91 protein-coding genes, 1 tRNA gene and 1 riboswitch (1 of these 93 only partly in view) are annotated in these 97,412 nt (G+C 68.4%); of the genes, 33 read left to right on the forward strand and 59 right to left on the reverse strand.

Annotated elements, in window-relative coordinates; genetic code table 11:
• Together OC534_RS09735 and tssI are read right to left on the reverse strand one after the other, a co-directional pair.
• Positions 1–607, reverse strand: partial view of a hypothetical protein gene (locus OC534_RS09735; protein WP_037590900.1) — the 5' portion only. The gene continues 1,016 nt to the left of window position 1, outside the view; the window shows 607 of its 1,623 coding nt (coding positions 1–607); it begins with the start codon at positions 605–607; the stop codon falls past the left edge of the window.
• 22 nt (positions 608–629) lie between these two features.
• A complete protein-coding gene (gene tssI / locus OC534_RS09740) occupies positions 630–2,885 on the reverse strand; it encodes a type VI secretion system tip protein TssI/VgrG (RefSeq protein WP_262071721.1) in 2,256 nt (751 codons plus the stop codon).
• Positions 2,886–3,126: 241 nt separating this feature from the next.
• Between tssI and OC534_RS09745 the strand changes: the two genes are divergently transcribed.
• The gene (locus tag OC534_RS09745) at positions 3,127–3,486 is read left to right on the forward strand and encodes a DUF1428 domain-containing protein (protein ID WP_017355208.1); all 360 of its coding nucleotides are present in this window, start codon (positions 3,127–3,129) and stop codon (positions 3,484–3,486) included.
• Positions 3,487–3,510: 24 nt separating this feature from the next.
• On the opposite strand, the gene OC534_RS09750 is transcribed toward OC534_RS09745, so the two are convergent.
• Both OC534_RS09750 and OC534_RS09755 read right to left on the reverse strand, forming a co-directional pair.
• Positions 3,511–4,182 (reverse strand): hypothetical protein, encoded by a 672-nt coding sequence (locus OC534_RS09750; protein WP_136006765.1) that lies wholly within the window; start codon positions 4,180–4,182, stop codon positions 3,511–3,513.
• A 123-nt stretch (positions 4,183–4,305) separates the two neighbouring features.
• Positions 4,306–5,247, reverse strand: a complete 942-nt coding sequence (locus OC534_RS09755; RefSeq protein WP_262071722.1) for a histone — start codon at positions 5,245–5,247, stop codon at positions 4,306–4,308.
• 608 nt (positions 5,248–5,855) lie between these two features.
• Between OC534_RS09755 and OC534_RS09760 the strand changes: the two genes are divergently transcribed.
• From OC534_RS09760 to OC534_RS09800, 9 genes are all read left to right on the forward strand, one after another.
• Positions 5,856–7,283 (forward strand): Do family serine endopeptidase, encoded by a 1,428-nt coding sequence (locus tag OC534_RS09760; protein ID WP_017355211.1) that lies wholly within the window; start codon positions 5,856–5,858, stop codon positions 7,281–7,283.
• Between the two features lie 114 nt (positions 7,284–7,397).
• Positions 7,398–7,763 (forward strand): hypothetical protein, encoded by a 366-nt coding sequence (locus OC534_RS09765; protein WP_017355212.1) that lies wholly within the window; start codon positions 7,398–7,400, stop codon positions 7,761–7,763.
• Positions 7,764–7,771: 8 nt separating this feature from the next.
• Positions 7,772–8,272, forward strand: a complete 501-nt coding sequence (locus OC534_RS09770) for a phage holin family protein (protein ID WP_017355213.1) — start codon at positions 7,772–7,774, stop codon at positions 8,270–8,272.
• The gene (locus OC534_RS09775; RefSeq protein WP_017355214.1) at positions 8,269–8,730 is read left to right on the forward strand and encodes a hypothetical protein; all 462 of its coding nucleotides are present in this window, start codon (positions 8,269–8,271) and stop codon (positions 8,728–8,730) included. Before OC534_RS09770 ends, OC534_RS09775 begins: the two co-directional genes overlap by 4 nt.
• A 116-nt stretch (positions 8,731–8,846) precedes the next feature.
• Positions 8,847–9,938: an AI-2E family transporter gene (locus OC534_RS09780; protein WP_017355215.1), complete on the forward strand. Its 1,092-nt coding sequence runs from the start codon at positions 8,847–8,849 to the stop codon at positions 9,936–9,938.
• 174 nt (positions 9,939–10,112) lie between these two features.
• Positions 10,113–10,823, forward strand: coding sequence for an HAD-IA family hydrolase (locus OC534_RS09785; RefSeq protein WP_017355216.1), 711 nt, complete (start codon positions 10,113–10,115; stop codon positions 10,821–10,823).
• A 28-nt stretch (positions 10,824–10,851) separates the two neighbouring features.
• Entirely contained in the window at positions 10,852–12,219 is a 1,368-nt protein-coding gene (locus OC534_RS09790; protein ID WP_017355217.1) for a leucyl aminopeptidase family protein, read from the forward strand.
• A 652-nt stretch (positions 12,220–12,871) separates the two neighbouring features.
• The gene (locus OC534_RS09795; RefSeq protein ID WP_017357032.1) at positions 12,872–13,984 is read left to right on the forward strand and encodes a catalase family peroxidase; all 1,113 of its coding nucleotides are present in this window, start codon (positions 12,872–12,874) and stop codon (positions 13,982–13,984) included.
• A complete protein-coding gene (locus tag OC534_RS09800; RefSeq protein ID WP_262071723.1) occupies positions 13,981–14,514 on the forward strand; it encodes a cytochrome b/b6 domain-containing protein in 534 nt (177 codons plus the stop codon). The genes OC534_RS09795 and OC534_RS09800 overlap by 4 nt, the downstream gene beginning before the upstream one ends.
• A 27-nt stretch (positions 14,515–14,541) precedes the next feature.
• Here OC534_RS09800 and OC534_RS09805 read toward each other — a convergent pair whose 3' ends face one another.
• The 4 genes from OC534_RS09805 to OC534_RS09820 are packed head-to-tail and all read right to left on the reverse strand — an operon-like array spanning position 14,542 to position 18,052.
• Positions 14,542–15,144, reverse strand: coding sequence for a response regulator transcription factor (locus OC534_RS09805; RefSeq protein WP_017357033.1), 603 nt, complete (start codon positions 15,142–15,144; stop codon positions 14,542–14,544).
• Positions 15,141–16,379, reverse strand: coding sequence for a sensor histidine kinase (locus OC534_RS09810; protein ID WP_153165433.1), 1,239 nt, complete (start codon positions 16,377–16,379; stop codon positions 15,141–15,143). The genes OC534_RS09805 and OC534_RS09810 overlap by 4 nt, the downstream gene beginning before the upstream one ends.
• Positions 16,380–16,385: 6 nt before the next feature.
• Positions 16,386–17,156: an ABC transporter permease gene (locus OC534_RS09815; RefSeq protein WP_136006672.1), complete on the reverse strand. Its 771-nt coding sequence runs from the start codon at positions 17,154–17,156 to the stop codon at positions 16,386–16,388.
• On the reverse strand, positions 17,153–18,052 hold the full coding sequence (locus OC534_RS09820; protein ID WP_262071724.1) for an ABC transporter ATP-binding protein: 900 nt from the start codon (positions 18,050–18,052) through the stop codon (positions 17,153–17,155). The genes OC534_RS09815 and OC534_RS09820 overlap by 4 nt, the downstream gene beginning before the upstream one ends.
• Positions 18,053–18,258: 206 nt before the next feature.
• Here OC534_RS09820 and OC534_RS09825 point away from each other — a divergent pair, with 206 nt between their 5' ends.
• The 6 genes from OC534_RS09825 to OC534_RS09850 all read left to right on the forward strand — a co-directional run bounded on the left by OC534_RS09825 (position 18,259) and on the right by OC534_RS09850 (position 26,112).
• Positions 18,259–19,485, forward strand: a complete 1,227-nt coding sequence (locus tag OC534_RS09825; RefSeq protein ID WP_136006668.1) for an efflux RND transporter periplasmic adaptor subunit — start codon at positions 18,259–18,261, stop codon at positions 19,483–19,485.
• A gap of 156 nt (positions 19,486–19,641) precedes the next feature.
• Entirely contained in the window at positions 19,642–20,331 is a 690-nt protein-coding gene (locus OC534_RS09830) for an ABC transporter ATP-binding protein (RefSeq protein WP_017354749.1), read from the forward strand.
• Between the two features lie 14 nt (positions 20,332–20,345).
• The gene (locus OC534_RS09835; RefSeq protein ID WP_262071725.1) at positions 20,346–21,503 is read left to right on the forward strand and encodes an ABC transporter permease; all 1,158 of its coding nucleotides are present in this window, start codon (positions 20,346–20,348) and stop codon (positions 21,501–21,503) included.
• Between the two features lie 15 nt (positions 21,504–21,518).
• Complete coding sequence (locus OC534_RS09840) at positions 21,519–22,829, forward strand: ABC transporter permease (protein WP_136006666.1); 1,311 nt, start codon at positions 21,519–21,521, stop codon at positions 22,827–22,829.
• 60 nt (positions 22,830–22,889) lie between these two features.
• Positions 22,890–23,183: a hypothetical protein gene (locus OC534_RS09845; RefSeq protein WP_262071726.1), complete on the forward strand. Its 294-nt coding sequence runs from the start codon at positions 22,890–22,892 to the stop codon at positions 23,181–23,183.
• 79 nt (positions 23,184–23,262) lie between these two features.
• Positions 23,263–26,112, forward strand: a complete 2,850-nt coding sequence (locus tag OC534_RS09850) for a TonB-dependent receptor (RefSeq protein WP_262071727.1) — start codon at positions 23,263–23,265, stop codon at positions 26,110–26,112.
• Positions 26,113–26,594: 482 nt separating this feature from the next.
• On the opposite strand, the gene rarD is transcribed toward OC534_RS09850, so the two are convergent.
• Both rarD and yedA read right to left on the reverse strand, forming a co-directional pair.
• A complete protein-coding gene (rarD, locus tag OC534_RS09855) occupies positions 26,595–27,503 on the reverse strand; it encodes an EamA family transporter RarD (RefSeq protein ID WP_136006662.1) in 909 nt (302 codons plus the stop codon).
• Positions 27,500–28,399, reverse strand: coding sequence for a drug/metabolite exporter YedA (gene yedA / locus OC534_RS09860; RefSeq protein ID WP_017354744.1), 900 nt, complete (start codon positions 28,397–28,399; stop codon positions 27,500–27,502). Before yedA ends, rarD begins: the two co-directional genes overlap by 4 nt.
• Positions 28,400–28,594: 195 nt before the next feature.
• Here yedA and OC534_RS09865 point away from each other — a divergent pair, with 195 nt between their 5' ends.
• Positions 28,595–29,938 carry an MFS transporter gene (locus OC534_RS09865; protein WP_017354743.1) on the forward strand — a complete coding sequence of 448 codons (1,344 nt, stop codon included), beginning with the start codon at positions 28,595–28,597 and terminating at the stop codon, positions 29,936–29,938.
• A gap of 136 nt (positions 29,939–30,074) precedes the next feature.
• Here OC534_RS09865 and OC534_RS09870 read toward each other — a convergent pair whose 3' ends face one another.
• The 4 genes from OC534_RS09870 to OC534_RS09885 form a co-directional block, all read right to left on the reverse strand.
• Positions 30,075–31,727: a M28 family metallopeptidase gene (locus OC534_RS09870; protein WP_262071746.1), complete on the reverse strand. Its 1,653-nt coding sequence runs from the start codon at positions 31,725–31,727 to the stop codon at positions 30,075–30,077.
• Between the two features lie 81 nt (positions 31,728–31,808).
• A complete protein-coding gene (locus OC534_RS09875) occupies positions 31,809–32,741 on the reverse strand; it encodes an MBL fold metallo-hydrolase (protein WP_262071728.1) in 933 nt (310 codons plus the stop codon).
• Between the two features lie 45 nt (positions 32,742–32,786).
• Entirely contained in the window at positions 32,787–33,125 is a 339-nt protein-coding gene (locus OC534_RS09880) for a hypothetical protein (RefSeq protein WP_262071729.1), read from the reverse strand.
• A gap of 88 nt (positions 33,126–33,213) precedes the next feature.
• Positions 33,214–34,509, reverse strand: a complete 1,296-nt coding sequence (locus OC534_RS09885) for a tryptophan--tRNA ligase (protein ID WP_017355370.1) — start codon at positions 34,507–34,509, stop codon at positions 33,214–33,216.
• Positions 34,510–34,616: 107 nt separating this feature from the next.
• On the opposite strand from OC534_RS09885, the gene OC534_RS09890 reads away from it, so the two are divergent.
• Positions 34,617–35,414: a hypothetical protein gene (locus tag OC534_RS09890; protein WP_017355369.1), complete on the forward strand. Its 798-nt coding sequence runs from the start codon at positions 34,617–34,619 to the stop codon at positions 35,412–35,414.
• Positions 35,415–35,499: 85 nt separating this feature from the next.
• On the opposite strand, the gene OC534_RS09895 is transcribed toward OC534_RS09890, so the two are convergent.
• From OC534_RS09895 to birA, 7 genes are all read right to left on the reverse strand, one after another.
• Positions 35,500–35,721, reverse strand: coding sequence for a CsbD family protein (locus tag OC534_RS09895; RefSeq protein WP_017355368.1), 222 nt, complete (start codon positions 35,719–35,721; stop codon positions 35,500–35,502).
• A gap of 178 nt (positions 35,722–35,899) precedes the next feature.
• Positions 35,900–36,037, reverse strand: coding sequence for an entericidin A/B family lipoprotein (locus tag OC534_RS09900; RefSeq protein ID WP_026070664.1), 138 nt, complete (start codon positions 36,035–36,037; stop codon positions 35,900–35,902).
• Positions 36,038–36,239: 202 nt separating this feature from the next.
• Positions 36,240–37,160 (reverse strand): arginase, encoded by a 921-nt coding sequence (gene rocF / locus OC534_RS09905; protein WP_017355366.1) that lies wholly within the window; start codon positions 37,158–37,160, stop codon positions 36,240–36,242.
• Between the two features lie 120 nt (positions 37,161–37,280).
• Positions 37,281–37,356 (reverse strand) — tRNA-Thr (locus OC534_RS09910).
• A gap of 41 nt (positions 37,357–37,397) precedes the next feature.
• Complete coding sequence (locus OC534_RS09915; RefSeq protein WP_262071730.1) at positions 37,398–38,201, reverse strand: SPOR domain-containing protein; 804 nt, start codon at positions 38,199–38,201, stop codon at positions 37,398–37,400.
• A 49-nt stretch (positions 38,202–38,250) separates the two neighbouring features.
• Positions 38,251–38,982, reverse strand: a complete 732-nt coding sequence (locus tag OC534_RS09920; protein ID WP_136006657.1) for a type III pantothenate kinase — start codon at positions 38,980–38,982, stop codon at positions 38,251–38,253.
• Entirely contained in the window at positions 38,979–39,959 is a 981-nt protein-coding gene (birA, locus tag OC534_RS09925; protein ID WP_262071731.1) for a bifunctional biotin--[acetyl-CoA-carboxylase] ligase/biotin operon repressor BirA, read from the reverse strand. The genes OC534_RS09920 and birA overlap by 4 nt, the downstream gene beginning before the upstream one ends.
• Before the next feature lie 122 nt (positions 39,960–40,081).
• Here birA and OC534_RS09930 point away from each other — a divergent pair, with 122 nt between their 5' ends.
• Both OC534_RS09930 and OC534_RS09935 read left to right on the forward strand, forming a co-directional pair.
• Entirely contained in the window at positions 40,082–40,357 is a 276-nt protein-coding gene (locus OC534_RS09930; RefSeq protein WP_136006653.1) for a hypothetical protein, read from the forward strand.
• An 8-nt stretch (positions 40,358–40,365) separates the two neighbouring features.
• Positions 40,366–41,106 carry a M90 family metallopeptidase gene (locus OC534_RS09935; protein WP_051008566.1) on the forward strand — a complete coding sequence of 247 codons (741 nt, stop codon included), beginning with the start codon at positions 40,366–40,368 and terminating at the stop codon, positions 41,104–41,106.
• Between the two features lie 15 nt (positions 41,107–41,121).
• On the opposite strand, the gene OC534_RS09940 is transcribed toward OC534_RS09935, so the two are convergent.
• The 4 genes from OC534_RS09940 to dusA form a co-directional block, all read right to left on the reverse strand.
• A complete protein-coding gene (locus OC534_RS09940) occupies positions 41,122–42,546 on the reverse strand; it encodes a sensor histidine kinase (protein WP_037590856.1) in 1,425 nt (474 codons plus the stop codon).
• A gap of 23 nt (positions 42,547–42,569) precedes the next feature.
• A complete protein-coding gene (locus OC534_RS09945) occupies positions 42,570–43,253 on the reverse strand; it encodes a response regulator transcription factor (RefSeq protein WP_017355070.1) in 684 nt (227 codons plus the stop codon).
• Between the two features lie 74 nt (positions 43,254–43,327).
• On the reverse strand, positions 43,328–43,699 hold the full coding sequence (locus OC534_RS09950; protein WP_017355069.1) for a hypothetical protein: 372 nt from the start codon (positions 43,697–43,699) through the stop codon (positions 43,328–43,330).
• 210 nt (positions 43,700–43,909) lie between these two features.
• Positions 43,910–44,926 carry a tRNA dihydrouridine(20/20a) synthase DusA gene (dusA, locus tag OC534_RS09955; protein ID WP_136006651.1) on the reverse strand — a complete coding sequence of 339 codons (1,017 nt, stop codon included), beginning with the start codon at positions 44,924–44,926 and terminating at the stop codon, positions 43,910–43,912.
• Positions 44,927–45,108: 182 nt separating this feature from the next.
• Between dusA and OC534_RS09960 the strand changes: the two genes are divergently transcribed.
• The gene (locus OC534_RS09960; protein WP_262071732.1) at positions 45,109–46,065 is read left to right on the forward strand and encodes a cation transporter; all 957 of its coding nucleotides are present in this window, start codon (positions 45,109–45,111) and stop codon (positions 46,063–46,065) included.
• A gap of 5 nt (positions 46,066–46,070) precedes the next feature.
• Here the strand turns inward: OC534_RS09960 and OC534_RS09965 are convergent, their stop codons facing one another.
• Positions 46,071–46,910: an AraC family transcriptional regulator gene (locus tag OC534_RS09965; protein ID WP_262071733.1), complete on the reverse strand. Its 840-nt coding sequence runs from the start codon at positions 46,908–46,910 to the stop codon at positions 46,071–46,073.
• A gap of 111 nt (positions 46,911–47,021) precedes the next feature.
• On the opposite strand from OC534_RS09965, the gene OC534_RS09970 reads away from it, so the two are divergent.
• Complete coding sequence (locus OC534_RS09970) at positions 47,022–47,447, forward strand: organic hydroperoxide resistance protein (RefSeq protein WP_017355020.1); 426 nt, start codon at positions 47,022–47,024, stop codon at positions 47,445–47,447.
• Between the two features lie 117 nt (positions 47,448–47,564).
• On the opposite strand, the gene mmsB is transcribed toward OC534_RS09970, so the two are convergent.
• From mmsB to OC534_RS09995, 5 genes are read right to left on the reverse strand one after another with little or no spacing between them, the layout of a single operon-like run.
• Entirely contained in the window at positions 47,565–48,455 is an 891-nt protein-coding gene (gene mmsB, locus OC534_RS09975) for a 3-hydroxyisobutyrate dehydrogenase (protein ID WP_017355019.1), read from the reverse strand.
• The gene (locus tag OC534_RS09980) at positions 48,452–49,627 is read right to left on the reverse strand and encodes an enoyl-CoA hydratase/isomerase family protein (protein WP_262071734.1); all 1,176 of its coding nucleotides are present in this window, start codon (positions 49,625–49,627) and stop codon (positions 48,452–48,454) included. The genes mmsB and OC534_RS09980 overlap by 4 nt, the downstream gene beginning before the upstream one ends.
• Positions 49,624–50,421: an enoyl-CoA hydratase gene (locus OC534_RS09985; protein WP_017355017.1), complete on the reverse strand. Its 798-nt coding sequence runs from the start codon at positions 50,419–50,421 to the stop codon at positions 49,624–49,626. The genes OC534_RS09980 and OC534_RS09985 overlap by 4 nt, the downstream gene beginning before the upstream one ends.
• On the reverse strand, positions 50,418–51,584 hold the full coding sequence (locus OC534_RS09990; protein WP_017355016.1) for an acyl-CoA dehydrogenase family protein: 1,167 nt from the start codon (positions 51,582–51,584) through the stop codon (positions 50,418–50,420). The genes OC534_RS09985 and OC534_RS09990 overlap by 4 nt, the downstream gene beginning before the upstream one ends.
• A gap of 19 nt (positions 51,585–51,603) precedes the next feature.
• Entirely contained in the window at positions 51,604–53,109 is a 1,506-nt protein-coding gene (locus OC534_RS09995) for a CoA-acylating methylmalonate-semialdehyde dehydrogenase (RefSeq protein WP_262071735.1), read from the reverse strand.
• A gap of 112 nt (positions 53,110–53,221) precedes the next feature.
• Here OC534_RS09995 and OC534_RS10000 point away from each other — a divergent pair, with 112 nt between their 5' ends.
• Positions 53,222–54,589 (forward strand): short-chain fatty acyl-CoA regulator family protein, encoded by a 1,368-nt coding sequence (locus tag OC534_RS10000; RefSeq protein ID WP_262071747.1) that lies wholly within the window; start codon positions 53,222–53,224, stop codon positions 54,587–54,589.
• Positions 54,590–54,640: 51 nt separating this feature from the next.
• On the opposite strand, the gene OC534_RS10005 is transcribed toward OC534_RS10000, so the two are convergent.
• The 12 genes from OC534_RS10005 to OC534_RS10060 form a co-directional block, all read right to left on the reverse strand.
• Positions 54,641–56,536: a patatin-like phospholipase family protein gene (locus OC534_RS10005; RefSeq protein ID WP_287248439.1), complete on the reverse strand. Its 1,896-nt coding sequence runs from the start codon at positions 56,534–56,536 to the stop codon at positions 54,641–54,643.
• A 144-nt stretch (positions 56,537–56,680) separates the two neighbouring features.
• Positions 56,681–57,178 carry a lipocalin family protein gene (locus OC534_RS10010; RefSeq protein ID WP_229296577.1) on the reverse strand — a complete coding sequence of 166 codons (498 nt, stop codon included), beginning with the start codon at positions 57,176–57,178 and terminating at the stop codon, positions 56,681–56,683.
• Between the two features lie 66 nt (positions 57,179–57,244).
• Positions 57,245–58,318 (reverse strand): cyclopropane-fatty-acyl-phospholipid synthase family protein, encoded by a 1,074-nt coding sequence (locus tag OC534_RS10015; protein WP_262071736.1) that lies wholly within the window; start codon positions 58,316–58,318, stop codon positions 57,245–57,247.
• The gene (locus OC534_RS10020) at positions 58,315–59,106 is read right to left on the reverse strand and encodes a DUF1295 domain-containing protein (RefSeq protein ID WP_262071737.1); all 792 of its coding nucleotides are present in this window, start codon (positions 59,104–59,106) and stop codon (positions 58,315–58,317) included. Before OC534_RS10020 ends, OC534_RS10015 begins: the two co-directional genes overlap by 4 nt.
• The gene (locus OC534_RS10025) at positions 59,103–59,660 is read right to left on the reverse strand and encodes a DUF2878 domain-containing protein (protein WP_017357388.1); all 558 of its coding nucleotides are present in this window, start codon (positions 59,658–59,660) and stop codon (positions 59,103–59,105) included. The genes OC534_RS10020 and OC534_RS10025 overlap by 4 nt, the downstream gene beginning before the upstream one ends.
• Before the next feature lies 1 nt (position 59,661).
• Entirely contained in the window at positions 59,662–60,918 is a 1,257-nt protein-coding gene (locus tag OC534_RS10030; protein WP_262071738.1) for a class I SAM-dependent methyltransferase, read from the reverse strand.
• Positions 60,915–61,682: a DUF1365 domain-containing protein gene (locus tag OC534_RS10035; RefSeq protein WP_136006642.1), complete on the reverse strand. Its 768-nt coding sequence runs from the start codon at positions 61,680–61,682 to the stop codon at positions 60,915–60,917. The genes OC534_RS10030 and OC534_RS10035 overlap by 4 nt, the downstream gene beginning before the upstream one ends.
• Complete coding sequence (locus tag OC534_RS10040; protein ID WP_136006640.1) at positions 61,679–62,959, reverse strand: FAD-dependent oxidoreductase; 1,281 nt, start codon at positions 62,957–62,959, stop codon at positions 61,679–61,681. Before OC534_RS10040 ends, OC534_RS10035 begins: the two co-directional genes overlap by 4 nt.
• 1 nt (position 62,960) lies before the next feature.
• Positions 62,961–63,920, reverse strand: a complete 960-nt coding sequence (locus OC534_RS10045; protein ID WP_136006638.1) for an acyl-CoA desaturase — start codon at positions 63,918–63,920, stop codon at positions 62,961–62,963.
• 82 nt (positions 63,921–64,002) lie between these two features.
• Complete coding sequence (locus tag OC534_RS10050; protein ID WP_229296574.1) at positions 64,003–64,752, reverse strand: anti-sigma factor; 750 nt, start codon at positions 64,750–64,752, stop codon at positions 64,003–64,005.
• 20 nt (positions 64,753–64,772) lie between these two features.
• Positions 64,773–65,342: a sigma-70 family RNA polymerase sigma factor gene (locus OC534_RS10055; protein WP_262071739.1), complete on the reverse strand. Its 570-nt coding sequence runs from the start codon at positions 65,340–65,342 to the stop codon at positions 64,773–64,775.
• A gap of 70 nt (positions 65,343–65,412) precedes the next feature.
• Entirely contained in the window at positions 65,413–66,189 is a 777-nt protein-coding gene (locus OC534_RS10060) for a hypothetical protein (RefSeq protein WP_017356866.1), read from the reverse strand.
• Between the two features lie 170 nt (positions 66,190–66,359).
• Positions 66,360–66,591, forward strand: a riboswitch (cobalamin riboswitch).
• 213 nt (positions 66,592–66,804) lie between these two features.
• Here OC534_RS10060 and metE point away from each other — a divergent pair.
• From metE to pncA, 3 genes are all read left to right on the forward strand, one after another.
• Positions 66,805–69,099 carry a 5-methyltetrahydropteroyltriglutamate--homocysteine S-methyltransferase gene (metE, locus tag OC534_RS10065; RefSeq protein ID WP_262071740.1) on the forward strand — a complete coding sequence of 765 codons (2,295 nt, stop codon included), beginning with the start codon at positions 66,805–66,807 and terminating at the stop codon, positions 69,097–69,099.
• Between the two features lie 70 nt (positions 69,100–69,169).
• Positions 69,170–69,859, forward strand: coding sequence for an epoxyqueuosine reductase QueH (locus OC534_RS10070; protein ID WP_262071741.1), 690 nt, complete (start codon positions 69,170–69,172; stop codon positions 69,857–69,859).
• Between the two features lie 51 nt (positions 69,860–69,910).
• Positions 69,911–70,537: a bifunctional nicotinamidase/pyrazinamidase gene (pncA, locus tag OC534_RS10075; RefSeq protein ID WP_166472476.1), complete on the forward strand. Its 627-nt coding sequence runs from the start codon at positions 69,911–69,913 to the stop codon at positions 70,535–70,537.
• 16 nt (positions 70,538–70,553) lie between these two features.
• On the opposite strand, the gene OC534_RS10080 is transcribed toward pncA, so the two are convergent.
• The 3 genes from OC534_RS10080 to OC534_RS10090 form a co-directional block, all read right to left on the reverse strand.
• Positions 70,554–70,721 (reverse strand): hypothetical protein, encoded by a 168-nt coding sequence (locus OC534_RS10080; RefSeq protein ID WP_262071742.1) that lies wholly within the window; start codon positions 70,719–70,721, stop codon positions 70,554–70,556.
• Between the two features lie 51 nt (positions 70,722–70,772).
• The gene (purU, locus tag OC534_RS10085; RefSeq protein ID WP_026070900.1) at positions 70,773–71,624 is read right to left on the reverse strand and encodes a formyltetrahydrofolate deformylase; all 852 of its coding nucleotides are present in this window, start codon (positions 71,622–71,624) and stop codon (positions 70,773–70,775) included.
• 73 nt (positions 71,625–71,697) lie between these two features.
• Positions 71,698–71,967 (reverse strand): DUF2798 domain-containing protein, encoded by a 270-nt coding sequence (locus OC534_RS10090; RefSeq protein WP_017356872.1) that lies wholly within the window; start codon positions 71,965–71,967, stop codon positions 71,698–71,700.
• A 138-nt stretch (positions 71,968–72,105) separates the two neighbouring features.
• Between OC534_RS10090 and OC534_RS10095 the strand changes: the two genes are divergently transcribed.
• On the forward strand, positions 72,106–73,032 hold the full coding sequence (locus OC534_RS10095; protein WP_026070901.1) for a LysR family transcriptional regulator: 927 nt from the start codon (positions 72,106–72,108) through the stop codon (positions 73,030–73,032).
• A gap of 258 nt (positions 73,033–73,290) precedes the next feature.
• Here OC534_RS10095 and OC534_RS10100 read toward each other — a convergent pair whose 3' ends face one another.
• The 5 genes from OC534_RS10100 to OC534_RS10120 form a co-directional block, all read right to left on the reverse strand.
• Positions 73,291–74,397 (reverse strand): NADH:flavin oxidoreductase/NADH oxidase, encoded by a 1,107-nt coding sequence (locus OC534_RS10100; RefSeq protein ID WP_136006629.1) that lies wholly within the window; start codon positions 74,395–74,397, stop codon positions 73,291–73,293.
• Positions 74,398–74,593: 196 nt separating this feature from the next.
• Positions 74,594–75,415: an NAD-dependent protein deacetylase gene (locus OC534_RS10105; protein ID WP_166472474.1), complete on the reverse strand. Its 822-nt coding sequence runs from the start codon at positions 75,413–75,415 to the stop codon at positions 74,594–74,596.
• Between the two features lie 41 nt (positions 75,416–75,456).
• On the reverse strand, positions 75,457–75,870 hold the full coding sequence (locus OC534_RS10110) for an acyl-CoA thioesterase (protein WP_017356697.1): 414 nt from the start codon (positions 75,868–75,870) through the stop codon (positions 75,457–75,459).
• Between the two features lie 127 nt (positions 75,871–75,997).
• The gene (locus OC534_RS10115) at positions 75,998–77,017 is read right to left on the reverse strand and encodes a ribonucleotide-diphosphate reductase subunit beta (protein ID WP_017356696.1); all 1,020 of its coding nucleotides are present in this window, start codon (positions 77,015–77,017) and stop codon (positions 75,998–76,000) included.
• Positions 77,018–77,219: 202 nt separating this feature from the next.
• Positions 77,220–79,604 carry a ribonucleoside-diphosphate reductase subunit alpha gene (locus OC534_RS10120; protein WP_017356695.1) on the reverse strand — a complete coding sequence of 795 codons (2,385 nt, stop codon included), beginning with the start codon at positions 79,602–79,604 and terminating at the stop codon, positions 77,220–77,222.
• A 634-nt stretch (positions 79,605–80,238) separates the two neighbouring features.
• On the opposite strand from OC534_RS10120, the gene OC534_RS10125 reads away from it, so the two are divergent.
• A complete protein-coding gene (locus tag OC534_RS10125; protein WP_051008637.1) occupies positions 80,239–81,063 on the forward strand; it encodes a DUF2884 family protein in 825 nt (274 codons plus the stop codon).
• A gap of 35 nt (positions 81,064–81,098) precedes the next feature.
• On the opposite strand, the gene zapE is transcribed toward OC534_RS10125, so the two are convergent.
• Both zapE and OC534_RS10135 read right to left on the reverse strand, forming a co-directional pair.
• A complete protein-coding gene (zapE, locus tag OC534_RS10130) occupies positions 81,099–82,199 on the reverse strand; it encodes a cell division protein ZapE (RefSeq protein WP_017356693.1) in 1,101 nt (366 codons plus the stop codon).
• Positions 82,196–82,870, reverse strand: a complete 675-nt coding sequence (locus tag OC534_RS10135) for an alpha/beta hydrolase (RefSeq protein ID WP_026070868.1) — start codon at positions 82,868–82,870, stop codon at positions 82,196–82,198. The genes zapE and OC534_RS10135 overlap by 4 nt, the downstream gene beginning before the upstream one ends.
• A 55-nt stretch (positions 82,871–82,925) precedes the next feature.
• Between OC534_RS10135 and OC534_RS10140 the strand changes: the two genes are divergently transcribed.
• The gene (locus tag OC534_RS10140) at positions 82,926–83,798 is read left to right on the forward strand and encodes an EamA family transporter (RefSeq protein ID WP_017356691.1); all 873 of its coding nucleotides are present in this window, start codon (positions 82,926–82,928) and stop codon (positions 83,796–83,798) included.
• A gap of 13 nt (positions 83,799–83,811) precedes the next feature.
• Here the strand turns inward: OC534_RS10140 and OC534_RS10145 are convergent, their stop codons facing one another.
• The 3 genes from OC534_RS10145 to OC534_RS10155 all read right to left on the reverse strand — a co-directional run bounded on the left by OC534_RS10145 (position 83,812) and on the right by OC534_RS10155 (position 86,622).
• Positions 83,812–85,251, reverse strand: coding sequence for an ExeM/NucH family extracellular endonuclease (locus tag OC534_RS10145; RefSeq protein WP_136006618.1), 1,440 nt, complete (start codon positions 85,249–85,251; stop codon positions 83,812–83,814).
• Between the two features lie 132 nt (positions 85,252–85,383).
• A complete protein-coding gene (locus OC534_RS10150) occupies positions 85,384–85,902 on the reverse strand; it encodes a c-type cytochrome (protein WP_017356686.1) in 519 nt (172 codons plus the stop codon).
• Between the two features lie 114 nt (positions 85,903–86,016).
• Positions 86,017–86,622, reverse strand: coding sequence for a TetR/AcrR family transcriptional regulator (locus OC534_RS10155; RefSeq protein WP_017356687.1), 606 nt, complete (start codon positions 86,620–86,622; stop codon positions 86,017–86,019).
• 95 nt (positions 86,623–86,717) lie between these two features.
• Here OC534_RS10155 and OC534_RS10160 point away from each other — a divergent pair, with 95 nt between their 5' ends.
• Genes OC534_RS10160 through OC534_RS10170 form a run of 3 tightly spaced genes read left to right on the forward strand, consistent with a single transcriptional unit; the run spans position 86,718 to position 91,546 of the window.
• Positions 86,718–87,881 (forward strand): isovaleryl-CoA dehydrogenase, encoded by a 1,164-nt coding sequence (locus OC534_RS10160; RefSeq protein ID WP_136006616.1) that lies wholly within the window; start codon positions 86,718–86,720, stop codon positions 87,879–87,881.
• A gap of 13 nt (positions 87,882–87,894) precedes the next feature.
• Positions 87,895–89,505: a carboxyl transferase domain-containing protein gene (locus tag OC534_RS10165; protein WP_017356689.1), complete on the forward strand. Its 1,611-nt coding sequence runs from the start codon at positions 87,895–87,897 to the stop codon at positions 89,503–89,505.
• 55 nt (positions 89,506–89,560) lie between these two features.
• Positions 89,561–91,546 (forward strand): acetyl/propionyl/methylcrotonyl-CoA carboxylase subunit alpha, encoded by a 1,986-nt coding sequence (locus tag OC534_RS10170; RefSeq protein WP_262071743.1) that lies wholly within the window; start codon positions 89,561–89,563, stop codon positions 91,544–91,546.
• 36 nt (positions 91,547–91,582) lie between these two features.
• Here the strand turns inward: OC534_RS10170 and OC534_RS10175 are convergent, their stop codons facing one another.
• Positions 91,583–92,767 (reverse strand): putative peptide maturation dehydrogenase, encoded by a 1,185-nt coding sequence (locus tag OC534_RS10175; protein WP_316044059.1) that lies wholly within the window; start codon positions 92,765–92,767, stop codon positions 91,583–91,585.
• A gap of 204 nt (positions 92,768–92,971) precedes the next feature.
• Between OC534_RS10175 and OC534_RS10180 the strand changes: the two genes are divergently transcribed.
• Positions 92,972–93,274 (forward strand): NHLP-related RiPP peptide, encoded by a 303-nt coding sequence (locus tag OC534_RS10180; RefSeq protein ID WP_165699846.1) that lies wholly within the window; start codon positions 92,972–92,974, stop codon positions 93,272–93,274.
• Between the two features lie 7 nt (positions 93,275–93,281).
• On the opposite strand, the gene OC534_RS10185 is transcribed toward OC534_RS10180, so the two are convergent.
• Positions 93,282–95,792, reverse strand: coding sequence for a putative peptide modification system cyclase (locus OC534_RS10185; protein WP_017356373.1), 2,511 nt, complete (start codon positions 95,790–95,792; stop codon positions 93,282–93,284).
• Positions 95,793–95,805: 13 nt separating this feature from the next.
• On the reverse strand, positions 95,806–96,852 hold the full coding sequence (locus OC534_RS10190) for a GGDEF domain-containing protein (RefSeq protein ID WP_017356372.1): 1,047 nt from the start codon (positions 96,850–96,852) through the stop codon (positions 95,806–95,808).
• Between the last annotated feature and the right edge of the window lie 560 nt (positions 96,853–97,412).

Genomic DNA, 97,412 nt, shown 5'->3' on the forward strand with positions numbered 1-97,412 from the left:
CGCGGGCGATGGCGAACAGGTCCACCGGTGCCTCGATGCGCGCCGCCACGTGGGCATGGCGTTCCAGCAGGGGCTGCCAGCGCGGGTCTTCGTCGGTGTCCAGCAGCACCAGCCGCAGGCGCTCGCCCGGCTCGGCGGCCAAGGCGGCGTCGATCCAGCGCGCGAGACCATCGCCGGGCACGCAGCGCTCCGGGTCGATCACCACGGCCAGCAGGCGCAGATGGCGTTGATGATGGGTGGCGAAGCTGTCCAGGACCTGCACCACGCCGTGCGCACTGTCGGGGTGCGCGTCGTGCGGGCCGCGCCAGCCCAGCGCGACACCCTGCGCGCGCAGTTCGTCCTGGCTGCCGAGGTAGCGTTCAAGCAGGCTCTGCTTCACCTCGCGGCTGTAGGCGAAGCCGGTTTCAAACGCGGTATCCAGGCGCAGGAAATAGTCCGGCGTGTCGCGGCCTTCGTCGTGGCGCTGGGTCTCGAAGAACGCGGCGAGCAGGCGGCTGGCGTTGGCCGGCACGCGCCACACCAGCAGGCGCCGGGTCGGATCGGCGCTGGCGTTGAGCCAGGCCTCGCCCAGGCGTTGGATGGCGCGCAGCATGGGAGTGTCGTGCATGGAAGTCCCTCCGTTGGACCGGTCAGCAGTTGAGCTTGATCTCGCTGCCGTTGACCGACACGCCGCCGCTGTTGATGACCACCTCCGAGCCGCCGGCGGAGATCCGGATCTCACCGTCGGTGACCTCGATGAAGGCACCGCCCACCGCTGCGGTCAGCTTGCTGGCCGAGCCGAGGGTCATGTCGCCGTTGGACAGCTGGCTGTGGGTACCGGTGACTTCATGATCGAAGGTGCCGTCCACTCCCACGGTGCGTGCGCCGATGTTGGTGTCCTCCACCGCGCCCTGCACACCGCGCTTGTCCAGGCCGGTGATGGTGGTCTCGCGCCCGGCCGCGTACTCCTGGGTGACCTTGCCGAGCACCTGGCGCAGCGAGGTGGCGGTGACGGTCTCCTTCCAGGTGCCGGTGCGCTGGCTGGTGTAGTTGCCGGTGAGGGTGGTACCGAAGTCGCCGGTGATGGTCTCGGTATAGCCGGCGGCGGCAATCGTCTTGGTCTGCCCGGCCTGGTAGGCCTCGGTGACTGCGCCGGTCACGTTGGTGGTGCGCGTGCCGGTCACGCCGAGGGTGTCGGTGCCGGTCACGGTGATGCCGCGGTTGGCGCCGACGCTGATGTCCTGGTTGGCACCCACGCTCATGCGGTGGTTGACCGCCACGGCGGTGGACTTGTTGTTCTGGATGCTGGCGTTCTGGTCGTTGAGCACGGTGGTGACCATGTCGCGCTGCGCGCGCATGTTCAGCAGCTCGCCACCGGCGCTGTCGTGCATGGTGATCTCGTTCCAGCCGGCGCCCTTGACCGTCTTGGACTTGAGGCCGCTCACTTCCAGCCCGAACGGCGGCATGTTCTCTTCGTTGTAGACGCGGCCGGTGATGATCGGCCGGTCCGGGTCGCCGTCGAGAAAGTCCACCACCACCTCCTGGCCCACGCGCGGCGGCGACACGCCGCCCATGTCGGCACCTGCCCAGGGGCTGGCGCTGCGGATCCAGCAGGAGCTGTTCTCCGCGCCGTTGTCGCGGCGGTCTTCCTTGCGGTCCCAGTGGAACTGCACCTTTACCCTCCCGTAGGCATCGGCATGCAGCTCTTCGCCGGGCGGGCCGACCACGGTGGCGGTCTGCGGGCCCGGCATGCGGGGCCACGGAGTCTGGCGCAGCGGGCGGTACGGAATCCGGCGGCGGAGCACCTCGGCCTCGACCGCGTGGCTGGGCGCTTCGGCGCTGCCGAAATCGCTGGCGAAGTTGTTGCGTCCCTCACGCTGCAGGCGCACCACGAAGAACTGGCGGTCCTCGGCGCCACGGCCGATGAAGTCCGGCTGCTGCTCCAGGGAGAAGCAGCCACCGGCCTGCAGGCCGGCCACGTTGCCGGCGCACTCGAACAGCTTGGTCGGCCAGGCGGCCTCTTCGTTGCGCACGGCCGCCAGCGCCTCGCCGATGCGGCTGTCGGCAAAACGCGCGGCACCGTCGTAGCGGTACTGGGTGAATTCGGGCAGCGCGCCGCGGGGTGCCTCGTTGCCGCGCACCACCCGCAGCGGCGTGCTGGGCTGCTTGAAATCAAAACTGCTCAGCGACTGCGCCCCCGGGCCCACGCGGCGGCGCGCGCCCCAGCGATGCAGCCCGGTCTGCAGCTGCACGCCCTGGTCGGCACGGAAGTACACCGGCGCCGGTTCGCCCAGCGCCACGCTCAGGGTGGAGTCGTCGCTGAGCACCAGGCTGTGGCCGTCGGCATCGTGGCGGACGCTGTAGTAGATGCCGGCGTCTTCAAGCAGGCGCGAGACGAAAGCGAAGTCCGATTCGTTGTACTGCACGCAGTACGCGAGCCTGGTCAGCCGCCCGGCATCGAGATCCAGATCGAAACGCGCCAGGTCCGGGTAGTCGGCGAACACCGCCTCCACGATCTGCAGTGCGGTCATGTCCTGGAAGATCCTGCAGTTGCTGGTGTAGTCCAGGAAGGCGAACCAGGGCGCGATCTCGGCGCGGTAGCAGGTGAACTGCGCTTCGCGGCCGACGCTGGCAAACTCGCGTACATAGCCATGCACGCTCTGGCCGTCGAACTCGTCACCCAACTGCAGGCGCAGTGGCTGGCCCACCAGTTGCTTGAGCTCGAGGCGCGGCTCGGTGGAGAGCAGCTCGATCTGGTAGGCGAACGGCTGGGAGACCTGTTCGCTGCCCTGGAAGCGTTTGACCAGGAACGTCTGCGGGTCCAGCACGGTGTCCACACGGATCAGGCGGTGGTCCTGCTGCAACCGCGTCAGGGCATGGAGGGGCGCGAGTGATTCGGCATGCATCGGGCGTTCCTTCGTCCCATGATCGTCGAGACCCCGACTGTGCCATCGCACCATGACAGGTGCCAACTTTCTGACGCGAAGATGCGATTCATCCGATAAATGGCTTCAGCTTTGTGGAAGAAAATGCGGTTTTCATCACATTCTCCACGCGCCAATGGGCGCAGCGTGTCGACTTTCCGTGCCGTGGTTCGTCATATCACCGAGGCGCCCATTTCCGGTGCGCCCCTTCCGGAGGTGTTCCATGTCTTACATCGATGGTTTCGTCATTGCCGTCCCCACCGCAAACAAGGAAGCGTTCCTGGCCCATGCCCGCATGGGCGATGCGATCTGCATCGAGCATGGCGCCACCCGCGTGGTGGAGTGCTGGGGCGACGACGTGCCCCACGGCAAGCAGACCGACTTCTATCGCGCGGTGGAGGCCAAGGCCGATGAGACGGTGCTGTTCTCGTGGATCGAGTGGCCGGACAAGGCCACCCGCGATGCGGGCATGCAGAAGATGATGGAAGACCCGCGCATGGACCCGGCACACAATCCGATGCCGTTCGACGGCAAGCGGATGATCTACGGCGGTTTCGTGCCGGTGGTGGAACTGGGCAAGTAGGCGGCCCGGCGCAGGGCGCCGGGATCAGCGTGGGGGGTCGGGCGCGTCGTCGAGGGCCTGCCCGCCGCCCATGCCACCCATGCCGCCACCACCGCCTTTCGCACCGCCCTTGTCGGCCCCGTCGGCCTTGCCTTTGGCAGCGGCCGACGGACGCGCCGGTCCCTGCCGCGGGATCGCGACGCTGGCGGGAATCGGCGCCAGGTCGAGCGCACCACGGATGAAATCGCGCAGCGACACGACCAGTGCCGCCGTCGGCACTGCGCGCCCCTGCGCCAGTTCGGTGGCCGCGTGCGCGGCCAGGCGTACCTGTTCGTCGGTGCCGAGCAGAATGATGTCCGACAGTGCGGCCTCGACGGCATCGCGGATGCGCCGGGCGCGGTCGCTGCCGGCGGTAGCCACGGCGTCGGCCAGACGCAGCGCCGCATCGTCGGGGTGGTCCTCGTGCGGGGCATGGCGCAGGTCGCGCAGGTGGCGTGGGTCCACGTCCAGCGCGCCGGTAAAGGAGCCGCCCAAGGTCTTGTAGGCCGCGATCAGGGTGCGCAGACGTTCGTTGATCTGTCGGTTTTCGCGCTCGCGGCGCTGTTGCAGGGTCTGCATCACCAGCAGGCGGATACCCACGCCAATCAGAGTGATGACCGCCAGCCCGATCAGGGTGGACAGCATGGCCTGCCAGGAACTGAAGTCGAGACCGCGCATGAACACTCCCTCGCTTGGGAGCCTCACCGTAGCAGGCGCCAGGTGAGTGCGGCATCGGCGGGGGGCGGCGGCCTGGCCGCCGCCATGCCGCTCCCGCCCTCGGGCGGGAACGGCACGCAGGTCTTACTTGCGCGCGCGCTTGGCCGGGGCCTTGCGGGCCACGGTCTTGGCAGCGCCGGCACGCTTGGCCGGGGCGGCCTTGCGGGCAGCGGTCTTCTTGGTCACGGCCTTCTTGGCGGTGGCGACCTTCTTGCCGACAACCTTCTTGGCTGCGGCGGTCTTCCTGCCGACAACCTTCTTGGCAGCGACGGTCTTCTTGCCGACGACCTTCTTGGCAGCCGCGGTCTTCTTGCCGACAACCTTCTTGGCAGCCGCGGTCTTCTTGCCGACAACCTTCTTGGCGGCCGCGGTCTTCCTGCCGACAACCTTCTTGGCAGCCGTGGTCTTCTTGCCGACAACCTTCTTGGCAGCCGTGGTCTTCTTGGCGACGGCCTTCTTGGCGGTGGCGACCTTCCTGGTCACGGCCTTCTTGGCGGCGACAGTCTTCTTGCCAGCCACCTTCTTGGCGGTCGCGGTCTTCTTGGCGACAGCCTTCTTGGCGGTGGCGACCTTCTTGGTCACGGTCTTCTTGGCAGCGGCGGCCTTCTTGGTCACAGCCTTCTTGGCGGTGGTGGCCTTCTTGCCGGCAGCCTTGGTGGTCTTGGTCACGGCCTTTTCAGCGGCGACCTTCTTCTTGGCGACCTGCTTCTTCAGCGCGGCGGCCTCGGCCTTGGCGTTGCTCTTGGCGGTTTCCAGCTTCTTCTTGGCGGAGGCCAGGGTCTTGCCGACCGACTTGGCCGCCTTGTCGGCCTTCTTGGCGACGGTCTTCTCGGCCTTCTTGACGGCCTTCTTGACCTTGGCGACCTGGGTGGTCGCGGCCTTGCGGGCGCGCTTGACGGTCTTCTTCACCGACGCCACGGCATCTTCAGCGGTGGTGGCGATGGTCTCGCCCACTTTGCCGGCCACTTCTTTCACTTCTTCGACGCCCTGCGACAGGGTCGCGGTCACACCATTACCGTTGCTCATGATTGCCTCCTAAGGGGCCTGGTCAGTTAAATCGCTGGCGATGCTATACCGGCGCGGTCCATCGTGGAACGGTCTTGTCGCAGCCCGTGAGCCGCATCTGTGCTTGGCGCGCGGCCGACGCGGCAGCCCCTGCACCAGGTGGTGCACGGCAAACTGCTTGAAAACAGCTTCCGTGCTTGTGTCGACCGGTGCGGCAACCGTCGTTCCGTCGTCTGTCGAACGGGGTGGAGGCGGCGTGCATTTCCGCGTCGCGCATGATCGGTTCGTTGCCCCTTGCCTCCACAACTGCGCCGATTGCGAACACGAAACCGACCACGATGGGCGTGTCGGCAACCGGCGGCGGAGCCTCGGGAGGGTGGGGTGGAAGCATGCCGATCGCGATCGACCGGCCGCCGATGCGAGGGCGACGACACGGCCTCCGCGCGGGCCATCGCCACGGGGGGAGACGGGCTGTTGAAGGCAGCCTCCCCCGCTCCAGAACAGATCAACCGGCGTCGGGTGCGCGTTTTTTCATGGCGCGTTTAGCCGCGAGCGGACACACTCATTCAGCTTGCACTACCGTATAGCCGCTTTCCCGCCCTGCACCCTCGTTACGGAACCGCCGGACCATGCGACCGATCCCGACCCTGCTGACCCTTGCCCTCGCCGCCGCATTCGGTGGATTCGTCGCCACCGCCATCACCGCGCAGCTGGACAACCGCGCTGCCGCATCGCCTGCATCGTTGGCCATTCCGGCCACCGCCGCCCTGCCCGCAGCGGTAGCCGGCCAGCCGGTGCCCTCGCTGGCGCCGATGCTGGAGCGGGCGATGCCGGCGGTGGTGAGCGTCAACACCAAGCAGGTGGTCCGGGTGCGCAACCCGTACTTCAACGATCCGTTCTTCCGCCGCCTGTTCCCGGAAGTGCCGCAGGAACGCATCAACGAATCGCTCGGTTCGGGCGTGATCATCGATGCCGCCGAAGGCCTGGTGCTGACCAATCACCACGTCATCGACAACGCCGACGACGTGCAGGTCACCCTCGCCGACGGGCGCACGGTCAAAGCCGAGTTCATCGGTTCGGACCGGGATACCGACGTGGCACTGATCCGCATTCCGGCCGACAAGCTCACCGCCCTGCCGCTGGGCAACAGCGACCAGCTGCGCGTAGGCGACTTCGTGGTGGCCATCGGCAACCCGTTTGGCTTCAGCCAGACCGTCACTTCCGGCATCGTCTCGGCGGTGGGCCGCAGCGGCATTCGCGGGCTGGGCTACCAGAACTTCATCCAGACCGACGCATCGATCAACCCGGGCAACTCCGGCGGCGCGCTGGTCAACCTGCAGGGCCAGCTGGTGGGCATCAACACCGCCAGCTTCAACCCGCAGGGCAGCATGGCCGGCAACATCGGCCTGGGCCTGGCCATTCCCTCCAACCTGGCGCGCGACGTGGTGGACCAGTTGGTCAAGCACGGCGTAGTGGTGCGCGGCACCCTCGGCATCGAGGCACAGAACCTGACCCCGCAGATCGCCCAGGGCCTGGGCTTGACCGAAGTCCGCGGCGCGCTGGTGACCCGCGTGCTGGCCGGGTCCGGTGCGGCTGCCGCCGGCCTCAAGCCGGGCGATGTGGTGGTCGCCGCCAACGGTCAGCGCGTGGACAGCGCGCAGGCGCTGCACAACGTGGAAGGCCTGCAGCCGGTGGGCAGCACGCTCACGCTGGATCTGCGCCGCGACGGCAAAGCCCTGCAGCTCAAGGTGGCGCTGAAGGAACAGGCGCGCGCGGTCACGGGCGACACCCTCGACCCGCGGCTGGGCGGTGCCACCTTCGTCGACCTTCCCGAAACGCTGCGCCAGGCCGGCGTCAGCGGCGTGCTGGTCAGCGAGGTGAAGCGCGGCAGCCGCGCCGCCGCCTCCGGCCTGCAGCAGGGCGATGTGGTCACCGAGGCCACGGTGGGCGAGTTTGCCGACCTGGCCAGCTGGCGCGCCAACTTCCAGAACCGACCGCAGCAGCTGGTGCTGCGCATCGTGCGCGGCAACGTGCGCGGCGAGCTGGTGATGCGCTGAACGGGTCAGGATGCCGTAACGCCCCTTACACCCGCGCGGTGTTATTACCTTGTGTTCCTCGCCGTCCGGTTTCGTCCGCGGTCACCATCCCCCATCGCATACAGGAGATACACGATGAGCCCCACCAATACCGAGAACCTGAAGGAACACCTGGGTGAAGCCGGTTCGCACCTGAAGTCGGCGGCCACCGCCGCAGGCGGCGCGATCAAGGGCGCCACCGGTGCCGCCACCGACGAACTGCGCATCGGCAAGGCCAACGTCAAGGCCGAGCTGTCCGACACCGCGCTGTCGGGCCTGGCCGCCGCCGAGTTCGGCGGTGCCGCGGCCAAGGAGCAGGTCGATGCGCTGATGGACAAGGGCAAGGACCTGGTCGACAGCGCGGCCGAACTGATCCGTGAGCGTCCGCTGGCCTCCTTCGGCGTGGCCTTCGCGGCCGGCTGGATCATCGCCAAGCTGGCCCGCAGCGGCGGCGACAAGTAAGCGTCGGCGTGAGCGATCAAGCCCACACGGCCGCCAACGGTGGTGCGGATTCCCCGCCACCGGATGGCGGCGACACCGCACCCCGGCTCGATGAGAGCATCCGCCAGGTCGGCCAGGCCGGGCGCGCCACCGTGGACTCGGCCAAGCACACGCTGCGCTCGCTGCGGCGCTTGGCATCGGCCGATTTCGCCCTGGCGCGCAGTGCGTTCGGGCGGGCGTTGGCATGGAGCGGCGTGGCGATCGTGTTCGGTGCGTCGGCGTGGCTGCTGCTGGCCGGCACGCTGATCGCGCTGATGCAGCATTGGGGCCTGTCCTGGTTCCAGTCGCTGCTGATCACCTCGATCCTCAGCCTGGCCGTTACCGGCTATGCGATCTGGCGCGTGTCGTTCTTCTTCCGCCACACCGGCATGCATGCCACCCGCCGCCAGCTGTCGCGGCTGGGCCTGTACGACGAACCCACCGACGACGATCCCGATGCCCATGTGGGCAGGGCGGAGGGCACACCATGAATTTCGAAGCCCTGCGCCGCCGCGTCAAGCGCGCCGAACAGGTGGTGTCGATCCGGGTCGATGAGACCCAGTGCAACTGGTTCACCCTGAGCCAGGTCTGGCGCGCCGGGTGGACACCGTTGCGCATCATCACCGTGGGCCTCGCCGGCGGTTTCCTGGCCGGCAAGCTGGAGCCGGGCACCGCGAAGTTCCACGGCGCCCGGTGGCTGCAGATGATCGGCTCGGTGTCCAATCTGATGGCCAGCGCACAGGCGGCCTTCGCCTCGATGCAGGCCAGCGAAGCGGCCGATACCGCCGAGCAGGCAGCCGACAAGGTCGACGAGGCCGCCGACGACGTGGCCGCGCCTGCCGCCGCCACGCGCCCCACGTCGCCTCCACCGGCGCCACCGCGCCCGGCAGCCGCGCCGTCCCAGCAACCGCAGCCCGCAGAAGCGGCCACGGATCTGTCCGAACGTTGAACCCGGCACGCCCTGCCGCACCGTGCGGCGGGGCCTCGCCTGGTCTGCACGGCCACAACACGCCGCGCGCACCCGCCCTGCCCAATAATGACGCTCCCTTCCTGCCTGCGACCTGCATGAGCGTCCCTGCCCCCCCTTCGCCCGATGCGGTCGCCGCGCTGCCACCGCCCCGTCCACGCGCCCCGATGTCGCTGGTGGTGCTGGCCACGCTGGCCGTCGGTTTCACCTTGTGGGCGGCGCAGGAGGTGATCCTGCCGGTGCTCCTGGCCATGTTCTTCGCGCTGGTCGGCAACCCGATCCTGCGCCTGCTGCAGAGGATCTGGATCCCGCGCTTTCTTGGCGCGGTGCTGGTGTTGGGGGTGGGCCTGAGCGGTGCGGCCGCGTTGGGCGTGCAGCTGGTGGGGCCGGCGATGGAATGGGCCGAGGAAGCCCCGCAACAGCTGCGCAAGGTGGCTCGACAGGTGCAGAACCTGACCAAGCCGGTGCAGCAGGCCAACCAGGCGGCGGAGAACTTCGCGCGCGTGGCCGGCGGTGAAGGCAACCGCCGCGTGCAGGTGGTGCGTACCCAGCTCGACGATCCCTACAAGGTACTGACCCTGGCGCCACGCCTGGCGGCCTCGGTGCTGGCGGTAGTGCTGCTGACACTGTTCTTCATGATCTACGGGCAAAGCCTGCAGAAGCACGCCATCGCCCTGTTTCCCAGCCGTCAGCAGCAACGGTTCACCACCGACATCCTGCGCTCGATCGAACGTGAGGTTTCGCGCTATGTGCTGACCATCACCGTGATCAATACGCTGGTCGGCCTGGTGTTCTCCGGCGTTCTGCTGTTGCTCGGCATCAGTCTGCAGGAGGCCCTGCTGTGGGGCACGGTGGCGGCGCTGCTCAACTTCGCGCCCTACGTGGGCCCGTTGATCGGCGTGGCACTGATGCTGCTGATGGGCTTTGTGGAGTTCAGCGATCCGTTCCAGGCGCTGCTGCCGGCGGCTGCCTATCTGGCCCTGCACACGGTCGAGGGCCAGGTGGTCACGCCGATCGTGCTGGGCCGGCGCATGGCGATTTCGCCGCTGATCCTGATCCTCGCGCTGATGGTGTTCGGCTGGCTCTGGGGCATGGTCGGATTGCTGTTGGCAGTACCGCTGCTGGTGTGCATCAAGCTGGTACTGGCGCGGCTGGACGGCATGCAGGGCTGGGCGCGGCTGCTGGAATGAGCGTGTCATGCCACTGGCCACTCCCCCTGGACGCGGGTCGGCGTGACCTCAGCGTGCGGCCGGACGATGGCCACGTATCCGTTACCCGCGCCTGCCACCTGCGCTGAACGGCCGGTGCCCGCGCCTGCCCGGGTGCGCCATGAAAGCCCGCGCGGGCAGGCGTAGAATGGCGGGGTGAAATTCCCTGTCCTTGCCATCACCCTCGACCTCGACGATACGCTGTGGCCGTTCGCCCCCATCGGCGCCCGCATCGACCAGGTCCTGTACGACTGGATGCGTGAACACAGCCCCGCCACCGCCGCGATGTATCCGGTAGCGGCCATGCGGGAGCTGCGCGAGCGTTCTTTCCATGACAACCCACAGCTGCACCATGACCTGAGCGCGCTGCGCCGGCTGACCCTGCGCGAAGCGCTGGAGAACAGCGGTGCCGACCTTGCTCTGCTGGAGCCGGCCTATGAGGCCTTCTACGCCGCGCGCAACCAGGTGGAGTTCTACCCGGATGCCCTGGACGCGCTGGCCCGGATTGCCGCCAAGGTGCCGGTGGCCGCGCTCAGCAACGGCAATGCCGACCTGCAGCGCATCGGCCTGGCCCACCACTTCAGTTTCCAGCTCGGTTCACGCGAACATGGCGCGGCCAAGCCCGCGGCCAGCATCTTCCATGCCGCCTGCGACCGCCTGGGTGTGCCGCCGGCCCATGTGCTGCACGTGGGCGACCATGTGGACATGGACGTGGTCGGCGCGATGCAGGCCGGCCTGCGTGGCTGCTGGATCAACCGCGTCGAACACACCTGGAACCACCCTTCGCTGCAGCCCGACCTGCAGTTCGACACCCTGACCGGGCTGGCCGACTGGCTGGATGCAGACGCATCCGTCCCACACGCCTGACCCCGCCGCGAACGGAGCCCTCTTCCGCATGACCCCGATCAACGCTTTCACCCCCGATACCGCCCAGGCGCTGCCGCTGCATGTGATGAACCGCGAGCAGTTCGCCGCGTGGCGGGGGCAGCAGTCCCCGGCGCTGGTCGCCTGGCTCGACGCGCAGCACTTCAACGGCAGTGGCGGCAGCGTGGTGCTGCTGCCCGGCGAGCACGGTCTCGCCGGCGCGATCATCGGCGTCGGCGACGCGGGCGATGCCTACGCCTACGCGCACGCCCCCTTCGCCCTGCCCGAAGGCAGCGTGTGGCAACTGGCCGACGCGCTGCCGGCGGAGATCGAAACCCTGCTGCACCTTGGCTGGGGCCTGGGCAGTTACCGCTTCGCGCGCTACCGCACGCCGAACCGCGCACCGGCGCAGCTGGCCGCCACGCCCTCGGCCGAGGTGCGCGATGTGATCGCCGCCAGCCTGCGCGTGCGCGACTGGGTCAACACCCCCACCGAAGACATGGGCCCGCAGCAGCTGGAAGACGCCGCGCGCGAACTGGCCAGCGCACACGGTGCGCAGATCGAGGTGATCGCCGGCGATGCGCTGCTGGAGCAGAATTTCCCGTCCATCCACGCGGTCGGCCGCGCCTCGCACCGCGCGCCGCGCCTGATCGTGCTGCGCTGGGGCAACGCGGGCCAGCCGCACGTGGCGCTGGTCGGCAAGGGCGTGTGCTTCGACACTGGCGGGCTGGACATCAAGCCGGCCGACGGCATGCGCAACATGAAGAAGGACATGGGCGGCGCCGCGCACGCGCTGGGCCTGGCCGGGCTGATCATGGCGCAGGCATTGCCGGTGCAGCTGACCCTGCTGATCCCGGCGGTGGAAAACGCGATCGGCCCGGACGCGTTCCGCCCCGGCGAAGTGATCGCCACCCGCAAGGGGCTGAGCATCGAGATCGACAACACCGACGCCGAAGGCCGGGTGATCCTGGCCGATGCGCTGACCTACGCCAGCGAACAGCAGCCGGAGATCGTGCTCGATTTCGCCACCCTCACCGGTGCGGCACGCATCGCGCTGGGCCCGGACCTGCCGGCGCTCTTCAGCAACGATGACACCCTGGCCCAGCAATGGCTGCAGGCCGGTGAAAGCACCCGCGATCCGGTCTGGCGCATGCCGTTGTGGCGCCCGTACCTGCGCTACCTGCACAGCAACATCGCCGACCTGGCCAACGCCGGCTCGCGCATGGCCGGCTCGGTCACCGCCGCGCTGTACCTGGAGCGGTTCATCGCGGACGGGCAGAAATGGGCGCATCTGGATGTCTACGCCTGGAACGACGGCGAGCGCCCGGGCCGTCCGGCCGGTGGCGAAGCACTGGCGCTGCGCTCGGCATGGGCCATGCTCAAGGCCCGCTACGCGTAACCCGCGTAGAGCCGGGTTCTACCCGGCGACCTTTCGATGGGCATCGCGGGCGCTGACGCAAGCCGCGTAGAGCCGGGTTCTACCCGGCTGCCTTTCGTTGGGCATCGCGCGGACTGACGCAAGCCGCGTAGAGCCGGGTTCCACCCGGCTGCCTTTCGTTGGGTATCGCGGGGGCTGACGCAAGCCGCGTAGAGCCGGGTTCTACCCGGCTGCCTTTCGTTGGGCATCGCGCGGACTGACGCAAGCCGGGTAGAACCCGGCTCTACGGGGCTGCCTTTCGTTGGGTATCGCGGGGGCTGACGCAAGCCGGGTAGAACCCGGCTCTACGGGGCTGCCTTTCGTTGGGCATCGCGCGGACTGACACAAGCCGGGTAGAACCCGGCTCTACGGGGCTGCCTTTCGTTGGGCATCGCGAGCACTGACGCAAGCCGGGTAGAACCCGGCTCTACGGGGCTGCCTTTCGTTGGATATCACGGGAGCTGACGCAAGCCGGGTAGAACCCGGCTCTACGGAGTTGCCGTTGGTTCGGCTTTATCTGGCTTGGCTATCTGCCGACGGATTCTTGTCGAAAATGTGAATATCGGCCGCGCGGCGGTTCTGACACCATGCAGGGGTCGCCACCCACACGTATCGTGAAGGCAGGAACCCGGACATGTCGCTATTCGGCTATACCCGCGCCGGCCAGGAGCCAGGCGCCCCCCGCCCGCCTTCGCCGCTGCTGTGGCTGGCACTGATCGCACTGATCGCCGGTGTGCTGGTACTGGCGTTCGCCTGGCTGGCCGGCTGGATCGGGCGTGATCGCGCCACCGCGCAGGTCTTCACCGACAGCATCGAAGCCACCGGCCCACCGCATCCCGGCTTCCGCCGTGCGCATACCAAGGGCGTGTGCGTCAGCGGCAGTTTCCAGGGCACGCCGGAGGGTGCCGCGCTGAGTTCGGCACGGGTCTTCCGCCAGTCCCAGGTGCCGGTGCTGGGCCGTCTGTCGATCGGGGGCGGTGACCCGCATGGCGCCGACGCCAACGCGCGCGTGCGCAGCATGGCATTGCAGCTGGTCAGCGACGATGGTCAGGAATGGCGCACGGCAATGAACAGCTTCCCGTTCTTCGCCGTGCCAACCGCCGCCGCCTTCCTTGAACAGACCCGCGCGGGCATTCCCGATCCGGCCACCGGCAAACCGGACCCGGCGAAGATGGCCGCGGTGCTGGAAAAGTACCCGACGGCGCGCGCGTTCCAGCAGTGGGCCAAGACTGCCCCGTGGTCCAACAGCTGGGCCAATACCGACTACAACGGCGTCAACAGCTTCCGCTTCACCGCCGCCGATGGCAGCCACCGTTACGTGCGCTGGAGCATGCGCCCGCAGGCTCCGTTCGTGGCGATGACCGCCGAACAGCGCGCGCAGGCCGGTCTGGACTATCTGGCTGAGGAGTTCGGGCAGCGGCTGGCGCAGGGTCCGGTACGCTGGGACATGTGGGTGACAATCGCCGAGGACGGCGACCCGATCGATGATCCCTCGCAGGTGTGGCCCGCGCAGCGTCGCCAGGTGAAGGTGGGCACGCTCAGCCTGGTGGCGATGCAGCCGCAGGCCGAGGGCGCCTGCCGCGACCTCAATTACGATCCGTTGATCCTGCCCAGCGGCATTGCCGGATCGGACGACCCGATCCTGGCCGCACGGTCGGCGGTGTACTCGCAGTCCTTCAACCGCCGCGAGCGCGAAATCGCCAACGGCAAGGGTGCTGCCGCCACCGGCAGGGAGCGTGGGCAATGAAGCACGGCAACGGACACTTCAATCTCACCGCCCGCGTCCTGCACTGGCTGATGGCGGCGATGATCCTGACCATGCTGTTCGTCGGGGTGACGATGGTGGCCTCGCTGCAGTGGCGGCCGGCACTGATCGATCTGCACCGCCCGCTTGGCATCGCGATCCTCCTGCTGGCGGTGGTGCGCCTGGTCAACCGCCTGCGCCACCGTCCGCCACCGCTGCCGGCAGACCTGCCGGCGTGGCAGGCGGCCGCCGCCCATGCCTCGCACTGGGTGCTGTACGCGCTGATGCTGGCCATGCCGCTGATCGGCTGGGCGATGCTGTCGGCCGGCGGCTACCCGATCGTGATGTGGTCCGGGGTCCACCTGCCGGCAATCGTGCCGCACGACCCGGCGCTGTACGCCGCGCTGCGCAACGCGCACAGCCTGCTTGCGTACGTATTGTTCGCCACAGTGGTGGCGCATCTGTCAGCCGCGTTGTTCCACTTGTGGGTGCGCCGCGACGGCGTGTTCCAGGCAATGTCGAAGGGCCGGTAGTGCCGGCCGGGTGCCGGTCGGCCCTGCCTACAGCCAGCCTTTCTGGCGTGCCAGCCGATAGGCCTCGATGCGGTTGGCCACGCCCAGCTTGCCGATGCACTCGGAGAGGTAGTTGCGCACGGTACCGTGCGACAGCCCCAGCTGCGTGGCGATCTCGCTGGCCGAGCGGCCGTCGCCGGACAGGCGCAGCACCTGGCGCTCGCGGTCGTTGAGCGGGTCGGCCTGCGACCACGCATCCAGGGCCAGCTGCGGGTCGATCGCGCGGCCGCCGCGCTGGACCTGGCGCAGTGCATCGGCCAGGTGGTCGGCAGGTGCATCCTTGAGCAGGTAGCCGTACACACCGGCATCCAGCGCGCGGCGCAGGAAGCCCGAGCGGGCGAAGGTAGTGACGATCACCACCTTGACCGGCAGCGCATGGCGGGCGATGCGCTGGGCCAGTTCCAGGCCGGACAGGCCCGGCATCTCGATGTCGGTGACCAGCACGTCCGGGGTGAACCGCTGCACCATCCGCCACGCTTCCTCGCCATCAGCCGCGCTGCCCAGCACCTCGATGTCGGCTTCCAGCCCGAGCAGCGCCGACAGCGCGCCCCGCACCATCGCCTGGTCTTCGGCCAGTACGATGCGGATCATGGCGCACCTCCCGCCGACAGCGGCGTCGGCCCGGCAGGCGTGGCCGGCAGCGCGGCGACGGCGGTGGTGGCCGCCGGCAGCGCGATCCGGACCGAGAGGCAAGTCCCCTCACCGCGTACCGACTGCAGGTGCAGCGTGCCACGCAGCGCCGCCACGCGTTCGCGCATGCCACTGAGGCCGTTGCCATCGGACTGCACGCCGCCGCGGCCATCGTCTCTGATCTGCATCAGCAAGCTGCGGCCGTCCTCCTCGAAGTGCACCCAGGCCTGATGCGCCTGCGCATGCCGGGCGATGTTGGTGGCCGCCTCGCGCAGCACCAGCGACAGCGCGCGCTCGATTTCCACCGGCATCGGCGGCGGCGGTGTGTAGTGCAGGTGCACGTGCTGGCACTCCAGCAGCAGCCGTGCCGAGGCGAGCTCGGCGGCCAGGTCACTGGCACGGATGCCGGTGACCGCGCTGCGCACTTCGGCCAATGCCTGGCGGGCAATCGCCTCGGCTTCGGCGACCTCGCGGCGCGATGCGTCCGGATCGCGGTCGAACAGCTTGCGCGAGAGTTCCAGCTTCAGGGTAATCAACGACAGCGTGTGGCCAAGCAGGTCGTGCAGATCGCGACCGATCCGCTCGCGCTCGGCGGTGGCGGCCAGCCGCCGCACTTCCTCCTGCGACAGCTGCAGGGCCGCGTCACGTTCCTTGTTGAGGCTCTCGACGTTGATGATGATGCCGATGATCAACGCCATCGACGGAATCCACACCACCAGTTGCCATTGATACCCCACCCACAGCGCAATGCCGACGAACAGCGCGTTGAGTGCCAGCAGCTGCAGCAGATAGCGCCACAGGCCGCCGTCCCGGCAGGTGCGCAACATCACGCAACCAAAGATGAAATAACTGATGCCGGACGGGTACCACGGCAGCAGCGCCAGCCCCATCGTCACCATCGCCAGCGCATAGCGCGGGCCGTGGTGGCGCGGAGCGAGCAGCAACCGGCCGTACAACGCCAGGAACACCGGATAGGTCAGCAGCGTCAGCCAGAACCACCGCCAGGAGTAGCCGCTGCCGAAGATCGGGGTGAAGAACACCCAGCCGGTCCACAGCAGATGCACCGCGTCGGCCCAGGCCGGTTTGCCGCGGCGCAGGTTGTCGGCCACCGACGAGTCCGGCGCAGGCCGCAGCAGCGTAGCGATCCAGCGCGATGTCACGGGCGGTTCCAGGAGACGAGGGTCAGGCGCGATCATGCCATTTCAGCCCATGCGCCGCAGGCGGCGCCGTGCCAGAGCCAGGGCCACGGCGGTCACGCCCAGCAGCACCCCGACGTGCACCCATGCGCTGCCCTGCGCCGGCTGGCCCACCGCCGGCAGCGCCAGCTGCGCCAGGTGCCAGGTCGGCCACAGTGGCGCCAGGGCGCTGAACAGCGGCGGCAGCATCGACAGCGGCAGCCATAGCCCGGACAGCAACGCCAGCGGCAGGTAGACCAGATTGACCACCGCCGGCGCTGCGCCGGCACCGACATGGCTGCCGATCAGCAGGCCAATCGCCCCCAGGGGCAACGCCGCGAGCCCGGCCACTGCCAACAGATGCAGCGTTGCCACGGGCGTCACCACCACACCGGCAGCGCTCGCCACCGCAATCAGAAGGGCCGCCACCACGATCGCAAACAGTACCGTCATCAACAGCCGCGCCAGCAGCGGTGCAAGAGGCGGCATCGGCAGCGCACGCTTGAGCGTGAGCAGGCCGCCTTCGCGGTCCAGCGCCAGCTGCACGCCGAAGCCGAACAGCGCCGGTGCCATCGCACCGAACACGCAGTAGGTGGCCAGCAGATACACCGGTGCGTGGCCGCGACCGAGCAGGACCCCGAACAGCGAATAGAACAGCACCGGGAACAGCAGCGACGGCAGGACGAAGCCCGGATAGCGCCAGGCACGGCGCAGCTCGCACAGGATTTCGGCCCGGTAGATCGGCCACGCGGGAGGGAGGTGGGAGGTGGCGGATGTGGCGTGGACGTCGGTGTTCATGCGGCCTCCCGGGTCAGTTCGACGAAGGCGTCGGCCAGGCCGCCGCCATGCACGTCCAGTTCCTGCAGTTGCGGGTCTTCGGCGAGCAGCCGCGCGACCACCGGCTCGGCCGGCTCGGCCAGCAGGTGCAACCGCAGGCCATCGCGCCGCACCTCGCGTACGCCCGGCCACTGCCGCACTGCCGCCTCGTCGAGCGCGCTGCGGCAGCGGATGCGGCGCGGCGCACGCTGCGGGCGGAACTGCGCCAGCGGGCCATCGGCCAGCACCCGACCCTGCTCGATGACCACCACGCGCTGCGCCAGCGCCTCGGCTTCCTCCAGGTAATGGGTGGTCAGCAGCACCCCGCAGCCCTCGCCGGCCAGCTGCCGGATCGCCTGCCACAGGGACTGCCGGGCCTGGATGTCCAGGCCGGTGGTGGGCTCATCGAGAAACAGCAGGCGCGGCCGCCCGCAGATGGCGATGGCGAACTGCACCCGCCGTTGCTGCCCGCCGGACAGCCGGCCGTAGCGGCGCGATGCCAGGTCGGTGAGGCCGGCCAGCGCCAGACACTCGTCCAGCGGACGGGGATCGGCGTAACAGACGCGCGCCAGGTCGATCAGCTCGGCCACCTGCAGCACCGGCGGCAGCGCGGTGCTCTGCAGCATCACGCCGATGCCCGCGCGGCTGGCGCGGTCCTGTGGATCGCCCCCGAGCAGCTCGGCACTGCCGGCATCCAGGCGGCGCAGACCCAGCAGGACGGAAATCGCCGTGCTCTTGCCGGCCCCGTTGCGGCCCAGCAGCGCGAGGATCTCGCCGCGCTGCAGGGAGAATCCCACGCCCTGCAGCGCGGCCACGGCACCATAGTGAACCTGCGCCTGGTGCAGCCGGGCCAGGGGAGACGCAACGGGATCGGACATGGGACACGCTCCGGGACGGGATGGGAACAGCCTCCGCTGTCGCCTTTGCCCCGGACAGTGGCCGTCGTCAGCGCATGCGGGTGACAGCTGTCACTGCCGCTGCGCCAGTCGTACGCGCATGCTGTGCACCACCCGGCGCCCCTGCCGGATTGCCCGAGGACCGCCGTTGCGGTCACACTCGGCCCGATTCCCCGTCCAGGCTCACGATGAACGCATCTGCTGAACTGCTCAAGGAACTCCGCATCGACCGCAAGACCCCGCCGCCGCCCTCGTCCGGGCGCGGCCGCTGGATCGTGCTGGCAGTGGTGGCGGTGCTGCTGCTCGGCGTGATCGGCTGGTTTGTCGCCGGCCGCGAGCGCCCGATCGAGGTGACCACCGCGCCGGTGGTGGCGATGGGCCAGGGCGGCGGCAGCAGCACCGTGCTGGATGCCAGCGGCTACGTGGTGGCCCGGCGCATGGCCACGGTCTCGGCCAAGATCACCGGCAAGGTCCGCGAAGTGATGATCGAAGAAGGCATGCGCGTGGAGGAAGGCCAGGTCATGGCGACGCTGGATCCGATCGACGCCAACGCCCAGCGCAGCCTGTCGGCGTCGCAGCTGGAGGCCGCGCGCAGCCAGCTGGCCGGGCTGCAGGCCCAGGTGGCCCAGGCCGAGGCCGAGGCCGGACGCCTGCAGTCACTGGTCGGCCAGCAACTGGTGTCGCGCTCGCAATACGACCTGGCCATCGCCCAGCGCGAGAGCCTGCGCGCACAGCTGCGCACCGCCCAGCGCAACACCAGCGTGGCCAGCGACGCGTTGGCCATCGCCGACCTGGGTGTGGACAACAATATCGTGCGCGCGCCGTTCTCCGGCGTGGTCACTGCCAAGTCCGCGCAACCCGGCGAGATCGTGTCGCCGCTGTCGGCCGGCGGCGGGTTCACCCGCACCGGCATCGGCACCATCGTGGACATGGATTCCCTGGAGATCGAGGTCGAGGTCGGTGAGGCCTTCATCGGCCGCGTGCAGCCGAAGATGCCGGTCGAAGCCACGCTCAATGCGTACCCGGACTGGAAGATTCCCGGCGAGGTGATCGCGATCATTCCCACCGCCGATCGTGGCAAGGCGACCGTCAAGGTGCGCGTGGCGCTGAAGACCAAGGACCCGCGCATCGTGCCGGAGATGGGCGTGCGGGTGAGCTTCCTGGAAGCGGCCAAGCCCCGGTCGGCCGCGCCCAAGGGCGTGCGTGCGCCGGCCTCGGCGCTGGTCGAGCGCGGCGAGCAGACCGTGGCCTTCGTGGTGGGCGACGACCAGCGCGTGCAGCAGCGTACGGTCACCCTCGGCACGGTGTTGAACAACGACCGCCAGGTCACCGCCGGCCTGCGCGCGGGTGAGGTGGTGGTCACCGACCCGCCACCCGCGCTGCGCGACGGCAGCGCGGTCGTGGAAAAGCAATGACGGCCTGAGGCCCGCGGCAGGCGCCTGTCCTGCCGCTCGCCCGCCGATGCGTGTACGCGGCCCCGGCGTGGTTCCGGTGGCGGCGCGATGTGCGATTCCCGCGTGTCGCCCCGGCGCGCGCCTGTCCTCTTTTCACCGATCTCCGGAGAACCGTCCATGTCCACCCTGGTTTCGCTCCGCAACATCACCAAGACCTACCAGCGCGGCCCCGAGAAGGTGCAGGTGCTGCACGGCATCCACCTGGACATCCAGCGCGGCGATTTCGTCGCCCTGATGGGCCCGTCCGGTTCGGGCAAGACCACACTGCTGAACCTGATCGGGGGGCTGGACACGCCCAGCGGCGGCGAGATCGAGATCGAGGGCGAGCGCATCGACCAGATGAGTGGCGGCCAGCTGTCGACGTGGCGCAGCCACCATGTCGGCTTCGTGTTCCAGTTCTACAACCTGATGCCGATGCTGACCGCACAGAAGAACGTGGAACTGCCGCTGCTGCTGACCCACCTCGGTGCGGCCCAGCGCAGGCGCAATGCCGAGATCGCGCTGACCCTGGTCGGCCTTGCCGATCGCCGCAGCCACCGGCCCAACGAACTCTCCGGTGGCCAGCAGCAGCGCGTGGCGATCGCCCGGGCCATCGTCTCCGATCCCACCTTCCTGATCTGCGACGAGCCCACCGGCGACCTGGACCGGCAGTCGGCCGAGGAGATCCTGCACCTGCTGCAGCAGCTCAACCGCGAGCATGGCAAGACCATCATCATGGTCACCCACGATCCCAAGGCCGCCGAGTACGCCACCCACACCGTGCACCTGGACAAGGGCGAACTGGCCGACGCGCCAGCGGCCCACTGACGGAGGATGCCGCGATGAAATACCTCTCGCTGGTGTGGGCCCAGCTGTTCCGCAGCAAGACCCGCACCCTGCTGACGCTGCTGTCGGTCGTGGCCGCTTTCCTGCTGTTCGGCATGCTCGACTCGGTACGCGTGGCGTTCACCTCCGGCGGCAGCGTCGAAGGCGTCAACCGCCTGGTGGTGACCTCGCGCCTGTCGATCACCCAATCGCTGCCGATCCGGCTGGACCCGCAGATCCGCCAGGTCGACGGCGTGCGCGACGTGACCTCGGCCATGTGGTTCGGCGGCATCTACCGGGACCCGAAGAACTTCTTCGCCAATTTCTCGGTGGCGCCCAACTACTTCGACGTCTACCGGGAACTGCAGTTGCCGCCGGCCCAGCTCAAGGCCTTCCAGGACACCCGCACCGGCGCGGTGGTGGGTGAGAGCCTGGCCAAGGAGTTCGGCTGGAAGATCGGCGACACCATTCCGCTGCAGGCCACGATCTTCCCGCGGGGGGGCAGCAACGACTGGCCGCTGCAGCTGGTCGGCATCTACCGCTCCAAGGACCGGGCGCTGGCGGCCAACGAGGAACGCCAGTTGATGATGAACTGGAAATACTTCGACGAATCCAACGACTACATCAAGAACCAGGTGAGCTGGTACACGGTGACGCTGGACAACCCCGACCACGCCTCACGGGTGGCACAGGCCATCGACGCGATCTCGGCCAACTCCGACCACGAAACCAAGTCGCAGACCGAATCGGCGTTCCAGCAGGCCTTCGTCAAGCAGTTCGCCGACATCGGCATGATCGTCACCTCGATCATGGGCGCGGTGTTCTTCACCCTGCTGCTGCTCACCGGCAACACGATGGCGCAGGCGGTGCGCGAGCGCATCCCCGAACTGGCCACGCTCAAGACCCTGGGCTTCCAGGATGCGACCGTGCTGGTGCTGGTGATGGTCGAGGCGGTCCTGCTGATCGGACTGGGCGGTGCGATCGGGATGGGACTGGCCGCCCTCGTGCTGCCGATCCTCGCACCGATGACGATGGGCCTGCTGCCACCGCAGGTACCGGTGCAGACCTGGCTCATGGGCATCGGCCTGATCCTGGTCATCGGCGTGGTGGTGGGCCTGCTGCCGGCGCTGCGCGCCAAGCGGCTGAAGATCGTCGACGCATTGGCCGGGCGCTGAGCCCAGGAGAACGACATGAAGAAGCATTGGATGGGAAACGCACTGTCGATTCTGCTGCTGGGCGTGGGCCTGGCGGTCTGGGTCGCGCTGCCGTGGTTCGGCGTGCTTGTCGTCGCCGTGGCGATCGCGCTGTGGCTGGCGGTCACCCGCAGCGGGCGGCTGGCCCTGGCGGCCACCCGCATCGGCATCGCCAGCCTGCCGCAGCGGTGGGGCGCCTCCTCGGTGATCGTGGTCGGCATCGCCGGCGTGGTCGGCGTGCTGGTGGCCATGCTGGCGATGGGCGAAGGTTTCCAGGCCACGCTCAACAGCACCGGCGATGACAGCACCGCCATCGTGCTGCGAGGCGGCTCGCAGGCCGAGACCAACTCGGTCATCACCCGCGACCAGGTGCCGTTGCTGTCCACGCTGCCGGGCGTGGCCAAGGACGCGCAGGGACGCGCGCTGATCTCGCCGGAGCTGTCGCAGGTGGTCAACGTAGCCTCCCGGGCCGACGGCACCGACGTGAACGCGCAGTTCCGTGGTGTCGGCGAGATGGCGTGGGCGGTACACGACAAGATGAAGATCATCGAAGGTCGCCGTTTCAACACCGGTCTGCGCGAGATCGTGGTCGGCAAGGGCGCACAGGCGCAGTTCCAGGGGCTGGAGATTGGCAGGACGCTGACGCTGGGCAACCAGGCCTGGACGGTGGTGGGCGTGTTCGCCTCCGGCGACGCGCACGAGTCGGAACTGTGGACCGACGCGGAGACCCTGGCCGCGACCTACCAGCGCAGCGCCTGGCAGTCGATCAGCGTACGCACCGAGGGCAAGGCCGGCTTCGAGCAGTTCAAGGCGGCGGTCGCCGGCGACCCCCGCCTCAAGCTCGATGTTGAAACCACCCGCGCTTACTACGCCAAGCAGGGCGGTGGCCTCAGCACGTTGATCAGCGTGCTCGGCACCGTGATCGGCGCGATCATGGCGATCGGCGCGGTGTTCGGCGCGCTCAACACCATGTATGCCGCCGTGGCTACCCGGGCCCGCGAGATCGCCACGATGCGCGCGATCGGCTTCCGCGGCCTGCCGGTGGTCACCGCCGTGATGCTGGAGACCATGCTGCTCGCCCTGCTCGGCGGTCTGCTGGGCGGCGCGGTGGCCTGGGCGATCTTCAACGGCTACAGCGTGTCCACCATCGGCAGCAACTTCAGCCAGGTGGTGTTCCAGTTCAAGGTCTCGCCGGAGCTGCTGTGGAGCGGTTTGAAGTGGGCGCTCGGCATCGGCCTGGTCGGTGGACTGTTCCCGGCACTGCGTGCCGCACGCCTGCCGATCACCACCGCCCTGCGCGACGGTTGACGCACTGGCAATGAACACGCGTGCGCAGGCGCGCGCACGGGATAGCAATGAGGGAACCGCATGCGCAAGCGTGCGGTTCTTTTTTTTTGGCGTGTGTTCATTGCGCGTTTAGTTGCGCCGCACAGTGCGCGATACCGCTTGTTTTTCGAGGTGCGGCGCAGTGTCGCAGGCATTCAAGATGCGCACGCCGTCGCCGCTATGGATGCGTCCACGTGTCGTGGCGGCGTGCGTGCGCATGCGCGATGCGTGCAGATGAAAAAGGTTTCGTCTGAATGCGCGCATTTGTCAGCGCGTGTTCATTTAAGGCCTTTTTCATGCTTTCAGATGAAAGTAAAAATTTTGAAAAGTCATTAGAATCCCGCCCCCCACGTCGTGGTGTTGTCCCCACGCCGCCCCCAGGGCGAACGATTTTTTTGAGAAAGAGAACGCACGGATGTATTTGAAGACCAATCCGCTGCGCAACGCGATCGCCATCGCGCTTGTCGCCAGCTGCAGTGCCCCCGCCTTCGCACAGAATGCCGCGGACGGCACCACCAACCTCGACCGCATTGAAATCACCGGTTCGCGCATCCGCCAGGCCAGCGTCGAAACCGCGCAGCCGGTCGTGGCGCTGAACCGCGCCGAGATCGAGAAGAAGGGCTACGTCAACGTTGCCGACATCCTGCAGGACGTCACCGCCGCCGGTTCGCCGAGCATGAGCCGTGCGTCTTCGCTGACCTCCTCGCGCGACTTCGGCGGCATGTACGTCAGCCTGCGCAACCTGGGTCCGGAACGCAGCCTGGTGCTGATCGATGGCCGCCGCATGGGCGTCAGCGCCGGCGGTTACTCCGACCTGGCCTCCATCCCGTCCTCGATCGTGGACCGTGTGGAAGTGCTGACCGACGGCGCCTCGGCGCTGTACGGCTCGGATGCCATCGCCGGTGTGGTCAACATCATCACCCGCAAGAACTTCGACGGCGCTGAAGTCAATGCCTACGTCGGCCAGTACGGCCAGGGCGACGGTCAGAAGACCTCCTACAGCGCGACCTTCGGCAAGACCTTCGATCGCGGCTGGTTCACCGTGGGCGGCGAGTACACCGACGAAGATCCGGTGCTGGGCAGCGCGCGTGAGTTCACTGCCTACCCGAACGGCCCGGCACACCCGACCGACGGCCTGAGCGGCATCACCGAGTGGGGCTACGCCACCGTCGGCGGCACCAACATCAGCGTCGGCCCGGGCGGCGATCCGTCGCAGCCGGGCAACTTCAAGCCGGTCGACAAGGCCAACGACAGCAACGCCAAGAGCAACATGAGCCTGCTCACCGGCCTGCAGCGCAAGTCGGTGTTTGCCAACGGCGGTTTCTCCATCACCGACAATCTGCGCCTCGTCGCCGATGCGCTGTACAGCGAGCGTGAGTCGACCAAGCAGCTGGCCGGCTACCCGTACTCGGTCTCGGCCGCACAGGCCCGCAACGGCACCCGTGCCGCCCTGTCCAAGGACAGCGCGTTCAACCATTGGGGCCAGGACGTGCTGTTCGCGCACCGCACCGAGGAAATGCCGCGCGGCACCGAGAACAACCTGACCACCAAGCGTGCCAGCCTGGGTCTGGAAGGCAGCTTCGAAACCGGTTCGCGTTACTGGGACTGGAACGTCAGCTACATGTACAACCGCAATGAAGGCGAGCGCATCGGCACGGGCAGCATGTACCAGCCGAACGTGAACCTGGCCGTCGGCCCGTCGTTCATCGACAGCCAGGGCGTGGCGCACTGCGGCACCGTCGGCAATGTGATCGCCGGCTGCACCCCGTGGAACCCGTTGGCGCCGATGGGCTCCAACAGCGCCGGTTCGCTGAGCCGCCAGGAAGTGCAGGATTTCCTGTTCACCCGTTTCGTCGACAAGATGCAGAGCACCACCAAGGTGGCCAGCGCGAACATCTCCGGTTCGCTGTTCTCGCTGCCGGCCGGTGACATCATGGGTGCGATGGGCGTCGAGCACCGCAGCGAAGAGGCCAGCTACACCCCGGACCAGATGGTGCAGAACGGCCGGATCGCCGGTACCAGTGGCAAGCCGACCCGCGGCGACTACTCGCTCAACGAGGTGTACCTGGAGTTCCAGGTGCCGCTGCTGGCCGACATGGCCTTTGCCCGCGAACTGTCGCTGGACCTGGCCGGTCGCTACTCGGACTACAACAACTTCGGTGCCACCACCAACAGCAAGTTTGGCCTGAAGTGGAAGCCGATCGACAGCCTGCTGGTACGCGCCACCTACGGCACCGGGTTCCGCGCGCCGACCGTGGATGACCTCTACGGCGGCACCGTCACCACGCGCGATTCGTTCACCGATCCGTGCGACACGCTGTTCGGTGCGGCCGCCAAGAGCCCCGACGTCGCTGCGCGCTGCGCGGTCAACGTGCCGGCGAACTTCCGCCAGCAGAGCGCCGACGGCAGCAATGCGATGGTGCCGGGCCAGCAGGCGACCACCGATTTCAACTCGGGTTCCAACCCGGCGCTGAAGCCGGAAACCGCCAAGACCTGGACCGTTGGCGTTGTGTACAGCCCGGAATTCGTCTCCGGCCTGGACCTGAGCCTGGACTGGTGGAAGATCCGCATCAACGACGTGATCGTGGGTGAGTCGGCAACGGACATCCTCAACCAGTGCTACATCCAGGGCAACCAGTCCGCATGCGGCCGCTTCACCCGCTCCACCTCTGGCAAGAACATCGGCCAGGTGACCGCACTGGACCGCACTCTGAACAACGCCGGTTTCCAGGAAACCGCCGGCTATGACCTCAGCGTGCGCTACCGCCTGCCGGAACTGGCGATCGGCAAGTTCGCGATCTCCTGGAACACCACCTATGTGGATTACCTGGAGCGCAAGAGCGACAACATCGACACCACGCCGGTCGAGCAGTTCACCGGCTGGGGCGGCAACTTCCGCGTCCGTTCCAACCTCAACGTGGACTGGACCTACGGCAACCTGGGCATCGGCTGGACCGCGCGCTACTACTCCAGCATGAAGGAGAAGTGCTCGTACGACCTGACCGGCGGCCCCGAATGCAACCTGCCGGACTTCAACTCGGTCTATACCGACGCGCAGCCGAGCAACAAGGTGGGCTCCAACACCTTCCACGACCTGCAGGTGCGTTACGTGCTGCCGTGGAACGGCACCGTGTCGATGGGCGTGAACAATGTGTTCAACCACCAGGGTCCGATCATGTACAGCCAGCCGAACAGCAGCTTCACCTACTACGGTGGCTTCGACATCGGCCGCTTCATGTACATGAAGTACCAGCAGCGTTTCTGATCCAGCGTTTCTGATCCACGGCTTACTCTCTCCAAGCCGTTGATGGAAGTAAGGCGGCGCCCTCGGGCGCCGTCTTTTTTTTGCGCATCGCCTGGTAGAGCCGACCGTTGGTCGGCTGGCCGCGCGCGGCGCGGCAATGGTCGTTGCCGGCATTGCGCCGACGGCAGCCGGGTAGAACCCGGCTCTACGGGGCGGGCGCGGCGATGATCGCGGACGGCGTTGCGCCTGCGGCAGCCGGGTAGAACCCGGCTCTACGGGGGCGGGCGCGGCGATGATCGCGGACGGCGTTGCGCCTGCGGCAGCCGGGTAGAACCCGGCTCTACGGGGTGGGCGCGGCGATGATCGTGGACGGCGTTGCGCCGACGGCAGCCGGGTAGAACCCGGCTCTACGGGGTGGGCGCGGCGATGATCGTGGACGGCGTTGCGCCTGCGGCAGCCGGGTAGAACCCGGCTCTACGGGGGTGCGGCGCGGCATTCTGGCGTCAGGCGGCCCTGCGTGACCGCCACACGCTGTCGCCGACGAACAACGCCAGCCCCGTCCAGATCGCGGCGAAGCCGATCGCCTTGGCGGTGTCGAACGGTTCGCGGAAGAAAAACACGCCCAGCAGCAGGCCCAGGCTCGGTGCGATGTACTGCAGGATGCCGACCAGCGACAACGGAATGCGTTTGACTCCGTAGGCGAAACCGATCAGCGGCAGGGCCGTGACCGCGCCGCCCAGGATCAGCAGCGCATCGTTCTGCCAGCCCCATCCCCCGAAGAAGCCGCCGCCGTGCCCGTTCTCGCTCCACAGCGCGAAGCCGATGGCCGGCAGGAACAGGTACAGGCTTTCCACGCCCAGGCCCGCCACCGGGTCGACCGAGATCAGCTTGCGCAGCAGGCCGTACAGCCCGAACGAACAGGCCAGCCCCAGCGCGATCCACGGCGGCGTTCCCGCGTCGAGGGTCAGCCAGGCCACGCCCAGCCCGGCGCAGCCCACTGCCAGCCACTGAAGCCGGCGCAGGCGCTCCTTGAGCACCACCACGCCCAGCAGCACGCTGACCAGGGGATTGATGAAGTAGCCGAGACTGGTTTCGATCACATGCCCGGCGTTGATCGCCCAGATGTACAGGCCCCAGTTGAACGCGATCGCCAGGCTGCTCAGCGCCAGTGTCGGCAATGCCCGCTTCTGCGCGGCGATCGCCTTCCACCAGCCGGTGCCCCCGCTCAGCAGCAGCCAGGCCACCACCAGCACCGTGCTCCAGATGATGCGGTGGGCGATGATCTGCTGCGACGGCACCGCCTTGAGCAGGTGCCAGTAGACCGGTACCAGCCCCCACAGGGTGAAGGTGAACGCGGTGATTGCCAGTCCGCGACGTTGTTCCTGCAGGCTGTGCTGCGGCGACAGGCTCATTTCGCACGCGTCCGGGCGAGGGTCAACACCACCACGCCGGCCAGGATCACCGCCATCGCCAGCAGGTCGTGGCTGCCGAAATGCTCATTGCCGATGATCACGCCCAGGATCACCGCGATCACCGGATTGACGTAGGCATAGCTGGCCACCAGGGCCGGGCGCACGTTGTGCAGCAGCCACACGTACGCGGTGAACGCCACGATCGAGCCGAACACGCACAGGTAGGCCACCGCCGCCAGACCACTGAGGGAGGGCCAGGTGGTGGGACGCTCACCGGTTGCCAGGCCCAGCGCCACCAGCATCACGCCACCGCAGAGCATCTGCCCGGCGGCGGTCATGAACGGGCTGGGCAGGTCCAGCCCGCGCGCCCAGATCGATCCGAATGCCCAGCCGATCGGGGCAACCAGCAGCAGGATCAGTCCCTGCGGCGAGGCGGTCAGGCTGCTGCCCGCGTTGAGCCAGACCACGCCGAGAAAGCCGATCGCGATGCCCAGCCATTCGCCGCGGCTGGCATGCTGGCCGCGCATTGCGGCGAACAGCGCCATCCACAACGGCACCGATGCCACCGCAGTGGCGGCCAGACCCGAGGACACCGTGCGCTCGGCGAGCACCACCATGCCGTTGCCCAGCACCAGCATGGTCAGCCCCATGATCCCGAGATTGCGCCACTGCCGCCGGGTCGGTGCCGGCATGCCACGCCAGCGCAGCACCGCGTACATCAGCGAGCCGGCGATGATGAAGCGCGCGCCGGACACCGTCGTCAGCGGCAGCGCGCCGCCCTCCAGCGCCAGCCGGATACCGAGATAGGTGGACCCCCAGACCACGTAAACCAGCAACAAGGCGAGTACGACAAGGCCGCTCCGGGGAGCAGCCGCTGCAGGTTCAGGTGAAGACATGGCACACCACCATCCGGGGGAGTGGGAATTCTAGGGCACCGCGCTGCCGGCAATCACCCCGGGAAACGGCATGCTGTATCCGTTGCAGGGCATCTGCCGCTGCCGCGCGGGCACCTGTCGTTGACGTGCGATAAGGTAACAAGGAGCTGCCGCCCGGTCAGTTCGACCGTTTTCCAGCCAGGACCCCTACCCTGCATGAGCACGACCATCCCTCCGGCGATTCCGCACGCCGCCTCCCGCGCCGCCCTGCGCCGCTCCATTTCCAACACCCTGAAAGGCTCGGCCGGCAATCTGGTCGAGTGGTATGACGTCTACGTCTACTCGGTGTTCGCGGTGTACTTCGAATCGCAGTTCTTCTCGGCCGCCGACAAGAACTCCACGCTCTACGTCTGGGCGATCTTCGCCGCCACCTTCCTGATGCGCCCGATCGGGGCGTGGTACTTCGGCCGCTTCGCCGACCGCTACGGCCGCCGCCTGGCGCTGACCGTCTCGGTGACGGTCATGGCCGCCTGTTCGTTCCTGATCGCCATCACCCCCACCGCGTCGCAGATCGGCATCTGGGCGGCGGTGATCCTGCTGTTCGCACGCCTGCTGCAGGGCTTTGCCACCGGCGGCGAGTACGGCACCAGCGCCACCTACATGTCCGAAGCGGCCATCCCGGGCCGGCGCGGCTTCCTGTCCTCGTTCCACTACGTCACCCTGGTCGGCGGCCATGTGCTGGCACAGCTCACGCTGCTGGCCATGCTCATGTTCTGGGACAAGCCGCAGATCTCCGAATGGGGCTGGCGCATCGCCTTCGGCATCGGCGGGATCGCTGCGATCGTGGTGTTCTGGCTGCGCCGCACGATGGACGAGTCACTGGGCGAGGACTCCATCGAGGCGGCCAGGACGGGCAAGGCCAAGGCCTCCGGCTCGATGTACGAGTTGTTCGTGCACCAGTGGCGTCCGCTGCTGCTGTGCTTCCTGATCACCGCCGGCGGCACCGTGGCGTTCTACACCTACTCGGTCAACGGGCCGAAGATGATCCAGAGCGCCTTCGCCGGCGACGACGTGATGACCGGCACCCTGATCAACCTCGGCGTGCTGACCTTCCTGATGGTGCTGCAGCCGATCGGCGGCTGGCTGTCGGACATCGTCGGACGCAAGAGCCTGCTGGTGTTCTTCGGCGTCGGCGGCGTGCTGTACACCTGGTACCTGATCACCGAACTGCCCAACCAGCACGACCCGCTGATGGCCTTCCTGGTGCTGGCGATCGGCTTTGTCATCCTTACCGGCTATACCTCGATCAACGCCGTGGTGAAGGCCGAACTGTTCCCCACCCACGTGCGTGCGCTGGGCGTGGGCTTCGGCTACGCGGTGGCCAACTCGCTGTTCGGCGGCACTGCCCCGCTGCTGTACCAGGGCGCGCTGAAGACCGGCCATGTCACCTCGTTCGCGATCTACGTCACCGCCGTGATCGCGGTGTCGCTGGTGGTCTATGTGTTCTTCCTGAAGAACAAGGGCCCGAACTGGCTGGATGGCACCCGCACGCACCCGTAAGCGCGGCGACGCGACACGACAGGCATCGGGCGGTGCGGCGGCGGACGCGCCGCAGCGCCCTCGGGCGCTGCGGCTGTCGCAGGGGCGGGTCGGGGCGGCGGGAGTGGCAGCGCGGTTCCGGCGCCGGCGCTGAGGGTCAGCGGCGCGCCGACTCACTCTGCTCGCGCACCGCGCGGAACTCCGACCCCTCTTCCCAGTGCGGCCAGCGCCGGCTGTTGGCCAGTTCCGCGCCCAGGTCGTAGACCAGCAGGGTGTCGGCGGCATGGCCGCTGGCGTCCCAGCTCGGGGTCCAGGCGTCGCAGGCCTGGTGGTAGCAGGCGGCGAAGTACGCATCGCGCAGCGCGCGGCCCTTCTCCACCCCGCCGTCGGTCATGTCCAGCCCCGGGCCGATGGTGATGGCGGGCACGCCCAGACGCGCGAACGCGAAATGGTCCGCGCGGTAGAAGAAGCCGGCTTCCAGATTCGGATCCGGCGAATAAGTGCGGCCACGGGCCTTGGCCACGCGCGCCAGGTCGCCTTCCAGCGACACCCGGCCCTTGCCCCACGACGCGATGTCGCGGGTCGGGCCATCCGGGCTGAACATCTCGATGTTGAGCACGGCGGCGGTCTTGTCCAGCGGCGCCAGCGGGTGCGCCGCGTAGTAGCTGGCCCCGAGCAGGCCCTTCTCTTCGGCGGTCAGCGCCACGAAGTACAGCGTGCGCTGCGGCTGCGGGCCGGCGGCGAACACCCGGCCCAGCTCCAGCACGGTGGCCACGCCGGTGGCGTTGTCGATCGCGCCACGGCGGATGCGGTCGCCCTTCGCGTCCGGCTGGCCGATGCCGAACGCATCCCAGTGTGCGGAGAAGATCACCGCCTCATCGGCGTGCGCACCACCGGGCAGCTTGGCCACCACGTTGCGGGTGATCACCTGCTCACGCTTGAGCCTGAAGTTCACCGACAGGCGCGCGTCGCCGAGTGCGACCGGGGTGAACGCCGGCGTCATCGCCCGGCGCTTCTCGGCTTCGAAATCCAGTCCGGCATCGCGGAACAGCTGCTCGGCCAGCGCGCGCTGCATCCAGCCGCGGACCGGCACGTGCTGGGCCAGCGCCTGCTCGGGGGTGCGCTCGATGTCGAACAGCGGCGAGGTACCGGAGCTCTTCACCGTGGCCCAGCCGTACGCGGCCGGCGCGGTTTCATGCACGATCAGCACGCCCTGCGCGCCGCGCCGCGCGGCTTCCTCGAACTTGTAGGTCCAGCGGCCGTAGTAGGTCACCGCCTTGCCATCGAATGCGCCGGGCGCATCGGCCTCGAAATCGGCATCGTTGATCAGCATCACGGCGATCTTGCCGTGCAGGTCGACGTCCTTGTAGTCGTCCCACTGCCGCTCCGGCGCGTCGATGCCATAGCCGACGAACACCAGCGGCGCGTCCTGGATGTCCACCGCCGCCTGCGGCCGCAGGCTCTGCAGCGTCACGTCCTCGCCATTGACAAGCGGATGCGCTCTGCCGTTCTGGCGCAGCTGCGCGCGCACCGGGCCATCGACCTGCGCACGCACCATCGGCACCGGCTGTACCCAGGTGCCGTCTACGCCGCCGGGCTGCAGGCCGTACCTGCGGAACTCCTCGGTCAGGTACTGGACAGTCCGTTCTTCGCCCGCCGACGCCGGCGCGCGGCCTTCGAACGCGTCAGACGCAAGGATGCGCACGTGCCGCGACAGCGCGTCCGGGTCGATGCCGCCACCGGGCAGGTCGTTGGCCGCGTGGGCCAGACCGCCGACGAACAGACAGGACGACAACAGCAGCATGCGCATCGGATTCACGGCAGACACCAGGCGGAAAACGGAAGGCCCGAGTGTAACGTGACACCTGCATGACCGCTGCCCCGGCCGCCCTCAACGGCGGTCGCGATCCAGCCAACAGGCCAGGCCCTGCGCGTTGAGCTCGATGTCCATCGCCAGCACCTGCGTCACCGCCGCATCATCCAGGGGGCAGCCGTGGGCCTGCGCGCGCTCCAGGTACAGCGCGGTCAACGCGGCCACCAGACAGCGGTGGCGGTCCGGCCGTGCATCGCACTGGCGCGCGATGTCGGTCATCGCATCGATCTGCTCGACCAGGTCGGCGGCCAGGCGCGGTACGTCGTCCACGCGGCCGTAGTGGGTCAGGTACATCGCCTGCGGGGAGCGGTCGAGCATGCGCGCGATCGACTGTTTCAGCGGCTCCGGCTCGAACTGCACCGGCGAAGAGGTGGGCAGGATGAACGGCCCGCGCGCGCTGTCCAGCTCGCGGTAGGACAGGCCGAAGGTATCGCCGGTGAACCAGCTCGCGCTGCGCGCATCCCACACGCACAGATGGTGGCGTGCATGGCCAGGCGTGTGCACGCAGTCCAGCACGCGCCCGGCGAGATCGACGCGATGGCCATCCTCGGCAATCACCACGCGTTCGGCCGGCACCGCCAGGATTGGACCGTAGCTGCGCTTGATTTCCGCTTCGCCATACACCTCGGTGGCGCCGGCGATCAGCCGGGTCGGATCGACCATGTGCGGAGCACCGCGCGGGTGTACCACCAGCCTTGCGTTGGGCAATTGCTGCATCAGCAGGCCTGCGCCGCCGGCATGGTCCAGATGCACATGGGTCAGCACCAGCCAGTCGACCGCATCGACGGGTACCCCCGCGCGTGCCAGCGCCTTGAGCATGGCCGGCACGGCCAGCCCGGTACCGCAGTCGATGAGCGCAGCGCGCCCGTTTTCGACCACCAGATAGGCGGCGTCGAAGTCGTCGCGCTGGAACGCGGTATCGATGGTGTGGATGCTGGGGTCGGAGGTCATCGGCTCATCCCTGGCGGAAAATCGGCACATTACGCCACGCCCAGTCTAGGGCGAACCCGCCGCCGGCTTCGATGCGGCTTTGGTCGAACGCCGCGCCAGCACCGGCCCGCGCAGCAGGATCGCGGCCACCATCACCGCCAGGAACGCACCGTAGGCATACAGCACGGCCAGCACCTGCCGCCAGATCGGGCCGGCATCGGACTGCACCACACCGATGTGATGGCCCCACAGCATCGCCAGGATGCTCAGGGCGAAGGCCAGTGCCAGCGCGACGCCGTCGAACAGGCGGCGCGATGGGCCACATGGATGCCGCGGAAACAGCCAGTACAGCGTACCCAACAGCACGAACCAGGGCAGGAACAATACCAACGACAACCAGGCCATTGCAGTCTCCCGTGCAGGATGCCCGCATCATGCCATGCGCCGGTGCCGCCGGCGGCAGGGTACCGGCACCGGGCCGGTACCGCTGCGATCAGGCCTGCTCGCGCAACACCTGCAGGGCATCGAGCACGACCGCCACATCGACCTCGACCTTGAACAGCTCGCTCTGCAGGCCATCGCCGTGCGTGGTCTGCTTGAGCACGCCGATCAACTGGCCGGCATCACGCGGCGAATCGAAGGCCTCGCTCTGGATCAGCAGGCTGCCGTCACCGGCCAGCAGCTTGAAGTAGAACCGGCCGTCCTTTTCGCGGTACTGCTTGAACATCGGCGGCGCCGCGCGTGCTTCGCCGCTGTCTTCGCTGGCCACGCCACCGGCGCTGGACAGATCGCGCAGGCCCACCGCATGGCGCAGTTCGGCCAGCAGCGGCACCGCGTACTGCTCGCGCAACTGTTGGCCGCGGCGACGCAGCAGCGCCTCGATCTTCTCCGGCTCGGCCATCAGCGCTTCGTAGCGCTCGCGCAGCGGGGTCAGCTCGGCGTCGATACGCTCGAACAACTGCTGCTTGGCATCGCCCCAGCCGATGCCGTCGGCGAATGCCTGGGCGAACGCAGCCGTCTGCTCGGCAGTGGCGAAGGCCTGGTACATCTGGAACAGCGCCGAGCCCTCGGTGCTCTTGGGCTCGCCGGGTGCGCGCGAGTCGGTGAGGATCGAGAACACCAGCTTCTTCAGCTCCGCGCGCGGCGCGAACAGCGGAATGGTGTTGTGGTAGCTCTTGCTCATCTTGCGGCCGTCCAGGCCGGCCAGCGTGGCCACCTGTTCGTCGATCACCACCTCCGGCAACGGGAAGTACTCCTTGCCGTAGACATGATTGAAGCGCTGGGCGAAATCGCGCGCCATCTCGATGTGCTGGATCTGGTCACGGCCGACCGGTACGCGGTCGGCCTTGAAGATGAGGATGTCGGCCGCCATCAGCACCGGGTACATGAACAGGCCCGCGCTGATGCCGGCATCGTCGTCGAGCTGCTCCTCGCGGTTCTTGTCCACGGCCGCCTTGTAGGCATGGGCACGGTTGAGGATGCCTTTGCTGGCGATGACGGTCAGGAACCACATCAGCTCGGTGGTTTCGGGGATGTCGCTCTGCCGGTAGAACCACACCTTGTCCGGATCCAGCCCGCACGCCAGCCAGCTCGCGGCGATTTCCAGGGTCGAGCGCTGGGTCCGCGCCGGCTCCTGCGCCTTGATCAGGCTGTGCAGGTCGGCCAGAAAGAAGAAGCTCTCGATGCCGGAGGCCTGGCTGGCCGCGATGGCCGGACGGATGGCCCCCACGTAGTTGCCCAGGTGGGGGGTGCCGGAGGGGGTGATGCCGGTAAGAACGCGGGTGGTCATGAGGGAATCATTACGGACAGTTGAACGCCCCCAGTTTACCTGCCCGCGCGCAACCCCGTTGGACCGGCTGGGGCGTTCAATCCCGTACCCCAACCCGGATGCCTGCCATGAAACGCCTGATTCTGCCCCTGCTGGCCATGTGGATGCTGTGCGGTTTCACGCCCGTGGCCCCGTTCCCCGATGATGCCGGGCCGGTATCGCTGCAGGTGGTGGACCGCGACAGCGGCCGCACGCTTCGCCAGTATCCGGACGGCTCCCAGCGCTGGATCGCCGGTCAGCAGGGCCACCGCTACAGCGTGGCATTGCGCAACGACAGCAACGAACGCGTGCTCGTGGTGCTGTCGGTGGACGGCCTGAACGCCATCACCGGCGAGGTCGCCGCTCCCGGACAGACCGGCTATGTGCTCGACCCGTGGCAGCGGGCGGAGATCAGCGGCTGGCGCAAGTCGTCGCGCGAGGTCGCCCAGTTCGTGTTCACCGACCCTGGCCGCAGCTACGCGGCACGCACCGGCCGCCCCGACAACATCGGCGTGATCGGCATCGCTGTCTTCCGCGAAGCGGCGCGCTACGCCCCGGCGCCACCGATCGCCCGCCCCTCGCGCCCGATCCTGCGCGAGGCCCCGCAGGCCGAGGCGGCGGCCGACGTGGCTTCTGCCCGCGGCGCAGCGGCGCCCGCCCCGCAGCTCGGCACCGGGCACGGTGCGCGCGAGTATTCGCGCGCGGACAACACCACCTTCGACCGCGCCACGCGCATGCCAACCCAGCGGCTGGACGTGCGCTACGACAGCGAGCGCAACCTGATCGCGCGCGGGGTCATGCCGCGCCGTGCGCTGCGCCGCGACGATGCCCCGCAGTCCTTCCCGCAGGGCTATGTCCCGGACCCGCCGTCCTACCGCGGGCGCTGAAAAAGAAAAAGCGGGCCGCGCGATGCGGCCCGCCTGGTTTCATACCCTGGCGGCCGTGCCGCCTCACTGCACGCGGCGTACCGCGTCAGTGGAAATCCGGATAATCCTTGCGCATGGCTTTCTCGAAGTCGCGCACTTCGTTTTCAGCGCGGTCGCGCGCCCAGCCATAGCGCTCCTGCAGCCGGCCTGCCAGGTACTCGGCATTGCCCTCGGCCACCTTGAAATCGTCGTCGGTCAGATCGCCCCACTTGGCCTGCGCCTTGCCCTTGAGCTGCGTCCACTTGCCGGAAATGATGTCTTTGTTCATGGGTTGGCATCCTTGTTTGAAACGGCATCGTCGCCGCACGTACAGAGTGCGCGGGTGCGCGTTTGGTGGCGGTCAAGCGACGATGAAACGGATGCTCACGAGCTTGAATGGTTCACTACTGCACGCAACGAAAAAGGCCGGGAAATCCCGGCCTTTTTCTGGGTGTCCGATCCGGGGATCAGTTGCCCTTGGCAGCGTCTTCCACCGTCTCGCCCGCCTTCTGTACATCCTTGCCGGCACCGGCAACGGTGTTGCAGCCGGCGAGCATCGCCACCGAGAACATCGACAACAGCATCAGTGCAATAACACGCTTCATGGGGTTCTCCTGTTTGATCAACTTCATCACCGGTATCCGGTCCACCTGTCAGACGAGCGATGCTCCTCTTCCCGATCGCGGGGCGGGGGTCGAATCGACACTGCCGCCGCGTGATGTGCAATCTGGCGGCAGCGGCGTGCAGCGAATGTGAACGCGCCCTGCCACCATTCAGCCACGCGGCGCACGGCACGCCGCCACGGTGTCAATCGCGCATCAATGTCGATTTGCCAAACAGGCTTTCCACCAGGTCCACCGCCAGCTCGGCGGTGGTGTTGCGGTTGTCGAGCAGGGGATTGAGCTCCACGATGTCCAGCGAGCCCATGCGCCCGGTGTCGGCGATCATTTCCATCACCAGCTGGGCTTCGCGGTAGTTCACGCCACCCGGCACGGTGGTGCCTACGCCCGGGGCGATGCTCGGGTCCAGGAAGTCCACGTCGAAGCTGACATGCAGGTGGGTGGTGGCGTCGATCCCCTTCAGCGCCGCTTCCATCGTGCGCTTCATGCCGGCCTCGTCGATGTAGCGCATGTCGTACACATCCACCTGATGCTGCTTGATCAGGCGCTTCTCATCCTGGTCCACCGACCGGATGCCGATCTGATGCACCTGCTGCGGGCGGATCGCCGGCGCATCGCCGCCAAGCCGGGTCAGCGCATCCGGGCCCAGCCCGCACAGGCAGGCCACTGGCATGCCATGCACGTTGCCCGACGGGGTGACGTCGCTGGTATTGAAGTCCGAGTGCGCATCCAGCCACAGCACGCGCAGGGTCTTGCCCTGCTCGCGGCACCATCGCGCCACCGCCGTGATCGAGCCGATGCCCAGGCAATGGTCGCCGCCGAGCATGATCGGCATGCGGCCTGCCTGCAGTTCGGCGTAGGTGGCGTCCATCAGCGCACGGTTCCACGCCACCACTTCATCCAGGTGGCGGTAGCCGTGCACCGGCGCGGTCCACGGGTTGCGCGGGCCATCCAGGTTGCCGATGTCGCGCACGTCCACGCCGCGCGCGGCCAGGGCATCGCCGAGGCCGGCAATACGCAGTGCGTCCGGGCCCAAGCCTGCGCCGCGATGGCCTGCTCCGATGTCGGTGGGAACGCCGATCAGGGAAACCGGGGGATACATCGCCATCGCTGCTGCTCCATTGCAAAGAAGCACAGTCTAGCCAGCGCGACGGCGCGGGACTCGCGGCGCTGCAGCAGGTAACGAGGGGAAGCAGCGGACAATCAGTAGCCACCGACCGTTGGTCGGTGGTGCCGGCACCCGGATTCGAACTGGGGACCTACCGCTTACAAGGCGGTTGCTCTACCAACTGAGCTATGCCGGCATCGGCACGGCGAACGGCGCTGCCGTCGCGGAGCGTGGATTCTAGCGCAAGCGCGCACAGTCCAGCGAGCGTTGCTGCGCCGCGCCGCTGCGCTGGCGCACCGTGGCGGCGTCGGCCGGGGTGGCCAACGTCGCATCCACCCACCACTGCGCGCTGCCATCCCCGCCACTGGGCACCAGGCGGGCGTTGAAACCTGCCGCACTGAGGGCAGCCATGCGCCGTTCGGCCCCTTCGCGGTTGCGGTACTGGCCCAGCGCGATGGCGTTGGCTTCCTCGCCCTGGCCGATGATGTAGTAGTCGCTCAGGCCCGCCGCGACGATGCGCTTGACCGTGGCCTGGGCTTCCTCACGGCTGGCGGCCGGCGGCAGCAGCACCCGGTAGCGCGTGGCGCCGGCATCGGTGACCTCGCGCAGGCGCGCGCCGCGCAGCCCGGCGCCAGCCTTGGCCTGCGCGGCCTGCGCGCTGGCACGGTCGGCAAACGGACCCAGGCTGAGGCACTGGGCGGGCACGGCAGCGGCAGGCGGCGGGGTCACCGCGACCGGTGCCGGCGCCGTGACAGCGGGTGCTGCGGGCGTGGGCTCAGGCACGGGCGTGGGCGCCGCCGGCGCGGTTGCAGGCGCCGGTGCCGCCGCGGCCGGGGTGGCATCGGCCAGCGCGGGCGTGGCCACGGCCGGCGCCACAGGCGCGGCCGCCGGTACGACGGCATCCCCGGGCAACAGCTGGAGCTGCGCCACACCGCTGGGCGCCGCAGACGGCGCAACGGCGGGCTCGCCGCGCAGCATCCACCACAGTGCGACACCCCCATTGAGGATGACCAGGACAACGATCAGGGCACGGGTAAGCATGCAGGGATTCTAGGGCCAAGCGCGGGGATTGCGCGCGGCCTGGCCCGGGTCAGCGTGGCGCGTGGTGCACGGCCCAGCGGGCCAGGCCATCAAGCACCAGCGCCGGCTGGAACTGCGCATCACCGAGCAGCGGCATCAGCGCCGGTGCGCCGCCACCGTGAACCAGCAGCGCGGGCAGGCGGCCGAGCAGCGCGGCCGCGTCGGTGCGGCTGCGCTCGATCAGTGCCACGGCTGCACCATCGCAGCCGGAGGCCAGCGCGTCGGCGGTATCGGTGGCGAACGCATGGTATGCGCCCCCGCTGGCGGGCAACTGCACCGCACGCGCATGCAGCGCCTCGCGCATCGTGGTCGGCGACGCCGCGATACGCCCGCCGTGGTGCAGGCCATCGGCGTCGAGCAGGTCGATCGTCAACGCGGTACCCACCCCGGCGACCACCACGGCCTCGCCACGCCCGGCCACGGCCAGCAGCGCAAGGAAGCGATCCACGCCGAATTTTGTCGGATCGGCATACGCAACGCGCACACCGGCGCACTGCGCCTCGGTACGCACGACCCGCACCTGGGCGAAGCGGGCCTGCAACACCTCGAGCATGCTGCGGGTCAAGGCGGGTGCGGCAACGCTGGCCACATAGGCCACGTCGCCCTGCGGCAGCGCCTGCAACGCATCGGCCGGCATCGCCTCGGCGCCATGCGGCCAGGCCTGCACATCACCGGCACGCACGCCCTGCAGCGGGGCGAACTTGAAACGGGAATTGCCCAGGTCGAACAACCAGTCGCTCATTGCATCCTCACGCTGACTTCGCCGGCATGGAACACGCGCTCGCCCTGCGCGGTGCGCACCCGCAGCGCACCATCGTCGGCCAGGCCCAGTGCGTGGCCCTCGATCCACTGGCCGCCCTCCTCGACCCGCACTGCGCGCCCGGCCAGCCCGTCCAGGGCGGCATAGCGCGGCAGGAACGGGGCCAGGCCATCGGCATCGAACGCCTCCAGCGCCGGCAGGAGCGACGCCAGGATCGCCGCGACCAGCGCGTTGCGCGCCACGCCCTGCGCGCCGGCCAGTGTCGCCAGGTCGGTCCACGGCTGGGTGATCTGCGCCCCGTGGTCCGCCGGCATGCGCACGTTGACGCCCAGGCCGATCACCGCCCGCGCCGGGCCGGCGAATTCACCGCCACCTTCCACCAGCAGACCGCCGAGCTTGCGGCCCTCGACAACCAGATCATTGGGCCACTTCAGCGTGACCCCGGCGATGCCCTGCGCGCGCAGCGCCTCGGCCACGGCCACGCCGGCCACCAGGCTCAGGCCCCCCAGCCGCGACAGGCCGCCGGCAAAGCCGCGCAGTACCGACAGGTACACATGCGCGGCCAGGGGCGAGGTCCATTCGCGGCCACGCCGCCCACGGCCCCCGGTCTGGCGCTCGGCCAAGAGCACGGCCGTGCCGCGCGCCGGCGCGCTGCAGCGCAGCAATTCGGTGTTGGTGGAGCCCACGCTCCAGGCGATGTCCAGGGAGGCAAGCAGCGGAAGGACCGCCGCCGGCAGCGCCGCACGGAGGGTGTCCGCGTCGAGCAGATCCAGCGGCTGCTGCAACTGGTATCCGTCGCCGGCGCGCCCTTCAATCGCGATCCCGGCCGACCTAAGTCCTTGAATCCGCTTCCAAATGGCGGCACGCGTCTGACCCAGCTCACGCGCCAGGGCGTCCCCGGACAGGCGCCCGGCTCCCAGTTTGGCCAGCAGTTGGCGGTCGTCCACGGCAGCTTCCATCGGATTACTGGACAAAATTATGCGGGAAACCCGCCCCCAGCGCCCGCGGGGGCCTTTCAATACCGGCGCTGAATCGGGCTAGAATCGGGAACTGACCTGTTCACCCGTTCTGGATGTTGACGATGCGCCCGTTCGCCCATTGCCTGATCCTGCTGATGGCCCCCTTGGCCGCGCACGCTTCCGAAGCGATCGCCGGCCAAGCGCGGGGTGGCTGCGTCTATTCCGCCAGCGATGCCGAACGTGCGCCGCCGTCCACCCCGACCAGCGCCAGCGCACCGGCGGCGGTCAAGCCCAGCGCCAGTGGCACCGGCAGCACCGGCGGGGGTGGCGATGACGATGTGCTGCCACGCCTGCGCGCACCGAAGTGGCACAGCTTCCTGCCGGGCATGTTCCGCTGATCGAACGTATGTGGGGTTGGCTGCGGCGTACGCCGCGCGAGATCGATCCGTCTTTGTGGCAGCAGAGCTGCCAGCGTGGCCCGTGGCTGCGTGGCCTGGACCCGGCGCGCCGCGAGCGCCTGCGCGTGCTCAGCGCGCGCTTCCTGCACGAGAAGACGATCAGCCCGGTGGCGGGCCTGCAGCTGGACGAAGGCGATGGTGTGCTGCTGGCCGCGCTGTGCTGCCTGCCGCTGCTGGAGTTGGGCGAGGTCGGGTTGCGCGGCTGGTCGCAGCTGATCGTTTACCCGGACGCGTTCCGCGTGCAGCGCAGCCATGTCGATGCGGCCGGGGTACTGCACGAATGGGATGACGAACTGATCGGCGAATCCTGGGACAGCGGTCCGCTGATTCTGTCGTGGGCCGACATCCAGGCCGATATCGCCGACCCGCACGCCGGCTACTGCGTGGCGGTGCATGAAATGGCGCACAAGATCGACGCGCTGGATGGTGCGATCGACGGCACGCCGCCGTTGCCGCGCGCCTGGCAGAAACAGTGGGCCGCCGACTTCCAGCGGGCGTACGACGGCTTCTGCGAGCAGGTGGACCGGGGCCGGCATACCGCGATCGACCCGTATGCCTCGGAGGCGCCCGAAGAATTCTTCGCGGTGGCCACCGAATACCACTTCTCCGCACCCGCCCTGCTGGACAGGGAGATGCCGGAGGTGGCCGCGCATCTGCGGCGCTTCTACGGTGCGCCGCCGGCGATGTGACAGCGCATCACTGCCTCAGGGGCCGGGCGGCAGCTTCACTTCGAATCGTGCGCCACCCAGTTCCGGCGAGCGCAGAACCTGCAGTTCGCCGCGATAGTCCTTGATCAGGTCCTGCACGATCGACAGGCCGATACCGTGGCCCTGCACGCGCTCGTCGCCGCGTACGCCCCGCTGGAGCACCTTGGCGATGTCTTCCGGGGCGATGCCCGGGCCGTCGTCGTCCACCGACAGCACCAGGCCTGCGCGGCGGGCACCCGGTGCCGGCAGCGGATGGGCGCTGAGCAGCACGCGCCGCTTGGCCCACTTGAAGGCATTCTCCAGCAGGTTGCCGAGCAGTTCCTGCAGGTCGCCGGGTTCACCGTGGAAACGCGCGGCCGCATCGATGTCGAACTCGCACAGCACGCCCTTGGCGGCGTAGACCTTTTCCAGGCCACGCACGATCTCCTCGGCGTTGGATTCGATCGGCAGCGGCGCGGAGAACAGCTTGTGGCCCGACGATGCGGCGCGCGCCAACTGGTAGGACACCAGGTTGTTCATGCGCCGCAGCTGGACGTCGAACTCCTCCCGCAGGTCCTGGTCCTGGGCACCGCTGTCCAGCTGCGTACGCAGCACGGCCAGCGGCGTTTTCAGGCTGTGCGCGAGATCGGCCAGGGTGTTGCGCTGGCGCTCCAGGTTCTCGCGCTCGCTCTCGATGAAGGCGTTGATGCTGTCGGTCAGCGGTTCCAGCTCGCGCGGGTGGCGCTCGCTCATGCGCTCAGTCTCGCCGCGCTGGACCTTGGTCAGCTCGGTGATCACGCGCCGCATCGGGCGCAGGCTCCATTGCAGGATCACCGTCTGCAGCAGCAGCAGGATCAGGCCCGCGCCACCCAGGTAGAACCACACGCGCCCGCGGAACACGCGCAGCTGCGCACCGAGCGCACGCGAGTCCTCCATTACGTAGATGGTGTACGGGAATTCGGTGGCCGGGTCGGCGTCGGCATCCCACACCAGGCCCATGCCGTAGCGGTACACCGAGCCTTCGCTGCCGTCGATCTGGATCATCGGCAACGGACCTTCGAACACTTCCTGGCGCGGCGCGAGGAGGCCGCCGCCCACGGTGGGCAGCATCGGCCCTTCGGCCGACATCGAATTGCCTTTGCCGTCAGGCATCACCACCTGCAGGTACAGACCGCTGCCGGGCACGTCGAAACGGGGATCCGGTGGCTGCTCGCGGATGTACAGCGAGCGGTCGCGGGTGAAATCAATGCCGGCCGCGTACGCGGTGGCGTAGTTTTTCAACCGCTCGCGCAGATTGGCGCGCGCGGTATCGGCGAAGGCCGCGTCCAGCGAGTAGCCGGCGGTCGCCAGGAAGGCGACCAGACCCACGGAGGCCGCCAGCATCTGGCGCGCCTGCAATGAGCGCGGCCGCCAGCGTTTGAAGAACCACAGACGGCCGGACATCATGCTATCGCCAGAGTGTCGACTCAGCCCTCGTTGCGCGGAATCGCGAAACGATACCCGCGACCACGCACGGTTTCGATCGGCTTGAGCTCACCGTCCGCATCGAGCTTCTTGCGCAGGCGGCCGATGAACACTTCCAGCACGTTCGAGTCGCGATCGAAATCCTGCTGGTAGATGTGCTCGGTGAGGTCGGCCTTGGAGACCAGTTCACCGGCATGCATCATCAGGTATTCGAGCACCTTGTACTCGTAGCTGGTGAGGTCCACGTTGCTGCCACCGACGCTGACCGTCTGTGCGGCCAGATCAAGCGCGACCGGACCACATTCGAGCGTGGGCTTGCTCCAGCCAGCGGCGCGGCGCAGCAGCGCGTTGACGCGGGCCAGCAGCTCTTCGACATGGAACGGCTTGACCAGGTAATCGTCGGCGCCCTGCTTGAGGCCCTCGACCTTGTCCTGCCAGCTCGAACGCGCGGTCAGGATGAGCACGGGGAATTTCTTGCCCTCATCGCGCAGCGCCTTGATCAGTTCCATGCCCGACATCTTGGGCAGGCCCAGATCGATGATGCCGACATCGAACGGCACTTCGCGGCCCATGTACAGACCTTCCTCACCGTCCTGCGCAGCATCGACGGCAAAGCCTTCGCGCTTGAGCCGGGCTGCCAGGGTTTCCCGCAGCGGGGCTTCGTCTTCGACCAGAAGGATACGCATGAACTCTCCCTAGTGTCCTGGGTATGGCCGGGGGCCAGTGGGTAATGCAGATGACTGCGGACAACTATCCCTGTTCAGGGGTTATCGCCGCGTAGTGATGACATATCCGAGCGCGGCGTGCGGGGCTGTGAACGCGCCGGCGCCGGGTCGTCCATGTAGCGGACCCGTCCGCGGTCGTCCATGTACTTGACCCGGTTGATGTCGCGACCGTCGAACGGGACACGCTCGGCGCCGAGGATGTGGCCCCCGGTGGTCCGCTGGACCCGACGCACCGCATCGGACAGCGAACGCTCCTGCGCCCCGCCACGCGCGGCCCGCGCCATGTCGCCCCGGACGGCGTCCGGCGGCGGGATGTCCTGCGCCAGGACCGTGCCGGTGGAGGCAGCAGCGCCCAGTGCCAGGAGGGCGAGGACGGCAAGACGGCGATGGCGGGTCACGGAGTACATCGGTCTGATCCTAGCGGACGGCGGCAAAACGTTCAAAAGTTGTAAATCCGAAACCGCCCGGCGTGCCGGCGATTTACGAATCCTTTGCAAATTCTTGGTTTTACGCGGTGAATCCGGTCTGAACTTTTCCGGCGGGGGCGCCCGTTCGTTCATCTAGGTGAACATTGGCGACAAAGCATGTGCCTTGTCAAGGCAAGACGGCGTCGCAACTCACGCAGCGACGCGTTCCGCCTGCGCCCGGGTCACGGCCAGCGCCTGCTCGATCAGGCACCAGTCGGCGCCGGCGCGGTGAGCGCCCTCGCTGAGGATCTGGCGGAACGCGCGGCCACCCGGCTGGCCGTGGAACAGCCCGAGCAGGTGGCGGGTGATGTGCTTGAGCGCCAGGCCATCGGCCAACCGCGCCTCGATGTACGGCCGCATCCCGCGCAGCAGGGTCTCGCGGGACTGCAGCGGCGCGCCGGTCTGCGCGGCCTCCAGCCGGTGCAGCACGTAGGGGTCGTGGTAGGCCGCCCGGCCCAGCATCACCCCGTCCAGCGCGGGCAGCTGCGCCTGCGCCGCCTCGACCGTGGCCAAGCCGCCGTTGAGGACGATGGCCAGCTGCGGCCGCTCGGCCTTCAGGCGGTGCGCCCACTCGTAGCGGAGCGGCGGTACTTCGCGGTTCTCCTTCGGCGACAGGCCCTTCAGCCAGGCGTTGCGGGCGTGCACGATGAACATCGCACTTCCCGCGTTGGCCGACTGATCGACGAAGTTGCGAAAGATTTCGTAGTCGTTGTCTTCATCAACGCCGAGCCGGCACTTCACCGTGACCGGGATGTCGACCGCCGCGACCATCGCCGCCACGCACTCGGCCACCAGCGTCGGTTCGCGCATCAGGCAGGCACCGAAGCGCCCGGCCTGGACGCGGTCGGACGGGCAGCCACAGTTGAGGTTGACCTCGTCATAGCCCCACTCCTGGGCGATGCGCGCGGCCTGCGCCAGCAGCGCCGGATCGCTGCCGCCGAGCTGCAGGGCCAGCGGATGCTCGCTGCCATCGAAGCCCAGCAGGCGCTCGCGGTCGCCGTGGATCACCGCATTGGCATGCACCATTTCGGTGTACAGCCGCGCACCCGGGGCCAGCAACCGGTGGAAATACCGGCAATGACGGTCCGTCCAGTCCATCATCGGGGCGACGGACAGGCGCAGGGAGGCGGTGTAACGCGCCGCAGCGTCGGAGGCAGGCTGGGTCATGGGCGGGCAGGCATCGGGATCTGCTGGCAATGCCAGCGCAATCAACAGTTTACCCGCTTGCCATGAACGCTGCCCGAGGGCAGCACCGAGCGCCGTGTGCCGCAACGGCAACAGCGCATCGCGATTCACGGCTGCAATCGGAACAGCGCACAATTGCGCTCTGTCTTTCTGCAAGGCCTGCGATGCGCAGCCCCCTCCTGTCCGGTTTCGACCCTGCCACCGAACAAGGTGTGCTGCGCCTGTCCATCGCCGCGTCGCTGGCGATGGCGGTCGCGGCGGTGGTATTCGGGTTCCTGGCCAACTCCTCGCTGATCATCTTCGACGGCATCTACGGCCTGATCGACGTGGTGATGACCTGGCTGTCGTTGCTGGTGGTGCGGCTGATCAGCCTGTCGACCCAGGTGGATGCATTGCAATCGCGCCTCAACCAGCGCTTCACGATGGGCTTCTGGCACCTGGAGCCGATCGTGCTCGGGGTCAGTGGCACGCTGATGATCGGCGCGGCCCTGTATGCGGCGGTCAACGCGGTGGACGCATTGATGTCCGGGGGGCGCGCGATCGCATTGGGCCCGGCGATCCTGTTCGCGGTGCTGTCGATCATCGCCGAGATCGGACTGGCCCTGTTCGTGCGCCGTGCCAACCGCAGCATCGGCTCGGAGTTCATCGCGCTGGATGGCAAGAACTGGGGGGTGTCGGCCAGCATGTCGGCCGCCTATCTGGTCGCCTTCATCGGCGGCTGGCTGATGAGCGATACGCGCTGGGCATGGCTGGTGCCCTACATCGATCCGGCGATCCTGCTGGTGGTGTGCCTGTTCGTCATGGTCGCCCCGCTCGGCACGGTGCGGCAGGCGCTGTCGGACATCCTGCTGATCACCCCGGTGGACCTGCAGGCGCACGTGGACGAGGTGGCGCGTGCCATCGTCGCCAGGCACGGCTTCCTCGAGTACCGCAGCTATGTGGCCAAGGTCGGGCGTGGCGAGCAGATCGAGCTGTTCTTCGTGGTGCGCGCCGATGACCCGCCGCGTGCGCTGCTGGAATGGGACCGCCTGCGCGACGAGATCGGCGAGGCGCTGGGCGAGGAATCGACGGACCGCTGGCTGACGATCATGTTCACGACGGATCGGGAGTGGGCGATCTGAGGGCGTCAGGGCGCGCGTGCTGCCGCGCCCACCTGCTTCCACTGCCGCGGCGATTGCCCGGTCTGCGCTTTGAATGCGCGCGACAGTGCCGCTTCGCTGCCGTAGCCCACATCGATGGCGATGCGCTTGAGCGGTTGCCCCCTGCGCAGCGCCTGCTGCACCAGCCGCGTGCGCCAGCCCTGCAGGTACTGGCCCGGCGTGCTGCCGATGGTGTCGCGGAAGCTCTCGGCGAAGGCGCTGCGCGACATGCCGGCACGCTGCGCCAGCGATTCCAGCGTCCACTCCTCGGCCGGCGCTTCGTGCATGGCCACCAGCGCGTGGCGCAGGCGCGGGTGGGCCATGCCGGCGAGCAGGCCGACGCGTAGCTGACCGCTTTCCATCAGCGCGCGCAGGATCTGGATCAGCACCACTTCAAACAGGCGATCCAGCAGCGCCTGGCGGCCGCAGCGCTGGGCGAAGGCTTCCTCGAACAGCAGCGACAGCACAGGATGGCCCCCGTACAGGGCATCCAGCGGCAGACAGATCACTGCGGGCAGCGCGGCGGCCACCGGGTTGTTGCCGGCCCCTTCGAACTGCAGATGCGCACAGGCGAAATCGGCGCCGCGCTGCGCGTCCGTGATGAAGCGGTGGGCCAGCGGACGCGGGTAGAGCAGCACGCTGGGCTGGTCGATCTGCAGCACACTGCCATCGTCATGTTCCACCCGTACCGTCCCGTCGCGGATGAGGTGCAGCTGGCCACGCTCGCCGTCGGCAGCCAAGTGGTTGATGCCGCACAGCGGGCCGGCATGGAAGACCTCGGCACTGACCGCGAAGCGGCCAAGCAGGGATTGCAGGCGATCGACCATTCTGGACTCCAGATCAAGTTTCCTGGACGAAATGTTGCCACACGTACAGCCCAGTGGCGCACAGTACGTCTCACCTACCCGTGCCATCCCTTCACACCCCAGGAGAATTCCATGTCCATCGCAAACGTTCTGTACACCGCCACCGCCACCGCCACCGGCGGCCGCGAAGGCCACGCCACCTCGTCCGACAACGTGCTGGACGTGCAGCTGTCCACCCCGCGCGAGCTGGGCGGCGCGGGCGGTCCGGGCACCAACCCGGAACAGCTGTTCGCCGCCGGCTACTCGGCCTGCTTCCTGGGCGCGCTGAAGTACGTGGCCGGCCAGGCCAAGGTTGCGCTGCCGGCAGAGACCGCCATCACCGGCAAGGTGGGCATCGGCCAGATTCCGACCGGCTTCGGGATTGAAGTCGCGCTGGAGATCTCGGTGCCGGGCCTGCCGCGCGAGCAGGTGGAGGAACTGGTGCAGAAGGCGCACATCGTGTGCCCGTACTCCAACGCCACCCGCGGCAACATCGATGTGACGCTGACGGTCGCGTAAGCAGGATCGGGCAAAAAAATGGGCGGCTGCCTGGCTCGACCGCCTGGCAACCGCCCATCCCACCGCGGTGGATCCCCAGGGTGAGCCCCGGGGATGCGTCTGAGCGTGGTGCTGGTGTTACGTTTCGTTTGCGATCACCTGCACGACGCTGGAGAAATCCAGCTTGCCGCGACCGGCCTGGTGGTTCATCGAATACAGGTTGCGCGCGAGCTCGCCGAGTGGAATCGAGGCGCCCACGCTCATGGCCGCTTCCACCGCCAGGCCCATGTCCTTGAGCATCAGGTCGCTGCCGAAGCCGCCGCTGTAGCCGCGCGAGGCCGGCGCATTCTCCAGCACACCCGGCCACGGGTTGCACACTTCGGTGGCCCAGCTGCGGCCGGTGCTGACCGCCATCATCTGCGACAACACCTTCGGATCCAGACCGTGCGCCACGCCCAGTGCGATGGATTCGCCGGTGACCGCCATGATCACGCCCAGCGCCATGTTGTTGCACAGCTTGGCGACCTGGCCGGCGCCGCTGGCGCCGACATGGAAGATGTTCTTGCCCATTGCCTGCAGGATCGGGCGGGCGCGCTCGAGCGCCTCGGCATCGCCACCGACGATGAAGGTCAGGGTGCCGGCCTGTGCACCGGCGGTGCCGCCGGAGACCGGTGCGTCGAGCATCTGCAGACCACGTGCAGCGGCCGCTTCGGCAACCTTGCGTGCGGTGGCCGGGGCAATGGTGCTGCAGTCGATCAGCAGTGCGCCGCCGGGAATATCGGCCAGCAGACCGTCCTCGCCCAGGTACACGCCTTCGACGTGGCGGCTGGCCGGCAGCATCGAGATCACGATCTCGGCATCGGTCAGGGTGTCCAGTGCAGAGTGGGCGGCGGTGGCACCGGCATCGACCGCGGCCTGCACGGCGGCGGGCACCAGGTCGAACACGCGCACCGCGTGGCCGGCCTTGGCCAGGTTGGCGGCCATCGGGCCACCCATGTTGCCCAGCCCAATAAATGCGATACGGCTCATGCGAGGCTCCTTTCGGGGTCAGTGACACCGAGGTCGGCCAGCGGGTGCGTGGCGTCGGACCAGGGCGAAACGAAGAAGGTGTGGGCCCACGTCGCCGTGGCCTCGGCCAGGGTGGCCGGCTGCCAGTGCGGGGTGCGGTCCTTGTCGATCAACAGCGCGCGGATGCCTTCGGCGAAGTCGCCGTGGGCGGCGCTGTGCAGCGCGGCGATGTACTCCAGGCGGTAGACGTCGGCCAGCGATGCGCCGGCAGTGCGGCGCTGCAGCTCGAAGGCCAACCGCGCCGAGCCGGGTGCACCGGCGGCGAGCGTGGCCTGGGCGGCCTGCAACCAGGGATCGTCGGTTTCCAGCGCGATGATCGCGTCCACGATGGTGGCCAGATCGTCGCCGGCACAGAGCGCGTCGAGGGTGGCGGCATGGCGCAGCAGCGGGCCGGTGGCCGCGTCGGTGGCGTGCTGCTGCAACAGGGCGCTGAGCTGCTCGTGGTTGCGCTTGGCCTCCTCGCTCCAGTGCACGCCGAGCAGCGCGGTGAACACCGCTTCGCGCTGCGCTTCCGGCACGTGGATGTCGGCCAGGCCGGCGTAGATCGCATCGCCGGCATTGAGCGGCGCGCCGGTAAGGGCCAGGAACAGACCACCCTTGCCCGGCACGCGCGGCAGCAGCCAGCTGCCGCCCACGTCGGGGAACAGACCGACGGTGATCTCCGGGAACGCCAGTTTCGAGCGCTCGCTGACCACGCGATGGCTGGCGCCGGACATCAGGCCGATGCCACCGCCCATCACGATGCCGTGGCCCCAGCACAGGATCGGCTTGGGGAAGGCGTGGATGGCGTAGTCGACGCGGTACTCGACGTCGAAGAATTCGGCGGCATACGTGTTGTCGCGGATGTCGCTGCGGCCCGCCTGGCGGTACTCCACCATGCTGCGGTACAGGCTGTGCAGGTCACCGCCGGCGCAGAAGGCCTTCTCGCCTGCGCCCTGCAGCACCACCAGGGCGATGCCGTCGTCGTCGGCCCAGGCCTGCAGGCGCGCGCCCAGCAGGTGTGCCATCGGCAGCGAAAAGCCGTTGAGCGTGCGCGCGGCGTTGAGCGTGGCGATGCCGATGCGCATGCCGTTGGCGGCGGTGCGTTCCTCGAACAGCACCGGTGCGTCTTCGCTGGCGGCGACCGTGCTCATGCGTTCTTCCACTGCGCGCTGCGCTTCTCCAGGAAGGCGCTGACGCCCTCGACCTGGTCGGCGCTGTCAAACAGGTCGACGAACGCTTCGCGTTCGGCCACCAGGGCGGCGGCATGGGTGCCGGTGCGGGTGGCCTGCACCAGCGTCTTGCACGCGGCGATGCTGGTCGGGCTCTGCTTGCCGGCCTTGCGCGCCCAGTCCAGTGCCAGTGCGAGCGCTTCGCCCTTGCCGACCTTCTCTTCGGCCAGGCCGATGCGCACGGCGGTGTCGGCATCGATGCGTTCGCCGAGCAGGATCATCCGCTTGGCCCAGCCTTCACCCACCAGACGCGGTAGATTCTGCGTGCCACCGGCGCACGGCAGCAGGCCGACGGTCGCCTCCGGCAGCGCCACCTGGGCATGGTCCTCGATGATGCGCAGGTCGCAGGCGAGCGCACATTCCAGGCCGCCGCCCATCGCATAGCCGTTGATGGCCGCGATGGAGACGCCACGGAAGCCGGACAGGGCCTCGAAGGCTTCGCCGAATCGGCGTGCCGCTTCGCGCGCGGCGCCCTTGTCGCCGGAGGCGAACTGCTTGAGATCGGCCCCGGCGGAGAAGAACTTTTCGCCTCCCCCGGTGATCACCAGCGCGTAGATGCCCTTGTCGGCATTGAGCGCACCGACCAGGTCGCGCAGGGCGGACAGACTGTGCACGGTCCAGGTGTGGGCCGGCGGGTTGTCCAGCGTCACCACCGCGACGTGGCCATCGGCCTCGACCTTCAGGCCGGTGTGTTCGTGCGTGCGCCAATCCATCATCGCAGTTCCTCTTCGGTGTTGAGCAGGTGGCGGGCCACGATCACGCGCATGATCTCGTTGGTGCCCTCCAGGATCTGGTGCACGCGGCAATCGCGGAGCAGCCGTTCGATCGGGTATTCGCGGATGTAGCCATAACCGCCGTGGATCTGCAGCGCATCGTTGCAGACGTTGAAGCCGGCATCGGTGGCGAAGCGCTTGGCCATCGCACACCACACGTTGGCATCGCTGGCACCGGCGTCGAGCTTGCGCGCGGCGGTATGCACCATCTGCCGCGCGGCCACGAGCTGGGTGGCCATGTCGGCCAGCTTGAACTGCAGCGCCTGGAAGTCGGCCAGCGCCTTGCCGAACTGGCGGCGCTCGCCCATGTAGCGGCGGGCCGCGTCCAGCGCGCCCTGGGCGGCACCCAGCGAACAGGCGGCGATGTTGATGCGGCCACCGTCCAAGCCCTTCATCGCCAGCTTGAAGCCGCCGCCTTCCTCTCCCAGAAGGTGGCTGACCGGCACGCGGACGTTCTCGAAGGTGATGCCGCGGGTGGGCTGGCTGTTCCAGCCCATCTTCTCTTCCTTGCGACCGTAGCTGATGCCCGGCAGGTCGGCCGGCACCGCGATCGCGCTGATGCCGCCCGCACCGGCACCGCCGGTCCGCGCCATCACCACCAGCAGTTCGGTGGCGCCGGCACCGGAGATGAAGGCCTTGGCGCCGTTCAGCACGTAGTGTTCACCTTCGCGCACGGCGCTGGTCTTCAGCGACGCCGCGTCCGACCCGGCACCCGGCTCGGTCAGGCAGTACGAGGCCAGCTTGCTGCCCGAGGACAGATCGGTGCCCCAGGCGGCGCGCAGTGTTTCGGTACCCCACGTCGACACCATCCACGAGGCCATGTTGTGGATGCTGATGTAGGCCGCGGTGGACGGGTCCACGTTGGCGAGCTCCTCGATGACGACGGCGGCGTCCAGACGGCTCAAGCCGCTGCCGCCGACCTCGGGGTCCATGTACAGGCCACAGAACCCGAGTTCCCCTGCCTTGGCGATCGCCTCGCGCGGAAAGATGCCCTCCGCATCCCATCGCGCGGCGTGCGGCGCCAGTTCGGCCTGGGCGAAGTCGCGCGCAGCCTCTCTATAGGCCTGCTGCGCTTCGTCGAGTTCCGTCGTCATCGAGTGGCTCATGGTCGAACTCCGTTGTTGCTTACTTCAGGCTGATGGTGGTGTTGACGCCGTGACCCAGCGTCTCGTCATCGAACCAGCGCGAGGTGATGGTCTTGGTCTGGGTGTAGAACATGACCACCTGCTTGCCGTACGGGCCCAGGTCGCCGAGCTTGGAGGCGCGCGAACCGGTGAAGGAGAACAGCGGCACCGGCACCGGAATCGGCACGTTGATGCCGACCTGGCCGACGTCGATGTCTTCCTGGAACTTGCGTGCGGCCGCGCCGGACTGGGTGAACAGCGCGGTGCCGTTGCCGTTCGGATTGGCGTTGATCAGGTCGATGGCGTCTTCCAGCGTGTCCGCTTCGAGGATCACCAGCACCGGTCCGAAGATTTCCTCGTCATAGATGCGCATGCCCGGGGTGACGCCGGCGAAGATGGTCGGGCCCACGAAGTTGCCCTTCTCGAAGCCGTCCACCTGCGGGTTGCGGCCATCCAGCACCAGCTTGGCGCCCTGCTCCACACCGGAGGCGATCAGGCCTTCCACGCGCTCGCGGGCGGCGCAGGAGATGACCGGGCCGACATCGGTCCCGGCCACGCTGCCGGCGCTCACCTTCAGTGTCTTTGCCTTGGCCACCAGGTCAGGCACCCACTCGCGCGCCTCGCCGACCAGCACCAGGGTGGATGCGGCCATGCAGCGCTGGCCCGCCGCGCCAAAGGCGGCACCGACCATCGCGTTGAGGCTCTGTTCCTTGTTGGCGTCCGGCAGCACCACGGCGTGGTTCTTGGCGCCCATCATGCATTGCACGCGCTTGCCGGCCAGCGAGGCACGGTTGTACACGTGCGTGCCGACGCGGGTGGAACCGACAAAGGAGACGGCCTTGATGTCCGGGTGGTCGCAGATCGCATTGACCACGTCTTCGCCGCCGTGCACGACGTTGAGCACGCCCTTGGGAATGCCCGCTTCCAGCGCCAGTTCGACCAGGCGCATGGTGACCATCGGGTCCTGCTCGGACGGCTTCAGAATGAAGGTATTGCCGGTCGCGATCGCCATCGGGAACATCCACAGCGGGATCATCGCCGGGAAGTTGAACGGGGTGATGCCGGCACACACGCCGAGCGGCTGCAGCAGGGTGTAGGTGTCCACGCCATTGGCGACGTTGTTGGCCAGCTCGCCGAGTTGCAGGTTGCCGATCGCAGCGGCGTGCTCGACCACTTCCAGGCCGCGGAACACATCGCCTTCGGCGTCCGGCACGGTCTTGCCCTGCTCGGCGGACAGGATATGGGCCAGCTCGCTCATGTTTTCGCGGATGAGCTGCTGGTACTTCAGGAAGATGCGCGCACGGGTGCCGATGGGGGTCTTGCGCCAGGTCTTGAAGGCTTCCTTGGCCGCAGCGACGGCGGCGTCCACTTCACCGGGGGTCGCGAACGGCACCTGGGCCAGGACGTCCTGGGTGGCCGGATTGACCACGTTCTGCCAGTGCGGGCTGGCCGATTCGATGAACTGGCCATCGATCAACATACGGATGCGGGGCGCTGCAACAATCATGGACAATCCCGGGGGGTCGATAAGTTGTTGGCATTATTCACAGGGTCAACCTCGATTTCCGGGCTGTATGCGCTTAATCTGGCCAATGCCCGCTACGATTTTTGTGAATCTTGTGAACAGCCAGTCTCCACACCGCCAGATCGGCCTGCGCCTGCTGAAGCTGCGCGAGCAGCGCGGCTACAGCCAGATCGACCTGGCCCGGGCCCTCGGCCTCTCGGCCAGCTACCTGAACCAGATCGAGCGCAACAAGCGACCCCTGACCCCGGCCGTGCAGCAGAAGCTGCGTGCGGTGCTGGGCGATGTCAGCGAGCTGTTCGATGTCGATGAGCCGGGCGCGCTGCAGGATGCCCTCGGCGAGACCCTGCGCGACCTCGGCCTGGACGATGTGAGCAGCACCGAGCTGCGCGCGATGGCCGGCAACCTGCCGCAGATCAGCCGCGCCCTGCTGGACCTGCACCGGCGTCACCTGGCGCTTCGCGAGCATGCTGCCGCGCTGGAGTTCCAGCTGGGTGACGTGCATGCCGGCCAGGCGCTGCCGGCCGGCGATCAGGTGCGGGACTTCTTCAACCGCATGCACAACCACATTCCCGAACTGGACGATCTGGCCGAGCAGTTGTTCGGCGAATGGGGGCTGGTCGCCGGCCACGTGGCGCCGCGCCTGCGCCAGCTGCTGGCCGACCGGCACGGGGTGCTGGTGGAAGTGGCGCCGCTGCAGGCCGGGCGCGAGAAGCGCGTGTACGACGGCGGCAGCCGCACGTTGTGGTTGCCCGACTACCTGGAGCCGGGCCAGCAGGCCTTCCAGATGGCGGCCGAACTGGCCCTGCTGGGGTACGCGGCACAGATCGATGCGGTGATCGCGCGAGCCGGCTTCCGCGAGCCGGAACAGATCGCGCAGGCTCGGATCGGCATGTCCAACTACTTTGCCGGAGCGCTGGTGATGCCGTATGCGCGGTTCCTGCGCGCGGCCGAACACAGCGCCTACGACATCGATGCGCTGGCGCACCGCTTCGGCGTGGGCTTCGAGGCGGTCTGCCACCGCCTGAGCACGCTGGCGCGGCGCAGTGCGCCGGGGCTGCCCTTCTTCTTCATCCGCGTGGACCGCGCCGGCAATGTCTCCAAACGGCATTCCGCCACCGACTTCCACTTCTCGCAGGTGGGCGGCTCGTGTCCGCTGTGGATTGTGTATGAGGCGTTCAATCAACCCGGCCGCGTGCTGACCCAGACCGCGCGCATGCCCGATGGCCGCCGGCACTTCTGGCTGGCGCGCCAGGTGAGCAGCGGCCCGGTCGGGCACGGGCAGCCGCGCAAGACCTTCGCGGTGGCGTTGGGCTGCGACCTGCAGCATGCCGAGCGGTTGATCTATTCGCGCGGGCTGGATATCCAGAGCCCGGGCAACTCGGTCTCGATCGGCCCCGGTTGCCGGGTCTGCCCGCGCGAGGACTGCATGCAGCGCGCGTTCGTGCAGTTGCCCGGGCGCTGAGGCGGCCGGTGCGAGACCTGGGCACCGGTAGGGGTGCCGGTTTCTCCGGGCTCAATAGATCGGGGTGACCTTCATCTGCGGCAGGGGGCGAGGCGCGCCGTCGGTGAGGTCCGGGCCGAGGTCGTCCCAGCGCTGGCCCTGCTCGACCATGTGGTGCCACAGCTGCTGCGATTCGCGTCGCTTGTCCTCCGAACCCAACCGGTAGGACGGCGGCGGCGGTTCGCCGCTGGCCACGCTCTCGTACGCATCGTGCCACGCAGCCACGCGCTGCGCGGGATCGTCGGTGCGCGCGATCTCCAGGGTGTAGCGCTGGTAGGCCGAGGCCAGGTTGCGCCAGCGGATCCAGTAGTGGTTGGCGAAGGAGAAGTCACAGAATCGCTCACCGGCCACGCTGCCCTTGGCGGCGATGCGGCTGAGCACGTCCTGCGGCATGTCCAGATTCATGCCGCCTTCGTCGCCGTGCAGCGAAACGTGCACGATGCGATCGCGATAGCCCGGCGCACGCGCCTGCAGCACATCGCGCCAGTTCTGCATGGTGGAGACGATCGAGAACAGAAAACCGGACATCTCCGCCGCGGCCAGCGGCTTGGCGATGGACTGGTAGCTGCGCTGCCAGCCCTGACGGTTCTCGGTGGGCAGGAACACCGCCCGCTCGATCTGCGCCTGTTCGCCCTGCCCCTCGGCATCGGACAGGAGGACGGCATCGGCGTGGCGCGGATACACCAGGTTGATGCCGAAGGTGGGCCAGCGCGGCAGCGCGGCGTCGAACAGATGGATGGGGAAGTTGCTGCTGATCCCGCCATCGGAGAACCAGCAGACCCGGAACGCGGTGATGACCGGGCCACAGTTCTGCCCGCCACTGGTCAGCCCTTCCATGCTGTCGGCCACATTGCTGCTGTCGCGCCCGGGCGTGGGCGCCGCTGCCGGCTCGCAGCGGCGCTCACGACGCGCCGGCTCGTGCAACGGCACCGCACTGATCAGCAGCGGAAAGCTCAGGCTCATCCGGGTGGCCACCAGCACCGGCAACTGCTCGCCATCGACCAGCCGGTAGTAGTCGCGCCCGTCCACGCGCTGCGGCGCCCCGGCCTGCGCCACCAGCCAGTCCACGACACTGGCCGGGAACAGCTGCAGGAACTCCTCGCGCACGAACCAGAAGTGCGCAGCGCTGAACGGCAACGTGCGCGGCTCGGTATGCGAAACGCAGGTGGTGATCATCTGCAGGCTGATCGCGTGCGCGCCGGCCGGCTCGCCGGCATAGCGCGGTGCCTGGTGCAGGTCACCGAAAGTCAGCGGCCGGTCGGCCGGCAGGCCAGCCAGCGCCTGCAGGCGGGCATGCAGCCAGTCGGTGAGCGCCGGCGTCGATGCATCGGCCTGGGTGGCGCCGCTGCACAGGCCCAGCAGGTTGCGCCGCGCGACCCGCGCCACGCGCAGGGCCGAGGCGAGTACGCCGGCACCGTAGGCGCACAGCAGCGACGGCAGCAGCGTGGCCCAGACACCGTCCACGCCACCGGCCAACCAGCCGATGCCGAGCAGCCCCACCAGCGTGGCCAGCAGCTCCAGCGGCGCGATCGCGAACACCGCCGCGAGCAGGCAGGCGATCTTGCGCGGCAGGCTGGACTTGCCGGTGAGCATCACCAGCAACCGGTAGGCGGTGCGCGCACCGTGCGCGGGCTGGAACAGGCTGTAAATGAAGCCACGCCGCGACAGCTCGGCCGATACCGTGGCCAGGCCCGGAAAACCGACCTGCGCCTCCACCGCCTGGCCGGCATGGCGCCGGCGGTCGCCCAGCGCGGCCGCCGCCGCCACCGCCGCGGCGATGGCGCCTGCCGAGGTGCCGCCGATGTTTTTGAAACGGTACTGCCGGGCCAGCGACAGCACCGCGTTGGGATACACGATGCCGCTGGTGATGCCGCCCTTCATGACCAGATCGCAATACCTGTCCGCCACGCTGCCGTCCTCTGTCCGCCGGTGCGCAGCCGATCCGCGCACCGTCCCCGTACATGGCCCGGAGGGGCCGCCGTATCGGGAGATCGATGACGACAGTATCGCCTGCGGGCTTCTCAGGGCCTGAGAAACCGGCCACGGATCGGCCTATTCGGCCGCGCCGGACTGCGGCACGCGCCTTACCTGGGACAGGTCATAGCCAAGCGCGGCGATGCGTGTCATGGCCTTCTGGTAGTCGGCATCGGAGAGGGTCGGGGTACGCGACATCAGCCAGACATAGTCGCGCTTGCTGCGGCCGACAATCGTCTGCTGGTAGTCCGGATCCAGGTACACGATCACGTACTCGGCCTGGATCGGCCAGATGAACTGCATGCCCCAGACCGCCCCGCCGGTGCCTTCCTTGACCGTACCGATCGGATGCATGGTTTTCACCGGTGCGTCGAAGCTGCCCTTGCGGTAGCGGAAGGTGGTCTGGATGCGGCCGTCCGGTCGCAGCGCATAGGATTCCACCGCATCGTAGGCCTCGCGCTCGGGCCGGCTCGGGATATGCGCAATCACATACCAGTCGCCCATGAAGCGTGGCACGTCGACCTGCGCCACCGGGGGAATGGGGCGGGTATTGCCGCCGCAACCGCCCAGCAGCATGCCGGTGACCAGCAGCGGGATGAAAGCACGAATCGTCATGACGGCGTCCTCGGCAGGCGTGGGGGATCAGGAGCGATCGAACAGGTAGTGCGCCACCTGCCACTGCTGGCCCTGCTGGTAGCCGAACAGCTCCGCACAGGCCATCCAGAACATGCGCCAGCGCTGGTGCCACAGCGGGGCCGCAGCGTCGCCGTAGCACTGGCGCAGCACGGCCATCACCGCGTCCTTCTCGCGGTCCTGGTTGGCCAACCAGTGGTTGGCGGTGCGCTGGTAGTGGGTGCCATCGAGCAGCCAGCGCTGTTGCAGGTGCAGGTGCTGCTGGAAGAACAGCAGCGTGTCGGCGGCAGGCATCAGGCCACCGGTGAAGAAGTGCCGGCCCATCCAGTTGTCGTCGCCGTCCGTCTCGAACGGGTACATCAGCGTGCGGTGCACGAAGATGTGCACGAACAGCTTGCCCTGCGGGGTGAGCCAGCCGTGGATGCGCTGCAGCAGCTGCGGGTAGTTGCGCATGTGCTCGAACATCTCGATGGACACGCAGCGGTCGAAGCTGCCCGCCTCCAGGGTGAGATGGTTGACGTCGCGGGTAAGGACGGTGACGTTGGCCAGCCCCCGCGCCCGGCACTGCCCCAGGATGTACTCGCGCTGGCTGTTGGAGTTGGAGACCGCGGTGATCCGCGCGCCGGGGTAGCGCTCGGCCATCCACAGGGTCAGCGAGCCCCAACCGCAGCCGAGCTCGAGGATGCGCTGGCCGTCGGCGAGCTGCGCGCGCTCGCCATACAGCGCCAGCATCGCCTCTTCGGCTTCATCCAGCGTCTCGTGGCCGGTGGCGTAGTAGCAGCTGCTGTACTTCAGGCGTTTGCCCAGGCAGTGATGGAAGAAGTCCGCCGGAACCTCGTAGTGCTGGCGATTGGCTGCATCCACGTGCAGGGCCACCGCGCTGCTGGCCAGCCCGGCGATGCGGGCGGCGAAGCGCTGCGACTGGGCCTGCTGGCCCTCGGCGAGTTCGTCGCGCAGGCGCTGCTCGCATTGGCGGCGGATGCCCAGGCGCAGCAGCGCGTCGGGCAGCAGGCCGCGTTCGGCCAGGCCGGTCAGGCCGGGGGCATAGTCCGGCAGGGGCAACGGTTCACTGGCGGCATTCACGATGACATCTCCTTGCGGGAGGAAGAGCGGGAGGGGAACCACGGGAACAGCATCGGGGTGGTGCGCTGGTAGTGGCGGTAGTCCTCGCCACGGCTGCGCAGCGCCTGCGCCTCGGTGAAGGGAATGCCGCTGACCCAGCGCAGGAACACGTACATCACCAGCGGACCGGACCACGCCAGCCACCACAGCGGCGAGTGCACGGCCAGCAGCACGTAGGTGAACCAGTGCAGCCATTCGAAGAAATAGTTGGGATGCCGCGAGTAGCGCCACAGACCCTGGCGGCAGGTCGTCCCCTTGTTGGCCGGATCGGCGCGGAAGCGCGCCAGCTGGCGATCGGCGAGCGCCTCGCCGCCCACGCTCAGCAGCCACACCGCGGCCGCTGCGATCAGCCAGCCGACGTGCGTGGCCGGGGCGACCGACACCGCCACGAAGGGCAGCGCGAACAGCACGATCAGCAGTGCCTGGAACTGGAAGAAGCCGAAGATCTTGCCCTGATGGCCGTTCCAATACTGCCGCAGATGCCGGTAGCGGCCGTCCTCGGGTTCGCTGCGGACGCGGCGCCACAGGTGCAGCGCCAGCCGCGTTCCCCACAGGCCGCCAAGGGCAGCGAGGGCGAACCGCGGTGTCGACGCACCCGTGCCGAGCAGGGCAAGCAGCAGCGCCGATGCACCGACACCCTTGGCCCACAGGACGTCGACCACGCCGATATTCTCGTGGCGGCGCTGCCACCACCAGCCCCACGTCATGATCACCGCGGCATACAGCCAGATCACCCACAGCATCTTCATCGTGTCTCTCCCGCAGCGAGGGTGTTGATCGGGTCCACCGGGCGTTGCCAGTGGCGCGCGCACGCGGCCAGCAGCGGCAGGGCGACCGCCCAGCCAAGGCCCAGCACTGCCACGCCGTGCCACGGCGGCGCGGTGAATACCACCGAGGACCAGCCGCGCGCAGCCGACAGATACGCCAGCGGTGCCAGCAGCAGCCCCACCAGTGCGGCCACGCGCAGGTGCCGCTGCAGCACGGCGAAGGACACCGTCAGCGTCATGGCGAAGGCGGCCCACAGCGCGAGAATCCACGGCGGAGCCAGCCATGCCGCATCGTTGCCGGCGGCGTACACCACGCGCCCGGTACCACCCGCCAGGCCATCGACCACCAGCCCGCAGCCGATCGCCACGCCCATCAGCTTCATCTCGACCGATGGCCGCGGCGACCACGCCAGCTGGCTGGCCACGTATGCGGCGGCTGCCAGCAATGCCGGCCACCACAACCCGCGGCCGGCGCCGACCACTGCGCACAACCACACCAGCTGGTTGCCAATCACGTTGGACCAGAAGCGCAGCACTTCAGCCCTCCCCGGCGATCAGCGCAGGCCGGTAGCCGGGGCGCGCCATCAGCAGGTGCGACACGCCGATCGAGCGCTCCAGGAAGCCGCCTTCGCAATAGGCCAGGTAGAACTCCCACATCCGGATGAAACGCGCATCGAAGCCCTGCGCGCGCACGGCGGGCAGCTGGGCAAGGAAGCGGTGCCGCCAGGCCCGCAGCGTCAGCGCATAGGACGGCCCGAAATCGTGCTGACCGATCAGCTGCAGGTCGCTGCTGCGGGTCTTGGCAGCGACGATCGCGTTGATCGACGGAATGAAGCTCCCGGGGAACACGAAGCGCTTGATGTAGTCCACGCTGCGGCGGGCCTGTTCGTAGCGCTGGTCCTCGATAGTGATGGCCTGCAGCAGCGCCAGACCGTCGGGGTTGAGCAGGCGGGTGAGCGTGGCGAAGTACGTGTCCAGGTACTGTGCGCCGATCGCCTCGATCATCTCGATGGAGACCAGCTTGTCGTACTGGCCCTCCAGGTCACGGTAGTCCTTGAGCAGCAGGGTCACCCTGTCCTGCAGGCCGGCGGCTTCCACCCGCGCCTTGGCCAGCGTGTACTGCTCGACGGAAATGGTGGTGGTGGTGACATGGCAGCCGATCTCGCGCGCCGCATACAGCGCGAAACCGCCCCAGCCGGTGCCGATCTCGATGACGCGATCATCGGCGGTGAGCTGCAGCTGTTCACAGATGCGCGCGAGTTTGCGCTGCGAGGCTGCCTCCAGCGTGTCCTCGGTGCTGGCGTACAGCGCCGAGGAATACATCAGGTCCTCGGACAGGAACAGCGAGAAGAACGGGTTGCCGAGGTCGTAGTGCGCGGCGATGTTGCGCCGGCTGCCTTCGCGGGTGTTGCGGCGCAGGCGGTTCCAGCCCTTCAGCAGCCAACCACCGACACGCGCCACGCCGCGCTCCATGCTGTCGAGCAGGTCGCGGTTGCGCACCAGCAGCTGCACCAGCGCGACCAGGTCGCTGCAGCGCCAGTCGCCCCGGATGTAGGCCTCGCCGGCGCCGACGCTGCCCTGCGCGGCCACCGCGCGGTAGAACGCCGGATCGTCCACCCACACGGTAACGCGCAGCGTTGCCGTCGGATCGCCCAGCATCACATCGCCGGCGGCATCGCGCAGGTGCAGGCTGCCACCGCGCAGCGGCGCCAGCTGGGACACCAGGCGATCGCGCAGGAAGCGTTCCAGCGCGGTGGGCAGGGCGGGCAGGCGTGGCCGGGTCATGTCGTTCATGGGCGTTTTCCAGCAAGCGAAGGGTGGTCGTGGACGGGGGTGCGCTTGAGCCACAGGCGCAGCGCCTGCCAGTGGATGGCCGCGACCACCTGCAGGGTCATCAGCGGGTAGCGCAGCAGGACGCCGGCGAGGCCGCGGCGGTCCAGCGGCTGGCGCTGCAGCACCAGATCGGCATCGAACTGGCGCGCACCCTCGCGCCAGACCTGCATGTGCACGTGCAGATCCTCACCCGGCGCGGTGAAGCGCCAGCGGTAGCGGCAGTCCATCGGCATGAAGGGCGAGACGTGGAACTGCTTGTCGAACTCCCATGCCAGCGCGCGGCCGTGGGCATCGGCGGCGGCCACCGGCAGCACGTAGGCGTGCCGCTCTTTCCAGGGCGTGTTGGTGATCTCCGCGACGATGCACTCCAGCGTGGTGCCGTCGGCGGCGTAGCAGTAGTAGAAGCTGACCGGGTTGAACACGTGGCCGCCATAGCGCAGGTGCGCGAGCAGGCGGACCGGTCCGGCCGGCGCGCGGCCGAGCGCCTCGGTCACCCGCGCGCGCACGGCCTCGGCCAGCGGCACGGCCGGGTCGCCGAGGTAGTCGCTGCGGCGGAATTCGGCCAGGTTGCGGCGGCCCACCGACCACAGCCAGCGGCCACGGAACACCTGGTCCAGCTCATCCAGATCCAGCAGCAGCTGCGCCACCGGGTAGCCGAACGCGTGGGCCTGTGGCAGGTGGCGGCGATGCCGCATGCGGCCGCGGTAGATCGCGCTGGCGCTCATGCCGACACCGCCTCGGACAACGGCCAGTACGCGTCGGCATCCAGTGCGTCCAGCGCATCCACCACACGGCGCGCGCTGCGGATGCCGTCCTCATGGAAGCCCCAGCCCCAGTAAGCGCCGGCGAACCAGGTCCGGCGCCGGCCCTGTACCTCGGCCCAGCGCCCCTGCGCGCGCACCATCGCGTGGTCGTGCACGGGGTGCGAGTACTGCAGGCGGCGCAGCACCTTGGCCGGGTCGATCGCCTCGCTGCGGTTGAGCGTGACCACCAGCGGCGTGGGCGTGTCGATGCCCTGCAGCAGGTTCATGCAGTAGCTGACCGTGCACGGTGCCGTCGGCGACGCCGGCACGTGGGCGTTCCAGGCGGCCCACGCCTTGCGGTGCGTGGGCAGCAGCCGGGCGTCGGTATGCAGGACCACCTCGTTGGGCTGATAGCGGATCGCCCCGAGCACGGCACGTTCGGTCGGATCGGCATCGGACAGCATCGCCAGCGCCTGGTCGCTGTGGCAGGCCAGCACCAGCTGGTCAAACCCTTCCAGCCCGGCCGCACTGTGCACGCGGACGCCCTGCGCGTGACGTTCCACGCCGTATACCCGGCACTCCAGACGCTCCCGGACCTGCCAGCGGCGCCGCATCGCGTCGATGTAGCGGGCCGACCCGCCCTCCACCACCCGCCACGGCGCACGGCCACTGACCTGCAGCATCTGGTGGTTGGCCATGAACTGCACCAGGTAGCGTGCCGGGAACGCGGCCAGCGCCGCCGTGGGCGCCGACCAGAGCGCCGAGGCCATCGGCAGCAGGTGCTCGTCCACAAAGGCGCGTCCGTAGCCACCGTCCTGCAGGTATTCACCGAGCGATGGCCCGTCCCCGTCGCTCTGCAGCAGCGCCGGTGCCTCGCGGTAGAAGCGCCGCAGATCGCGCAGCATGCCCCAGAAGCGCGGCGAGACCAGGTTGCGGCGCTGGCAGAACAGCGCATCCAGCGAGGTGGCGTTGTACTCCAGCCCGCTGCGCTCGCTGTGCACGGAAAAACTCATGGTGGTCGCCCGCGTCGCCACGTTGAGCTGCTCGAACAGCGCGGTAAGCAGGGGATAGTGCAGCGGGTTGAACACGATGAACCCGGTGTCCACCGCCTGCGTGCGCCCGTCCACCTCCACCGTATGGGTGTGGGTGTGCCCGCCGAGGTAGTCGTTGGCTTCGAACAGGGTCACCTCGTGGCGCTGCGACAGCCACCAGGCGCTCGCAAGGCCGGCGATGCCCGATCCGATCACGGCGATGCGCATGTCAGTTCTCCGCCTTGGCCAGCACCCACGCCGGCACCGGTTTGAGATCGCGTACCAGGCCCAGCCAGCCCATCACGCGCAGGCCGTACCAGGTGATGTCCACTTCCCACCAGTAGAAGCCCTGGCGCACTGTGCCCGGGAAGAAGTGATGGTTGTTGTGCCAGCCTTCACCGAAGGTCAGCAGTGCCAGCCACAGGTTGTTGCGGCTGTCGTCGGCGGTGGCGAAGCGGCGCCGGCCGAAGCGGTGCGCCAGCGAGTTGATGGTCACCGTGGCGTGGAACAGCACCACCGTGGAGATGAAGAAGCCCCACACCAGCATCTGGCCGCCGCTGGTGCCCCACGACGGCGCGATGCGCTCGAGCACGGCCCCCAGGCCGAACAACGCGGCGGCCAACACGATCGGCACCAGAGTGTCGAAGCGGTCCAGCCAGCGCAGTTCGGGATATTTCGCCAGGTCCGGGATGCGCGCGAAGTCGGTGCGGAACCCTTCGGGGGTGAGGAACCAGCCCATGTGGCTCCACCAGAAGCCGTGCACACGCGGCGAGTGCGGATCGGCCGGGGTATCGGTATGGCGATGGTGGTGCCGATGGTGCGCGGCCCACCAAAGCGGGCCCCGCTGCACGCTGGCCGCGCCGATCACGGCGAACGCGAACTGCACCGCGCGCGAGGTCCGGAAGGTGCGGTGCGCGAAGTAGCGGTGGTAGAAGGCGGTGATCGCGAACATGCGCACGGCATACAGCGCCACCGCGACCCCGACCGCGATCCAGGACACGCCCACCCACAACACCGCCACGCAGGCCAGGTGCATCGCCGCGAACGGGATCGCGCGCAGCCAGTCCACGCGCTGCGCGGCTTCGGGCGCCACCGTCGTGTCGGCACCGGTATCAAACCAGCGCCGCACCGTGGGCCAAAGGCCCCGGCGGGCGGTGCGTCCTGTTGCAGGGGCGGGTCCGGCCGACATATCGCGCATCTCCTGGCGTGCTTGTCAGGAGATACGGGAACAGCGGCCTTCCGGATGCACGTATCCGGAAATAAAGTGCACCTTAGAGGTTGGCGATGTCGCCCTTGGCGATGACCGGGCCGGTCGGGATGCCCTGCGGGGCGCCGCCGGACGGTTCCAGCGTGATCGCCAGCACCGAACCGTTCACCAGCGCATCACGCAGCATGTCCGGTACCGCCACGGTGTGGGCGCGGTTGATCGAGACCAGGCCCAGCGAACGCGGTGCACCGCCCGCCGGGATCAGCCACAGCTCGGGCGCGCGCCCGGCGGCGTCGGCCGGCGCCGGGACCGGCACCATCAACACTTTGCCGTGGGCCTTGTCGACCGAGGCCAGCCAGCCAGGGGAACCGTCGTCGTGCAGCAGCGGCGTGACCGGCCGGGTGGCCTGTTCCGGCTCGGCCGGCGTGGTCGGGGTGACCGCCACCGGCGGCGCTACCGGTGCCACCGGTACCACGTCGCGGCGGGCAAGGACCGCCACCAGCGCGACCACCGCTGCCAGCGCCGTCATGCCCTGCCAGAAGCCGGTGCGCTGCCAGGCGCGCGGTGTGGCGCCCACCGACGGCCAGCCCAGCGAGGTGCGGATACGCGGCCACAGGTGGGCCGGGACGGCCTCGGTGCCGAGTGAGTCGAGCAGCGGCGCCAGCCGGTTTTCCCACTGGCTGACCAGGCGCGCAAAGCCCGGATCACGGGCGATGCGCTGTTCCACCTCGGCGCGCTGGGCGGCATCGAGCACCCCGAGCACGTATTCACCGGCCAGGATGTCCGCGCCGGGTGGTTCGGCGTCATGAGGCATATCGTGGAGATCGCGGACGTTCATCGTTCCAGGCACACCCGTAGTTGGCCCAGCCCACGGCGGATCCAGCTTTTCACCGATCCCAGCGGCGCACCGATCCGGCGCGCCAGTTCGTCATAGCTCGCCCCATCCAGGAAGGCCAGCCGGATCAGCGAACGCCGGCGAGGCTCCAGCGTGTCCAGGCAATCGTCCAGGCGCTCGCGATCGGAGGCGTGCTCGGCCGCCTGCGCCGGCTGCGGCGCGAAATCGGGAATCTCTTCGGCCACCGACAGATCGTCCAGCGGGCGCGGCGGTGCGGCGCGCAGGCGATCGATGGCGCGGTTGCGGGCCAGCGTGGAGAGCCAGGTCATGGCTGAGGCCTTGGCGCGGTCAAACTGCGCGGCCTTGTGCCACATCGTGACGAAGGCGTCCTGCAGCACGTCCTCGGCATCGCCGCGGTCGCGCAATATGTGCAGGCAGATCGCGAAGAGACGGCCGGAGGCCAACTGGTAAACCGATTCAAACGCCTGGCGGTCGCCGGTGGCGACCTGGACGAGCAGCTCATCGAGGCGCCGCGAGGCACCGGTATCGGCAGTGTCCAGCTCGGGCATCGCAGGCTCAATGTCGTCGGGGGAACAGCCGGCATCGTCGTCGCTGCGCGCCTGCCGCGCAAGGGGGCACTCATCCGGCACATGCGGACACCAGCGGTTGCTGCCGCGCGGAGGCCAGCTCGGCCAGCGTTGCCGCGACCGGCGCCTCGGCAAACTCGACGCGCACCTGGGGGTAGCGCCCGTGTTCATCACGCACGTTGCCGGTGCCGGAGAACTGCAGGAGGCGGGGTGTGGCGCGCGCGTAGATCAGGGTCACCGCCGGCACGGCGAAGCCGAACCAGGCATCCAGGCGCATCTGCAGCTGCTCGGCCGGCTGGCCCTGCCAGGTGACCGCACCGCTGCGCTGCAGCTTCAATGGCACCAGCCGCTGGCGGCTGGGCAGCAGGAACTGGAAAGCCACGCTGCGCCCGCCCTGGAGGGCGTCCCAGTGCTTGAGCACGGCCGCGTCGAACCCGGCATCGACCACCGCGTCGGACGGAATCGCGATGGTACGGCTCACGCGTTCGGCCTGCGCGTCCTCACGCACGTACACGGTGCGGGCGGTGGCGCTGCCCTGCAGGCCTTCCTGGTAGCCGTTGCGCGCATCTTCGAACGCGAAGTCCGGGGTCTGCGCACTGCCCTGCGGGGTCATCCATTTGCGCGCGAAGGCGCGTCCGTCCGCGCAGCGGTACAGCACCAGCCGCGAGCGCGCCTCGGGCGGGCCCTGCAGCCAATGGGTCTCGCGGTACAGCAGGCGCCCGCCGGCGGGCGCGTAGGCACGGCCTTCCTGGCGCTGCACCTGCTGGGCAGCGGCTGGCAGCGCCGGGATCAGCACCAGCAGCAGCGAGGGAAGAAGGGTTCGGCGCATGTCCGGCTCCGCAGGGGGGGTCATCGGGAGATACGCAGGCAACGGCGTCATGGATGCAGTGGCTGGCGCGCCTGCCCCACTCCCGAAGCACGTTCTGGCTGGACCGGCAGATGCCCCGTGACGCGACCCAGGACGAACCGGCCCCCCTTGACCACCGCGCCCCTTCGGCCTACCTTGTGCTCGCCGAAGGTATCCATCTCTTCATGCAGATGAAGGGATGGGTTTAAACGGGAATCCGGTGAAGGCGCCTTGCGCGCCCATTCCGGAGCTGCCCCGCAGCGGTGAATGGAAACGAATCCTGCCAACAGCACTGGGCATCCGCCTGGGAAGCGGCAGGTACTAGGAGGGCGTGCGCGCCCGTGTCCATCAGCCCGAATACCGGCCCCGGCCGGGGAACACGACCGTTCCCCGATTCGACCTGGAACGTCCGCGGGGAGGTTGCCGGGGCCTGCCGCCATGCCGCCAGCATGGCGCCGCCCCCGTGCGTCCGCTTCGCGGCATCCGGTTCGCCCGCGGGGGCGAAGGTCGCTGGCGGGGCGGGCACGGCAGCAATGGCGTGGACGGCGCGCGGTTCCTTCGTTCCTCAATGCCCCTACGCAATGAGGACACGTTCCAATGACTACCGTTACCAACCTGGGTTTTCCGCGCATCGGCGCCAAGCGCGAGCTCAAGCGCGCGCTGGAGGCGTACTGGTCCGGCGAGAGCAGCGCGCAATCGCTGCAGGACACCGCCCGCGCGCTGCGCGCCCGCCATTGGCAGCTGCAGCGCGAGGCCGGGGTGGACGTACCGCCGAGCAACGACTTCAGCCTCTACGACCAGGTGCTTGATGCCGCGTTCCTGTTCGACGCGATTCCGGCGCGCTACCGCGCGCTGGCCGATGCCGACCCGCTGGCCGGCTACTTCGCCCTGGCCCGTGGCGTGCAGCGCGATGGCCACGACCTGCACGCGCTTGAAATGACCAAGTGGTTCGACACCAACTACCACTACCTGGTGCCCGAGCTGCAGGCTGGACAGGGCTTCGCACTACGCGGCGACAAGCCGTTGGCCGAGTATCGCGAAGCCCGCGCGCTGGGCATCCAGACGCGGCCGGTACTGCTGGGCCCGGTGAGCTTCCTGCTGCTGTCCAAGACCGTGGATGGCAGCCCGGCGCTGGATCTGCTGGACGCGCTGCTGCCGGTCTACGTCGAGCTGCTTGGCGCCCTGAAGGACGCCGGCGCCGAGTGGGTGCAGCTGGACGAGCCGCTGCTGGTGCAGGATCTGGACGAGACGGCACGCGCCGCCTACGTGCATGCCTACGCCACGCTGGCCACCGCGCCGCGCCCGAAGGTGCTGCTGGCCACCTACTTCGGCGCGCTGGACGACAACCTCCCGCTGGCGGCCTCTTTGCCCGTCGATGGCCTGCACGTGGACCTGGTGCGCGCACCGGAACAGCTGGATGCGGTGATCAAGGCACTCCCGGCCGGCCGCGTGCTGTCAGCTGGCCTGGTCAACGGCCGCAACATCTGGCGTACCCATCTGGACAACGCGCTGGTGCTGGCGCGCTACGCGCATGGCCACCTGGGCGACCGGCTGTGGCTGTCCCCGTCGTGCTCGCTGCTGCACAGCCCGGTGGACCTCGCGCTGGAAACCAGGCTCGACGATGAGCTGCGCGGCTGGCTGGCCTTCGCACGACAGAAGCTGCAGGAGCTGCGCCTGCTCGCCGACGCCATCGATGGCGCCGCGCATGCCGAGGCCGGGCTGGCCGAGGCACGGGCCCGCATCGAGTCGCGCCGGCAGTCGCCGCGCGTGCACAAGCCGGCCGTCGCCGCGCGTCTGGCCGCGCTGACCCCGGCCGATGCGCAGCGCCACAGCCGCTACCCGCAACGTCACCTGGCGCAGGCGGCCGCCCTCAAGCTGCCGCGCTTCCCCACCACCACCATCGGGTCGTTCCCACAGACCCTGGAGGTGCGTGAAGCGCGTGCGCGCAACAAGACCGGCAAGCTCTCCGATGCCGACTACGATGCCTTCCTCGCCACCCAGACCGAACACTGCGTGCGCGTGCAGGAGCAGATCGGGCTGGACGTGCTGGTGCACGGCGAGTTCGAGCGCAACGACATGGTCGAGTACTTCGGCGAGCAGCTCGATGGTTTCGCGTTCACCAGGAGCGGGTGGGTGCAGAGCTACGGTTCGCGCTGCGTGAAACCGCCGGTGATCTACGGCGATGTGACCCGTCCCCAGCCGATGACGGTGCGCTGGTCGCAGTACGCGCAGTCGCTCACCGACCGGCCGATGAAAGGCATGCTGACCGGCCCGGTGACGGTGCTGCAGTGGTCGTTCGTGCGCGATGACCAGTCGCGTGCCGCGACCTGCCGGCAGATCGCGCTGGCCCTGCGCGATGAGGTGCTGGACCTGGAAGCGGCCGGCATCGGTGTGATCCAGATCGACGAACCGGCCATCCGCGAGGGCTTGCCGCTGCGTCGCGCGCAGTGGCGCGAGTACCTGGACTGGGCGGTGGAAGCGTTCCGGATCAGCGCCAGCGGCGTGCGCGACGCGACGCAGATCCACACCCACATGTGCTACTCCGAGTTCAACGACATCATCCATTCGGTCGCCGCAATGGATGCCGACGTGATCTCCATCGAGACCTCGCGGTCGCGCATGGAGCTGCTGGATGCGTTCGTCCGCTTCCAGTACCCCAACGAGATCGGTCCGGGCGTGTACGACATCCATTCGCCGCGCGTGCCGGACAAGGAGGAGATGCTCGCGCTGCTGCGCAAGGCCGCCGAGGTCCTGCGTCCGGAGCAGATCTGGGTCAACCCGGACTGCGGGCTCAAGACACGCGGCTGGAAGGAAACCCGCGCCGCCCTCGACGCACTGGTGGCCGCAGCGCGCCAGCTGCGCGAGGAAAGCGCCGACGCCAACGCCGCCTGACCCACCGCCACGCCTGGCCCCAAAGACCGCGCCGCCGCCGTTGCCGGCGGTGCGGTCGACGAGACATCGCATGACACTGCCTCACACCCCCCCGATCGACCGCCCCACTCTCACCCTGCCGGGTGGCCACACCAGGCTGCTGCTGCATTCGTGCTGCGCCCCGTGCTCCGGCGAAGTCATGGAGGCGATCACCGCCTCGGGCATCGATTACACGATCTTCTTCTACAACCCCAACATCCACCCGGTGAAGGAGTACGAACTGCGCAAGCAGGAGAACATCCGCTTTGCCGAGAAACACGGCGTGCCGTTCGTCGATGCCGACTACGACACCGACAACTGGTTTTCACGCGCACGCGGCATGGAGAACGAGCCCGAGCGCGGCATCCGCTGCACGATGTGTTTCGACATGCGCTTTGTGCGCACGGCGCTGTACGCGCACGAACACGGCTTCCAGGTGATCAGCAGTTCGCTGGGCATCTCGCGCTGGAAGGACATGAACCAGATCAACGACTGTGGCCACCGCGCCGCCGCGCACTACCCGGGTATCCAGTACTGGGATTACAACTGGCGCAAGGGCGGTGGCGCCGCGCGCATGATCGAGATCAGCAAGCGCGAGCAGTTCTACCAGCAGGAGTACTGTGGCTGCGTGTACTCGCTGCGCGATGCCAACCGCCACCGCCGCGAGAACGGCCGCGAGCGGATCAGAATCGGGGTGCTGTACTACGGCGACGGCACATCGCGACCGGGCGACGACGACTGACCGCCACCGGGGCGTCGGCTAGACTGGACGCCCCGCCTGCGTGATGCTGCCATGAACCGCTTTCCCACCGATGTCGCCCTGATCGTGGTCGATCTGCAGCCGGACTTCATGCCCGGCGGCGCGTTGCCCTGCGAAGACGGCGATGCGATCGTAGCGGACATCGCCGCGCTGCTGGCACAGGGCCGCTATGCCACCGTGGTGGCGACCCAGGACTGGCACCCGGCCGATCATGCGTCGTTTGCCAGCCAGCATCCCGGCCACGCCCCGTTCGAGCAGATTGCCCTGCACGGCCACCCGCAGACGCTGTGGCCGGACCACTGCGTGCAGGGCACGCCCGGCGCCGCATTGCACGCCGGCGTGGACTGGACGCCGGCGGCGATGATCCTGCGCAAGGGACGCAACCGCCACGTCGATTCGTACAGCGCCTTCCAGGAGAACCACGACGCCGATGGCCAACGGCCACCCACCGGGCTGGCCGGCTGGCTGCGCGAACGCGGTATCGCCGAGGTGCATGTGTGCGGCCTGGCACGCGACTACTGCGTGCTGTGGACCGCACAGGATGCGGCCGCCGCCGGCTTCCGCGTGGGCTATCTGTGGGCGCTGACGCGCCCGGTCAGTGCCGCCAACGACGATGCCACGCGCGCGGCGCTGGCGGCCAGCAGCATCACGCTGCGCTGAGGGGTACGCCGCCGGCTCAGGCCTGTGGCGGCTGCTTGGCGGCGGCCTTGCGCTGGCGCTCGGCTTCCAGCCGTGCATTGCGCTGGAACACCCACACCAGCAACCAGATCGAACCGCCCACCACCACCGCGCATGCACCCAGTACGGCCAGCAGCTTCACCCACACCATCGGATCGGTATTCATCGCGCACTCCATTGCAGGACAGGGACCGGAGCATAGCACCGGCCACCGCGATCAGCGGAACACCACCGTGCGGTGTCCATTGCGCAGGATGCGATGCTCGACATGCCGCCGTACCGCGCGCGCCAGCACCTGCGACTCGGTATCGCTGCCCAGCCGCACCAGATCCCGCGGGGTCATCGCGTGGTCCACGCGCGCCACGTCCTGTTCGATGATCGGACCTTCGTCCAGATCGTCGGTCACATAGTGCGCGGTCGCACCGATGATCTTGACCCCGCGTGCGTGCGCCTGGTGGTACGGCTGCGCGCCCTTGAAGCTGGGCAGGAAGCTGTGATGGATGTTGATCGCCCGCCCTGCCAGCGCCTGGCACAGGCGCGGCGACAGGATCTGCATGTACCGCGCCAGTACCACCAGATCGATCTTCTCGCGTTCGACCAGGTCAATGATCTGCTGCTCCTGCACGGCGCGGTTGTCGGCGTTCACCGGCAGGTGGTGGAACGGGACACCGTAGGAGCCGGCGAGAGCGGCGAAGTCGGTGTGGTTGGAGGCCACCGCCGCGATATCCACCTGCAGCTGGCGGCTGTGCGCACGGAACAGCAGGTCGTTGAGGCAATGCCCCTGCCTGCTGACCAGCACCAGCAGCCGTGCCCGACGACGCGCATCGTGCAGTTGCCAGTCCATCGTGAACTCGCTGCCCAGCGTGGCCATGCGCGCTTCCACGTCTGCCAGCGACCGTTCGGCGGCGCGATCGAAATGCACGCGCAGGAAGAACCGGCCGCTCTCCTCGTCGCCGAACTGCTGGGCATCGAGGATGTTGCAGCCCAGCTCGAACAGCAGGCCGGACACGCGGTAGACGATCCCGGTACGGTCCGGGCATGACAGGGTGAGGATGGAATCGGGGCGCATCACGGCAGTGTAAGTGAGCGCCCTCCGTAGCGGGATGGTTGCTCTCAGCTGCAACCATTGGCCTGCGGTGCGTTCAACGCGGCGGATGCACGGTCAGTGCCACCAGCCGCATCACCAGCGGGCGCACCACCAAGATGCAGCAGAACGCAGTGGGCATGGCCAACCGGTACGCACCGAACACGCGGGCGGGATAGTGCGCGTCCAGCCCGGCGTTGGCGGCGGTGATCACCAAGCACATCAGCATCGCCATGATCGAGGCCATGAAGAAGGCGAACACGTAGGGCGTGGAGCGGCTGCCGAGCTTCCAGCGACGGGCCGGCAGGGTCTGCGGAGGGAGCGACATGCGGAGCGATCCGATCAAGGGCAACCGGCGGTTGCGGGACCGGCACGATAGTCAGGGCAGCGGGGGGCCGGTAGACCGCGACGGATTGGCTCTTTATAAAGACAATCTTTGCAATGACCGGCCTTGATTGGCGCCATCATGAACATTCTCCAGTCAATCCGCAGTTTCATCCGGACCGCCGACGCCGGCAGCCTGGCCGCCGCCGCGCGTACGCTCGGGATCAGCCCGGCGGCGGTGGGGCAGAACATTGCGCGGCTGGAAGCCCACCTGGGCGTGCGCCTGTTCAACCGCACCACCCGCACGCTGGCGTTGACAGAACGCGGCGCGCTGTACCTGGCCGAAGTACGCCACATCGAGCGCGATCTGCAGCGGGCGCAGGCTGCCGTGACCGATCCGGAGGCGACCCCGCAGGGCCGCCTGCGCGTGGCCAGTACCGCTGCATTCGGTCGGCACGTGCTGGCCCCGCTGCTGCCGGCCCTGCAGGCGCGCCATCCGCGGCTGGAGATCGAACTGCTGCTCACCGACCGCGCAGTGGACCACGCACGCGAAGACGTGGATGTCAGCCTGCGGATCGAACAGCAACTGGTGGACGGGATCGTGGCGCGGCCCATCGCGCAGGTCCCGTTCGTGGTCTGCGCGGCGCCCTCGTACCTGGCGCAGGCAGGGACCCCGTCCACGCCGGATGCGCTGCGCGACCATCGCTGTCTGGTGTTCCGCTACCCGGTGGACGGGCGCCTGCTGCCGTGGGGCTTCGTGCGCGACGGCATCCGGTTCGACGCCGGGATGCGCCCTGCGCTGGTCTGCGACGACATCGATGCGCTGGCCGCGATGGCGGCCGCAGGCGGCGGCATTGCCCGGTTGGCCGCGTTCGTGGCGGCGCCGTGGCTGTCGCGTGGCGAACTGCAGGTGCTGTTCGCCACCGGCGACGGTGCCCGCACCTCACCCGAGCCGATGCGGCTGTTCCTGTGCGTCAGCGACCGTCGCGACCTCACGCCCAAGGTGCGGGCGTTGATGCAGGCCCTGCTCGATGCGCTGCCCGAGGCCTGGCGGGTGGACACGGTCTAGGGGGCCGGCGCTGCCGGAAGAACCCCGGCAGCGAAGAGTACGGCTGAGCAGTATCGAGCGATGTGTTTCAGTCCCTTCCCCTCACGCATGTCGCGGCAAGCGAGCCGCACGTGCCGTTCTACGCGAGGGGAATTCTCTCGTCTGTGACTCTGATGGCCGACATCAACGTATCGATGGGGAGTGGATTGGACATATGCACTTCCAACCAGATCCGCTGACGCCGCCCTGGACACGTGCGTCCGTGCCGGCCCTCCGGTCTCAGCCCTCCGGCGCGAGAAACACGCCGCGTGCTTCGCGCGGCTCGCAGCGCAGGTACTGCGGTGCCGGGGCGAGTGAGTCGCCCAGGGCGGCGGCGGCGTGCCACGGCCAGCGCGGGTCGTAGAGGATGCCGCGGGCGAGCGCGATGGCGTCGGCGTGGTTGTGGCGCAGGATCGATTCGGCCTGCGACGGATCGGTGATCAGACCCACCGCGATGACGGGCATTTTGACCTTGGCCTTGATCGCCGCCGCAAACGGCACCTGATAGCCCGGCTCCTGCGGGATCTTCTGGCGCGCATCGAGGCCGCCGCTGGAGACGTGCAGGAACTGGCAGCCGCGCATGTCCAGGATCTGGGCCAGGGTGCTGCTCTGCTCGATGTCCCAGCCACCGTCGACCCAGTCACTGGCCGAGATGCGCACGCCCACACTGATGCGGTCGGAAACCGCTTCGCGCACGGCGTCGAACACACGCACGAGCAGGCGCATGCGGTTTTCCAGCGAACCGCCGTACGGGTCCTGGCGCTTGTTGCTCAGGGGCGACAGGAACTGGTGCAGCAGGTAGCCGTGCGCGGCATGCAGCTCGATCAGATCCAGCCCGGCGCGCTCGGCGCGGCGCGCGGCGGTGGCGAAGGCCTCGACCACGGCATCGATGCCGGCCTCGTCCAGCGCCTCGGGCACGGGGCCATTGGCCGCGAACGGGAGCGCGGACGGGGCGTGGGTGGTCCAGGCGCGCGGGTCGCTGGCCGGCAGTGCGCCGCCGCCGTCCCACGGCCGCGCCGAGGACGCCTTGCGCCCGGCGTGGGCGAGCTGCACGCCCAGCGGCATCGGCGACCAGCGCTTCACCGCATCAATCACCTTCGTGAGCGCGGCCTCGGTGGCGTCGTCCCACAGGCCCAGGTCGGCCCAGCTGATGCGGCCCTCGGGCAGCACGGCGGTGGCTTCCAGGATCAACAGGCCGGCCCCGGACTGCGACAGCTGACCCAGGTGGATCTGGTGCCAGTCGTTGGCCAGGCCATCGGTGGAGGAGTACTGGCACATCGGCGCGATGACGATGCGGTTGGACAGCGACAGCGGGCCAAAAGAGACGGGAGAGAAGAGCTGACTCAAGGGGGACTCGGGGGAGGAAGAATGAAACCGGGGCGTTATTGCACTCCGATGTGGGCGTGCAGGCAACCTTGTGTGTGGAACGGTGTGGCCAGCGGGGCAGAGCCCCGCTCTACCAGAGCGGGGGACGGGCGGCTCATTGGGTGGAACGGTGTGGCCAGCGGGGCAGAGCCCCGCTCTACGAGGCGGGCCGTGCGCTTCAGGCCGATGCGTTCGCCGGCAGCAGGAATGAGAGGGCGGCCGCGCAGGGCTGCTCCACCTTGAGGGTGAGCAGGTCGTCTGCACGGGTGCGGCCCAGGTTCAGCGCGGCCACCGGCAGGCCCGCGTTGGCGGCGGCCTGCACGAACCGGAAGCCGGAGTAGACCATCAGCGACGAACCCACCACCAGAACGGCGTCGGCCTGCTGCAGGTGGGCGTGCACGGCGGCCACGCGCTCGCGGGGCACGCTCTCGCCGAAGAACACCACGTCGGGCTTGAGGAGGCCGCCACACTGCGCGCAGGCAGGTACCTGGAAGGTGTCGAACGCCACGCCCTCCAGATCGGCGTCGCCGTCCGGGGCCTGCGCTGCGTCCAGGTGCTGCCAGTCGGGGTTGTGTGCCAGCAGGATGTACTGGAACGCCTCGCGCGGAATGCGCGCCTCGCAGCCCATGCAGCGCACCTGGTCCAGCCGGCCGTGCAGGTCGATGACGCCCACGCTGCCGGCGCGCTGGTGCAGCCGGTCCACGTTCTGGGTCAGCAGCACCTCCACCTGCCCGCGCGCCTCCAGCGCCGCCAGCGCGGCGTGGGTGCCGTTGGGCTGGGCCTGGCCGAAGCGGGGCCATCCCGCCAGGCTGCGCGCCCAGTAACGCTGGCGGGTGGACAGCTCACCCATGAAGGCCTGGTAGGTCACCGGCGGGGTGCGCTTCCACTGGCCATCGGCATCGCGGTAGTCGGGGATGCCCGAGTCGGTGCTGCAGCCGGCGCCGGTAAGCACGAACAGGCGCCGGGCGCGGTCGATGAAATCGGCGAGTGCGGGGGTCATGGCGATCAGATGGGGGCGCTGCCGGGCCGGCGCAATTGCCCTCAGGGCCCGGGAATGGGCTCGGGCAATGCCGGCACGGCGACCGGCTGGCCGGCGTCGTCCAGGGCGATCATCACGAAGTGGCCACGCGTGCAGAGTTTGCGCTCGCCGTTGTGCAGGTCTTCGGCGATCAGCTCCACTTCCACCTTCATCGAGCTGCGGCCCACCTCGACGATGCGGCCGACGGTCTCCACCATCTGTCCGATGCGGATGGGCAGCTTGAAGTCGACCTGGTCCGAGCGGGCGGTGACCACGGTGCGGCGCGAATAGCGCGCGGCGGCAAGGAAGGCGGCCTTGTCCATCCACGCCAGCGCCTGGCCACCGAACAGGGTGCCCATGTGGTTGGTGTGGTTGGGGAAGACGATCTCGGCCATGCGGACTTCGATGGGCGGGACGGTGTCGGGGGAAGCGGTCATGGGGGCGGCCGGTACATGTGGGGTCGCGCGGATGATACGGCAGGCGCAGTGAGCGGGTGGCGGGTACCGCCAAACAGACAGCCCCGGCCAGGCCGGGGCTGTCTGCTTCACGCACGGCAGCGTGGGATCAGAACGACATGTCGAAGGCGACTTCGCCCTTCACGCCAACCTGGTAGGCCGAGGAACGGCGCTCGAAGAAGTTGGTCAGTTCCTGCACGTCCTGCAGTTCCATGAAGCTCAGCGGGTTGCGCACGTTGTACTTCTTTTCCATGCCCAGGCGGTGGAAGTGGTTGTCGGCGCAGTGCTGCAGGTACTGGCGCATGTCGCGGGTGGAAATGCCCGCCACGCCGCCGGAGAGCACGTCTTCGGCGAACTGCACTTCGCATTCGATGGCTTCGGCGAGCATGTCATACACCTGCTGCTTCATCGCATCGTCGAACAGGTCCGGCTCTTCCTCGCGGATCACGTCCACGCATTCAAAGGCGAACTCCATGTGCGCGCTTTCGTCGCGGAACACCCAGTTGGTACCCGAGGCCAGGCCGTTGAGCAGGCCACGCGAACGGAAGTAGTACACGTAGGCGAATGCAGCAAAGAAGAACAGGCCTTCGATGCACGCCGCGAAGCAGATCTGGTTGAGCAGGAACTGGCGGCGCTCGTCACGGGTCTCGATGCGCTTGAGGTTCTGGATCGAGTCGATCCACTTGAAGCAGAAGTCGGCCTTCTTCTTGATCGAGTCGATGTTCTCCACGGCGTCGAACGCCTTGGCGCGTTCGTCCGGATCGGGCAGATAGTTGTCGAGCAGGGTCAGGTAGAACTGCACGTGCAGCGCTTCTTCGTACAGCTGGCGCGACAGGTACATGCGCGCTTCGGGCGCATTCAGGTGCTGATACAGGTTCAGCACCAGGTTGTTGGACACGATCGAATCGCCGGTGGCGAAGAACGCGACCAGGCGGTGGATCAGGTGGCGCTCGCCCGGCGACATCTTGCCATGCAGGTCGCTGATGTCGATCTGGAAGTTGATCTCTTCCACTGTCCAGGTGTTCTTGATCGCGTTGCGATACATGTCATAGAACTGCGGGTAGCGCATCGGGCGCAGAGTCAGTTCAAAACCGGGATCGAGCAGCATTTGACGGGGCTTGTCGGCCATGAGGGCAGTCCTTGTTTCGGTTGGCGGCGTCCCGGGGGACGCGTCGAAAGACCCGCGCGTGTGCGCGGCGGGCTTCCGGCACGGCAGGCGCCGGAGCGCCTGCGGTGACAGCGGTGTTGGTGGTGTCGATCAGGTTCCGTACCGACCAGCAGCCGGTACCGAGCCGTTGGAATGCCGGCCCTGCTGGGCCGGCACGCCCTTCTTACTGGCACGCCTCGCAGGCTTCCGGGTTCTCCAGCGAGCAGGCCACGGCGTCCACCGGGGTGTAGCTGCTGACAGTGGTCTTGGCGATCTTGGTGGCCGGACGCGAACGCAGGTAGTACGTGGTCTTGATGCCCTGCTTCCAGGCGTACATGTACATGGAGGACATCGCGCCGATGTTCGGGCTTTCCATGAACAGGTTGAGCGAGGCGGACTGGTCGATGAACGCGCCACGGTCGGCGGCCATGTCGATCAGCGAGCGCATCGGCAGTTCCCAGGCGGTGCGGTAGACGTGGCGCAGGGTTTCCGGAATCTGGGCGATGCCCTGGATGGAACCTTCGGCCAGCTTGATCGCATCGCGCATTTCCGGCGTCCAGTGACCCAGCTTCTTCAGCTCGTTGACCAGGTAACGGTTGACCTGCAGGAAGTCGCCGGACAGGGTCTCGCGCTTGAACAGGTTGGACACCTGCGGTTCCACGCACTCGTAGCAGCCGGCGATCGAGGCGATGGTCGCGGTCGGGGCGATGGCGATCATCAGCGAGTTGCGCAGGCCATGTTCCTTGATGCGCTCGCGCAGGGCATCCCAGCGCGCGCTGTCTTCGGGCACCACGTTCCAGGCGTCGAACTGCAGTTCGCCGCTGGCCGCACGGGTGTCGGCGAAGGACGGGTGCTTGCCGCGTTCCTGGGCCAGTTCGACCGAGGTTTCCAGTGCGTGGAAGTAGATCGTTTCGGCGATCTTCTTCGACAGCGCGCGGGCTTCGGCACTGTCAAAGGCCAGGCGCTTGCGGAAGAACACGTCCTGCAGGCCCATGCAGCCCAGGCCGACCGGACGCCAGCGCAGGTTGCCGCGGCGTGCCGATTCGATCGGATAGAAGTTCAGATCGATCACGCGGTCGAGCTGACGCACGGCCAGGCGCACGGTGTCGGCCAGCTTCTCGTAGTCGAACTCGCCGTGGGCATCGAAATGGTTGCCCAGGTTGATCGAGCCCAGGTTGCACACCGCGGTTTCTTCGGCCGAGGTGACTTCCAGGATTTCGGTGCACAGGTTGGACAGGTGGATCACGTTGCCCGGACGCAGGGTCTGGTTGCTGGCGCGGTTGCACTTGTCCTTGAAGGTCATCCAGCCGTTGCCGGTCTCGGCCAGGGTACGCATCATCCGCGAGTACAGCTTGCGCGCGGAAATGGTGCGGTTGGCCTTGCCCTGGGCTTCGGCCTGCAGGTAGGCCTGCTCGAAGGCTTCACCGAACAGGTCGGTGAACTCGGGCACCACGCGCGGATCGAACAGCGACCATTCCTGGTCGGCCTCGACGCGCTTCATGAACAGGTCCGGGATCCAGTTGGCCAGATTCAGGTTGTGCGCACGGCGCGATTCGTCGCCGGTGTTGTCGCGCAGCTCGAGGAAGTCCTCGATGTCGGCGTGCCAGGTTTCCAGGTACACGCAGGCCGCGCCCTTGCGCTTGCCGCCCTGGTTCACCGCAGCGACCGACGAATCCATCGTCTTGAGCCACGGCACGATGCCGTTGGAGTGGCCGTTGGTCGACTTGATCAGCGAACCGCGCGAACGCACGCGGGTGTAGCTGACGCCGATGCCGCCGGAGAACTTGGACAGCTGGGCGATGTCGCCGTACTTGGAGTAGATCGACTCCAGCGAATCCTGCGGCGAATCCAGCAGGAAGCACGAGGAGAGCTGCTCGTGGGTGGTGCCGGAGTTGAACAGGGTCGGGCTGGACGGCAGGTAGTCCAGGTTGCCCATGCGGCGGTACAGCGCCAGGGCTTCCGGCACGTCCTCGCTCAGTGCACTGGCGATGCGCAGGAAGAACTGCTGCGGGGTCTCGATCACCTTGCGGGTGTGCGGATGGCGCAGCAGGTAGCGGTCGTAGAGGGTACGCAGACCGAAGTAATCGAAGTTCAGGTCCAGCGAGATGTCGATCGCATCGTTGAGCTTGCGCGCATTGGTCTGTACGAAGTTCAGCAGGCGGTCGTTGATCAGACCCACTTCATGGCCACGGCCGACGGACTGGGAGAACGCGTAGATCTCCTGGCCGGACACTTCCTTGGCGATGAAATTGGCCAGCAGGCGCGCCGCCAGGCGACCGTATTCGGGTTCTTCACCGATCAGCAGCGCCGAGGTGCGGATGGACAGCTCGTCCAGCTCCTGGGTGGTGGCACCGTTGTACAGGCCCGAGATGGTGCGGGTGGCCACGCGCATCGGGTCGACAGCGTGCAGACCTTCGGCGGAACGCTGCACCGCACGCACGATCTTGTTCAGGTCCACCAGTTCGGTAGTGCCGTTGCGCTTGGTGACGCTCATGGCGTTTGCCGTGGGCGGCGAGGTCAGCAGGAACTGACTGTCCTGTTCGGTGGCTGCGCTGGTTTCGGTGCTCACGGCGGTTTCCTCTTGGCGTGATGTTGGGTGGCACAGGGACGCCTGCCGGGCAGGCGCCGGACCAGTGCGCTCGGTATCCGAGGGTGGAACAGCGGTGTCGCACGGGCCGCGACCACGCAGTCAGCCTGCGGGCGGTTCCCCTGCGTCACCGGTCATCTCCCTCCGGAGATGTGGCGCGACCGGTACCGCACGCTGTACTTCGTGCGGTTGTCGGCAGGTCCACGATGACGGCTGCGTTGCCGGCCACCGCTGAGGGCGGTACCGGCTGCGTGCTGGCTCGATCACCGCGCTTCCCTTTTGATCCGGCGACTTGGGGTCGCTGGAACCGACGGCCACAAGATAGTGGGGGTAATAGGGATCGTCAACGCCAAATGTAGTGAAAGTTGGCAATCCCTTACAGCGCAAGGTTCCGCTCCCGAACGCCGCTCCGGCGCCCCCGAGACCTGTCGAAACCGAGTGCGCAGTCAAGGCCGGAACAGTCATCCCGGACGCGACGCAGGGGCGCGGAAAACAGAACGACGGCTCACGCGGACGTAACAAACCGGGGTTCGGGGGCCGGTCGCGGATGACTTCCGACCCGCGCCCGGTCGGTCCAACGGTGCCACGCTGGCCCCTCCCCCTCGGAGACTCACGCATGAGACTGGCCCTGACTGGATGTCTGCTGATGGCCCTGGGGGCGCCCGCCGCCGCCCACGCCGACGAACCCGGCAACGCGCCGGCCCTGTCCTCGCGGGAATGCGGGGTGAGCACGCCTTACGACGTGCTGGTGGACAGCGGCGGGATCTGGCTGCGCAACCGCGACCAGGTGCCGGCGGAGATCTTCTTCCACGACGGGGAGCTCAACATCGACCGCCAGCCGATTCCGGTCAACGCCGCCGACGCCCAGCGGCTGCGCCAGCTCGAATGGGGCACCCGGCAGCTGGTCCCGGCGGTGGCCGGGGTGGCCGGCGAGGCGGTGGACATCGCCTTCGATGCGTTCGGCGCCACGGTGGAGATCATGAGCGGGAGCCGCAGCAAGGCCCGCCAGGTGGCCCGCCTGCGCCAGGACGCCCACGACCACGTGGATCGCACCCTCGGCCGTGGCATCTGGGAGCAGGAGGCGTTCGGCGCGGGCTTCGAGCAGCGCGTGGAGCAGGCGGCCGAGTCGATGGCCGGGTCGCTGGCGCGCGGGATCATGTGGACGATGTTCACCGGCGGTGCCGGCCGCATGGAGGCCCGCGCGGCCAGAATGGAAGGCGAGCTGGAACGCAGCATGGAGATCCGCGCCAGGGCGCTGGAGGGCCACGCCCGTTCGCTGTGCACCCAGGTGCTGGCGCTGGACGATATCCAGCGCGCGCTGGAGGTGCGCTACCAGGGCAAGCCGCTGGCGATGATGGTGATGGACCGCGACCAGGACAATGCCCCCGGGGTGGCGCGGGAGCAGCCGCGCGGCGATGCGGTGGCCCTGCCCCGTCCCTGACGGCGGCGTGCCGCCCGGCGGGGCGGGGCCGGTGACTAGGCGCGGTGCGCGGTGCCGAGGTACTCGGCGCTCTGCATCTCGATCAGCCGCGAGGCGGTGCGCTCGAACGCGCCCTGCAGGCGCACGCCCGAATACAGCGCCACCGGGGAATCGCTGGCGGTGCAGACCAGATTGACGTGGCGGTCGTACAGCTCGTCGATCAGATTGACGAAGCGGCGCGCGGCATCCTCGTTCAACGTGTCGAAGTGCGGGATGTCGCCCAGCAGCACGGTGTTGAACTCATGCGCGATCTCGATGTAGTCCGACGGCCCGCGCGGGCCTTCGCACAGCGCCGTGAAGTCGAACCAGACGATGCTCTTGCCACGCCCGCGCACCGGGATCTTGCGCGCTTCGATCTCGATGTTGCCCGGCTTGGCGGCCGTACCGCCGCTGAGCTCGGCCCAGCGGCCGGCCAGCCATGCATCGCTGCCGGCGTCGCGCGGGGACCGGTAGACCGGCGAGCGGGTCAGCGCGCGCATGCGGTAATCCTCGGTGCCTTCGGCGTACAGCTCCACGCAGTAGGTCTGCAGCAGCCCGATGGCCGGCATGAAGCTGTCGCGCTGCAGGCCGTTGAGATACAGGTTCTCCACCGCCGTGTTGGAGGTGGTCACCAAGGTCACGCCCTCGGCGAACAGGCGTTCGAGCAGGCGCGCCAGCAGCATCGCATCGCCGATGTCGGTGACGAAGAACTCGTCCAGCACCAGCACGCGCAGCCTGCTGCGCCATTCCTGGGCGATCTTCGCCAGCGGGTCGCTCTGGCCCTGGTGCTCACGCAGGCGCTCATGGATGCCGCGCATGAAGCGGTGGAAATGGGTGCGGTACTTCTGTTCGATCGGCAGGCCGTCGTAGAACAGGTCCACCAGGAAGGTCTTGCCCCGCCCCACGCCGCCCCAGAAGTACAGCCCCTTGACCGGCTCGGGCCTCTTCCAGAACGCCGACAGCCGGTCCAGCCAGCCGTCCTGCGCGCTGTCCACCAGGGCGATGTGGATGCGGTCCAGCTCAACCAGGGCCGCATGCTGGGCCGGGTCGTCCTGCCATTCGCCGCGCGCCACGCCGTCGGCGTAGCGCTGGGTCGGGGTCATCGCGGTATCGCTCATGCCGTAACGGCGTCCGCGTTGGGCAGCCAGTGCTTGACGCCGTGGGTGATGGCCCCGCGCAGGTCGATCAGCTTGCGGTGGAAGAAGTGGCTGGTGTCGGGCATGCGTACCAGCTCATGCGGGGCACCGATGCCCTCCAGCCAGGTGTAGACGGCCTGCGGGTCGACGATCTCGTCTTCGTCGCCCTGGATCACCAGCCACTGCGACGGCGGCTGCACGCCCTCGAAATCCCAGCGGCCGGCGGGCGGGGCGATGGACACCAGCGCGGCCGGCTGCAGGTCGCCAGCCGCACGCAGCGACACAAACGCACCGAAGCTGAAACCGGCCAGCCACAGCGTGGCCTGCGGCTGCTGCGCACGCACCCAGGCCGCGACGGCCTTGAGATCGTCCTGCTCGCCGTTGCCGTGGTCGAACTCGCCGGCCGACTGGCCGACGCTGCGGAAATTGAAGCGCACCGTGGCGATGCCGAGATCGCGCAGCGCGCGTGCGGCCATCGTGACCACTTTGTTGTGCATGCTGCCACCCTCGGTGGACAGCGGGTGGCAGACGATCGCCACCACGGGCTGCACCACGACATCGGCGTCCGGCAGATCGACCACGACATCCAGCGGACCGACCGGGCCGTCCAGCGTCAGCGCAGCGCTTTCTTGGGGAAATGGGGGATTGTGCATGGCGTCATAATAGCGTCCCTCCGCGCGCTTCACCGCCGCTTCCACCGGGTCCGTCATGCACCATCTGGTTTTCAGCGTCCTCTGCAGCGTGCTGGTCTCGGTTCTGCTGAAGCTGGCACCGCGCCGGCAGCTGGACATGCCGCAGGTGGTGACGTGGAACTATCTGGTCGCCAGCGTGCTCAGCCTGCTGCTGTTGAATCCGTCACTGGCGTCGCTGCGCTCCACGCATGCGCCGTGGCTGGCGCTGCTCGGGTTGGCGGTGACTCTGCCGGCGATCTTCCTGGTGATGGCCCGTGCGGTCACCCGTGCCGGCATCGTGCGCAGCGACGTGGCCCAGCGCCTGTCGCTGCTGTTGTCCCTGCTGGCGGCCTTCCTGGTGTTCGGGGAAACGGCCAACGGCTGGAAGCTGGCCGGGCTGGCGCTGGGTCTGCTGGCGATTCTGGGCATCAGTGTGCGCCCGCGCGCCTTGGCCACCGAGGCCGGCGGCGGGCGCGCGTGGCCGTGGCTGCTCGGGGTGTGGGTGGGCTACGCGCTGGTGGATATCCTGCTCAAGCAGGTGGCACTGTCGGGGACACCGTCGATGGCCGCGCTGACCGTCTGCTTCGGGCTGGCCTTCGTGCTGATGCTGGGACTGCAGCTGTGGCGGCACGCCAGCGGGGCCGCGCCGCTGCACTGGCGCAACGTGGGCGCAGGCGCGCTGCTGGGCCTGCTCAACTTCGGCAACATCCTGTTCTACGTCCGCGCCCACCAGCACCTGCCGGACAGTCCGGCGGTGGTGTTTGCCGGGATGAACATCGGCGTGGTGGTGCTGGGCGCGCTGGTTGGCATCCTGGCGTTCGGCGAACGCACCAGCGTCTGGAACCGCATCGGCCTGGGGCTGGCGGTGGTGGCGATCGGGCTGATCGCCTGGGGGACCTGGTCGGTGTGAGGCAGGGTGCGGATTACCGGTCGAAACCGAGCAGCAGCGGGTCGTGGTCGGAGCTGCGCCACGGGCCGGATGCGTTGCGGTCGCGGTAACCGACGTCATCGGCTTCATCGGCGTTGATGTGCCATTCGGCGGCGCCGCGCAGGCGCTTGACCATGCCTGGGCTCAACAGCGCGTGGTCCAGCCGGCCGCTCATGCCGTTGTAGACGTAGCTGTAGGGGTGAGCGACCTTCGCCTCGGCGAAGGCGTCGTGCCAGCCGGCGGCGTGCAGGGTGCGGATCGGGTCTTCCATCGCATAGGCATTGAAGTCGCCCAGCAGTACCGCATCGGCGGTGCCGGCACCGGTCGGGTCGGTGCGCAGCCACTGGTCCAGACGCCGCGCGGAGTCCACGCGGGTGGCGTTCCAGCAGGCCTGGTCGTCCTTCTGGTCGGCATCGGCGCCGCTGGCTTCCGAGCAGCCCTTGGACTTGAAGTGGTTGGCCACGACCACGAACGGCGCGCCCTTGCCGGCGCGGAAGGCCTGCGCCATCGGCACCCGGCTGTGCGGTCCGAACGGGCCCTGCTCGAGCGTGGCCGGCCCACCGATCGGGGTGACCCGCGAAGCGCGGTAGATGATGCCGACCCGGATCGGGTTCTCGCCCGGGCCCTGCTTTGCATCGATGAAGCGCCAGTCGGCGCCGGCGCCACGATCGGCATTGAGGGCGTCGACCAGCTGGGCAATCGCCGACTGCGGGCCGTAACCGTCGTTCTCCAGCTCCATCAGCGCGGCCACGTCGGCGCCGAGCGCGTTGATGGTGGCGACCAGCTTGGTCTTCTGCGCCTGGTGTTCGGCCAGGGTGCGGGCGCCGCGCAGGGTCGGATAGCCGCCGCCCTGCCCGTCGCCGTTGAAGAAGTTCTCCAGATTGAACGCGGCAATGTGCAGCCTGCCGGCGACCACCGGGGCCGCCGGGCGTTCCAGCGCCGGCAGTGTCAGCGGGCGGGTGACCTGCAGGCGCGGGGTGCCCTTGTCGTCCACCCGCACGATGCCTTCCACATTGCGCAGGATCATGCCGGTGCGCAGGGTGGCGCCGGCCGGCAGGTAGCCCACCGGGCCCGGGTCGCGCGCACTGCTGCCGTCATCCAGCAGCAGGCGGCGGTGGCGGTTGTCGGCCACCACCTTGTCGTGGGCCGCGCTGCGCGGGGCGGCCACTTCGCTGGGCTGCCACAGGCGGCCGCCGAAAGCCACAGTGAGTTCGCCGAAACGCGCCAGTCCGTCGGTGCCGGCCAGGGTAAGCGGGGCGGCGATACGCACCTGCTGGCCGTCCAGCGCCTGCCAGTCGGCGGGCGCGGCGGTCAGGGTGACAGTGGCACGGGCGGCGGGGGCCGGCGACGCCGGCTGGACCTGCGGCTGGGCCTGGGCGAACGCGCACGCCGGCAGCGCCAGCGACAGGGCAAGGGCGAGGGAACGGCGGCGCATCGACAGGCTTCTCCACAAAAGTGGTGCACAGACTACCGCCGAAATGTGACCCGTCCAGCGCTGTGCGGCGTATCGCCGGCTCCGGCAAAGCATCCGGGGCGGGGGAGCCTCGTTGCCGGCCGGCGGCCGGCACTACTTCAGGTTGGCGAGCATCCAGTCGACCGTGGCGTGGATCTGCTCTTCAGTCAGAGCCGGGTTGCCGCCCTTGGGCGGCATGATGCCGCCATCCGGACCGGTGTAGCCCTCCACGGCGTGCTTGTAGAGGGTGTCCTTGCCCTGGGCGATGCGCGCATCCCAATGGCTGTGGTCCAGGGTGGGGGCATTGCCCACGCCGTTGGTGTGGCAGGCCGTGCAGAGGTTGTCGAAGATCACCTTGCCGTCGGTGGTGCCGCCATAGGCGACCTGCGAGGCCGCCTTGGCCAGGGCGGCGGCTTTGGCCGCTGCCTGGGCGGCCGCACCGGTGCTGCCGGCATAGACGGCGCCGGCCGGGGCGATGCGCTGTTCGGTGCGCTTCACCGCCTGCGGCGAGATTTCAGGGGGAATGCTGGTGTGCAGATACGCTGCAAAGAGAATCAGGCCGAGCGTGATGGCCATCAGCAGCGCGATGACCATGGAGAAGCGTTTCAGGAACTCGAGGTCGTAATTCCGCACTCTCTATACCCCTGGCTGGTAGTCGTTGGACCACGGCTTGTCGGCCGAGTATGACCAGCGTCGGCGGCGCTCTGCAAGCCGCCCCCGGGTGTCGCATTGCAGCATCGGCGCGGCTCAGGCGCCGGCGGCGCGCAGGCAGAAACCGCAGATCGACGCGACCAGCGCGTTCTCGTCGCCGTGCGCATCGCGGCTGGGCGCGGTCGGCCCGACCAGCGCTTCGGTGAACGCCCCGACGATGCAGGCTGCGGCGACGGCGGTGTCCTGCGCGGGAAAGCTGCCGTCCTCGATGCCATCGGCAATGATGCGGCGGAACACGTCGCCGAACAGCCGGCGGCAGCGGATGCGTTCGGCTTCCACCTCCGGGTCTACCGGCTCGGCGATGAAGGCGTAGGCCAGACCGGGGCCGGCCAGCGCGCGGCGGACAAACGCGGTGATGGCGCGGCGCAGGCGCTCGGGGGCAGGCAACGGTTCGGCGGCGATCGCTTCGAAGATGCGCAGCTCGTGCGCCACTGCCGCCGTGAGCACCTCCACGAACAGCTCGGCCTTGGACGGGAAGTGCCGGTAGATCAGGCCCGTGGAAACGCCGGCCTCGGCCGCCACGGCGGTTACCGGGGCATTGCGGTAGCCGCCGGCCGCCACCAGCGCGCGGGTTGCCAGCAGGATCCGTTCACGGGCCCCGGCGAGGCGTTCTTCCATCAGGGCGGAGCGTTTGTAGGCCATTTGTTGATTCTATGTTCAATTTTTGAATTTGTGTTCACTTCTTGATCGAAGCGGGCTACGCTGCGCCCATACCCAGCCGTCTCGGAGCCGCCCTCATGCACGTCCCCACCATGAACTTCGATCTCGGCGAAGAGATCGACCTGCTGCGCCAGAGCGTGGCCCATTTTGCCTCTGCCGAGGTCGCGCCGCTGGCCGCCAAGGCCGATGAGGAGAACCTGTTCCCCAACGCGCTGTGGCGCAAGTTCGGCGAACAGGGCCTGCTCGGCCTGACCGTGGAGGAAGAATACGGCGGCAGCGGCATGGGCTACCTGGCCCACGTGGTGGCGATGGAAGAGATTTCGCGCGCCTCCGGCGGCATCGGCCTGTCCTACGGCGCGCACTCCAACCTGTGCGTGAACCAGCTGCGCAAGAACGGCACCGAAGAACAGAAGCGACGCTTCCTGCCCGGCCTGTGCAGCGGCGAGAAGGTGGGCGCGCTGGCGATGAGCGAACCGGGCGCGGGCTCGGACGTGGTGTCGATGAAGCTGCGCGCCGACAAGCGCGGCGACCACTACGTGCTCAACGGCAACAAGATGTGGATCACCAACGGCCCCGACGCCGACGTTCTGGTGGTCTATGCCAAGACCGATCTGGCCGCCGGTGCCAAGGGCATCACCGCGTTCCTGGTCGAAAAGGGCATGAAGGGCTTCTCCACCGCGCAGAAGCTGGACAAGCTCGGCATGCGCGGTTCCAACACCTGTGAACTGGTGTTCGAGGACTGCGAAGTGCCCGAGGCCAATGTGCTGGGTGCGGTCGGCGGTGGCGTCAAGGTGCTGATGTCCGGCCTGGACTTCGAGCGCGTGGTGCTCTCCGGTGGGCCGCTGGGCCTGATGGCCGCTGCGATGGACGTGGTGATGCCGTACGTGCACGAGCGCAAGCAGTTCGGCGAGGCGATCGGCACCTTCCAGCTGATCCAGGCCAAACTGGCCGACATGTATGTGGGCCTCAACGCCTGCCGTGCCTATGTGTACGCGGTGGCGCGCGCCTGCGACCAGGGCCGCACCACGCGCCAGGACGCAGCCGGTGCGATCCTGTACTCGGCCGAGAAAGCCACCTGGCTCACCGGCCAGGCAATCCAGATCCTCGGCGGCAACGGCTACATCAACGAGTACCCGACCGGCCGCCTGTGGCGCGATGCCAAGCTGTACGAAATCGGCGCCGGCACCTCGGAGATCCGCCGCATGCTGATCGGCCGCGAACTGTTCCAGCGCACGCTGTAAGGAAAGACACGCCATGACGGTACTGAGCACCCAGCTGCAACCGGGCAGCGAGACCTTTGAAGCCAACCGCGCTGCGTTGCAGGCGGTGGTGGACGACCTGCGTGCCACGCTGGCGCAGACGGCGCTGGGCGGCAGCGAAGCGGCGCGGCAGAAGCACACCGCGCGCGGCAAGCTGCTGGTGCGCGACCGCATTGATGCGCTGCTCGATCCGGGCAGCGCGTTCCTGGAGATCGCGCCGCTGGCCGCGCACGGCATGTATGGCGACCCGATCCCGAGCGCGGGCGTGGTCGCCGGCATCGGCCGCGTGTCCGGCGTGGAGTGCGTGATCGTGGCCAACGATGCCACCGTCAAGGGCGGCACGTACTACCCGATGACGGTCAAGAAGCACCTGCGCGCGCAGGAAGTGGCCGAGCAGAACCGCCTGCCGTGCATCTACCTGGTCGATTCCGGCGGCGCCTTCCTGCCGCTGCAGGACGAGGTGTTCCCGGACCGCGATCATTTCGGCCGCATCTTCTACAACCAGGCCAACCTCTCGGCGCAGGGCATTCCGCAGATCGCCTGCGTGATGGGGTCGTGCACCGCCGGTGGCGCCTACGTGCCGGCGATGAGCGATGAAACGGTGATCGTGCGCGAGCAGGGCACCATCTTCCTCGGCGGCCCCCCGCTGGTGAAGGCGGCGACCGGTGAAGTGGTGACGGCCGAAGAACTCGGTGGCGCAGACGTGCACACGCGCATCTCCGGGGTGGCCGACCACATGGCCGACAACGACCTGCAGGCGCTGGCCCGGGTCCGCGCGATCATCGCCCAGCTCAACTGGCGCAAACCCGAGCCGGCGCTGGCGATACAGGCGCCGGTGGAACCTCGGCATCCGGCCCACGAGCTGTACGGCGTCATCCCGGCCGACACCCGCAAGCCGTACGATGTGCGCGAAGTGATCATGCGCATCGTCGACGATTCGCGCTTCGATGAATTCAAGCCACGCTATGGCACCACGCTGGTCACCGGCTTCGCGCACCTGCACGGCTACCCGGTGGGCATCATCGCCAACAACGGCATCCTGTTCTCCGAGTCCGCGCTGAAGGGCGCGCACTTCATCGAGCTGTGCACCCAGCGCGGCATACCGCTGGTGTTCCTGCAGAACATCACCGGCTTCATGGTCGGCCGCAAGTACGAACACGGCGGCATCGCCAAGGACGGGGCCAAGCTGGTGATGGCCGTGGCCTGCGCCAAGGTGCCCAAGTTCACCGTGGTGATCGGCGGCTCGTTCGGCGCCGGCAACTATGGCATGTGCGGGCGCGCCTACTCGCCCAACTTCCTGTGGATGTGGCCGAACGCGCGCATCGGCGTGATGGGCGGCGAACAGGCCGCCAGCGTGCTGGCCACGGTCAAACGCGATGGCATCGAGGCCAAGGGCGGGCAGTGGTCGGCGGACGAGGAAGACCGCTTCAAGTCGCCTGTCCGCGAGCAGTTCGAGCAGCAGGGGCACCCCTATTACGCCAGCGCACGGTTGTGGGACGACGGCGTGATCGATCCGGCCGACACCCGGCGCGTGCTGGGCCTGGCACTGTCGGCCAGCCTCAACGCCCCGGCGCGGAAGACCGATTTCGGCGTGTTCCGCATGTAATGCACGGGCGGTGCCGCAGGGCGCCGCCGCCACTGGCCCGCGCAACGAGACCACCATGTTCACCAAGATCCTGATCGCCAACCGAGGCGAAATCGCCTGCCGCGTCATCGCCACCTGCCAGCGCCTGGGCATCGCCACCGTGGCGGTGTATTCCGACGCTGACCGCAACGCGCGCCATGTGCGCATGGCCGACGAGGCCATCGCGATCGGCCCGGCGCCGGCGCGTGAGAGCTACCTGCGCGGCGATGCCATCCTCGACGCCGCACGCCGCACCGGCGCGCAGGCAATCCATCCCGGTTATGGCTTCCTGTCCGAGAACGCCGACTTCGCCCAGGCCTGCGCCGAGGCCGGCATCGTGTTCATCGGCCCCTCCGCCGCGGCGATCCGCGCGATGGGCGACAAGAGCGCGGCCAAAGCGTTGATGCAGCAGGCCGGCGTGCCGCTCACCCCGGGCTACCACGGCGTTGACCAGGCGCCGGAGTTCCTGCGCGGGCAGGCCGACGGCATCGGCTACCCGGTGCTGATCAAGGCCAGTGCCGGCGGCGGCGGCAAGGGCATGCGCCGCGTCGACAACAGCGCCGCCTTCGTTGAATCGCTGGCCAGCTGCCAGCGCGAGGCGCAGTCGGCGTTCGGCAACGCGCACGTGCTGGTGGAAAAATACGTCGAGCGACCGCGCCACATCGAGATCCAGGTGTTTGGCGACAGCCACGGCAATGTGGTGTACCTGTTCGAGCGCGACTGCTCGGTGCAGCGCCGCCATCAGAAGGTGCTGGAAGAGGCACCCGCGCCGGGCATGACCGCCGAACGGCGCGCCGCGATGGGCCAGGCAGCCGTGGATGCCGCGCGTGCGGTGAACTATGTCGGCGCTGGTACGGTGGAGTTCATCGCCGGTCCCGACGGCGATTTCTACTTCATGGAAATGAACACCCGCCTGCAGGTGGAGCATCCGGTCACCGAGTGCATTACCGGCACCGACCTGGTGGAGTGGCAGCTGCGCGTGGCCAGCGGCGAGCCGCTGCCGATGCGCCAGGACCAACTGCAGATCCGCGGCCATGCGCTGGAGGCACGCCTGTACGCCGAAGATGCCGACCGCGGCTTCCTGCCCTCCACCGGCACGCTGCGCCACCTGCGATTGCCAGCCGGCAGCGCGCACGTGCGCGTGGACGCCGGCGTCGAGCAGGGCGATGCGATCACCCCGTTCTACGACCCGATGATCGCCAAGCTGATCGTGTGGGACGTGGACCGCGATGCCGCGCTGCGTCGCATGCAGCAGGCGCTGGCCGAGTGCGAGGTGGTCGGAGTAACCACCAACGCCGCGTTCCTGCGTCGACTGGTGATGACCGGTTCCTTCGCCCAGGCCAGGCTGGATACCGCGCTGATCGAGCGCGAGCAGGCCGCGCTGGCACCCAACGAAGGCGACAGCGACCCGGCCCTGTGGGCGTTGGCCGGCCTCGCCGCCGTGGCCAGCAGCGAGGCGGCCAGCGTGGACCCGCGCGACCGCCATTCGCCGTGGCAGGCCCAGGATGGCTGGCGCCTTGGCGCACCTGCCGCACGCCGGCTGACGCTGGAACACCGCGGCACCCAGCGTGTGATCGGCGTGACCGGCCAGCACACCGCCTGGTCGGTGCAACTGGACGACGGTGCCGCCCTGCCCGTGCATGGCGGCCTGGAGGCCGGTGGCCTGCGCGTGCAGATCGGCGACCGGCTGCATCGCGCGCGCCTGGTCCGCGACGGCAACGAGCTGTATCTGTTCGGTGGCGACGGCGTGCAGCGCTTCACCGTGCACGACCCGGTCAGCGAGGCGGACCAGGCGGTTGTCGACGCGGGCAGCCTGCTCGCGCCGATGCCCGGCCGCATTGTCGCCACGTCGGTGGCGCCGGGCACGCGGGTCGCGCGTGGCGCGCCGCTGCTGGTGCTCGAAGCAATGAAGATGGAACACACCCTGCAGGCACCGGCCGACGGCGTCGTGCAGGGCTACCGGGTCAAGGCCGGCGACCAGGTCGGCGATGGCGCGGTGCTGGTGGATTTCGAGGCGGATTAGGCCCGACCGCGGGGAACGGCCATCGCGTCCCCGCGCTCAACCCGCGTCCGCGCCAGGCGTCTTCTCCCAGACGCGCTGGCCGGGATCGAATTCGGTCGTGGTCATCTGTGCCGCGCGCCAGCCGACGCCACAGATGGCCATCGGGCCTTCGGCCATCGGGTCGAGTCCGAGCAGGCGCTCGATCTCATGCTCGTTGATGGCCGCGGTAACAAACGCACCCAGCTTCTGCTGGGTCGCGCACAGCAGCAACTGCTGGGAAAGGTGCCCCACATCCAGCGTCACGGCGCGGTAGGCCTTGGCGTGGTTGCGGTACTTCCAGTAGGTACGCGGGTAGCGTGGTGCCAGCACCACCAGCACGTGCGCATCGGCAAACCAGTGCTGCCCGGCCAGCGCCGACAGCGCCACCTCACGCAGGCGGGTGTCATCGCCAGGCAACCGCGTCAGCGCATGCGAGGCGGGATCGTAGTGATGGATGCCCGTCGCCAGCCCGGCGACGTTCTGCACGAGCAGGTAGGCCTCGGTGGGATGCAATCCACCGGCTGACGGCACGTTCTTCTTGAAGAAAATGCTGTCGGCCTGGAGGTCATAGCGGCCGGTGGCAGCGAAGACACGCTTGAGCAGACGCGCAAGCTCCTGCAGCGGCAGCGCGTGGGCGGTATCGAAGTTGCGGCAGGTCGCACGCGACTGCAGCAGCGCGTCGAAGGCGTCTTCCTCCGGATGCGGAAGCAGCGTGGTGACGCCATCCCGTCGCGCCACCGCCGGTGGTGGTGGACCCAGGTTCCCGCGCAGGCCTGCGGCGGTCTGCATGCCGGCTGATTCGAGCGCGGCGGCGCTGTCCTGGCCCTGCCAGCGTCCCATCCAGTGGGCGATCGCGGCCGGTCCCCACCAGTGCATGTCGCGGAGCTGCTCATCGCGCGTGCGCAACGGATGCGCGCGGTCGCGGATGAACACCAGGCCTCCCTCGACCAGGATCCGCAGCACGTCGGCGTCGGCATCGGCAGGGGGCGCGCTCCAGCGTTGCGCGTCAAAGCGTCCCAGCAGCAGCACCGCAGACGCATCCAGCTCCAGCGGCGCATCCAGATGCGGTGCCAGCGCCAGCCATCGAAGGTGCGTATCCACGCCACTGCCGCCAAGCAGCACGCTCTGCAGCGAGAATGACACTTCGCACTGCGGCTCGAGATGCACGATTCCGCAACGCCGCATCGACCTGCCTGCTTCCATTTCCACGCCGTCCTCAGTGCTTCGCGGATCGCATCCGCCCTTCGTTGTCGGCATCCCTGCCGTATTCTTCAGCCCCACCCGCCCACGCGTGGGCATGCCACATTCAAGTCGCCCCTGCTCTGGCCGCTACCGATCGCAGGCTTGCCGGCCTTGCCTGGCGCCCTGCCCCGTCGCCACCACGCTTCTTCTGTCGAGACTGCCCGCATGTCGAGTGAAAAGACCCCCCTGAGCCCCGCCGATGCCATCAAGCTGCTGGACCTGCTGTCCAGCGATGCCGACTTCCGCGCCCGTTTCGCTGCCAGCCCTGCGCAGGCATTGAGCGAGATCGATGCATCCCTGGGCGAAGCGTCGGTGCTGTGCTGTCTCGACGGCACGCTGGCATCGCCTGCGGAGTTCGAGGCGGCTCGCGAGGCATTGCTGGACCACCTCACCCGGGTGACGATGTTCAACAACCCTCACTGCTTCGTCACCGGCGAGGTGGATGCCTCGCTCAAGCGCACGCCCTGACCAGGGATCAGCGAACGGCCGCGACAGCGGGGCAGCCCGCTGCCGGGCAACGCTGCACGGCCAGCCTGGCGTCGTGCACGTTCAGCGCCTGCATGGCGTAGGAGCCGGCGCTTTCGGCATACGCGCGGCCGCGATTGGCAAGCAGCCACTGCCGTTCCCGTTCCGCATCCTGCTCCGCGCCTTCGGCAAGATAGGCCCTGCGCAGCGCGCTGTGGACCTGGTACAGCTCGCTGCCGTCTTCCAGCGCCTTCAACCGCGCCACGGACTGTCCGGTCTTTCCGCGCCGCGCCAGTTCCACTGCATCCACGATGGACACCACCTGCGCCGCCCGGGCATCGCCGAGCTGGCGTGCCAGCGGCAGCAGAGTGGGCAGGTAGTGGGGCGCGACGCGATCCAGGCCGGCGCGTTGTGCGGCGTAGACGGCCACGGCGGCAAAGTACAGGCGCTGGCCGCGGTCATCGGTGTCGCTGCGCCCGGCCTGCCGCAGCAGCGGCTGCACCAGCCGGTGGAACTCGGCTTCGGTGGGAGGCTGCCCGGTCCCGCTGCGCACCGACAGGTCGATGACGCCAAACAGTTCGCACACCTGGACCGAGGTCCCGCAGTCGGCGGCCGCCTGCTGGGCCGAACGGCGTGCCGCATCGGTATTGCCCTGGTCCAGCGCCAGTGACGTGCGCTCCAGCCAGTTGCCCGGATCGTTCTTTTCCAGCTTTCCCAGCAGTCGGGTGGCGGCGGCAACGTCGCCGGACGCCGCCAGCGCGGCGACGCGCTGACGGGTCCCCTGCCCGCCACTGGAGACGGCCGCCTCGTTGAAGGTGCGCAGCGCCTGGCCGAATTTGTTCTGCGCCAGCTGGGTACGGCCAAGCAGGTCCACGGCCAGGCTGCGCAGGGGGTACTGCATGACATCGCCGTGGCGCACCGCCTGCTCGGCCACCGCGTAACGGCCCATGTCCAGCTCGGACAGACCGTAGTTGATGTGCGCGCCGTGATGGTCCGGGTAGAGATCGGCCAGCAGTTTCCACTTCTCTGCGGCTGCGGCCTGGCCCGGCTCGCTCAATTCCAGTTTCCACGCATCCAGGTACAGCGCCTCGCGCGCGGTGAGGCGGTCACGCAGCAGAACGGCCTTGGCCAGCAGCTCGCGCGCCGGGTCGCGCTGCCCGCGGCTGACCTGGATGCGCAACTGGGCCAGATAGGCGAAGGCGAACTCCGGGTCCAGCCGGGTCGCCTGCTCGAAATACGCCAGTGCCTGCGGCATGCGATGTTGACCGTAGGCCGCCAGCCCTTTGGCATAGGCGTTGAGCGCATCCAGATTGGCGGTGGCCACTTCCGGAAGCGGTGCCGAGGTACGGTCGATATCCTGGAGGGCTTCACCCAGACGGCCACGCAGGCTGGCAACCACATGATCGGTGGAGGCCAGCACCGATTCCAGCCCGCGGCCATCGGCATAGTCGGAGTAGACCGTCTCGCCGCTGGCCGGGTCGACCACTTCAACCGAGACGCGCAGCTTGCCGTGCACTTCCAGCACCGACGGCAGAATGATCGCGCGCGCGCCATCCCGTGCCGCCACCTCCAGTGCAAGACGCCGGTCGAGGCGGACATCGGGCGCACGCCGCATCCGGGTCAGCGTATCGCGCACCTTCATGTCGCTGAGCACGTTGACGAAGCGCGACTGCTCCAGGCTGATCCGGAACGCCTGCTGCAGGCTGTCGTCGAGCAGGACATTGCCGGTGAGGTTGTTGACGTCCCCCACCACGACCCAGTCGCGCTCGGCAAACGCGATCGCCGGCTCCGGCCGCAGCAGCATCCAGCCGCCCACGGCCAGCGCCGCCACCAGCAGTGCTTCAGCAGCCAACGCGGGCGGCTGCCGCCACAGCGGAATGTCACGGCGCGCCTTGGCGTTGCCGCGCGGCATGCGCAGCGGCGCGAAGCCGATCTCGCCCACCTCGAAGACCTCCTGGGTGGTCGGCACGCCCTTGAAGCGCCAGCGGCCGTGCGACTTCCACAACAGGCGCTCGCCGCGCTCGCCCAGTTCGCCGGTGACGCGATGGGTCAGCGATTCGGCCACCGCCGACAGCAGGATCTGGCCGGGGCGGGCCAGCGTCATCAGGCGCGCGGCCATCGGTTTGGCCAGGCCCTCGACCTCGAGCGACTTGGCCCCGACCTTGATCGCCTCGGGGCTGTTTTCCCAGGTCAGCACTTCGCCAACGTGAAGACCGGAACGGGCACGCAGCACGATGCCGCGTTCCTCGCCGATCTGCTGCAGGCCGCGCTGGTAATCCAGTGCGAAGCCGAGCGCATCGATGGCGCGTTCGAAGAGGAGGAACAGACCGTCGGAGCGGTCGATCTGATGGCCGTTCCACTGCTGCTGCAGGGTCAGCACCAGGCGGTCGTGCTGCTGGAACAACTCGGCCGCGGCGCTGTCGCCGATACGCTCGACCAGGATCAGCGAGTCGCACAGGTCGGTGAACAGCAGAGCCCGCAACTGCGGGGTCTGGGTCGACGTTCCGATGTCGCCATTCATGCCGCTCTCCCGATCAGGGCGTATCGGTCGCTGCACGCGACCAGTGCAACCGGTTGCCGCCCAGGCGCTTGGCCTGGTACAGGGCGCTGTCGGCGCGAGCGTACCACTCGCTCCAGTCGCTGTGGGCGTCCAGCAGGCCCACCCCGATGCTGACCGGGCAGACGTGCGGCATGCCGTGGGCGCGGCCCATCAGGCCGTGCACAGCACTGAGGATGAACTCGGCGGCGTGCTGCAGGACATCGGCGTCGGCCTGCCGCAACAGCAGGCAGAACTCGTCGCCACCCAGCCGGCAGGCCATGTCCTGCTCGGTGGCGACCGAGCGCAGGATGTTGGCCACGCTCTGCAGGACGCGGTCGCCGGCCTGATGGCCGTGTTCGTCATTGACCTGCTTGAAGCTGTCGCAGTCGATCAGCAGCAGGCCCTGCGGCGGGCCGTCGGCGTGGCTGCGGCATTCCTGCAGGTACAGCGCCAGACCGCGACGGTTGTGCAGGCCGGTCAGCTCGTCGGTGCGCACCAGTTCGCGGGTGTGGGTGAGCTGGTGGGTGGTGACATACAGGTTGTCCAGCGCGGTTTCCAGGTCGTGGTTGCGCCGGCGCAGCTGCCGGATCAGAACCTGTTCGTTGCTCACCACGCGCATGATGGTCCGCCGCAGGAAGTACGCCACCAGGCCCGGATCGCGGATGACCAGGCGCTGGAAATCGGCGTGGTCCAGTTCCAGCAGTACGCTGTCCTGCAGCGCGCGGGCGTCGGCGCTGCGCGGGTGGTCGCCGATGAGCAGCCCCAGTTCGCCGAAGAACTCATGCTGGCCCAGCGACTTGACCACCAGGTCTTCGCCGAAATCCAGTTCCACCGCGCCGCTCTCGATCACATACATGGTGTCGCCGGGCTGCCCGCGCAGGAACAGCAGGTCGCCGGCGGTCACCTTGCGCTGGCGGCCGAATTCGGCGAACAATGTGAATTCGTCAGGGCTCAAGACGGCATGGACGATCTCAGCCATCGCTGTCTGCGCGATGCCTGGCTCCTGTTCGCACACAATCGCCGCCGCAACCTTGCCGGTCATCCCGTGCACCCGCTTCCCAGCGTTCCCCCGGTGAGCAGAAGAGGATAGCACCGTTAAAAACTGTGCGCCTCATCCCATTTCGGAACCGGGGACGCCCATTTTTACCCGTCCCCTCCGCCTTCACGCTCAACGCCGTCTGCAGGGCGTCCCGGCCAAGGGGCGGGTCCGGAGGGCAGGGTAGACGCATTGGGCAGCCGGAAGACCGATTGCGACAGCACCGGAGGTCTCCCCGGAGTACAACGCATCTGAAATCTCCGACGTCCGCGCGCGCCCTCATCCCCCGGCTGACAAGGCGTCCAGGCGCGTTCACCGGACGCGGCGGTCGGATGGGCCGGGGTTTTCCGATGGCTGTGACCGGGCCGTGTCCCTACGCTGGCGTCCCCCGGTTCACGGAATGTCGACGATATGGATATCTCGCACCGCTCGCTGGCGCCCACCCTTGGCGCTCCCTCCCAGCAGGCGCGCCTGATCCAGCTGCTCGGCCCGGCCTCCGGCCTGGTGGTGGAGCGCTTCGAGGGCCAGGAGGCGGTCTGCGGCAGCACCCGGTTCGAGATCGACTG

The organism is Stenotrophomonas sp. Marseille-Q5258, from assembly GCF_946900935.1.
Lineage (GTDB): Bacteria > Pseudomonadota > Gammaproteobacteria > Xanthomonadales > Xanthomonadaceae > Stenotrophomonas > Stenotrophomonas nematodicola.

Coding starts and splice junctions, on each gene's coding strand:
- tssI (WP_262071721.1), bottom strand. CDS start 2,885: ATGCATGCCGAATCACTCGCGCCCCTCCATGCCCTGACGCGGTTGCAG.
- OC534_RS09745 (WP_017355208.1), top strand. CDS start 3,127: ATGTCTTACATCGATGGTTTCGTCATTGCCGTCCCCACCGCAAACAAG.
- OC534_RS09750 (WP_136006765.1), bottom strand. CDS start 4,182: ATGCGCGGTCTCGACTTCAGTTCCTGGCAGGCCATGCTGTCCACCCTG.
- OC534_RS09755 (WP_262071722.1), bottom strand. CDS start 5,247: ATGAGCAACGGTAATGGTGTGACCGCGACCCTGTCGCAGGGCGTCGAA.
- OC534_RS09760 (WP_017355211.1), top strand. CDS start 5,856: ATGCGACCGATCCCGACCCTGCTGACCCTTGCCCTCGCCGCCGCATTC.
- OC534_RS09765 (WP_017355212.1), top strand. CDS start 7,398: ATGAGCCCCACCAATACCGAGAACCTGAAGGAACACCTGGGTGAAGCC.
- OC534_RS09775 (WP_017355214.1), top strand. CDS start 8,269: ATGAATTTCGAAGCCCTGCGCCGCCGCGTCAAGCGCGCCGAACAGGTG.
- OC534_RS09780 (WP_017355215.1), top strand. CDS start 8,847: ATGAGCGTCCCTGCCCCCCCTTCGCCCGATGCGGTCGCCGCGCTGCCA.
- OC534_RS09790 (WP_017355217.1), top strand. CDS start 10,852: ATGACCCCGATCAACGCTTTCACCCCCGATACCGCCCAGGCGCTGCCG.
- OC534_RS09795 (WP_017357032.1), top strand. CDS start 12,872: ATGTCGCTATTCGGCTATACCCGCGCCGGCCAGGAGCCAGGCGCCCCC.
- OC534_RS09800 (WP_262071723.1), top strand. CDS start 13,981: ATGAAGCACGGCAACGGACACTTCAATCTCACCGCCCGCGTCCTGCAC.
- OC534_RS09805 (WP_017357033.1), bottom strand. CDS start 15,144: ATGATCCGCATCGTACTGGCCGAAGACCAGGCGATGGTGCGGGGCGCG.
- OC534_RS09810 (WP_153165433.1), bottom strand. CDS start 16,379: ATGATCGCGCCTGACCCTCGTCTCCTGGAACCGCCCGTGACATCGCGC.
- OC534_RS09815 (WP_136006672.1), bottom strand. CDS start 17,156: ATGAACACCGACGTCCACGCCACATCCGCCACCTCCCACCTCCCTCCC.
- OC534_RS09820 (WP_262071724.1), bottom strand. CDS start 18,052: ATGTCCGATCCCGTTGCGTCTCCCCTGGCCCGGCTGCACCAGGCGCAG.
- OC534_RS09825 (WP_136006668.1), top strand. CDS start 18,259: ATGAACGCATCTGCTGAACTGCTCAAGGAACTCCGCATCGACCGCAAG.
- OC534_RS09830 (WP_017354749.1), top strand. CDS start 19,642: ATGTCCACCCTGGTTTCGCTCCGCAACATCACCAAGACCTACCAGCGC.
- OC534_RS09835 (WP_262071725.1), top strand. CDS start 20,346: ATGAAATACCTCTCGCTGGTGTGGGCCCAGCTGTTCCGCAGCAAGACC.
- OC534_RS09840 (WP_136006666.1), top strand. CDS start 21,519: ATGAAGAAGCATTGGATGGGAAACGCACTGTCGATTCTGCTGCTGGGC.
- OC534_RS09845 (WP_262071726.1), top strand. CDS start 22,890: ATGCGCAAGCGTGCGGTTCTTTTTTTTTGGCGTGTGTTCATTGCGCGT.
- OC534_RS09850 (WP_262071727.1), top strand. CDS start 23,263: ATGTATTTGAAGACCAATCCGCTGCGCAACGCGATCGCCATCGCGCTT.
- rarD (WP_136006662.1), bottom strand. CDS start 27,503: ATGAGCCTGTCGCCGCAGCACAGCCTGCAGGAACAACGTCGCGGACTG.
- yedA (WP_017354744.1), bottom strand. CDS start 28,399: ATGTCTTCACCTGAACCTGCAGCGGCTGCTCCCCGGAGCGGCCTTGTC.
- OC534_RS09865 (WP_017354743.1), top strand. CDS start 28,595: ATGAGCACGACCATCCCTCCGGCGATTCCGCACGCCGCCTCCCGCGCC.
- OC534_RS09870 (WP_262071746.1), bottom strand. CDS start 31,727: ATGCGCATGCTGCTGTTGTCGTCCTGTCTGTTCGTCGGCGGTCTGGCC.
- OC534_RS09875 (WP_262071728.1), bottom strand. CDS start 32,741: ATGACCTCCGACCCCAGCATCCACACCATCGATACCGCGTTCCAGCGC.
- OC534_RS09880 (WP_262071729.1), bottom strand. CDS start 33,125: ATGGCCTGGTTGTCGTTGGTATTGTTCCTGCCCTGGTTCGTGCTGTTG.
- OC534_RS09885 (WP_017355370.1), bottom strand. CDS start 34,509: ATGACCACCCGCGTTCTTACCGGCATCACCCCCTCCGGCACCCCCCAC.
- OC534_RS09890 (WP_017355369.1), top strand. CDS start 34,617: ATGAAACGCCTGATTCTGCCCCTGCTGGCCATGTGGATGCTGTGCGGT.
- OC534_RS09895 (WP_017355368.1), bottom strand. CDS start 35,721: ATGAACAAAGACATCATTTCCGGCAAGTGGACGCAGCTCAAGGGCAAG.
- OC534_RS09900 (WP_026070664.1), bottom strand. CDS start 36,037: ATGAAGCGTGTTATTGCACTGATGCTGTTGTCGATGTTCTCGGTGGCG.
- rocF (WP_017355366.1), bottom strand. CDS start 37,160: ATGGCGATGTATCCCCCGGTTTCCCTGATCGGCGTTCCCACCGACATC.
- OC534_RS09915 (WP_262071730.1), bottom strand. CDS start 38,201: ATGCTTACCCGTGCCCTGATCGTTGTCCTGGTCATCCTCAATGGGGGT.
- OC534_RS09920 (WP_136006657.1), bottom strand. CDS start 38,982: ATGAGCGACTGGTTGTTCGACCTGGGCAATTCCCGTTTCAAGTTCGCC.
- birA (WP_262071731.1), bottom strand. CDS start 39,959: ATGGAAGCTGCCGTGGACGACCGCCAACTGCTGGCCAAACTGGGAGCC.
- OC534_RS09930 (WP_136006653.1), top strand. CDS start 40,082: ATGCGCCCGTTCGCCCATTGCCTGATCCTGCTGATGGCCCCCTTGGCC.
- OC534_RS09935 (WP_051008566.1), top strand. CDS start 40,366: ATGTGGGGTTGGCTGCGGCGTACGCCGCGCGAGATCGATCCGTCTTTG.
- OC534_RS09940 (WP_037590856.1), bottom strand. CDS start 42,546: ATGTCCGGCCGTCTGTGGTTCTTCAAACGCTGGCGGCCGCGCTCATTG.
- OC534_RS09945 (WP_017355070.1), bottom strand. CDS start 43,253: ATGCGTATCCTTCTGGTCGAAGACGAAGCCCCGCTGCGGGAAACCCTG.
- OC534_RS09950 (WP_017355069.1), bottom strand. CDS start 43,699: ATGTACTCCGTGACCCGCCATCGCCGTCTTGCCGTCCTCGCCCTCCTG.
- dusA (WP_136006651.1), bottom strand. CDS start 44,926: ATGACCCAGCCTGCCTCCGACGCTGCGGCGCGTTACACCGCCTCCCTG.
- OC534_RS09960 (WP_262071732.1), top strand. CDS start 45,109: ATGCGCAGCCCCCTCCTGTCCGGTTTCGACCCTGCCACCGAACAAGGT.
- OC534_RS09965 (WP_262071733.1), bottom strand. CDS start 46,910: ATGGTCGATCGCCTGCAATCCCTGCTTGGCCGCTTCGCGGTCAGTGCC.
- OC534_RS09970 (WP_017355020.1), top strand. CDS start 47,022: ATGTCCATCGCAAACGTTCTGTACACCGCCACCGCCACCGCCACCGGC.
- mmsB (WP_017355019.1), bottom strand. CDS start 48,455: ATGAGCCGTATCGCATTTATTGGGCTGGGCAACATGGGTGGCCCGATG.
- OC534_RS09980 (WP_262071734.1), bottom strand. CDS start 49,627: ATGAGCACGGTCGCCGCCAGCGAAGACGCACCGGTGCTGTTCGAGGAA.
- OC534_RS09985 (WP_017355017.1), bottom strand. CDS start 50,421: ATGATGGATTGGCGCACGCACGAACACACCGGCCTGAAGGTCGAGGCC.
- OC534_RS09990 (WP_017355016.1), bottom strand. CDS start 51,584: ATGAGCCACTCGATGACGACGGAACTCGACGAAGCGCAGCAGGCCTAT.
- OC534_RS09995 (WP_262071735.1), bottom strand. CDS start 53,109: ATGATTGTTGCAGCGCCCCGCATCCGTATGTTGATCGATGGCCAGTTC.
- OC534_RS10010 (WP_229296577.1), bottom strand. CDS start 57,178: ATGCTGCTGGGCGGTTGCGGCGGCAATACCCGCCCCATTCCCCCGGTG.
- OC534_RS10020 (WP_262071737.1), bottom strand. CDS start 59,106: ATGAAGATGCTGTGGGTGATCTGGCTGTATGCCGCGGTGATCATGACG.
- OC534_RS10030 (WP_262071738.1), bottom strand. CDS start 60,918: ATGAACGACATGACCCGGCCACGCCTGCCCGCCCTGCCCACCGCGCTG.
- OC534_RS10035 (WP_136006642.1), bottom strand. CDS start 61,682: ATGAGCGCCAGCGCGATCTACCGCGGCCGCATGCGGCATCGCCGCCAC.
- OC534_RS10040 (WP_136006640.1), bottom strand. CDS start 62,959: ATGCGCATCGCCGTGATCGGATCGGGCATCGCCGGCCTTGCGAGCGCC.
- OC534_RS10045 (WP_136006638.1), bottom strand. CDS start 63,920: ATGTCGGCCGGACCCGCCCCTGCAACAGGACGCACCGCCCGCCGGGGC.
- OC534_RS10050 (WP_229296574.1), bottom strand. CDS start 64,752: ATGCCTCATGACGCCGAACCACCCGGCGCGGACATCCTGGCCGGTGAA.
- OC534_RS10055 (WP_262071739.1), bottom strand. CDS start 65,342: ATGCCCGAGCTGGACACTGCCGATACCGGTGCCTCGCGGCGCCTCGAT.
- OC534_RS10060 (WP_017356866.1), bottom strand. CDS start 66,189: ATGCGCCGAACCCTTCTTCCCTCGCTGCTGCTGGTGCTGATCCCGGCG.
- metE (WP_262071740.1), top strand. CDS start 66,805: ATGACTACCGTTACCAACCTGGGTTTTCCGCGCATCGGCGCCAAGCGC.
- OC534_RS10070 (WP_262071741.1), top strand. CDS start 69,170: ATGACACTGCCTCACACCCCCCCGATCGACCGCCCCACTCTCACCCTG.
- pncA (WP_166472476.1), top strand. CDS start 69,911: ATGAACCGCTTTCCCACCGATGTCGCCCTGATCGTGGTCGATCTGCAG.
- OC534_RS10080 (WP_262071742.1), bottom strand. CDS start 70,721: ATGAATACCGATCCGATGGTGTGGGTGAAGCTGCTGGCCGTACTGGGT.
- purU (WP_026070900.1), bottom strand. CDS start 71,624: ATGCGCCCCGATTCCATCCTCACCCTGTCATGCCCGGACCGTACCGGG.
- OC534_RS10090 (WP_017356872.1), bottom strand. CDS start 71,967: ATGTCGCTCCCTCCGCAGACCCTGCCGGCCCGTCGCTGGAAGCTCGGC.
- OC534_RS10095 (WP_026070901.1), top strand. CDS start 72,106: ATGAACATTCTCCAGTCAATCCGCAGTTTCATCCGGACCGCCGACGCC.
- OC534_RS10105 (WP_166472474.1), bottom strand. CDS start 75,415: ATGACCCCCGCACTCGCCGATTTCATCGACCGCGCCCGGCGCCTGTTC.
- OC534_RS10110 (WP_017356697.1), bottom strand. CDS start 75,870: ATGACCGCTTCCCCCGACACCGTCCCGCCCATCGAAGTCCGCATGGCC.
- OC534_RS10115 (WP_017356696.1), bottom strand. CDS start 77,017: ATGGCCGACAAGCCCCGTCAAATGCTGCTCGATCCCGGTTTTGAACTG.
- OC534_RS10125 (WP_051008637.1), top strand. CDS start 80,239: ATGAGACTGGCCCTGACTGGATGTCTGCTGATGGCCCTGGGGGCGCCC.
- zapE (WP_017356693.1), bottom strand. CDS start 82,199: ATGAGCGATACCGCGATGACCCCGACCCAGCGCTACGCCGACGGCGTG.
- OC534_RS10135 (WP_026070868.1), bottom strand. CDS start 82,870: ATGCACAATCCCCCATTTCCCCAAGAAAGCGCTGCGCTGACGCTGGAC.
- OC534_RS10140 (WP_017356691.1), top strand. CDS start 82,926: ATGCACCATCTGGTTTTCAGCGTCCTCTGCAGCGTGCTGGTCTCGGTT.
- OC534_RS10145 (WP_136006618.1), bottom strand. CDS start 85,251: ATGCGCCGCCGTTCCCTCGCCCTTGCCCTGTCGCTGGCGCTGCCGGCG.
- OC534_RS10155 (WP_017356687.1), bottom strand. CDS start 86,622: ATGGCCTACAAACGCTCCGCCCTGATGGAAGAACGCCTCGCCGGGGCC.
- OC534_RS10160 (WP_136006616.1), top strand. CDS start 86,718: ATGCACGTCCCCACCATGAACTTCGATCTCGGCGAAGAGATCGACCTG.
- OC534_RS10165 (WP_017356689.1), top strand. CDS start 87,895: ATGACGGTACTGAGCACCCAGCTGCAACCGGGCAGCGAGACCTTTGAA.
- OC534_RS10170 (WP_262071743.1), top strand. CDS start 89,561: ATGTTCACCAAGATCCTGATCGCCAACCGAGGCGAAATCGCCTGCCGC.
- OC534_RS10175 (WP_316044059.1), bottom strand. CDS start 92,767: ATGGAAGCAGGCAGGTCGATGCGGCGTTGCGGAATCGTGCATCTCGAG.
- OC534_RS10180 (WP_165699846.1), top strand. CDS start 92,972: ATGTCGAGTGAAAAGACCCCCCTGAGCCCCGCCGATGCCATCAAGCTG.
- OC534_RS10185 (WP_017356373.1), bottom strand. CDS start 95,792: ATGAATGGCGACATCGGAACGTCGACCCAGACCCCGCAGTTGCGGGCT.
- OC534_RS10190 (WP_017356372.1), bottom strand. CDS start 96,852: ATGACCGGCAAGGTTGCGGCGGCGATTGTGTGCGAACAGGAGCCAGGC.